A 113,210-nucleotide genomic window follows, 5' to 3' on the forward strand; every position below is an offset into this window, starting at 1 on the left:
CATGAGTGCCTCGGCGCCCGACGACGCATGGATGAGGCTGTAGCCGGAGTCCTGGAACACGGCCTCCAGCACCGTGAGGTTCGACGGTTCGTCGTCGACCACGAGGATCTTGACCTTCGGCTCCGGAGATGGAGCCTGAGTCTGGGCAACGCCGACGGCAGACCCCCCTGACGCCACCGGGCCGGCAAACAAACTGTCGGGCTTCAAAGCGTGTGATGAAGAAACCATGTTGCGACGTGTTCAGCGGGAGAGCCACACTCGCATCAGCGAGAGCAACTGATCGGTGTTCACCGGCTTGGCGATGTAGTCGCTGGCACCTGCGTCCAGGCACTTTTCACGGTCACCCTTCATCGCCTTGGCGGTCAGTGCGAGGATCGGCAAGGTTCGGAAGCGAACGTCCTTGCGGATCTCCCGCATCGTTTCGTACCCGTCCATCTCCGGCATCATGATGTCCATCAGAACCATCGACAGGTCGGGGGTCCGATCGATGATCTCGATCGCCTGCCGTCCGTTGGTCGCACTGATCACATCCACGGCATGGTTTTCCAACACCGACGTGAGCGCGAAGATGTTGCGCGCATCGTCGTCGACCACCAGCACCTTGCGGGCTCGAAGTGCCTCCGACGAGTTGTGCAGGCGCTCCAGCATCGCCTGCTTTTCGGGTGGCAGTGCGCCGATCACGCGGTGCAGGAAGAGCGCGGTCTCGTCGAGCAGGCGCTCGGGCGATTGCACGTCTTTCAGCACGATGCTGCGCGACATCGAATGCAGACGGGCCTGCTCCTCGGCGCTCAGGTCCTTGCCGGTGAAGACCACCACCGGCAGTTGCGACAGGGTGGGCTCGGTACGAAGGCGATCGAGCAGCTCGAAGCCGCTCATGTCCGGCAAGCGAAGGTCCAGCACCACACAGTCGAACGGTTCGGCGCACAGCGCTGCCAGCGCCGCATCGCCGCTGTCTACCGCGACGATCTCGATGTCGTCGTAGCCGAGCAGTTCGACCACGGCTTCACGTTCGATCCGGTTGTCCTCCACCACCAGGAGGCGGCGCGTTCGCGGAACGATGAACTCCTTGATGCGCCCGAACGCGGCCTCCAGGGCGGTGGTCGTCGGCCCCTTGACTATGTATGCGAAAGCGCCGTGGGAGAGACCGTGCTGACGCTCTTCCTCCTGCGTGATGATCTGCACCGGGATATGCCGCAATGCTGGATCCAGCTTGAGCTGGTTGAGCACCGTCCACCCCAGCATGTCTGGCAGGAAGATGTCCAGACACACCGCGGCGGGTTTGTACCGGCGGGCGAGCGCCAGCCCCACGGCGCCCTTGTTCGCCACGATCCCCTGGAAGCCGTTCTCGCGCGCGAGGCCGAGCAGGATTCGCGCGTAATGGGGGTCGTCCTCGATGATCAGCAAGACCTGGTCGTTCGGGCCGATCGCTTCCCGGTCGTCCGCCACCTGTTCCTCGCGAAGGCTGGGCAAGGTCATGAGCGCCCGGCTCGGAATCTCCGACAGATCGCTCGGCATTCGAACGGCGGGCGTACCGTCGGCGCCTGCATAGCTCAGCGGCAGATACAGCGTGAAGACGCTCCCTTGTCCGAACACGCTCGTGAGACGGATTTCGCCGCCCAGCAGCATGGCGAGTTCGCGGCTGATCGCCAGTCCAAGGCCTGTACCTCCGTACTTGCGCGACGTGCCGGCATCAGCCTGCTGGAACGCTTCGAAGATCAGCCGCTGCTTCTCCGGCGCCACACCGATGCCGGTGTCTTCGACCGCAAACGAGACCACCTGCTGCGCGTGTCGCAGCATCGCATGCTCGGGTGTCCAGCCGACCTTGGCGATGCCCACCCGCACCTCCACCTGTCCCTGGGTGGTGAACTTGACGGCGTTGGACAAGAGGTTCTTCAGGATCTGCTGGAGCCGCTTCGGGTCGCTGGCCATCGTGCGCGGCAGGTCACACTCGAAGCGGATATGCAGAGGCAGATTCTTGGCCTCGGCCACATGCCGAAAATTGCGGTCGATGTTGTCGCGAAGCGCGGAAAAGCTGATCTCCTCCACGTCCACGGTGACTGTGCCCGACTCGATCTTCGACAGGTCGAGGATGTCGTTGATCAGGTGCAGCAGGTCGGTGCCCGAAGAGTTGATGTTGCGGGAAAACTCGATCTGCTTGGAGGACAGGTTGCGCGATGCGTTTTCCGCCAGCTGCTGACTCAGGATCAGGATCGAGTTGAGCGGCGTGCGCAGCTCGTGCGACATGTTCGCGAGGAACTCGGACTTGTACTTCGACGTCAACGCCAATTCGGAAGCCTTTTCCTCGAGCGCGCCGCGCGCCTGCTCGACCTCGGCGTTCTTGCGTTCGACCTCGGCGTTCTGCTCGGCCAGCAGCCGCGCCTTGGTCCCCAGCTCTTCATTGGTCTGCTGGAGCTCGCTCTGGCGCGACTGCAGTTCAGCGGTGAGCTGCTGCGACTGCGTCAGCAGGCCTTCGGTGCGCATCGTCGCCTCGATGGTGTTGAACACCGCACCGATGCTCAACGCCAGTTGGTCCAGAAAGTTCAGGTTGACCACCGTGAACGGTTGCAGCGAAGCCAACTCGATCACCGCCTTCGTCTGCTTCTCGAACAGCACAGGCAGCACGACCACGTTGACCTGCCGAGCTTCGCCCAGGCTCGAGCCGACGCGGATGAATGCTGCATCCACGTTGGTCAGCAGAATGCGCCTTTGCTCCAACGCGCACTGGCCCACCAGGCCGTCTCCCATTTCGATGCGGTCGGGCAGCCGGGCTTTGCCCACTTGCGCATAGCTCGACAGCAGGGCCAGTTCCCCGTCGCTGCGGTCGTCGCCATCGAGGTGGTAGACCGTCCCCTGGTGGGCATACACCAAGGGCGCGAGTTCCGACAACAGCATCTTGCCGACGGTGTTGAGCTCGCGCTGCCCCTGGAGCATGCCGGTGAAGCGCGCGAGGTTCGTCTTGAGCCAATCCTGCTCGCGGTTGCGCTCGGTGGTCTCGCGCAGGTTGGAGATCATCGTGTTGATGTTGTCCTTGAGCTCGGACACTTCGCCCTTGGCATCGACCTGGATGGAACGCGTCAGGTCGCCCTTGGTGACCGCGGTGGCCACCTCCGCGATGGCGCGAACCTGGGTGGTGAGGTTGGCTGCCAGCAGGTTGACATTGCCCGTCAGGTCCTTCCAGGTGCCCGCCGCGCCTGGCACGTTGGCTTGCCCCCCCAGACGGCCATCGACGCCGACCTCGCGCGCTACGTTCGTCACCTGGTCGGCGAAGGTCGCGAGGGTGTCCGTCATGCCGTTGATGGTGTCGGCCAGTGCGGCCACCTCGCCCTTGGCCTGCACGGTCAGCCGTTGCGTCAGATTGCCGTTGGCGACCGCGGTCACCACCTTGACGATGCCACGCACCTGCTCGGTCAGGTTGGAGGCCATGAAGTTGACGTTGTCCGTCAGGTCCTTCCACGTGCCGCCCACGCCGCTCACCTGCGCCTGGCCGCCGAGCTTGCCCTCGGTGCCGACCTCGCGCGCCACGCGCGTTACCTCGCCGGCGAAGGAGTTCAACTGGTCGACCATGGTGTTGATCGTGTTCTTCAGTTCGAGGATCTCGCCCTTCACGTCGACCGTGATCTTGCGGTTCAGGTCGCCGCGGGCGACCGCGGTCGTGACCTCGGCAATGTTCCGAACCTGGGAGGTGAGGTTCGCACCCATGGTATTGACCGAGTCGGTCAGGTCTTTCCAGGTACCGGCGACGCCAGGCACGACCGCCTGCACGCCCAGGCGCCCTTCGGTGCCCACCTCGCGCGCGACCCGCGTGACCTCCGAGGCGAAGGAGCGAAGCTGCTCGACCATGGTGTTGATCGTTTCCTTCAACTGGAGGATTTCGCCGCGCACGTCCACCGTGATCTTCTTGGACAGGTCGCCGTTGGCCACGGCGATCGTGACCTCTGCGATGTTGCGCACCTGACCGGTCAGGTTCGAGGCCATCGAATTCACGTTGTCGGTGAGGTCTTTCCATGTGCCCGCCACGCCGGACACGGTCGCCTGGCCGCCGAGCTTGCCCTCGGTGCCGACCTCGCGGGCGACGCGGGTCACTTCGGAGGCAAAGGCCGAGAGCTGATCAACCATCGTGTTGATGGTCTCCTTGAGCTGCAGGATTTCGCCCTTGACGTCCACCGTGATCTTCCGACCCAGGTCGCCCCGGGCAATGGCGGTGGCCACGTCGGCGATGTTGCGGACCTGACCCGTGAGGTTGTTCGCCATGAAGTTGACGTTGTCGGTGAGGTCCTTCCAGGTCCCAGCGACGCCGGGCACCTGGGCCTGGCCGCCCAGCTTGCCGTCGGTGCCGACTTCGCGCGCCACGCGGCTGACCTCAGCCGCAAACGAGCGCAACTGGTCCACCATGGTGTTGATCGTTTCCTTCAACTCCAGGATCTCGCCACGCACGTCGACGGTGATCTTCTTGGACAAGTCGCCATTGGCCACGGCGATCGTGACCTCGGCGATGTTGCGCACCTGGCCCGTCAGGTTCGAGGCCATCGAGTTCACGTTGTCGGTCAGGTCTTTCCAGGTCCCCGCAACCCCTTCGACCGCGGCCTGGCCGCCAAGCTTGCCGTCGGTACCGACCTCGCGTGCGACGCGGCTCACCTCGCCAGCGAAAGCGTTCAGCTGGTCCACCATCGTGTTCATCGTCTGCTTGAGCTGCAGGATCTCGCCCTTGACCTCGACAGTGATCTTGCGCGAGAGGTCGCCGCGGGCGATGGCGGTGGCGACGTCGGCGATGTTGCGCACCTGGCCGGTCAGGTTCGACGCCATGAAGTTGACGTTGTCGGTGAGGTCCTTCCAGGTACCGGCGACGCCCGGCACCTGCGCTTGGCCGCCGAGCTTGCCCTCGGTGCCGACCTCGCGCGCCACCCGGGTGACCTCGGAGGCGAAACCGTTGAGCTGGTCGACCATCGTGTTGATGGTGTTCTTGAGCTCGAGGATTTCGCCGTTGACCTCCACCGTGATCTTGCGCGAGAGGTCGCCGCGCGCCACGGCGGTCGTGACGTCGGCAATGTTGCGGACCTGGCCGGTCAGGTTGTTTGCCATCGAGTTGACGTTGTCGGTCAAGTCCTTCCAGGTGCCAGCCACGCCCCGAACCTGGGCCTGGCCGCCGAGCTTGCCCTCTGTGCCAACCTCCCGTGCCACGCGGGTTACCTCGGAAGCGAAGCCGTTGAGTTGGTCCACCATGGTGTTCAAGGTGTTCTTCAGCTCCAGGATCTCGCCCTTCACGTCCACGGTGATCTTCTTGGACAGATCCCCGTTGGCCACTGCGGTGGCCACGTCGGCGATGTTCCGCACCTGCGCGGTCAGGTTGGAGGCCATCGAGTTCACGTTGTCGGTCAGGTCCTTCCAGGTCCCTGCAACGCCGGGCACCTGGGCCTGTCCGCCGAGCGCGCCCTCCGTACCGACCTCGCGGGCCACCCGGCTGACCTCACCGGCGAAGCCGTTGAGCTGGTCGACCATGGTGTTGATCGTGTTCTTCAGCTCCAGGATTTCGCCGCGGACGTCGGCCGTGATCTTCTTCGACAGGTCCCCCCGCGCCACGGCCGTGGTCACCTCGGCGATGTTGCGCACCTGACCGGTGAGGTTGGAGGCCATGAAGTTGACGCTGTCCGTCAGGTCCTTCCAGGTGCCGGCGACACCGGGTACCTGCGCCTGACCGCCCAACTTGCCCTCGGTGCCTACTTCACGGGCCACGCGCGTCACTTCGGATGCGAAGCCGTTGAGCTGGTCGACCATCGTGTTGATGGTGTTCTTGAGCTCCAGGATCTCACCCTTGACGTCCACGGTGATGGTCTTCGACAAATCGCCATTGGCCACTGCCGTCGTCACCTCGGCGATGTTGCGCACCTGGCCGGTCAGGTTCGACGCCATGAAGTTCACGTTGTCGGTGAGGTCTTTCCAGGTTCCCGCCACCCCCGGCACCTGCGCCTGGCCGCCGAGCTTGCCTTCGGTGCCGACTTCACGGGCCACGCGGGTCACTTCCGAGGCGAAGCCATTGAGCTGATCGACCATCGTGTTGATGGTCTCCTTCAGCGCCAGGATCTCGCCCTTGACCTCCACCGTGATCTTCGAGGAGAGGTCGCCCTTGGCGATGGCGGTGGCAACGCCGGCAATGTTGCGCACCTGGCCGGTCAGGTTCGACGCCATCGAGTTCACCGAATCGGTCAAGTCCTTCCAGGTCCCTGCAATTCCCGGAACCTGGGCCTGCCCGCCCAGCTTGCCCTCCGTACCCACCTCGCGCGCAACGCGTGTCACCTCCGAGGAGAAGCCGTTGAGCTGGTCGACCATCGTGTTGATGGTCTCTTTCAGTTCGAGGATCTCGCCCTTGACGTCCACCGTGATCTTGCGGCTGAGGTCGCCGCGTGCCACGGCGGTTGTGACCGTGGCGATGTTGCGGACCTGCGAGGTGAGGTTGTTGGCCATCGAATTGACCGAGTCGGTTAGGTCCTTCCAGGTGCCTGCCACCCCGGGCACCACGGCCTGGCCGCCCAGTCGACCGTCCGTACCGACCTCGCGCGCCACGCGCGTGACCTCCGAAGCGAAGGAGCGCAGTTGGTCGACCATGGTGTTGGTGGCCTCCTTCAGCTGAAGGATCTCGCCACGCACGTCCACCGTGATCTTCTTCGAGAGGTCGCCGTTGGCCACCGCAATCGTGACGTCCGCAATGTTGCGCACCTGCGCGGTGAGGTTGCCCGCCATCTGGTTGACCGATTCGGTCAGGTCTTTCCAGACGCCCGACACGCCTCGCACCTGGGCCTGGCCGCCGAGCTTGCCTTCGATGCCGACCTCGCGCGCAACCCGGGTCACCTCCGAGGTGAACACGGACAACTGCTCGATCATGGTGTTGACGAGTTTGGCCGAGCGGTGGAACTCGCCTTTGAGCGGCCGACCGTCGACCTGCAGATCCATCGACTGCCCCAGGTCGCCCTTGGCAACCGCACCGATCGTGCGAGCGATCTCCGTCGTTGGCCGCACGAGGTCGTCGACCAGGGTGTTGAGCGCGCTGACCTGCGCCGCCCAGTTGCCCTGCGCGGCAGGCGCAGAGATACGCTGCGCAAGACGGCCCTCTTTGCCCACCGTGACGTTCAGGCGCGCCACTTCGTCGGTGAATCGCGCGGCCTGGCCGATCGTCTGGTTGAAAGCCTCTGCGATTCGTCCATCGGTGCCTGGCCAGTCGACGGGCAAGCGGGCATGGAAATCACCGTCGGCAAAGGACAGCAGCGCCGACAGCACCTGCCGGGAGCGCGCTTCGGCCAGCGCTTCGGCGCTCGGCCCTGCAGGAGAGGTATTCGGAGCTTGAGTCGGTTCCGAAAGCACGGCCGAGATGGAGGGCGTCATGGGACTTGCTGGAGTTATCGATGAGGCGTAGAAATCTGCGCCTGTTGGCACGGCCGTTTATCGAGTGTCGGCGGATCAGAGGTGCAGGCGCGTAGGAATGCGCCGACATCGAGAGAGCCCCTTGATAGCGAAAGGCGATCTCTTTGTGGAGCGCTTGATGTGGTTGTTTCGGCTCTTGAAAATCGCTCCTGCAAAAAGGAAAGGCGGTGGACATCTCCACCGCCTACCAGCAGGGCGAACAGGCGCCGGGCTTCCGGCACGAACATTCCCCAGCGAACGTGCAGTGCTTCTCCGATTCAGGTGAGTCTGAAAGCGGGCAGAAGCTGGACATCCCACACCCGCTCGACCAGCCAAAGTGCCGCCAACATCACGGCCAGCCCCGAGCCGGCCTTCAGCACCACGGATGGGTAGCCTCGCCAGCCGCGCAAGATCAGAAGCAATGCAAGCGCGACGCTCACGATCACCAGCTGGCCCGCTTCCACCCCCAGGTTGAACTGGAACAACGCGGTAGCGAAGCCGAGCGCTGGAAGCTCTAGCTCTCCGAGTACGCTGGCAAAACCGAAGCCGTGGATCAGCCCGAACAGGAAAGTGAACAGCTTGCGCCGGCCCCGCAGCACCGGATGGAGGTTGTCGAGCGCCGCAACGATGATCGTGATCGCAATGGCTGGCTCGATCACCCGCGGCGAGACCGTGATGAGCTTGAAGCTTGCCAGCGCCAAGGTGATTGAATGCGCAATCGTGAACATGGTGACCAGGCCGAGCATCGGCCATACGGCTTCGCGCCAGGTCGCTACGGGCTGCCACCTGTCATCGCGCCGGCGCAGCACGGCAGGCAGCAGAAGGCAGATCAGAAATAGCACATGGTCGTAGCCGATCAGGATGTGATGCACGCCATCACGGAAGAAGCCGTGGCCGGCTGCAGTTGCAGTAGATGCGGCAGGTGCGGCAGGTGCGGCAGATGCAGTGGGGACGTTGACGGACGCCGTTGCTGCAGCCTCGCCTGGCCACGCGATGCTGACCGGTCCACCCGCTGGGTCGAGCGAAAGCACCGCGACCGTCCCGCTGGCGGATGCCACGCGCAACAGTCCGCGGTGCGTGGGGTCGATCTCGCGAAAAAGGCGGTAGTCGACTTCCAGCGTCGCAGCGGGCTCGCAGCGCCCCTGGAGCCAAAGCACGAGATAGGCACCATCGATGCGGTCTTCCACCGCCGCGGGCTCGGCCGGCGCCAGCGCGCAGCGCCCCTGCTGGAAACGCAGGTGCCCCAGGGCGTAGGCCTGAATGTCGTCGATGCGCGTGCGAACTTCGCCCCAGCTCAGCTTCCGGTCGGCGTTGACGTCGAGGTCGAGCGTCGCATCGAGGTCGCGCAAGGCAATGTCCCAGCGTGCGGCCAGCATGTTGTCTGCCTTGGTTTGGAGCTGCAGGTATGCATCGCTCGCCTTGTGCGCCGACGCGGGGAGCGCAGCGGCCGACAGCCCGATGCATAGCAGCACGGATGCGCAGGCGCGCAGTTGGCGCCAAAGCCAGGACGGCGAGCCGCACACGTCAGAGGATCGCATCGATGCGGGCGTCTTTCAGGCCGGTTTTCAGAAGCAGCGCCTTGACCTCGCGACGCGCCGCTTCGTCTCGCGCGGCGACGGCCGCACGGGCGAACAGCAGCATGTCGATAGGCTCCCGCTGCAGTTGGACGTTCAACCGCGCCAGCGCGAGTGCCTGCTGCGGATCGCGCTGCACGTCGAGGGCGAACAGCGCTTCTTCGCGCGCATGCGCGGAGGTCGTTCCGGGCCGCAATGCGGCCGCTTCGAAACGCGCCTGCAGCTCGCGGGCTTCTTGCGATCCGGGCTGTCCAGAACTGCTTCGGTGGGCCGCGGCCAGGCGCAGCAGCACCGCGTCGCTGCGGGGCTCCTTGGCAAGCAGGGCCGGGACCTCGGATGCACGGTCGCGACGTTGGAGAAAGTCGCTGTAGGCGAGCAGTAGATAGCCGGAGCGCTCTGCTTCCAGCGCCTGCCGATAGGCGGCATCTGCGTCCGTCGGCCGGCCGGCGAGTTCTTCGATCTCGGCCACGCTGGTCAACAGCCACTGGCGCGTGCCCGCATTTCTCGGCCCCTGCAGGGATGCTGAGGCCAGCAGCTCTTTCAATGCACCACGGGCCGCGGCATGGTCGCCACGCAGGCCAGCGTTTTCGGCAAGGCATGCGACCCCATAAAGAGCGGGGCCGACGTTCCGAAGAGACCGGCAAGCAGCATCCGATTCGGTGTACCGGCCGCGCACGCGCAGGATCGTGGCCAGCGTGATCCATGCCTGGGCGTTGGCGGGCTCGCGTGAGAGGGCCATCTTCAAGATCGCTTCAGCGCCGTCGAAATCGTGCAGAAACTGTGCAACCGTTGCGCGCATGACCAGCACTGCCGTCGGGGTTGTCTCCGCCGACAGGGATTCCCACGCCTGTAGCACGCCCATGGCGCGGCCAGCGTAGCGAGCATCGCCCTGCGAACGTGCCAGCTCCAGATACGCCTTGGCAGCCGCGATGGCCGCATGTTCGTCGCGCGGCCGCTGGGCAAGCTCGCGCCGGAGGCGCCGCTCTTGGAGGCCCCAGCCAGCTATGAAAGGAAGGGTTTCGACGACGATATCGTCATTGGCTGGCACGCGCGGGGCCGCGAGTGCAGCTCCGGCCAGCATGGTCGCAGCGCAAAAAGTGGCGACCCAATGCACCAAGGGCCACGCTGGCGCAGCCCTTTGCCTGAACCGCAACGGTGGCATTAAAAGTTCGCCGCTTCCGCCGTGTTGCTGACCGGCGCTCGCGCGCTACCGAGATTGATCGGTTCGCTGTTGTCCACCGCCATCGCCACGAGTTTCTGGAGGTAGGCGATGAAAGCATCGGAGCTTTGCAGGGCGGAATCGGGAATGGTTTCGCCGGTGTTGCCTCCGGAACCGTCTCCTGTCGAAACACCGCCATTTCTGTCACCTCCGCCGCCACCGCAGCCACCAAGTGCCAGGCCAATCACGATGGCAAGTACCAGCTGCAAGTTTCGTGTCGTTTTCATGGCAGCGTCCTTATGGGTAGACCGCGGCGGTGGGCGGTGCTGGATTGAAGTTGCCCGGCAGCGGCGTTGTGAGATACGGGAACGTGGTCGCGTAGTTCGCAGCAGTCTTCCTGACACCGTCCGTGAGCGCGAGGGCACCGGCAGGCGCGTCGGCGGGCTTGCACCCGACCTGCAGCGCGTCGTTCGCCCCGGTCAAGACGCACAGCGCACCCATGCTGACCCGCAGCGAGAGATCGACCACGTCATCCCCGGGACGCCGTCCGTTCGGAAAGCCCGCGTTGTCGTTGCCAGCCACGCCCAGCGGGTTCTGTCCAGCGGCGGCTGTCACGGCGATCGAGGTGTTGAGCCGGAGCATTTCGGCGGGCACGACATTGGCCGGGCGGTTCACGCCGGCAATGCCCTGAAGGAAAACTGCCAGCAGGTCGGTGCGCGGAAAGTTCGTTGGTGCCTTGGCGCTGGGAAAGAGCGTCTCGATCAGCGCAGGCAGAACCGGATTGGTCACGTAGTCCGCGAACTTTGCGACATCGTCCTTTGGCTTCGAAGCGTTGAAGCGGTCCTTGTCGTCGATGCCGATGATTACTTCATTCACCAGCGGCATGCCCAGACGTGAAACCTGAACCCACGGTCCGCCCTCCAGCGACGCCTTGTTCAGCCCCGTGCCGGGCGAGCCGTTGATCAGGCGCCCTTGCCGCACGCTGGCGGTGGTGAACGCGCCGATCACCGGTTCGTTGGCTGCCGTCAGGCAGGCGACCGGCAATTCCATCGCCAGGGTGCTCACATTCTTGGCTTCGAGGTCGTTGTTGTTGCCGCCGGTCTCCGACCCGAGCGGGTTTAGGTTGAACAGGTCGAAGGTCTTTCCGACAGCAATGTAAAACGGCTCCTTGCGCTGACCCACGAACACGCGTGCCGCGGTCGAGCAGCCCGGAACGGCGACGCTGTAGACATGCTGCGCGGCATAGGCCGCATAGCCTGTCGGGCCGCCGAACACCTTGTCGCCAATGTTGTCCACCGGCTTGTCGAATACCGCCTGGCCATTGGCGGCGTTGGTGACCGCAGCGCGGTTTCCTCCCCGTCGCGTACCGCGGACGACGTCAACAGTGAAGGTCTCGCGCACATTGAGGCTGGCAGGGTTCACGCTGCTGATCAGACCGCTGTTGATGAGGGGAATCTTCACGGCCTTGCCGCCGACGTTCAGCGCGGTGGCCTTGGATGTGTTCTGGAAGCGGAACTGGAACGAGATGTCTTCCACTCCGTCGCCGTTGTTGTCGAAATGAACCTCGTACTGGGCATTCGGATCGAACATGAAGAAGTTCGGCCCGCCCTGCGGGTCCTGAAACGGCTGATAGTTGGCCAGCACGGTCACGAAGTCCTGCCGCCCAGTTTCGTAGCTTCGAAACATGTACAGGTCGGTGGCATCGACCTTCGGCTGCCCGCTGATGAAAGGGGCTTCACGGTGGCTGGAGGCCACGGCGCCTCCCCCCACGACAGCAAGCAAGCACGCAGCAGCTCCGACGGAGAGACGTTTTGGCATTTGATTTCCTTAAGTGGTGGGGGAGTTCGCATCGCTTCTACGAGGTGAACGGCCATTTGGATCGCACCAAGAGAAGGCAATCAACGGGTAGGCACAGGCATAGAACTCACCGGTGCCGCGACTGCTTGAGTTCCTTTCGTTCGCATCGGGTAAGCCAATTTCGTCAGCTGCTGACGGCCGACGGCGCGGCTTTGAGGCCATCAAGTGGTTCGGAGGGATCAAGCGTTGTTCGACGAATTCGAGCGACCAGCATCAAGGCCATTGCCAGCGAATTTGGCGATGGAAAGCTTTTTCTCGACGTTGAAGACTGAGCGCTGTGCTCGCACAGGCTACCGAACGAGGGGCCCCGGCCGCCGCGCTTCGCCGGCTCGCAATGGGCTGGGTATGTCTGACAGCGAAGGCGGCAACGGAAAAGAAAAAAGCACTTAGGCTTTCGACCTAAGTGCCTGATTCATCTGGAACTTTTTGGCTCTTCGACCTGGCGCGAACCAGGGACCTATGGATTAACAGGCGGTCAAGTTGAGATTTTTTGGGATTTCTGAAGATTCTGTGAGACGCGGGAATTTCCTTGTAAATCAATAAGTTATCGAGATTTTTTGCGTTTTTTAGTCTCGTTCGATAGCATTCGAGCTCAGGATTTTTCGGACACGAGTCGGACACGGAGAACGCTCAAATGCCTCTTTTGACCGTCCGGGCCATCGAGGCCCACAAGCCCAAAACGCAGCCCTATAAGCTCACGCTCGACCGAGGTCTGCAGCTTCGCATCGCGCCGGACGGCGCCCGCACGCTGCTCGTCCGCTACACGGTCAAGGGTGTAGACGGCGAGCGTCAGTACCGGCTGTCGCAGGAGTACGGCGATGGCCCTGGGCAACTCAAACTGGCGGCGGCCTGTGCGGAGTCACAGCGCATCCGATCCCTGGCTCGTGATGGGGTTGACTGGCCGGCACAGGAAGAAGCTCGGCTGCGTGCGGAAGCTGCAGCCCGTGAACAGGCCGAACGCGAAGAGGGTGTGACTTTCGCCAAGGCGCTGCGCGAGTACGTCGACAAGAAGCGCCGGGCCAAGGATGGTCTTCCCCTGAAGGCGCGCACGAAGGCTGACTACCTGGCGATGATCGAGCCGGGCCGAGTGTCCTCGAAGGGAAAACGGTTCGCCGATGGCGAGTTGTACCCGCTGGCCAGCGTGTTGCTCGCGAAGATCATGGCCGAGGACATCCGGCGCATCTACGAAAAACAGTTGAAGCGCTCGGAGCGCCAGGCGGTCTATGCGATGCAAGTGGTTCGGGCGGTGCTGCGCTGGCATGGCATCGTGGTGCCGAACAATCCGCTCGGTCGGGAGACGGCTGGCCGTGATCGCATCGTTTTGGCGCCACCAAAGGGCGACCCGGCGCCGATCCCGCCAGAGCGGTTGGGCGCTTGGTGGCGTGCCGCTTGTTCTTCTGGGCGCGTGGCGGCTGACTTCTACCGCTTCCAATTGCTGACCGGTTGCCGCGGCGTGGAGATCCACGGCAGCAAACGCTACGGATACGAACCACTCAAGGTCGGCGATGTGGACCTGGAGGCCGGCCGCATCGTGCTGCGCGACACCAAGAACCGCAGCGACCACAAGCTGCTGTTGTCTCGGCAAGCGCTCGAGATCGCGAAGGCTTACTGCAAGGACCGAAAGCTGGATGTGCCGCTGTTTCCAATCGTTGACGCGCGCAAGACGCTGGCGCGCATCAATTCGGAGGCCGACACCACCGTCCAGGGACACGGACTTAGGGCGACGTTTGCCAGCATCGCCGAAGAATTGGTGTCCGGAGGAGTTCTCAAGCGGATGATGAATCATGCGGCTGGCGGCGACGTGACACTAGGGCACTACGTGGGCAAGAGCGAGGCTCAGTTGCGGGCCGGATGGCAGACCGTGGCGGATTTTGTCGAGGCGGCTGCGACCACTTGGGATAAGCGATCCGCAGTTTCAACATCGTCAGAGGCGCCGCATGAAGACGTCACGGAACATGAGACTGAAGTTTGCGATGCTTGAAAAGGGCCACGCTTTTCAGGAGCGGATCACTTGTGGATGTCAATCAACAATTTTTGGGCGGCTTCCTAAACTGCACCAGTTGGCTAAGACGGCCGTGCTCCGCCGGCGGGCAGCCGTGGGGGGAGGGGCTCGTAAAGATGAGTTCGTCGTGACTGCAAGAACAACACCTTGCGCAACAACTGTGAGACGCCTCACACGGTACGACGTCATAGTTCAGAGATTTCTCCCCTAAAGAACGAGATTACTGGAACCTCATCCAGTGGCAGCGCGACAGTCGACCTGGGAGTCGTTGCGCGCCGACGAGAGGCGCTGCTCATCAGGCAGAATTCGGCCAACAGCAGTCATTCGGGAATGTCCGCTTTCTGGCACTCCATCATTTCAATGTTCCGTCGGCATGTTTCCAACCCGAATTTGCGGTCCACGCATAAGCCTTGGTTGCAAGCTCCTCAGGTCCGACAGCAGACGATAACGTTCGACTCGACGCACCTGGCGCGCAGCGTCTTCAGCTGCTTTTCCAGCGATTTCCGCTTCCGGTCTTGCTCGGCGACGTGCCCTTGTATGGGCTTCGAAACGCATTGACGCCCACGCAGTTTCTTGAGGCATTTCCTTGAAACGCTGGAGGGAGCGGATCTCCTCCCAGCGCCATGTCAAGGGAGCGGCATTGCCGAACGAAGGTAAGCCGCTCGATGTATTCCTCTCCGTAGCTCAGTCATTTTTTCCCGTGCGGTGCGGCACTGGCAACAGCGCCTCTCGCTCCTAGAAGGGATGTTCTCAGCGCTCGTGCCCGTGCCTGGGCCCGCCAGAAGTTTGCGGATCTCGCCGCAGGAGAGACAGCTACGGAGCTGGCGGCGGCCGACCGGCTCGGAGCGCGCTCTGACTGCCTACGGATCGAAAGCGCTGACTTGGCCCTTCAAAGATGCCAGAGATACACTGCTGCCAAATGTTCAGCCGCCGCCATCTTCACTGCTGCCTGACCTCGATCTTCGTGGTCGTGTCGCTGCTGTTTTCGCAATTGGCGTTGGCAGGCTATGTGTGTCCAGGCGTTCCTGACACGGATGCGATGGCTGAAATGATGGCGACCGGCGCGCCTTGTGAAGGCATGGACACAGCGCAGCCGGTGTTGTGCTTCCAGCACGCCGCCGACATGTCGCTGTCTTTTGAGCCGGTGAAATTGACCACCCCTTCGCTGCCGGCCATCGTGCAGCTTGTGGTCATGCCCGTCGCGTTGGTGTCGGAAAGCCATGCACTCCCGCAGCAGGCCGTTCCTGAGTGGCAGCACCCCCCGCCCGATCCCGTTTTCTTCGCCACGCGCAGACTTCGCGTCTGAAATCTCCATCGACTGACCGGTGCTGGTGCGGTTCGTCCGCCTCCAGCGATTGTCTCGTTCGTCTGCGGAGGTTCCATGTCCATTCTTTTCCTGCGCGCGGCTGTCACGGCAGCCGCGCTGCTTCCGTACCTCGCGACGGCGGCCCCTCTGTCCTTAGAGGTCGCGCTTCAGTTCGCAGCCCAACGCTCCGAAACGACGCGTGCCGCCCGTGCCAGCGCACTGGGCGCCACGGAGGCGGCGCAAGCTTCTGCCCAGCTTCCCGATCCCACGCTGCGCATCGGCGTCGACAACCTGCCTGCGACGGGGACCGATCGCTTCCACACGGCCCGGGACTCCATGACGATGAAACGCATTGGCATCAGCCAGGAGTGGCTGTCGACCGACAAGCGCGCCGCGCGGCGGGCCGCCGCAGATGCTTCGATCGGCCGTGAAGCAGTGCTGGCACAAGCCGCCGCCGCCGACACCCGTCGCCAAACAGCGCTCGCCTACGTTGACGCCTTCTACGCTGGTGAGAGCGTGAAGCTCGCAAGGCTCATGGCGCACCATGCGCATGAAGAACTTGAGGCATCGCGGGCACGCCTGTCCTCGGCCGTAGGGAGCAGCCAGGATGTGCTGGCACTGACCGGTGCGAAAGGCGTTTCGGACGACGAGACGGCAGACATCCTGCAACAGCAGGCGGCCGCCGAAATTGCTTTCCAGCGATGGGTTGGTATGCCCCCCGATGATCTCCTGCCTCCGGGTGCCTTTGCGCTGCCGGCCGAAGACGCCTACGTGGCAGCAAACCCCACGGTCGTTGCGATGCAGCGCGATGTCGAAGTGGCCACGCGTATGGCTGCCGTCACCGCTTCCAACCGCAAGCCCAACTGGACCTGGGAGGTCGCGTATGGTCAGCGCACCGGCTATTCCGACATGGTGTCTGTGGGCGTGAGCATTCCGCTGCCCCTTGCCCCTGGGGAACGTCAGGACCGAGACACCGCGGCCAAGCTGGCGCTTGTCGAGAAGGCTGAGGCCGACTTGGCCGAAGCGACCCGTGCCGCCATCGCGGAATTTCGGTCGCTGCGCAACGACGCGCAGCGCCTCGAGCAACGCATAGAACGCTACCGCGCCGGCGTCGTCCTTCCAGCCAGCCAAAGAACGGCCGCCGCGGCGGCGGGTTACCGATCCAACCAGGGCAGCTTGGTCGCCTTGTTTGAGGCACGCCATGCCGAAGTCGAAGCGCAGCGCAAGCTGCTGACGCTGCAACGCGACCTGGCCAGAACCCAGGTTCAATTGGCCTTTCGGCCGCTCCCTGCTGAGGTGGCGCAATGAACAGAACACGTGTGATCGGTCTCTCGCTGTTGGCGGCCGGGCTGCTGGCAACCAGCTCCTTCTACCTGGGCCGCAAGATGGGCCAGCCCGCGGACCCATCCATGGCCACGGCGACCACCGCATCCACCCCCGACGGCCGCAAGGTGCTCTACTGGCACGACCCCATGGTGCCGGGCCAGCGCTTCGACAAGCCGGGCAAGTCGCCGTTCATGGACATGCAGCTCGTCCCCATGTACGCCGACAGCGCGACGGGCGCGCCCAACGAGGCGGGCGTGACGGTCAGCCCTGCGGTCCAGCAAAACCTTGGCATCCGGTACGCCAGCGTGCGGCGTGCGGAAACCTCTGGGTCCTTCGAAGCGGTGGGCGCCGTGCAATTCGACGAGCGGCTCAACGTTGCCGTGCAGACGCGCGTTGCCGGGTATGTCGAACATCTTTCGGTCCGCGCGCCGATGGAGCGCGTGCGCAAGGGCCAGGCGCTGGCGGCGGTTTTCGCGCCCGATTGGCTCGGACCTCAGAACGAACTGCTCGCCCTCAAGCGTTCGGGTGCCCCTCCTGACCTCGTCGCAGCCGCGCGCGATCGCATGCGGGCCATGTCCATCCCAGCCGAACTCATCCGGCGCAGCGAAGAGTCCGGCACCGCGCATGCGCGCTACGTGCTCTCCGCACCGTCCGATGGCGTGGTGGCCGAGCTGGGTGTGCGCGAAGGTGTGGCCATCACTCCCGGCGTGACGCTATTCCGCATCGTGGGGTTGGAGAGGGTCTGGACGGTCGCCGAGATTCCGGAAGCGCAGGCGGTACGACTCACGCGTGGCCAGAAGGTCAAGGCGATCCTTCAAGCCGATGCTGCCCAGACTTTCGTTGGGACGCTCGACGAGATAATTCCCGAGATCAACAGCTCGACCCGCACGCTGAAGGCCCGCTTCGAGGTCGACAACAGGAACGGAAAGCTGACGCCCGGCATGCTGCTGCGTCTGCAGGTGGCCAGCCCCGCCAGCAGCCAGTTGGTCGTGCCGTCCGAAGCGGTGATCCGCACTGGCAAGCGCGCTGTCGTCATTGTGCGCAGGGCTGACGGCGCCTTTGAGCCGCGCGATGTGTCGCTGGGCGCGGACCAGGGCGACGATACCGAAGTCGTTTCGGGCCTGAGCGAAGGCGATCAGGTGGTCGCCAGCGGCCAGTTTTTGATTGACTCGGAGGCCCGGCTGCGCTCCGTGCTGGGCAACATGGCGGCGCCCGCAGCCCCGCCGAACGCTGGAGCTTCGACGCCGGCCGGGGTGATTCACAAAGCCGAGGGCAAGGTCGAAAGCGTGGCGTCCGACGGCATCACCATCTCGCATGGTCCGGTCGCGACGCTCAAATGGCCGTCGATGACGATGGGGTTCGCCAAGACATCGCCGAACGCCTTCCCGGAAATCAAGCCTGGCGACCAGGTCCGCTTCGAGTTCAAGGAGGGTGGCCCCACAGACTACGAACTGGTTTCCGTGCAGCGCCTGCAACCAGGCGGCAAGCAATGATCGCCGCCCTGATCCGCTGGTCGATCGGCAACCGGTTCCTCGTGCTGATCGCAACCGCATTTCTGGTGGCGGCCGGCTGGTGGTCCGTCGTCCAGACACCGCTTGACGCATTGCCCGATCTCTCTGACACGCAGGTCATCATCCGCACGCCTTTTCCCGGCAAGGCGCCCCAAGTGGTCGAAGACCTGGTCACCTACCCACTGACCACCACCATGCTCAGCGTGCCCGGCGCCAAGACCGTGCGCGGCTATTCCTTCTTCGGTGACTCGTTCGTCTACGTGCTCTTCGACGACAAGACCGATCCGTACTGGGCGCGCTCGCGCGTGGTCGAGTACCTGAACCAGGTGCAGAGCAAGCTCCCCGCGGGCGCCAACGCCTCGCTGGGCCCTGATGCCACGGGCGTGGGCTGGGTCTACGAATACGCGCTGGTCGACCGCACGGGCACGCGCGACATTGGGCAACTGCGCGCGCTGAACGACTGGTTCCTCAAGTTCGAGCTGAAGACCGTGCCCGACGTGGCTGAGGTCGCCAGCATCGGCGGCATGGTGCGTCAGTACCAGGTGGTGCTCGATCCCGACCGCATGCGCGCGCTCGGCATCACGCAATCGACGGTGATCAATGCCTTGCAGAAGGCCAACCAAGCGTCGGGCGGTTCGGTGGTCGAGTTCGCCGAGGCTGAGTACATGGTGCGTTCGCGCGGATACTTGCGGTCGCTGGACGATTTCCGCACGATCCCGCTTGCCGTTACAGGTGCTACTCCAGTGCTGCTGCGCGACGTGGCCACGGTGCAGATTGGGCCGGAGATGCGCCGTGGCATTGCCGAACTGGATGGTGAAGGTGAAGTAGCGGGCGGCGTGATTGTCATGCGCTCGGGCAAGAACGCCCGTTCGACCATCGAGGCCGTCAAGGCGAAGCTCGAAGCGCTCAAACCCAGCCTGCCGCCGGGTGTGGAAATCGTGCCCACCTACGACCGGTCGCTGCTGATCGACCGCGCCGTCGAGAACCTTCGCGGCAAGCTCATCGAGGAATTCATCGTGGTGGCGCTGGTCTGCGCGGTCTTCCTGTTCCATCTGCGCTCGGCACTCGTGGCAGTGGTGGCGTTGCCGATCGGTGTGCTGGCAGCGTTCATCGTCATGCACTGGCAGGGCGTCAACGCCAACATCATGTCGCTTGGCGGCATCGCGATCGCCATCGGCGCGATGGTGGACGGCGCGATCGTGATGGTCGAGAACGTGCACAAGCACATCGAGGCTTTCGAGGCGGCGCACCACCGGCAGCCGACAGTGACCGAACGTTGGCAGCTCGTCGCCGATGCCTCCGTGGAAGTAGGGCCAGCGCTGTTCTTCTCGCTGCTGGTGATCACGCTGTCCTTCGTGCCGGTCTTCTCGTTGGAGGCGCAGGAGGGCCGGCTGTTTTCGCCGTTGGCTTTTACCAAGACCTATGCCATGGCGGCGGCGGCGGGGTTGTCGGTGACGCTGATTCCGGTGCTCATGGGCTACCTGATTCGGGGACGCATCCCGCACGAAGCCGCCAACCCCGTCAACCGCTTTCTGATGGCGATGTATCGGCCCGCGCTGGAACTGGTGCTGCGATTTCCGAGGGGAACGCTGGTCGTGGCTGCCGTACTGCTGGCGCTCACAGCTCTACCGTTGATGCGGTTGGGCGGCGAGTTCATGCCGCCACTCGACGAGGGCGACCTGCTGTACATGCCTTCCGCGCTGCCCGGGTTGTCGGTGTCAAAGGCTTCCGAGCTGCTGCAGCAGACCGACCGCCTGATCAAAACCGTGCCGGAGGTTGCGCGTGTGTTCGGCAAGGCCGGCCGCGCGGACACGGCGACCGACCCCGCGCCGCTCGAAATGTTCGAGACCACCATCCAGTTCAAGCCGAAGACGCAGTGGCGCGCGGGGATGACACCAGATAGGCTGGTCGAAGAACTGGACCGCGTCGTCAAGGTGCCGGGCCTGACCAATGTGTGGGTGCCACCCATCCGCAACCGGATCGACATGCTGGCGACAGGCATCAAGAGCCCGGTCGGCATCAAGGTGGCGGGGGCGGATCTGGCCACGATCGATTCGCTGACGACGCAGATCGAGGCGACCGTCAAGAACGTTCCCGGCGTGTCGTCTGCACTGGCAGAGCGGCTCACCGGTGGGCGCTACATCGACGTCGACGTCGACCGGCTCGCGGCGGCACGCTACGGCCTCTCGGTGGCGGACGTACAGGCCGTGGTGTCCACGGCCATCGGTGGCGAAAACGTCGGTGAGGTCATCCAGGGCCGCGAGCGTTATCCGATCAACGTCCGCTACCCGCGCGAGATCCGCGATTCGCTGAAGCGGCTGCGGCAATTGCCCTTCGTGACCGAGAAGGGGGCGCAGTTGCTGCTCGGTGATGTGGCGAAGATCACCATCGAAGACGGCCCGCCGATGCTGCGCAGCGAAAACGCGCGGCTGTCGGGATGGGTCTACGTCGACGTCCGGGGCCGCGACCTGCGCTCCGCCGTAAGCGACATGCAGGCTGCGGTTGGCAAGACCGTGAAGATGCCTGCGGGCTATGCCGTATCGTGGTCCGGCCAGTTCGAGTACCTGGAACGCGCGACCGAGCGGTTGAAGCTGGTCGTGCCCGTCACGCTCGCGGTTATTGTCGTGCTGCTCTACCTGCTGTTCAGGTCGTTCGTCGATGCCGCCCTGGTGATGGCGGCCGTTCCGTTCTCGCTCATCGGCGGCTTCTGGCTGATCTGGGCGTTGGGCCATTCGATCTCTGTGGCCACCGCGGTAGGCTTCATCGCGCTGGCTGGCGTGGCTGCCGAGTTCGGCGTCGTCATGCTGGTCTACCTCAAAAATGCACTGGCGGGCCGCCTCGAAGCAGGGGAGCCCATGAACGACGAGACCCTGCTGGCCGCAATCCGGGAAGGTGCCGTGCTGCGCGTGCGGCCCAAGGCCATGACCGTTGCGGTAGTAATGGCGGGGCTGCTACCCATCCTGTGGGGCAGCGGCACTGGCTCGGAGGTGATGACGCGCATTGCCGCGCCCATGGTGGGCGGCATGGTCACGGCGCCACTCCTGAGCATGCTCGTCGTGCCAGCCGCATGGTTCCTGCTGCATCGCAAGCTGCCGGCACATCGCACCCGTTCATCTACGATTGGCTTACCAAACCCAGGAAGAGTGCCTTGAAAGACGCCCCCCACCCGCTCGCAATCACGCACGCGCACAATCCGGCCCTGCGGTTGGGAGCACTTATTTTGCTTGGATTGTTGCCCGCTCTGAACTCTGCATGGGCCCAGAGTTCGGCACGCCCTCAGCCGCAAGTTTCCTCGGCAGTGCCGTCGACTCTCGCGCTCACGCACGCCGTGATCGAGCGCGTGCTGCACGACACCGGCGAAATTGTCCTCGATCACGAGGACCTACCGAATCTGGGCATGCCACCCATGACCATGGCATTTGATGTGTCGAGCAAAGAGATGCTCAAGGCCTTCAAAGCGGGGGACAAGGTCAGGTTCCAGGCTGGAATAGTTGCGGGAAAACCCACGATCACACGTTTGGAGCATGCGCCTTAGCACACGGGCGTGCGGTTTGTAGCGAGTTCAGTTCCAGTATTCATCCCGCCCCCATACAATCGAGCTAATGGTCAGCTTTCGCGCGATCTTTCTGTGGCTCATGATGTTTGCGGTGCCTTTTCAGGGCTACGCGGCAGCAGCCATGGCCGTTTGCGCCCCGGGAACGGCCATGTCAACGGGCGCTGTCTCGGCCTCCGCAGGCAGTCACCATGATCATGGTGACTCTGGATCGGCCGCGGGCCATCACGCAGATGCCCATGTCGACGCGCATGACCATGGCGCTGATGCTGGCCAAGATGACACAGGCCACAAATGTGGCAACTGCGCTCCTTGCCATGCTGTGGGGCTAACCCCGGACGTCGCTGCCATCGAGAACTTTGGCCTTCCGCAGGCCGACTTGATAGAGCCTCTTTACGCGCTGGCGATTGTCTCGCCCGGCGTCCCTCACAAACCTCCTCGCGTTTAAGGCGTTCATCGTCCGGCAGCTTTGCTGTCGGCGTCTGAACGCGCATGCATCGCTTGCTGTTGCTCCCGCCTTGTGGCGGTCGACGGCACTTCGTTCATGAACATCGCGAGGAACCCATGTTCACAAAATCGCCGGCCGCTTGGCTGGCCAGCTTGACCACATTCGTGGCCTTCACAGCGGTCGCTCAGACCGCGCCCGCTGTGGACGCTCCCCCCGCTACGCCGAGTCCTCTTCCCTACAGCTCGGCTATGGATGGCTACAAAGCCTTCGCCGACGAAAAGTCCATCCCATGGAAGGCCGCCAACGACACTGTCAAAGGCCGTGGTGGATGGCGCGCCTATGCCAAAGAGGCTAGCGGCGAGCCGTCTGACCCACAGGCGCCTGCAGCGGCAGATCCACACGCAGGCCATGTCATGCCCGCGCCCAAGGAGAAGCCATGACGCGCCCGCTGCGTTTAGCGCTCGGCGCTGTCGGCCTTGCGGTCCTGACAGGCTGTGCCTCCCTCGGCATCGACGATGCCGTCAAGCAGACCAACAGCTCCGCGGCACAGTTCACCGGCGGCAACTTGGAGCTGAGCCGCACCAAGGAACAGCGCGACGCACGTCTTGCAGTCGCCGATGAGCTTTTGGGCAAGCCCCTGACGCAGGACGCCGCAGTGCGCCTCGCCCTGGCGAACAGCCCTGCGTTGCAGGCAATGGTGGCTCAGAGCTGGGCCGAGATCTCCAACGCGAACCAGGCGGGCAACATTCCCAACCCGGTTTTCAGCTTCGAGCGCCTGCGCATTGGCGATGAACTCGAAATCGGGCGGCTTTTGTCATTTGGTGTGGTCGATCTGATCCTGCTGCCGCGGCGAATGTCAATTGCGCGCAGCCAAGGCGTGCAGGCGCAGATCCAGCTCACGACCACCGTCGTGGACCAGGTGACCCAGGTTCGCCAGGCTTGGGTGCGCGCGGTCACCGCGCAGCAGTTGTTGCAGTACGCCGAGCAAGTCAAACAGTCAGCCGAAGCCAGCGCGGAGCTGGCTCGGCGGATGCAGCTGATCGGCAACTTCAGCAAGCTGCAGCGAGCGCGCCAGCAGGTGTTCTATGCCGATGCGACGACCCAACTGGCCTCGGCCCGTCATGCCGCCACTTCGGCCCGGGAAGAACTGACACGCGCGCTGGGACTGGATGACAGCCAGGCCGCGAAGCTGCAGTTGCCAGAACGCTTGCCTGATTTGCCAAAGGCACCCCGTCCTGCCCAAGATGTCGCCAGCACTGCCGGGGCACAACGCTTGGATGTGCAGCAGGCACGCGCGCAGTTGGAGGTGGCAGGTAGGTCGCAAGGCATCAACCAACTGTCCACGTTCATCGACGTGGAAGCAGGCATTCGGCGCGACACGGTGTTCGACAACCACGATGGGACGCGCAGCACTGGGCGAGGCTTTGAGCTGGACATCCGGCTTCCCCTGTTCGACTGGGGCTCCGCCCAGCGCGACACCCTGAACGCTCAGTCCTTGGCCGCCGCCAACCGCTATGACGCTGCCGTCCGCGGCGCGACATCTCAGCTGCGCCAGGACTACTCGGCGTATCGCACGACTTATGACATCGCACGTCACTACCGCGACGAGATCGTTCCGCTGCGCCAAGCAATGGCCGACGAGAACGTGCTTCGCTACAACGGGATGCTGATCGGCGTCTTCGAGCTCTTGGCCGAGGCTCGAGATCAGATATCGAGCGTGACCAACGCGATCAATGCCCAACAGCAGTTCTGGCTGGCGGATGCGGCGCTCGCCGCCTCCGTGATCGGGAAACCCTCTGCCATGGCCTCCCCAGCTGCCGGCGGCGCCAGCTCCCAAGCTGCCGCCGCCCCGGCTCATTGAGCACATCTTCAAGACCTACACATGAACAACAGACGCAACTTTCTAAGCGGTGCGGGGGCCATCACGGGTGCCATTGCCGCGGCCACGGTCAGTAAGGTGGCGATGGCCGCCTTGCCAGAACCGGTCTTCCAGGGAAAGCCGGACACCATGCCTCCGCTGGCGCCCTCCACCGGCCGCCCCTACAACCCAGTCGTCACGCTCAACGGCTGGACCTTGCCCTGGCGCATGAACAACGGGGTGAAGGAATTCCACCTGGTCGCCGAGCCGGTGGTGCGCGAGATGGCCCCAGGCTTCAAGGCCAACCTGTGGGGCTACAACGGCCAGTCGCCGGGCCCCACGATCGAGGTGGTCGAAGGCGACCGGGTGCGCATCTTCGTCACCAACAAGCTGCCTGAGCACACCAGTATCCATTGGCACGGCCAGCGCCTACCCAACGGCATGGACGGCGTCACAGGTTTGAACCAGCCGGGCATCCAGCCCGGCAAGACCTTCGTCTATGAGTTCGTCGCCCGCCGCCCCGGCACCTTCATGTACCACCCGCATGCCGATGAGATGGTGCAGATGGCGATGGGCATGATGGGCTTTTGGGTCACTCATCCCAAGGCCGAGCATCCGCTGATCGAGAAGGTCGACCGCGATTTTGTGTTCCTGCTGAATGCCTACGACGTGGAGCCGGGCAGCGCGACGCCGAAGATCATGACGATGTTGGACTTCAACCTCTGGTCCTGGAACAGCCGCATCTTTCCCGGCATCGACTCGCTCAACGTTCGGCAGAACGACAAGGTCAGGATTCGCATCGGCAACCTGACGATGACGAACCACCCGATGCACCTGCACGGGCATGAATTCCTTGTCACCGGCACCGACGGCGGCCCGACGCCGAAGTCCTCCAGGCAGTACGAGGTGACCACCGACGTGGCCGTCGGGCAGATGCGTCAGATTGAATTCCTTGCGGACGAGGAAGGCGACTGGGCATTCCACTGCCATAAGAGCCATCACACGATGAACGCCATGGGCCACGACGTGCCAACCATGATCGGCGTCGACCACAAGGATGTCGTCAAACAGGTCACCAAGCTTGTTCCCGACTACATGGTGATGGGCGAGCGCGGCATGGCGGACATGGGCGAGATGGAGATGCCGCTGCCCGACAACACGGCGCGAATGATGTCGGGCGAGGGACCCTTCGGCTCGGTTGAGATGGGCGGCATGTTCAGCGTGCTGAAGGTCCGCAAGGACCAGAAGCGCGGCGACTACTCGAACCCCGGGTGGTTCAAGCACCCACAAGGGACCGTTGCCTATGAATTCAACGGCAATTCCGCTGAGCCGCCCCGCGCACGCGACGCTGGCGCAGCCGCGATGCCGGCGCAGAACATGCCGGCCAAAAACATCGAAGTGCAAGTCCGTAAGCCAACCAAAGGCCATGCAGGCCATTGATCCCGCGTCTTTTTTAACAGAGGAAATCACATGAAGATCCAGACCATTCGCTCTGCAGCTGCCGCTGCGATCACCGCCCTTGCCGCTGCCAGCGCCTTTGCTGCCGGCACCCATGCTGGCGGTCACGGCCACAGCGACGACGCCATCGGCAAGCCCGGCGTGGCTGCCAAGGCAACCCGCACCGTCAAGGTGGACATGAACGACGCGATGCGCTTCAACCCCTCGAGCATCGACGTGAAGCAAAACGAGACCGTGCGCTTTCTCATCACCAACTCGGGAAAGATCAAGCATGAGCTCGTCCTCGGTACCGAGAAGGAGCTCAAGGAGCATTACGAGGTCATGAAGAAGAACTCCGAAATGGAGCACGACGACCCGAACATGGTCACGTTGGCGCCGGGTAAGAGCGGGGAAGTTGTCTGGCAGTTCACCAAGGCCGGGAAGATCGACTTCGCATGCCTGCAGCCCGGCCACTACGACGCTGGCATGAAGGGCGCGGTCAACGTCGCCAAGGCCCCTGGAAAAAACTCGAAGTGACCCTCTTTGGCTCAGCGCGAAGCGCTGGGCCTGCATCTTTTACAAGGAAAACGCTATGAACAAGATCCGATTTGCGATCGCCGCATCGACCGCAGCCCTCCTGGTTTCTTTGACGGGCATGACCGGCGCTCAGACCGCGAGCGCCTCTGCCGCTGCTTCCACCTCCGCCGAGATGGCCGAGGGCGAAGTGCGCAAGGTCGACAAAGAGAACCAGAAGCTCACGATCAAGCACGGCCCCCTCAAGAACCTCGACATGCCGGGCATGACGATGGTGTTCCAGGTTCAGGACGCAGCCATGCTCGACAAGGTTCAAGCCGGCGACAAGGTCCGCTTCATTGCTGAAAAGCTGGACGGGAAATTTACTGTCACCAAGATGGACGCAAGTCGCTAACGGCAGTTGCTGGCGCGGCGCCACATCACGGCGCCTCGTCACTCTGAACCCATTTTTCCTCTCAAAGGAGCTTCCATGAAGATCGCTTTTCTGAAACTTCCCCTGGCAGTGATTGCCCTCGGTAGCGCGCTGCTTCAACCCGTGGCCTTTGCACAGCCAGCAGCGCCGCACGGCCACCAAGCGGCAGGTGCTCCTGGAGCCGCTGGAATGCAGGGTGGCATGAAGGGCAACATGGACATGAAATCCATGGTGAAGGACATGAACGACAAGATGTCCTCGATGTCCATGAGCGGCAATCCGGACGTCGACTTCGCCATGATGATGCGAATTCACCACCAAGGCGCCATCGACATGGCCCAAGCTGAACTGCAGGCGGGCAAGGACCCTCAGATGCGCAAGATGGCCACGACCGTCATCAAGGCGCAGAAAAGGGAGATCGCCGAACTCGACAAGTTCCTGGCCAAGCACGGCCACTCCGGCGACGCCATGAAAAAGTAACCTGGCCGCCTCTCAGGGCGGTTCTCCTCGGCGCCTCTTGGCGCTTCCCTCTCCTGCCGCGGAGCCCGCGTGCGTCTTGACCTTCTCACGATGAGAAGGCCAAGACTTACCACCGAAAGGGAAATCTTATGCAGCCCAGCGACAAACAGAGCTACGACCACGCACATTGCGGGCACGGTGCTACGGCACAGCACAGCGTCTCAGATGGCGTTTCCGCGAGGGCCTTGGCAGTGCCCACTCACGATGCGGCTTCTCACGACCACGCAGCACATGCAGGCGCGGCGGGGCATGTTGTCGATCACGCAGGCCACCATGGTCACGTGACGCGCAATGCGGCTGATGCAAAGCCCTCTGTAGCTGGTCTGGGGCAGGTTGAATACACCTGCCCGATGCATCCCCAGGTTCGGCAGATGGGACCGGGAAGCTGCCCGATCTGCGGGATGGCACTGGAGCCGCTGGTGGCAAGCGCCGAGACCGGAGAGAGTCCCGAGCTGCGCGATATGACCCGACGCTTCTGGGTGGGACTGGCCCTCAGGGCGCCTGTTTTCATACTGGAGATGGGCGCGCACCTGGTGAACCTGCATGCGTTCATCGCGCCGCAGCTGTCCAACTGGATTCAGCTGGTCCTGGCAACACCTGTGGTGTTGTGGAGCGGCTGGCCATTCTTCACACGTGCTGCGGCCTCGGTGAAAAACCGCAGCCTCAACATGTTCTCGCTGATCGCCCTGGGGACGGGTATCGCTTGGATATACAGCATCGTCGGCACCGTTGCCCCGGGTATCTTCCCAGCGGAGTTTCGCGGGCCAGAAGGTGCGGTGGCGGTCTACTTCGAAGCGGCAGCAGTGATCACGGTGCTCGTCTTGCTCGGCCAGGTCCTTGAACTGCGGGCCAGGGAAAAAACCTCGGGCGCCATCAAAGCACTCCTCGGACTGGCTCCGAAGACGGCCGTGAAAGTAGGTCCTGACGGAACCGATGAGACAGTGGAGGTCGAGGCCATCCAGGTCGGCGATCTGCTGCGCGTGCGACCAGGCGAAAAGGTCCCTGTCGACGGCAAGCTCGTCGAGGGCAAGGGCAACGTTGACGAATCTATGGTGACAGGCGAGCCGGTGCCTGTGGCCAAAGCCGTCGACTCCCAGGTCACTGCCGGCACGCTGAACCAGACCGGCGGTTTCGTGATGCGTGCGGAAAAGGTTGGAGCAGACACACTGCTCTCGCAGATCGTCCACATGGTGGCGGCCGCGCAGCGCAGCCGCGCCCCCATCCAGCGCATGGCCGACCAGGTCGCGGGGTGGTTCGTTCCCGTGGTGATCGCGGTCGCGCTTCTCACCCTCGGGGCCTGGTTCATCTGGGGGCCGAGCCCGGCGTTTTCGTATGCGTTGATCGCCGCCGTGGGTGTCCTGATCATCGCGTGCCCTTGCGCCTTGGGCCTCGCTACACCGATGTCCATCATGGTCGGGGTGGGACGCGGCGCGCAAAGCGGCGTTCTGATCCGCGATGCAGAGGCGCTGGAGCGCATGGAGAAGGTGGATGTCTTGGTGGTCGACAAGACCGGAACCTTGACCGAAGGCCGCCCCAAGGTCGTGAAAGTCCAGCCTTTGAACGGGTTTGAGGCAGACGACGTGCTCCAGAAGCTCGCGAGCGTGGAACGCGCCAGCGAGCACCCTCTTGCGGCGGCAATCGTGGCTGACGCGTTGGAGCTCAAGCTGGCGATGTCACCCGTCACCGATTTCGACTCCCCGGTCGGCAAGGGGGTCATCGGCGTGGTGGATGGTGTGCAGGTTGTTTGCGGCAGTGCCAAGTTTCTGACTGAGCATGCCATTGATGTGGGGGCCGCCGACCAGGAAGCAGAACCTATCCGCGCGAAGGCTGCCACGGTTATCTTCGTCGGCATCGGCGGTCGGATGGCCGGATTTGTCGGGATTGCTGATCCGATCAAGGCGAGCACCGCTGCCGCAATAGCAGCCTTGCGAAAGAGAAATGTACGGGTGGTCATGCTGACCGGCGATGGCAAGACGACAGCCCAAGCAGTAGGTCGCGAGCTCGGCATCGACGAGGTCGTCGCGGAGGTTCTGCCCGAGGACAAAGCCTCTGTCGTTCAACGCCTCAAGCGCGAGGGACGCATCGTCGCCATGGCGGGGGACGGCGTGAACGATGCCCCTGCCTTGGCGGCGGCAGATGTAGGCATCGCCATGGGCACAGGCACCGATGTCGCCATGGAGAGCTCGGGTATCACGCTGCTGCAAGGTGATCTGATGGGCATCGTGAGGGCGCGGCAGCTGTCACAGGCCACTATGGGCAACATCCGCCTGAACCTCTGGTTCGCCTTTGGCTACAACGTGCTCGGGATTCCGATCGCGGCCGGCGTGCTGTACCCATTCTTTGGCATCCTGCTTTCTCCGGTCGTTGCCGCTGCGGCAATGGCGTTGTCGTCGGTCAGCGTGATAGCGAATTCGCTGCGTTTGCGCACGACCAAGCTGGCAGATTAAATGGATATCAGGCTCGGCTCATGAGCCAGTGCTTGTCTAGGCTCGGGTAGCAGAAATGAACGAAGGTCCGGTATCGGGGAGTGCGTGCTCCTAGCCGGATGACCGCTTCGGGCGGCGGATTCAACTGGTCAGCGCAACACATTCGCTGAACATCTCAGCGGGTGTGTGGAAGCCTAGCGTCTTACGCGGCCTCTCGTTCAATTGTCGCGCGATCGTGTTGAGTTGGAGCTGTGAGTAGCCCGAGATGTCGATGCCCTTCGGCATATATTGCCTGAGCAGCCCATAGGTGTTCTCGTTGCTGCCGCGTTGCCAGGGGCTCTGGGGATCACAGAAGTAGACCTGGATGTCGGTGGCCATCGTGAATCGCTTGTGACCGTGCATCTCCGTGCCTCGATCCCAGGTCAATGACTTGTAGAGCTCCTGCGGCAACTTGCGCGCGTTCTTGATCAGCGCGTTGACGACCGACTGCGAGTCTTTGCCCTCGAGCTTGACCAACATCACGTATCGCGTCTGTCGCTCGACGAAGGTGGCGATCTGGCTGTTGCCGCTGCCGAACACCAAGTCTCCTTCCCAATGTCCAGGCACCGCCCGATCCTCGACAGATGCGGGGCGCTCGCTGATCGACACGGCATCAGCAATCTGCCCATGGATCGCCGTCTTCTGCGTGTAGGAACGAGAGCGTCGCATGCCGCGCGTGCGCCTGAGATGCTCCAGCAGCTCCTTCTTCAACGCGCCACGCGCTTGAATGAACAGGCTGCGGTAGATGCGTGTGACACATGAAGGCTCGGGTCGTTCGGATAAGTATGCGTGAGCCAGCCGGCGATCTGCTCCGGCGACCACAGCATTCGAAGCAGGTTTGCCACGACGCCAGCCAGCGCCCGGTTCTTGACCAGTTTGCATCGCTTCGGCCGCAGGGCACGGCTCCAGGCAGCTTCGTCGGCGACGCTCGCCCGATAGCCGTCTTGTCCTGCGTTGCGACCGATCTCGCGGCTGATGGTCGATGGTGCCCTGCCAAGTCGGGCGGCCACCGAGCGCATCGATTCACCGACCATCAGAGCACGAGAGATCTCTTCTCGCTCTGCCAGGGTCAGCGCATTCGCGCTGCGCCGCCGGTCCGGTGGTCGAATGCCACCGGTCTTTGACAAGATGGTTTGGACAGAAGTGTGAGGCCGATCAAACAGATGGCCAATCTGATGAAGAGTCCAGCCTTCCTTCCAGCGCTCCCACATCAATGCCTTCTGGGCGTCCGTGTAGTAGGTTCGCGTCCGATACTTCATCTGCAACACTCCTTCTGCCTCAGCAGTGGTTAGTGTGTTGCATCGACCAGTTGAATCCGCCGCCCAAAGCGGCTGTAGACATCGCCGAAAAGCGGACGGTCGGTGGGCGGAAAGGCTCATCAACTTTGCCACTTGATCGGGCTGGCTCAACTACTGCGGCGGCGACCACGCCGGTCGTAGATCAGAGTTAGTGCACAAGCGGTTGACCTGTCGCGCGGCACCGGATCAGCAAGTGTGCGTTCCCACAGCAGGGCTGGCGCCTTCCAGCACGATGTCCATCGCTTGCGTTTCAGTGGCAGAGACGACAGCCGAGAAGGTGTTGTCGCTGCTACGGCGCTGCGCCTATCAGTGGGATGGGCATCAGACCAAGGGAGAGATGAGTCGCGCCTTGGTGCGGATGTTTATGACGTGGCCTGCATCGCGGCGAAGGCGCCAGGATCGCTGGCTGCGGGGCAAGGATATCTTCGAGCGACTGGTGATGGGCGACCGGGCGGAGTTCAGGAATCAGAATCCCGAATTTCTGTGCCATCTCACAGCGGCGTTTCGAGCGCAGCGCTGCCTGGTACCTGTCGAACGCAGGAATCCTGCGTTCGAGCCGCTTTAGCGGCGCTACGTTGCATGAATGCGGCGGCAGCGCATCTCTAACATCCACCACCATGAGACGCCTAGATGCCGAAGCAGTCGTCCGCTTGCGCGGGCAATCGCCCAGTTGGGAATTCAGTTTGGATCGAGGAGGGTTGATGACGCGGGAGTTCGTGTTCGGAGGCTTTGCAGAGGCCTTCGCCTTCATGACCCAAATCGCGTTGGCGACCGAACGGCTGGACCATCACCCCGAATGGTCCAACGTCTACAACCGGGTGAGGATCGTCTTGACCACGCATGATGTGCACGGCCTGTCGATGCACGATGCCACGCTGTCTGCGCTCATCGACCGCTTGTACGCGGCCCTGTCGCCTCAGCGCGAATCTGCCTGATGTGCGCGGCATCCATCCGAAAGCAAGTGAGCTGATGAACTTCGACCACCAGATCGTGATGCTCACAGGTGCATCCGGCAACCTCGGGCGCGCTGTAGCCCGCTCGTTCTCCGATCGAGGCGCTCAACTGGTCCTCCTCGATCGTCACCCGGACAGACTCGACGCCGCCTTCACCGCCGTGAAGCATCGGCCGCTCGCGATTCAGGCGGATCTCACACGCCCTGGCGACGCGTCCGATGCGGTGGCCGCCGCGCTTGCACGCTTCGGCCGAATCGACGTCCTGTGCAATCTCGCTGGCGGCTTTCGCATGGGCGCCCCTGTGCACGAAACGACACCCGAGACCTGGGATTTTCTCTTTGACGTCAATGTCCGGTCCGTCCTGCACATGTCGGCCGCGGTGGTCCCAGCCATGCTCGATGGCGGGGGTGGTCGCATCGTCAATGTCGGCGCCTACGCGGCGCTACGCGGAGGGGCGGGCATGGGGCCCTATGCCGCCTCCAAGGCGGCCATCATCCGACTGACCGAATCGATGTCCGCGGAGCTGCGCGAGCACCGGATCAATGTCAACTGCGTGCTTCCCACCATTCTGGATACGCCACAGAATCGTGCCGACATGCCGCAGGCCGATCCGACGCGGTGGGTCGCGCCGAGTGAACTTGCCAATGCCGTGATGTTCCTGGCGTGGGAAGGCGCTAGCGCCATTCACGGCGTGGCGCTACCGGTCACCGGCCTGGTCTGATCGGACCATCGGGGGCCAATGCCGCCAAATGAATTCCCACCACCACACCCAAGCGCTTCTTTGGTGAACCAGCGAGCAGGGGAGCGCCTTAGATTCCGCTGACCACCGCGTCGAGCGCAGCCACGAATTCACTGGCCTGAGGTCGCAGGTTGCCGTGCACGGGGCCCAGATCCTTGACCCGGAATGGCGCAGCCAGATGCGGCAACGCCACCAGCGTCGTTCCGTTCCAGCCGATGCTGGGGCAAAGAGACCGCGGCATCGCCGCTGGCATGTGGGCACGCAGCGCCAGCGGTATCACCAGGCGGGTCGGGAGCTTGTCGAGGATGTCGCTCTGGATGTCCACCATCCACGGGATCTCGCCGCGCTGGGTCTTGGACGGGTTGGCATAGACATCGAACTGGGCCATCGCACGATCACCAGGGACGATAGTCTTCGCCGAAAACCCCGACGCGCTCGACGAGCCCGTTCTGTGCGGCAATCCATTCCGCGTAGGTTTCGTTGAATTCGCGCTTGCGTTGGCCGAGCGTCTTCTTCTGCTCGAGTGCTTCGAGTTCGGCGTAACGGGCAGCCGAGACCATCACGACCGCGACGCGGTCGTTCTTCATGACCTGCACAGGCTCGCGTTCGGCTTGGCCCAGGTAGTAGCCGAAACGGTTCTTGGCATCCGTGGCGCTGACTTGCATGATTGGACTCGGGTGGGTGAAGAATGGCTATTTTAGCCATTCCCGCTTGCAATCCAGGCAACTTCGTAAGGCAGAACCCCTCCTGAGTTCTGTGATTTCACTGGTCAAACGCTCAGGCCGCCTGCTCGGAATCATGCCTCTCACCCCCGCCGGGGCGCGGCGGACCTGACCGACTTGCGCTACCGAAGCCAGGGCTTCTGCCTGAATGTTCCGGGGGAAGTTCCGAGAAGGCGGGTCGATCCAAGTCATTTTGAAGGCCTGGCACTTCGTTGAAGAGGAGGGATGCTGGTGTTCGGAATGGAGCGTCCGGCTCCGTCGCGTGTGGATGTGGCAGGAGCAGTGGTTTGGCGCCGCCCGCCTGCGGCGGTTGTTCCCTTGCAGGTGTCGCTGGCCGCTCATCCCCTGCGGGGACTGCTGCGCAGCCTTCCAGGCAACTCGGCGGGAGATGGGCACGGGTCCGGGGAGGAGAGGGTGGGGTGGGCTTGCCTGTGTGCGCTCACGCTACCTCACCGTTCTCGCGTTCAAGGCCCTGCGCGCGCAGACGTGCTCGGCGCGGTCCCCGCGCGCCTGCGGCGACCTTGAGCGCTGCGCTGCGGCGAGGTCTTTCGGTGGCGCAGGCAATCCGCCCTGCGTCTTCATCCGGAGGTCGCCATGTCGTCCCAATCTGCTCCTACAGGTACTGCCGCTCCCGCTGCCGCAGTCGCTTCTACCTTGCCTTCCTACACGCCGATCCAGCAGCGCATCGTCAGCTGTCTGCGGGTCTTCCTCGGCGAACAGGCCGCGCCGCTCTACGACACGCACGGGCGTTCGCTGCAGCGGCTAGCCGCCTTCGCCAGGGATTCCGGGCTGCCGGGCTGTCAGGAACTCTCGACCGGGCTGGCCCTGGCGCAGGCGCTGCTGGCCGAGGCGATGTCCAGCGCCCCGGTGTTCGACTCGCCGGCGGCGGTGACCGATTTCCTCAAGCTGCATTTCGCGGGGCAGGCGTACGAGAGCTTCGTGGTGGTCTTCCTCGACGCACGGCACCAGCTCATCGTGGTGGAGGACGTGTTCCGGGGCACGCTGACGCAGACCAGCGTCTACCCGCGGGAGATCCTCAAGCGGGCCCTGCACCACAACGCGGCGGCCGTGATCCTCGCGCACAACCATCCATCGGGCAGCACCGATCCGTCGCGAGCCGATGAGATGCTGACCGAGACCCTGCGCAACACGCTGTCGCTCATCGACGTGCGCGTGCTGGATCACCTGATCATCGCGGGCAACGCTTCGCTGTCGTTCGCTCAGCGTGGGCTGCTCTGAGGCAGTGACGGGGGCGCGAGCCCCTGGGAGGGCCGCGCGAGTCGGCCGGCCCGCCTCGCCTCAGGCTCAAAGGTTCTCATGCGCAGTGGGCTGGCTCTGTTGCAGCAGATAGTGCGCCATCGCGTCGCGCAGGCGCAGTTCCTCCTGCTGCAGGCTGCGCATGGCGCGCGCGATCGAATGCGCCACGAAGAGGGCATCGATCGCTTGGCGCCACCGGTCGCAGGCGCCGCCGCCCGTCGCCGGTCGTGCTGAACCCGTGTCATCGCCCGCCCCGGAGGACCACGCCGTGCAGTTCACCGGTGCGGCAGGCACGGGGAAGCCCGCCCGGCGTAGCAGCGCGGCCTTGTGGTCGAGACTGAGCATGCTCTGTCCTTGCAAGGACCGTACCTGCGCCAATGACGCAGGCCCTCGGCGGACGCGCGGGCGCGTCCTGTCCGACCTGATCTTCTGGCAGGACGCGCGATCGATCTCGGGTTGCCCATCGCAGTGGCACCGCTGGCTGTACGGGTCCTCGTCTACGCTAGACCATGCTGCGCTGGGTGGGGGGAATCGGCGCCGACCCCCATGCTAGCGGTCATGCCACTTGAACAATGGGGATGTTCGCCGACAGGCCATCTGACCATGCGATTCGATCTTGCGCAGCCGATGTCGATCCTGTGCGCCGCTTCTGCGGCAGGGCGTTCTCGTACCCCCGTTGTTCAGGCAGCTTGGCCTTCGGCCGCGGTCGAATCCGTGCAGGAAGGCTCCTGCCGCGGGAAGAAGCCTGACTCATGCGTCCTGGCGAGGACAGGTCCGCGCCCCTGGCCTTGTTTTTGCCGTGAATCCTGGCACGGGCACGGCGCACGCTCTCTGCGTTCGGTGCGCCTCGGGCTTTTTCGCCGCAACCGGCCTGACCGACAAATTTCCCCGACCTGCGGTCTTCCTCGCGAGGCAAATTTCTCGGTCCCGCCGGTCCTCCACTGCGTTGCGGCCCTTCATTGCATGGCGGGTGCGTCGCGCCCGGCACCGCGCCGTCCGGTTCACGCCAAGGCCGCGATGGGCGCGGACCTGGTCAACCTCGAAAGGACTTCATCATGAGCACCATTGGCAACTTCACCGCTTCGGGCAACGGCTACGCCGGCACGGTCCGAACCCTGACCTTGAACGTCAAGGTCAAGATCGTCTCCAGCGACAAGGCAAGCGAGAACGCCCCGGACTTCCGCATCGTCGCGGGCAACGGCCTCGAGATCGGCGCGGCGTGGAAGAAGATCAGCAAGGCGGACCGGCCCTACCTGTCGGTGACGCTCGACGATCCATCGTTCCCGGCGACCCTCTATGCCCGCCTGGTCGAGGGCGAGCCCGGCGAACACAGCCTGATCTGGTCGCGCAGCAAGGGCGACTGAGCGTCGCCCGACACCCCGCCTTCGGGCGGGGTGCCTTTTGTGCTGTTTGGACGACGGGCTGCGAGAGGCACGGGCCTCATCGTCTCAGCTTCCCTGTCGAGTCGCGAACATCTTCCGATGTGCACGAAGACGCAATTCCGTTTGTGCGCTTCGTCGCAAAGCCGATTCTGAAGGTGTCCTGTTCTGCGGATCGACGGCAACACGTGAAATCGGATCTGCGGCAGCGTGCTTCTCCGTGGATGCGTTTCCCTGTTCTCCGGGTTGTGCATCGCCGGCGATGCCGGATCGCGCTCTCGTGCTGCGCATCGAGCCGCCCAGGGCATCTCGACCCCGTCGGGCGCCGATCGCTGACGCCTTCGCGTCTTCGCCGCTGAGCGCTCCGCTTGCCGACGACGGTGTGGTGTGGTGGGGTGGCTTGCTGATCCCTTTATCGTTGCACGTCGTTCTCGCCGTCAAGGTCTGCGCGCACGGTGTGCGCTGGCGTCCTGCCGGCCGTCTTCGAACCCTGACGGCTGCGCTGCGCCGTGCTGCCTCTGGTCTCGGGCAATCCCGCCCTGAATCCTTCCAAGGAGAAGACCATGACGAAGCTCATCACCGACGAACAGCGCGCGCAACTGCTGGCCAACGGCCGGCAGTCCATCGGGAACCCCGACTTCGACCCGATGCCTGTGGTCAAGCTATTCACGCCGGATGCCGGCGCGACCTGGCTACTGGCCGAAATCGATCCTGACGACGAGACCCGTGCGTTCGGTCTGTGTGATCTGGGGCAAGGATTCCCCGAACTGGGCTATGCGAGCCTGGAAGAGTTGGAGACGCTGCGCGGCCCTCTGGGGTTGCCGGTAGAGCGCGATCTGTACTTCCGCGCCGACAAGCCGATCAGCGCCTACGCGCGTGAGACCCGCACGGCGGGCCGGATCGTGGCCTAGCGTCTAAGAGCTGTGGGGAGTCACAGTTGCTGAGCCTGGTTGAAGAATACGCTGAGTCTTCCCACCGCGACACTCTGTGGCATTCGCCGGCCGGCCGGCCGGTCGCTCGGCGCGTAAGCGGCCAGTCGGAGAATGCCATAGCAATTGGGGGAGGTTTCGTCGCGTCAGACGTCTTGGCAGGAAAATCCATTAGCAGTAGGTGCGAATGCGTTGAAGTCCGCGAGGGCCACTCCAGTTGAACAGTAGTCACCTGAGCGGTGGGACATACTTGGCGACCCCTCATTTGCATGCGCATTAAAGTAGCACCCCCCTCTCGACTTTTGAAAATGCGAACTTATGCCCCAGACCTACAAGCAAATCCAGAAGCAGATCGAAGCGCTGCAGCTTCAAGCTGAGAAGCTCCGAAACCAAGAGGTGGAAGGTGTCGTTGCGCGCATCAAGGTTGCGATCGCACACTACGGACTGACGGCTGAGCAGCTCGGATTCGGCACCGGTGCGGTCAAAGGCAAGGTGCGGATGGCTAGCACGAAGGCCGCGTCGAAGGCTACGAAGTCGGCGAAGTCGGCGAAGTATTCCGATGGGCAAGGTAACGAGTGGGTCGGTCGCGGCCCGCGACCCCACTGGCTTCGCGATGCGCTCGCTGCAGGCAGGAGTCTCGAAGAATTTGCCACCGAGTCCCTGCCATCGAAGACCTCCCAACGGGCCACCAAGCCCGCAGCGAAACGGAAGGCGAAGGTTTCTTACAAAGACCAAAATGGGAACACCTGGAGCGGCATGGGCCCCAAGCCACGTTGGCTCAAAAATGCCCTGTCGGCCGGCGCAACGCTGGATCAGTTCGTCTCCTAGTGCTCGGCGACTCGCTGAGGGCCCGCTAACCGCCAAGGCGCTCGGGCCTATGCGCTGGAGTCAATGGATCCTTCCTCGATCAGCAGGAAGCACTCGAACTCTGCCTTGATGCGGCCCTGTTCGTCAGCATCGAATGCCGTCGGACACTGGAAGATCTTCATGAGCAGGTTCTCGTTCATCGAGGTGGCGAAGACCTCCTAATTGTCGAACTCGGCAGACCGAGGACCCACGTATTTGAAGGTCAGGTTTGCCGGAGTCTCGAGCAGCGCTTCGAAGATCTCGACGTGGTCGTTGGTTATCACGATCGGATCGCTGACCTGCCCCAACATGCCGACAAGCGCATGAAATTGCACTGTCCATGTCTTCGGGGTCGAGGTCGACCAGGCCGATGGTCGTCTTTCCAGTGTTGGTTTCGAGGTGTGCGACAAACATTCCGCCACCTTAGCCGAGCCGGACTTCGAAGTAGGCCTCATCAGCCGCGCCCAGGTCTCGGAAGCCGGCGCTCTTCGCTTTGTCGTAGGCCTTGGGCCAGGTGCTCGCCAGCGCGCGCTCGTCCTCGTTCATCTCTTCATTGCCGGATTCGGCCGCGTTCGAGTACGCCTTCAGCACCCGCTCGACGCTGTCTCCCAGTTCCTTTTCAAGAGTGGTGCGAAAGCGCTTTTCGGCCGTCGCGATGTAGTCGGGCGGCAGGCCCGGAAAATCTCTCAGTTTGGCGGTGAACGTCATGTGGATCTTCTCTTCAAGACGACACAGGTGATTCGATGATCTCGACCGGCCCGATGCCTGCGTACACGAGCTGGCCGCTCCCACGCTCGCTGACGCGCACGCGGTCGCCGATGGTCGTGATCGCATAGGCGTCCTGCGGCAGGCTCAACGGCATCTCCTCGAACGCCGTCTTGCTGTACCAAGCGGGCATGCGCAACAGGGTCGGATGAGTCATGACAGAGCGCAATAGCACGACACACTGCCGTCCTTTTCCCATTCCCGCTGCGCAACCGCTCGCGGGTCCAAATCCATGTTGCGCGAGTAGAGCCTGCAGGCCAGAGCGGCGACGGCGTGCGTGTCGACGTCCTTGGAAACGGGGTCGATCTGGCCCCATACCTTCATGAACGACTTGACCCATTGAAGGGCGACAGCATGCTCAGGGTCTGCTTGCACGTTATGTTCCATCGCTGCTCCTTGTCGGTGACTGCTCATTGGCGCTCGTCGCAACGTGCGCGTTCCCGTTCCGCCTCTGTGCCCCTCGCCACCGAGCACAGCCAGACTTGGCGGTGCTCCCAGATCGTGTGGCCCCAGATGCCGTCGCCCTTTTAGGGCAGCAGTAGGGGGGCGAGAGCGGGGCCAAGGCATGCATTCGGTTTCTCATACGCCGTCCACAGTCGGCTCTCAAGATGTTTCGCTTGAAGTGGTTGGTGACGTGATCATCCCGGTGATGCGCAGCGTTCCGCGCAGCAAGGGACCCCACTGGTCGCGGGGCACACGCAGTCCTTCTTGGCGTAAAAATAGGACATCGAAAAGAACTGTATGAATATACAGCTTTTCGCTAGACTTGTGCAATGAACGAGATGCCCGAACGCGAATGGATCGCAGCTTGCGCGCACAGGCTGCAGCGGCACTGGCGAACCGTAGACCCGCTGGAGCTTGAGGCAGTGGCGGCCGAGCTAAGCCGCGATGGGCACTTGTAGGCCATGCCGCCCACCGACGCCGCCGCAGAGTGGCTCAGACCTGTGACGCAGTCATATGTGGCGAGGTGACGCGCTGAGAAGGCGGCTGCCGTTCGGGAGGCCGAGACGGTTGCCGTTGCCTGGCGGCGGCAATCGAAACCGGCGCACTGCTGTACTCGCAAAAGGTCACAAGGGCGGCGGAGTCGCTACTCCGAGTACGCCAAGCGCAGTAATATATTCATCGCATTCGCGCAGTGGGGCGCTCCATATGACATTCCTCCGTCAGATGCTCGCCAACGGCGAGGCGCGCGCCCGCGGCGAAAGCGTCGACCCCTACCCCGTCGTGAAGCTTCACACGCTGGATGCGGGCCTGGTGTGGTTGCTCGTGGACCTCGACGCCGATGGCGACCAAGCCTACGGCCTGTGCGACGCGGGGACCGGGTTTCCGGAGTTGGGGACCGTGAGCCTGTCCGCGCTGGGCGACGTGCGCGGCCCGCAGGGCTTGCGCATCGTGGTCGATCGGCAATTCAAGGCGCGCCAGCCGCTGTCGGCCTACGTGGCCGATGCGCGGCGCGACGGATCGATCAACGACTGACCCACGGATGCCGCGTCGCCGTTCGCGCGAGGTGGCCTCGCCGAAAAGGCACCCGATCGACTTCGCGTTGTGGTGGCCTCCTTCAATCCGAAGCGTTTGTTCATGACCGCCCACGACGTCGACGATCTACCGCGCGAGCCTTGGGGCGTGCGTGCCCGCGATCGCGCACTTCCTGGAACCGCAGCCGGAGGTGCGGATCCGTCATGGTCGCATCAACCGAAAAGCGATGAAGCGCGAAATGATTGCAGTGGAAGAACTCGAGGCCAAGCTGCGGGAACAGGGCATCGATTCGATCACGGATGTGTGCGTTGCTCGGCTCGAAAGCGACGGCAAGCTCAGTGTGAAGCAACGTGCCGAGCGACCCGAGTCAGAGAATTCCAAGGAGCCCAAGGCACCTGACGACACCGGGCCTCCCGGGGGGTGAGGCGGCGTGGTGCAGAGACAGGCCACAGTGCTCCTCATCGTCGACATGATCAGCTGTTGGGACTTTCTGGATGCCGAGAAGCTCCTGCCTGGTGCATTGGCCATCATGCCCGCACTGGTTCGTTTGAAAGCGCGATGCGCACGCGCGGGCGTGCCTTTGATCTATGCCAGCGACAACCTAGGGCGTTGGCGCTCCGTCTTTCGCGCGCGCACCGCCCGGCTACGCTGCGTCGTCTGCAGGCGGCATATTGACAGGCAGCGTGACATGGAACGTCGCCCCGGCATGAGGCCCCGCACTTTCCACCCGGATCGTCCCGCCGTGGTGCTCGACGATATGAAGGGCGATGGACAGGCCCAGGCCCAGTCCTTGGGCATTTGCCTTGAGCTGCTTCGTGAACGGTGTGAAAACATGGGGAAGCAGCGCCTCTTCAATGCCGCAGCCCGAGTCCGCCACCGAAACGGTGTACGTATGCGCGTCACGCTGCAACCGCATCTCGATCCGCCCGGACGCCGGAGTGAACTTGACCGCGTTGGACAGAAGGTTCCAGAACACCTGCTGCAGACGATGCGCGTCGGCAATGAGTGGCAGCTGGCCGAGTTTGTCCAGTTCCGGAATCACGACGGAGATCTGCTTGGCCTCGGCATGCGGCACCACGGCAGACACCGCTGCCTTGAGGATGTCGCGAAGCGACGTAGGGTGCATGTCGATGCGCAACTGGCCGGTGCGAGTTCGCGCCGCCTCGATGAGATCCTCGACCAGCCGCGCTTCGGTATCCACGTGGTACTTCATGTTGACCAGAGAGACCCTGATGGCCTCAGGATCCGCAAGAGCACCGCGCAGCAAGATCTCTATCCGCGTTGCGAGCACGGACAGCGGCGTTCGAAGCTCGTGCGACACGCTGGCCAGAAATACCTCGCGCAGCCGACTAAGCTCCTGAAGGCGCTCGACCGCCTCGGCATGGCGGACCGTGGACTCGATCATCGTCTCGAGCAGTTCGGTGTATACCGTCATGCGTGACGCGGGAACGGGTGACTCCAGCCTCACCTCTGCCCAAAGTCGTGCACCGTCGACACCGAGCTGACGCGCGATGCGCTCGCATCCCAGGGGCGTCCCGAAGGTGTGGAACGCCCATCCGTAGACGATCACGCCACGCACCTGGCCCCCGATCAACAGCGGGACTGCCTGCAAGCGCAGCTCATCGCCTACGCTGGCGTTCCCGGGTGCCCCCGTTTCGAGGACCTGCGCGGCGAGGTCTCGCTCGATTGTGTCGCCCAGGCGGCCCTCGTTCCATACGCCTGCCGTTGTCAGCAGGCGCGCGACTTTCGAATAGGCAAATGGCCCAGCCTGCCTTTTGCAGTCCAGGTCGTAGGCGCAGACACAAAGTTCGGTCGCCGCGGCGAAACGCGCCAAGGCACGACGCCAGCCTTCCCAGTCCAACCCCGTCGGACGGTTCTCAGGGCTCTCGGCGTCGGCGCTGGCGTTCACTTGGTCGTCTCGGGCGGCAGCTCCGGCGAATCCGGCAGCGCCTTGCCATGCGCGACAGCGTCCTCAATCACCGGGCTCTTGCGCGACGGCGAGCGCGCCAGCAGACCGTAGTAGGAAGAGAAAGGCAACTGCGGCACGGGTGCAGTCTCCTCCCCCCCAACCACCGATTCGTCGAGCAAGGAGATGCCGCCTGCGTCGATCACGTACTCGCGCGTCGTCTGGATGTTCTTGCTCCCGCGCACCTTCGGCACTGCAATCGCACGGCGCAGGCGCGTGGAAATCTCGACATAGCTCAACAGAATGATGTTGTCGACCAGGTGCGAGCCCTTGAGTTCCTGGCTGATCTGAGAGACGCCCAGGAGCTCGGGACTCTCGTAGTTGAAAAACGCCGTCGCGAGCCGACCCTTGACGAAATCAGCCAGCGCATAAAGAAAGTCGGAGGCCTGGTCGGGGCTCGCCATCTCGTAGACGGCCACCGAGTCGAAGACGATGCAGTCGATGCCTTCCTTCTCCACCAGCTTCGTCACTCGGTCGAAGTGCACATCCAGCTCGAGTTCCAGGGGCGATTCGTAGTGGATGAAGAGCGAGCCCTGCCGCACGAGGCCCTCCAGGTCGAAGCCCAGGCTTGCCGCGTTTCGGATCAGTTGACGCGGATGTTCATCCAGGGTCACCAGCAGCGCACGCCGCCCGGCCAAAACGGCCGAGGTTAGAAACTGCACGCCCAGAACCGTTTTGCCGCTCCCGGAGATGCCGGTGACCATGGTGATCGAGCCTTCGTAAAGCCCGCCAGCCATCATCACGTCCAGTGCGGCGCATCCCACGGACACGCGTTCAGTCGACGTTGGTTGGTCCTCGTCGACCTTAGGGCCCGACTGGGCACGCCGATAAACGTGAATGCCAGCGCCAGCCTCGATGCGCATCGAATGGCTTCCGCTGATGAAATCCTGGCCGCGCGACTTGACGACCGCCAGGGTCCTGTGGACCCGGCGACGCACTTCGCTGCGGGTGAGCGAGATGATGGTGTCGAAGACGAACCGCTCGTGTGCATGTGCCTCGAACTTCGTTTCCGCCCGTTCCGCAGTGACAAGGGTCGTGACGCCGAGTCGGGCGAGCCCTTCGACAAGCAAGTGAACATCCTCGCGAAAGGGCTTGTCGTTGGCCTCGGCATAGAGCCGAAGTGGCGTCAGGCCATCGATCATCAACCTGCGCGCACCGATGGCGGCCAGCTCCGCTGTAAACGCACCATCGGAGGAGCGAAATTCATTGAGCAGAACGGCCGGCGAGGTCTGGATGATCTTGACCTTGCGCTCGTCAATGAGCCGTTGCAGATCCCAGCTGAACCCGTTCGCGTCCCGCAACAATTTCTCGGAATCGAGTTCGAAGGAAACGATCACGCCGGGTTCATCGTAGAAGGCGGCCCCGGCGTGAATGAAAGCCAGTCCCAGGGTGGTCTTCCCCGCGCCGGGCGCGCCCTCGACCAGGATGTTGTTGTTCCGCTGAACGCCTCCGACAAACACCTCGTCCAACCCTGGAATCCCGGTGCGCACGGGGTCTTGCATCATTCGTCCTTTAAATCGTTGTCATGGCAAGTCGGACTTTACCCCGCAGGCACATCCACTCGGGAGCAGGAGGTGCTGGATTTCCAAGGCCTGGGGGTCGATCGAACGAACTGTGAGCTTCGACTGGCCATATCCCGGCTAGACCTCTGTTTGGCAGCGGGCAAGCAGTGGCAGGCAGTACGCTTAGTGGATTCGCCCTGCTATCCAGCGAAGATGCGCGCCATGGTCGCCCTCGGTTCATACCGCGTGCGCGGCAAGGGCAGCGCCGGCAACAGTCTGGTGGTCCGGCACCCTTCACGGGTCCGTTTCGGACCACGCGTTTTAAAGCCCCGCGACCCACGGCATTTCCCGCACGGGCGCGATGCCGGTGACGCCCTGCTGCGACGCAGTGCCACATCACGGCGGTGTTGTCGAGCGTGGCGCGGGCCTGCGGTGCGACCAGCCCCCGCGTGGCTGCGTGCCAGCAGGTAGATGCTCATGATCACCAGCACTGTCAGGTGGAAGCCCTGGTAGCCCAGCAGTACGCCGACCGTGGCGCGCCAGGCCTGCGCGTCCGGCTCGAGGCCGACATTGCGATGGCCATAAACGTCCAGCGCGAAGGCCGCGAATGCGGAACCCGGCGCCAGCACGATGCACCAGCGCATGCGGCGCTGTCGTGCGGCCGATGCGTCGCCGAGCGCGCGCGTCGCGCCCACCATCGCGAGCGAGCCGGCCACCCAGAACGCGGCTGCAGCGGCGGGCAGACATCGCCCAGCATCGCGACATGAATGTGCGAATAGACGAAGCAGCCGGAGATCGGCTTGTCGCTCATCATCTTCTTGTGCATCTCCCAGTGGGACTGCATGTCGTTCGCGCCCATCGTTGCATGTGCATGGTCGTCGCTCTTTGCAGAAGCGGCGCAACCGGCCAGTCCCACGGCCAAAAGCGCAGAGGCAATCACGGGTACTACACGTGAGATCAGGTTCATGAAACTTCCTTTTGTTGATCGTAGGAAAAGGGGACGACCCGCAGCTACACATTTCGGATGTTCCAGCCCAGCGCGTTGACTTGCATCACGAGCGCTGAGCCGGCTGCTTTATTTCACCGCTCAATGGCGGTGACGACGCCGATGGCGACCAAGCCTACGGCCTGTGCGACGCGGGGACCGGGTTTCTGGGCTCCGGCGACCGTGAGCCTGTCCGCGTTGGAGGGCGTACGCGGTCTGCAGGGCCTGCGCATCGTGGCTGATCCGCAGTTCAAGGCGCGCCAGTCGCTGTCGGCCTATGCGACCGATGCGCCGCGCGACGGACCGATCAACGACTGACGCACGCTTGCCGGGTTGTCGTTCGCGCGAGGTGGCCTCGCCGCAAAGGCGACCCGATCGACTTCGCGTTGTGGCATTTTCCTTCGATCCGAGGAGTTTGCTGATGACCGCACTCAACGTCGACGATCTACCGCGCGAGCCTTGGGGCGTATCGGCGGCCTATCTCTACATCCTGGACCTCGACGGTCCTGCGCTCGGATGGGAGTACCTGCGACGCCATCCGCAATACCGGGCGGCGTGGGCGTTGCAACGACCCACAGCATGGTTCGAGCGTTGGGGGTTACGACAGCGTCGAACAACCACATCGGGATGCGCGCGAGGCGCAGCCGCTCTGGGACATCTCCGCTGGCGAACTGCTGCACGTGCGCGCTTCGCAGGCGCGGGGCGCGGCAGTGGATCGCTCGGAAAGAGGAGGGTTCGACCTCTGGCGCATGCCAGGTCGCAAGCGACTTGCGCTCGGTGCTGCCGGTCTGACCTTGGCGGCTGAGGTCGCCGCGCGGCGGTTGCAATTGGCGCTGGCCGATGACGTCGCCGATGGGACTGCCTACGCGTGTACCGTTCCACTCGGTCCAGAGTTGCGCGGCCAGCTCGATGCCTTCCATGTGCAGGCGCAGGCCCTGGCGGGCCATGCGCCGCCCGCTGCGCCCGTGCGCGCAGTCACCCGTTCGGCGCTGTTGCACCTGCGCGCCCTGCAGGCGCTCGATGCCGCGCAGGCCAGCGCGTCGCACCGCGAGATTGCTCAGGTCCTGTTCGGCCTTGAAGCAGTGGTGCTGCGATGGCATGAGGACGGCGAGTTGCGCGCGCAGGTTCGGCACCTGCTGCGGCGCGCCCGGGCGTACAGGGACGGTGGCTATCTGGCGCTCGCTGGCGTCCGACGCGCTTTGGCGAACCTACCCGGAGACGAACCGCCACGCTGAAGATCTCCCTCCCTGGATCGGCCTTCGATCCCGAGACTGCCTCCATCGGGCTGCAAATGGTTTGCGGCCCACCCACAGCGATGGAGGCCTTCATGGCAACTGGCAGTTCGTTCCCTTCCCGCACGGCAGCAGCACCTGCGCCACAGCTTGCCGCAGTGCCTGCAACGCCTGCGCATCCCGAGTTCCTGACGACCGACGAAGCCGGCGCGTTCCTGCGGCTGTCGCCGCGCACGCTGGAGAAGCAGCGCGTGCTGGGCGGTGGACCGCGCTTTCGCAAGTTCGGCGCGCGCGTGGTCTACGCGGCCGCGGACCTGCGCGCCTGGGCCGATCGCCACACCTACGGCATGACCTCCGATCCCGGCTACGTGCAGCGGGACTCGGTGCGCTGAGTACGTCCGTTCGTCCCGCACGCCGGAAGACAGCCATGTCCAAGCCCTCCAGCGAACGCGCGCAGCTGTCGCTGTTCCGCGCGCTGCCGGCGGGCGACATGGCCCCGCGCGACGCGCAGGATCTCATGGCCTATCCGTTCTTCTCGCTGGGAAAGTCGCGACGGACCGTGCCCATCCGCTTCGATGCCGGCGGCATCTCGCTGACCGTCGAGGGCGTGCCCGAACATGGCATCGCCACGATCTGGGATGCCGACGTGCTGATCTGGGCGGCCAGCCAGATCGTGCAGGCGCGTGACAAGGGTATCGCACCGTCGCGACTGATGGTTGCCACGCCCCACGAGATCCTGCGCTTCGCGCGGCGCGGCACCGGGCAGACCGATTACCGAATGCTCAAGGCCGCGCTGGACCGGCTGCAGTCCACCACGGTGGCCACGTCCATCCGACAGCCGGAGCGCGCCCACGGCGGCAAGCGCTTGCATCGCTTCTCGTGGATCAACGAATGGAAGGAGCACGTCCGATCCGATGGTCGCTCCGATGGTATCGAGCTCATCCTGGCCGACTGGTTCTTCTCGGGCGTGATGGACAACGCGCTCGTGCTCACGCTCGACCCGGCGTACTTCCGGCTTTCAGGCGGCATCGAGCGGTGGCTTTACCGGCTGGTGCGCAAGCATGGCGGCAAGCAGCACGACGGCTGGAAATTCGACCTGCGGCACCTGCACCTCAAATCCGCCAGCCTGCAGCGTTACAGCGATTTCACGCTGCATCTGCGGCGCCTGGTGCGACGTCAGTCCCTGCCGGGCTACTGGCTCGTGATCGACCGGGTCGGCAGTACCGACTGGCTGCGCTTCTGGCCTTGGCCCCGTGGCATGCCCGACGCCGACTTATCCACAGCAGATGTTGATCAGTCTGTGGAGAAGCTGTGAGCGGGCTCGGGGAATCACCCGCACGGCCTTCGGGTAATCGCCCGCAAGAAGCCCGGGTAATCACACGCACGAACCGGTTGCCAGGCCACGCCCAGCAACGGTTTGGACCTCCCTTAACGACTAACTGGATTCATAACTTTATGGATAACAGGGAATACGGATCTGCCCAAGAAAAAGGCAGTGCTTCCATCCATGCACCTGAAATCCGCCTCTCGGAAAGGCAAGCCAGCCTGGTCGGCAAGGTCATCGCCGTGCTGAACCAGAAAGACGGCGCAGGCAAGACCGCGCTCGCCACGCACCTGGCGGGCGAGCTGGCGATGCACGGAAGCCGCGTGACGCTGCTCGATGCCGATCCGCAGGGGTCTGCCCTGGACTGGGCTCAAAGGCGCGCTCAAAGTGGCCATGAACGGCTCTACGGCGTTTTCGGGCTGGCAAGGGATACGCTGCATCGGGAAGTGCCCCGGATCGCTCTGGAAGCTGACTACGTCGTCATCGACGGTCCACCCCGGGTGGCGGCGCTCGCACGCTCCGCGCTGCTGTCCGCCGACCTGGTGCTGATTCCAGTGCAGCCGAGCGCCTACGAGGTGTGGGCGAGGCAGGAGATGGTGAGCCTGATCGCCGAGGCGAGAGTCTTCCGGCCGCAGCTTCGCGCGGCCTTCGTGATCAATCGGCGCGTGGTCGGGACCGTGATCGGGCGCGAGGCCAGGCAGGCCCTGGCCGATCAGCCATTCCCCGCGCTGCATGCGGAAATCTCGCAACGCATCGTGTTCGCCGACAGCGTGGCCGCTGGCCAGCTGGTGAGCGAAGTGGCGCCGGCGTGCGCAGCCACACGCGAGGTCGCGGCGCTCGCCCAAGCCGTGCGGGAGGTGTTGGGATGACTGTTCCGACCTCCATCAAGACGTCGCGCCGAACTTCCATCGGGCGCAGGCCTGCGGCGGATCCGGCCACGGCCTGGGTGCATCGCGAGAACGCGGGCGCCGCTGCCGTCGAACCCGCGAAGAGCGCGGTTTTCACCGCACGCCTCACCATCGACGTGACGCCTGCGCTGCGCGGGCGCATCAAGGTGATCGCGTTCGAACGCGGCATCACGGCGGCCGACATGCTGCGCGAGCTGCTGGAGCGAGAGTACGCGGAGGGCAAGGCGTGAGCACGCCGAATGCAAGTCCTGCGTCCGCTTCGGCGCAACCGTGGCCGCAGACGGCTCTGCAGCCTCGGCCGAGTTGCATGCGTCTATCGCTCGCCCTCTTCGAGGATCGCATGAACGTCTCCCTGCGCTTCCGCCAGCCCGTGAGAGGGATCACCCTGGATGGCTGGCGGCGCGTCGCGGTGCTCGCGTCGGGCTCACGCTGCTGCCGCATCAGATGGACGGGCAGCGACTACAGCACCGCGCTCTGGCGGTTCATGGCGCTGCAGGTGCCGATGCCGTTCGACCACAGGCAGAGGATTGCTGGCGTGACACCCGGCGCGCATCATGTTGCGCGCTGAGGGCGAGCAGCAGGGCAGGGCAGCGCTCGAAACGATCGGTGCCATCGGGGCTGCCGGCATCGAACCTGGTGACGCCGCGGCGGCCCACTGGCGCACGGTCGGCAACCGTCTGGCAGCACGCCAGACGCTGCTGGCGTACACGGTCGAGCGGCACGTGGCGCATCTTGCTCGTGAGGCAATGTGTTGACGCCGCACATGTGCCGCAACGCGCTGCTGGTCTGCATGGGCGTCGCCGTCGTGGCGCTCTTCCTGCCGGCCATCGAACAGGTTCGAAAGCGCATCGTCTACAACCCTAGCGACAGCGTTGCGCGCGGCTGGTACCGCATCACTCCCGATGTCGGACCTGACTCGCTGCGCGTTGGCAGCATCGTGCTGGTCCAGCTTCCCACAGACGTCGCCGCATTCGCGGCCCAGCGTGACTACTTGCCCGACGGCGTGCCTATCCTCAAGCGGATCGGCGCTGTGGCGCCGCAGTCGGTGTGCGTTCGGGAACAGGTCGTACGAATCGATGGCGCAGATGTGGCAACTGCTCGGTCGCACGACGGCGCGCGTCGCCCGCTCCCGGCGTGGGCGCAATGCCGGCACCTTGCCGAGAACGAGCTGTTCCTGCTCAGTGACACGAATCCGGCATCGTTCGATAGCCGCTACTTCGGTCCCATCAATGCATCCGTCGTGCTCGGCGTCGCCGCGCCGCTGTGGACGTGGAGCAAGCCATGAGGTCTTGTCCAATGGCTGATCCGGTGGCATGCGGTCGCTGTGTTGCACCCCGGTCCGAGTGGTCGCCGGCCATGCCTTCACGCATGCGCCGAGCCTGCACCGATCGCGCGTTGGTGCTGTGTCCAACCCTGGACCCGCCATGCCGCCGAACTGCGGACGGAACGGTGGTTCGCCCGCACTCCGACGTGCATGGAGCCTGGCGCCCGCGTGCAGCACCTGCTGCACCTGCGCGGTCTTCCAGGCTGAGCTCCGCACCTCGTGCGCGGCTGGTGGTGGGGTGGAGCCGGGAGTGGATGCGAGGGGCGGAGACGGAGGGCCAGATAAAAGGGGTGGCACGTCGTGCCCCCGGAAGCCAGTCTGCACGTGGGTTGGACGCGGCACCGCGAGTGGCCTCGCGCGTGCCTCGCAGACGCCGGAACCCGCATGGCTGCGGTCTTGGCCGCGTGCTGTTTGCGATGGCATACGCCTCATCGCGCTCAGGGCTTCTCCATGGCCGACCGTGACAATGACCGTTTTCGCGTCAAGCCCGGAGCACCGAAGTCTCGCGGCGGGCCGCGTTCGCAGAGGTTCATTTCGAAGGTGCTCAAGGAAGTGTCCAAGGCCGGTGCCGCGCGCTCCGCCAGGAATGCCGGTCGACCCGCCAACACCTTTGGCCGAGGCCGTGTCGCGGCCACCATGGCCGGCCAGCGGCTGGCGGCCAACGCCCGGCGCGTCATGGTCAAGAGCCGTTTCGTGGTGCTCCAGCGTGCCAGTCCGAGCTCCGTCGCTGTCCACTTGCGCTACATCGAACGCGATGGCGTCACGCGCGATGGGCAGAAGGGGCAGGCCTACGGGCAGGACACGGATGTAGCCGACCTCAAAGCCTTCCAGGAACGTGGCCAGGGGGACCGCCACCAGTTCCGTTTCATCGTCTCGGCGGAAGACGGGATGGAACTGGAGGACCTTAAGGGGTTCACCCGCGAGCTGATGCACCGCATGGAGGTCGATCTGCAGACGCCGCTGGACTGGGTCGCCGTCGATCATTGGGACACCGACAACCCGCACACCCACATCGTGCTGAACGGGCGGACCGCCAGCAAGGAAGATCTGGTGATCGCCCCTGCCTACATGGCGCATGGCATGCGCATGCGGGCCAGTGAGATCGCCACCGAGTGGTTGGGGCCGCGCACCGAAGTGGAGATTCAGCAGGGCCTGCTGCGCGAGGTGGACCAGCAGCGGCTGACCGGCCTCGATCGAACGCTGATTCGGCAGGCCGGTGTGAACGGTGTTGACCTCGCAGGAGGTCGATCGGATCGGCTCCAGCAGAACGTGCTGCGCGCAAGGCTGCAGCGGCTCGAAGCGATGGGCCTCGCCGATCGGGTGGATGCGAATCGATGGGAGCTCCAGCCGGGGATCGCGGCGACGCTCGCCGCCATGGGCGATCGGGAAGATGCCGTGGCGACCATGCGGCGCGTACTCAAGGATCAGCAGCGCGAATTGGTGCTGGACGACGTCACCACCGCACCGGTCATCGGCCGTATCGCCGGCAAAGGGTTGGCCGATGAACTGAATGACCGGGGCTACTTGGTGGTCGATGGCGTCGATGGCAGGGCGCACTACCTGAAGCTGCCGGCCGGCACCGACCTCTCCGAGCTCCCGATGCATGCCATCGTGGAGGCCAGACCGCTGGGACAGGAGAAGGCTGTCGACCGCAACATCTTGGCGGCTTCTAAAGACGGCGTCTACCGCACGGACAGGCATCTGGCCCAGCTCCAGCACGCTAGAGATCGAGATCCGCAGGCCTCAGTCGACATCCACGTCCGCCGGCTAGAAGCGCTGCGACGCGCCGGCGTCGTCGACCGCCTGACCGATGGTGTGTGGAAGGTCCCGGCTGACCTGATGCAAAAGGCTCGGCAGCACGATGCGAAGCGAACCGCAGGCCGGGTGATCGAGCTGCGCTCGCACCTGCCCATCGAACAGCAGGTTCGCGCCATCGGACAGACCTGGTTGGACGGGAACCTGGTGACCGATGCGGCTGTGGCAGATCGTGGCTTTGGTGTCGAGGTGCGCGGTGCAATGCGAGCTCGCGTGGACTTCCTCGCCGAGCAAGGTCTGGCCGAACGCCGGGGGCAGCGCGTGGTCCTCGCGCGCAATCTGCTGGCAACGCTGCGTGATCGCGAGCTGGCAGCCGCCGGACAGTCATTGCAGGACAAGACCGGCAAGACCTACAGGCCGCTGCGGGACGGTGAGCAGGTCAGGGGAACCTACCGCCAGTCGATTCAGCTTGCCAGCGGGCGCTTTGCGGTGATCGACGACGGCACGGGCTTCAGCCTGGTCCCGTGGCGGCCGGTGATCGAGCGGCGCCTGGGGCAGGAGGTGTCTGGCATGGTGCTCGGTTCGTCGGTCACGTGGAACCTTGGGAGGGCACGCGGTCCTTCCGTATGACCCTGTGTGCCTCGATGCTGCCGCCATGGTGGAGCAGTTTGTGCAACGCACAGGCCGATCACGGTCGCGGGCGGGGCAAGTGACCGGCGAGCAACCTGTGGAAACCTCGAATACACCCAGGTCACCAGATCTGTAACGTAGCGTCATGAGTTCCGAAAAGCCTCCTGCTCGTCTCGCCCATGTACCCGATGAGGAGCTTGTCCGCCTCGCGGGTCTGTGGCGTTCACGCGCCAGCCATGGCGACCGCGAGGCATTCGGTATCGCGCATGCGATGGAAGTTGAACTGAGGCGCAGGCAGCGGCCCAGTCAGTTGGCGATGCTGCAGCTCCGCCGAGCGCCACGGCCGTGGTGGAAGCTCTGGGGCGCCCAACAGGAAGCCAGCGTACGGCGCTGACGATTGCCGTTCGCCAACGCCGATGGAGCTGGCATCCGTTCGTGCTGGTTATCCCGCTGACCGGTCTTTCTCGGCGCGTCGAAGTGGAAGCGGACGCGGGCGCATGCCGGCGAAGAAGGGCTCTACCTGAAGGCTGGCAGTGCTGACTGCCTGAGGGCACGTATCCATTCGCTGGACCCTCTCACGCAGGCCCTCAGCGGAAGCGCTTCCCGGTTCCGCAGTCGACGCGCAGTTGTCGAGAGTCTCGGATTCGCGGCAGGACCTTCCGTTTTGAGCGTGTCCGGAACCCTGTCGGCCGCGGCACGGTACTTGCAAGCGACCGAGGCACCCAGCGCATCCGATCCGGGGCGCCAAGGCAATTGAGTAGAGGCCGGTCTGTGGGCTAAGCGCACGGCGCCGGTCCTTGTGCGAGCCGTTCCCTGTCGGGTCCCCGGAGTCGAAGCGTGAGTTTGTTGCAGCACACCCCTCTTGCGATAGACCGTTGCGCGTTGTTCAGGAGTAGTCGTGAGGCCATTCTTTGAAATGCTGGCCACCCGCTTGGCCGCCGCCCGCACTGTGGAAGATGTGGGCAATGTGATCGGCTACGGAGCACGTGAACTCGGTTTCGAGCATTGGGCCTATGGTCTGCGTCTGCCGCTTCCTTTCACCCGCCCGCGTTTCATGATGGTCAGCAACTACCAGGATCAGTGGGTCGAGCGATATCAGGAGCAGGGATACATCTCGATTGATCCGACCGTGCTCCATGGGAGTCGGACGCCGGTCCCGCAGGTATGGTCTGCCCGCACCTTCGCGCCGGCGCCACAGCTCTGGGACGAAGCGCAGTCATTTGGGTTGCGTATCGGATGGGCGCAGTCCTGCTTCGATGGAAATGGCCGTATCGGCATGCTGTCGCTCGTCCGATCGCACGAGAAGCTCTCCGAGCGCGAGAGGCGAGCGAAGGACCCCTTCTGGCGGTGGCTCGCCAACGTGGCGCACCTCGAACTGTCGAATCGACTGCTACTTTCTCGGCCAGACAGCGAAGTTTCACTCACAGCCAGGCAGATTGAAGTCCTGCGATGGACGGCTGATGGAAAAACCTCCGCGCAAGTTGCACAGATTCTCAACGTCTCGGAGCATACGGTTCACTTCCATGTCAAGAATGCGATCGCGCGGCTCGGGGCGGGCAACAAGCTGGCTGCCGCAGCGCGTGCCACCCGCCTGGGATTGCTCGATCGATGACCTTCGGTAAGTTAAGGGCCGCCGTGTGCATCGGATGCTTGTTGGTGCCATTACGTTGCCGCGTGCTCTCTTACCGACGCCGGCTGCTCGAGTTCTGCGAGCGATCGCCACTGCCGATCGACGGCAACCCAACACGCAAAAAGCCAACGCCCGTCGATCTGTCTAGGCGCGCTGGCTCTTTCTGCGTTGACGCCTGCGTGTCGGAGAATGCGCTCGATGCCCCGCGGAGACACGCTGATCAGTCGTTGTACGCCGGCGCTCGACGCCATCCGCATGGCAGCCGCCAGGATGTCCAGTGCGAGTGGTGACGCAAAGTTGGTCAGCGAGCCTGCCATGGGCGAGCGAGGGTCGATGGCTGCAAAACGGGAGATCTCCCAGACAGTGGCAGAGCGCGGCAAAGGCGCATCGCCCATCAACTGGGGAAAGACGTCTGCAAGCAGGTAAGGGGAGTCGGTCGGCAAAAGACGCGCCGTTCCGATGACCGCACCGGTGGCATCGATGGCGGCAATGTAGCGGGTGTCGCGGCGATCGAACTCGTCGAGTTCGAAAAGACCGGTCGTGTGCAGGCTCCAGCCCAAATGTTCAACGAAGACGCGATAGCGATATCTTGCGATGTCGAAGAGCAGTCCTGCGGACAAGCTGTCAGCTGTTCCGGCAATGATCCTCATGATGAACTCCTATTGTTGAATTCATTAGAGGCATCTGAGGGCGAGCTGGGTACTACCGGAATTTGGAGGGCTGCACGTTGACGGTGGATCCGCAACAAGGCGTGCGGCGATCTAGGGCATGCAAATCACGACGTGAGGGTCCGGTTTGCATCCGTTGTGCCAGTTGCTTTCAGACAAGCGGCGATGCGCTATGAACGGGCGGGCATGCGAATGACGGACTGCACGTCGCAGCCATGCGAACTTGGGCGGTTATCGACTTCGCAAACCTGCGGCACGCCGTCTCTGCCGTTTCATCCCCGAAGCTTTGGATCCACTGTCGCGACGCGGCAACGTCACAAAATCCGGCCCACCTCGGTTGAGCACAGACTTCTTGCACCCTCAGAATCGATAGACCTGTCCTGCGCAAATTCGGACGTAACGAACATCTGGGGCCACCATGCTTACTTTCGCAACGCTCGGTCCTGAGGGAAGCGACCACCATTTCGTGTTGCAGCGGTACCTCGCATCGCACGGGATCACCGAGGGGGTGCGCCAGACCTTCTTCGACAATTTCCACATCGGGGCGCGTGACGTGGTGGAAGGACGGGCGGACTATCTTCTCCAGTGCGCGCTTGATCCTGCCGCGGCCGAGATTGCGTGCACCTTCCGCCCTCGCTTGGTTGTGGTGGATGCCTTCATTTCCCCAAGCCAGCCGCTGGCGCTGGTCCGAGCGCGAAACGCTGGAGCTGGGCGTGGCCGGGTTGCCATGCAGCCCGCGACGCAGAACGGCACCGATCTGTCTTGCTGGACCGAGATCATCCCGGAACCTAGCGTTGCCGCGGTACAGCAAGGTCTTCGGGCTCGGCGGTACGACGCGGGGATTGTGTTCATGTCGTTCGCCCTCGCAAACTGCGGCGAATGGCAGGTGCTCGCCCCGATCGGAACGTTCTGCAATGCTTGGATCGTCTGTGGGCGAGAAGCGGTCGATCGGGGGGAAGCCGTGGTCTGGCGCGATAGTCCGGTCGCGCACCAGTACTGGCTCGGGATGGATCGAACGCCCCGATGCGGCGGTTCTTGATCCGCTTCGTGCATCAACGGTCTTCCCTGCGACGGCTCGCCATGACGCCAGCAACACACGCGAGGGAAATGCCGATCACGGCTGAACGGTCGGGCCATTCATGCCAGAACAGCGCGCCAAGCAGCACCGACCACACCACCATGCTGTAGCGAAAGGGCGTAACCACCGACAGGTCGGAATTGCGGCAAGCGGAGATCAGTGCAAGGTTTCCGCATGCCGTGGCGATGGCGGCCAGCAGCAGGAGCCCTGCGCTCGACGCCTCCAGCGGCGCCCACCGCTCGAAGATCCCCAGCAGCAACCCGGCACCGCAGACGGCGACAGTTACGAGCATCGTCACACTGCTTGAGGGAACTTCGCTTGGAAGGCGTCGCGTGACCAGGTCACGGGCAGCAAGCGAGAGCGCACAGATCACGGCGAAGCCGGTACCAGTGTCCAGACTCGCCGCCACGGAACTGTTCCACGGCTGCACGATGCCGAGCACGCCCGCCAAGCCCGTCAGCGAGAGCACCAGACTCCGTGTCTGCCACGCTTCCCATCCAAGTGCGAATGAGGCGATGCCGACGATCAACGGTGCCGACATCATGATCGCAGTAACCGTCGCAAGCGGGGCGTGAGTGAGCGCGAGGACGGAGGAAAGTGCCGCCGCTATCTCGAGAACACAGCGCAGTGCCAAGAGGGGGTGAAACCTGACGCCCCGCCATGCCGGTTGTCGCCCAGCCAACGCCAACAGCAGTACGCATACCGTCGCGAAGGCGCCGCGAACAGCGAGCAGTTGACCCGCTGGAAGCGCGTGGGCGGTGGCCTTCACGAAAGCATCGTTCAGGGCATAGGCGCCCATCGCCAGCAACATCAGGCCGATGCCTCGACGGTTTGCATCTGGGTCAACCACCTGAGGCCTCCGCGTCTTTGGGCGTGCCTGCCGCGGAGTCCGAGCTCGGGATCTGAGCCGAGGGAAGCGGCTCAGTTGCGGTAGCGCCGCACGCCTCCAAGACGTCCGCTAACGCGCGTGTCTTGAGAACGATCTCCGACACCTCGGCATCAGGGTCCGACATCGAGACGATGGCACCGCCGGCACCGATCGATATCCCCGAGGGTGTGCTGATGATCGTCCGGATCACGATGTTGAGTTGTGCAGCGCCGTCCAGAGACAGGTAGCCCAGGCTGCCGGCGTAGACACCGCGCCGACCGTCTTCCAAGCTTTCGAGGATGTGCATCGTGCGCTCCTTGGGCGCGCCGGTCATCGAACCCCCCGGGAAGGCGGCGCGGACACAGTCGATGACCGTACGGTCCGCGCGCAGGCGGCCTCGAATCGTGCTGACCAGTTGATGGACGGTGGCGTAGGTCTCCACGCTGAACAGGCTCGGGACATGCACGCTGTTCACCTCGCACACGCGGTTCAGGTCGTTGCGCAGAAGGTCGACGATCATGAGGTTCTCGGCACGCGTCTTCTCGTCACGGGCAAGTTCGGTCGCAACCGCTTCGTCTTCCGCTGGCGTTGCGCCGCGCGCGGCTGTCCCCTTGATCGGTTTGGATTCCACGCTGCGGTCCTGGCCGATACGAAGGAACAGTTCGGGCGAGGCGCACAGGACTGCCCGATCGCCCAACTTCAAGAAAGCCGCGTAGGGCGCCGGATTGCGCTGGCGAAGCATCCGATAGACACCCAGAGGCTCGATCAGCCCTGCAGCCTGCAGCTGATTCGTCAAACAGACCTCGTAGGTCTCGCCCTGCAGAATCTGCGCCTGCGCCTCGACGATCAGATCTCGGTAGGACGAGAGCGAGGTTCGCCATGCAAGCGCTCCCAACCCAGAGGCGGGCGGCCGCGGTGCAGCTGACGAAGGCGGTGGCGTGGATCGAATGGCAAGGCGCTCGCGCATGCGCCGCATCCATTCTCGATTCGTTTCGGAGACATGTTGCGTGTCGAGGCAAACGACCCACGTAACCTGTTCCGCGTGGTCGAAGGCAATGAACCGGTCGACTTTGATCCAGGCCGCGTCCGGCATGCAGTCCGAAAGAGGCTGCTGAGCCAGAGGGATCGACATCGATTCGTATCCAAAATACCCTACGAAGCCGCCATGGAAGTCGAAGGGGAGGAGAGGGGCCACGGGCCGCGGGAGCGCCAGCTGCGCCTGCAGGTAGTCGAACACGCTTTCTGCGCGCACCTCGGAAGTGTCGCCTCGGAGTATCTCGAGATGGCGGTCATGCGCGTCATAGGATGCGATCTCGGCACGAGGCCCTGAGGCGTCCCCGATGAAGGAGAACCGTGCCCGCCTGCTGTCCGTCAGGCTGCTGTCGAGCCAGAAGGACGTGGGCGACGCGCTGAATGCGGCGACGTACATGTCTTCAGCCGAGGCCACCGTGTCGAGCCATTCGACGTGCACATGTAAGCGGCCATCCCCCGTCGGAATGGCATGGGCGGCATTGCTGCTCGGTGCGCTGCGTCGAACGGGTGCACTGCGCCATTCCTGCGTCAGATCGCGGAAATTGCGCAGCAACCTGGCGCCGAACTCGGTGCAGACCGACTCGGGGTGGAACTGAACGCCCCACCAGGGACGTGCGACATGTCGCAGCGCCATCAGGGTGCCATCCGAAGTCCATGCCAGCGCCTCCAATGAGGTCGGAAGTTGGGTGACGGCGAGCGAGTGATAGCGCACGGCTTCGAAAAGGTCCGGAATGCCGCGGAAGATGTCCTTCTGCGCGTGGGATATTTTGTCGAGGCGGCCATGCATCGGTCGGACGGCGAGATCGACCGTTGCGCCGCAGGCATGTGCCATGGCCTGGTGTCCCAGGCACACACCCAGCACGGGCACGCTTGCGTGTCGCAGCGCGTCGGCAGAAATGCCGAGGTCCGCAGGGCGTTGCGGGCGACCGGGACCGGGTGAGATCACGATGTTGTCGAAGCCGAGCTTTTCCACGGCTCCCCAGGGCATCTCGTCGTTGCGGACGACCAGGGGCTCTTCGTCGTTGACCGCGGCGAGGTACTGGTAGAGGTTGTAGGTGAACGAATCGTGGTTGTCGATGAGGAGGGTGCGCATGGCCGTCTCTCGTGAAGTTGGGGCACTTCCATCGTTTGCCCGTCGGCCCTGACGCACAACTGCTCGATCAGGTAGGGGCCCGCGGTGCCATGCGCGCGAAGTGCACTCCTTGAGTGCACAACGCTCTATCCGTTTGGGACAGCCCTCGAGAACGCCCCTCTGACTAGGAAGTCACGCTGCGCAGGCTCAATCACCGCAGACACGTGCCAGTCCCCGGTCCAGTGCCGTGACAAAGAGAGGCGCCATCTGGCGGGCCCTTGCAAGATCGGCAGTGGCGTTTGCCAATCGGGTCCTGCAATCGGGCGCCTCGCGAAGGCGCTGCGCCGCCTTCAGCTCGTCGATGAACATCGGCCGCAGCCGGTCAAGGGCCGGGCGCAGCTGCCCGCTCAGGTCGGCGCGTGGCTCTGCCGGTGCCTCACCGGCGCGCCGCCACCTGGTCATGAGTGCGATCTGCACCAGCTTGCTCGCCTCTATCTGGTCCGCGAAGAAGGCGCTGGCCAGTTCGGGCGACACACCACGATTCGCTGCTTCAGCGGCTGCCGCGGCAATGACCTGCTGCTCGCGTGGATCACCGGGTGGATCGGCAACCGGGAAGCCGCTGTCCCATTTGGTGAGCGCGACCTGTCGTGATATCTCGAGGCGAGCGGCGCTCAGGTCGACGAGCCTCGCGAAATCGCTGGGTGGATCCGACCGCGCGGTGGCACAGGACGCGAGGAACACGCAGGCGGGTATCACGCTAGCAGAAAGGCATCGGGCAGCGAAAACGAACTTCGGCATAGAGGCTCCTTGAGTAATCTGGAAAACGTTCACAGGTCAATGCCATGCTCCACATGGATTCAGAAGACCTGACTGAGGAACCTATGGATCCTCGGATCCGCGTTCGCGCCGAAGAACACGTCTGGCGAGGCCTCCTGGACGATGCGTCCGCCGTCCATGAAGACGACCTTGTCGGAGACCGCTCGGGCAAAGCCCATCTCGTGCGTGATGCAGATCATCGTCATGCCGTCGCGCGCCAAGAGAATCATGGTTTCCAGCACCTCCTTGACCATCTCGGGGTCCAGTGCGGAAGTGGCTTCGTCGAAGAGCATCACCGACGGGTTCAGGCAGAGCGCGCGGGCGATGGCGACGCGTTGTTGCTGGCCGCCCGAGAGCTGAGCCGGGTATGCCGAGGCCTTGTCGTCCAGCCGCACCTTGGCCAGATGCGTCAGCGCGATCTCCCGCGCTTCGCTCTTCGAGCGACGCAGCACCCATGTCTGCGCCAGGGTGCAGTTCTCCAGCACCGTCAGATGCGGAAACAGATTGAACTGCTGGAAGACCATGCCGATGCTTGCCGCAACCAGATCCCTGTGGCGCATCTGCGGTGAGATCGTCATGCCGTTGACGGTCACGGTGCCGCTGCCATAGCCTTCCAGGCCGCTGATGCACCGCGCAAGCGTCGACTTGCCCGAGCCGGAGGGCCCACACACGACCACGCGCTCGCCGGCCTTCACAGTCAGGTCGACCTCGCGAAGCACCTGATGGGCCCCGAAATGCTTCGAGACTTTGGCAACGCTGACCACCAGCGGCGGGGCGGGGACATCCATCTTCATGCCGCCTGCCCGAAGAGCCGGCTGGCGGGGCTGTCGCGCCATGCCAGAAGCTTCCCTCCGCTGACGCGGGTCCGGCCGTAAACGATCCATGCATCGTCCACGGTTCCGATGAATTGCGTGACGTGCAGGATGTCGGGGTGCGACTGAGCCGCCGCTGCATAGCCCAGGCCAGCGGCGTATTTGCCGGCCAACAAGCCGCTGGTCACTTCGGCAACGGTTCCCACCAGCTTGATGCGTTCCCACTGTCGGGCATCGATGTAGTCGAGCGTCGGGCGCATGATCGCCAGCGAGCGCGGTTCCACGGCGTCGTTGCGCTGGAGGATCGCAAGATCCTGGCTGGGCGAGATGAACGTGTCGACCGCAAAGAGTCCTTCGAAGAATCTGCCCATCGTCGCTGTGCACGACGGATGCACGGCGCACTGGATCATGAAATCGGCGGTGCCCGTCAACACGGCATCGGCACACTGCGCGAAGTCGGCTGCCAGCTCCACGGTGGCACGCTCCCGCAGCCCATGAAAGTCGAGATAGCGCAGCGTCACGAACTCGTGGTTGCTGCCGGCGGGTCCTAGGGTGATGAACTTCATGATGGCTGTGGGGATGCCTGGAGGTTGAGATTGCGTTCCAGCCTGCGCAGGCCGGACATCAGGAGATAGTTGATCGCGAGGTAGACCAGACCGGCGCCGAGGAACACCTCGTACGGCGCATAGGTTTCGGATGTGAGCAGGCGGGCGGTGCCGGTGAGTTCGAGCAGCGTCACCGTGCTGGCCAGCGAGGTCGCCTTGCAGGTCAGGATGACGTCGTTGCCGAGGGCCGGCAACGCCGTCCGGAGGGCGAGGGGTAGATCGATTCGCCAGAACGTGTGGGCGCGGCTGAGGCCAAGTACGAACGCGGCTTCCCGAATGCCCTTCGGAACGGCATCGAGCGCGGCGGCCAGCGTCTTGCCGGCGTAGGAGGCCGAGTTCAGGCCGAGCGCGATCACAACGCACCAGAACGGATCGCGCAGCACGAGCCAGAGAAACGAACCACGGACGAACTCGAACTGCCCGGCGCCGTAGTACAGCAGGAACAGCTGGACCAGCGCCGGGGTGCCTCGAAAGAACAACATGTAGCCGTTGGCCGCGGCGCGTATTCCCGCGAACCGCGAGTTCTTGCACATGGCGACCGGCAATGCGAGTGCGATCCCCACGAGGATGACTTGGGCGGTAAGCACCAGCGTGAGCTTGGCGCCCGTCAACAGCGCAGGCAGGATGGACCAAAGAAGGGTAAAGTCGAACATACCGGATCACCTGGCCGCCAAGGGCATGGTCCTGCGCTCTGCCCATTCGAGACACAACGTCAGCAGGGCGGTCAGTGCCAAGTAGATGCACGCTGTCGCCAAGTACATTGTGAACGGCTGACGTGTGGCACCCGACGCCTCCGCGGCTTTTCTCATGAGCTCGTCGCAGCCCACGATCGAAACGATGGACGTCTGCTTGAGCAGCACGATCGACTGGTTGCCGAAAGGGGCCAGTGCTGCGCGAGCCGCCTGTGGCAACACGACTGTCCAAAGCGTCTGAGTTCTGGACAAGCCCAGCGTCCGTGCGGCCTCCCGTTGCGCGCCGGGCACCGACGACAGGGCGCCGCGCGCGATCTCGGCCACGTAGGCACCGAAGGACAGGGCCAGCGCGACGACGCCTGCCACGAAGGTGTCGATCTCCACGTGTCTTCCTGTGAAGGTGGCCAGTGTCAGTGATCCGCCGAAGAAAACTGCGAAGACGATCAGCAGATCTGGCACGCCCCGGGCGATGGCGGCGTAGGCATAGCCCAACGCCTGCAACGGTCGGTAGCCGGAGAGCTGCAGCCAGCAGCCGCCGATGCCCAGGACGGTGCCTAGCACGAGCGCGGACGCCGCGAGTTGCAAAGTGGTCAGGGCGCCCAGCAGCAGCTGACCTTCGTAGCCATGAAGAATCTCCATACGTCAGGCCACCCGGCTACATCAGCTTGAAGGGGAAGTACTTCGCCGTGATGCGGTCGTAGGTCCCGTCCGCGCGGATGGCATCGAGCGCGGCGTTGACCTTGGACAGCGTCTGCGCGTCGTCCTTGCGCACGGCAATGCCGTTACCTTCCCCAAGGAGCCCACCCTTAAGTTCTGGGCCAATGAAGGCGAAGTTTTGGGCGTCCGTCGTCTTCATGAAGCCCACGAAGTACGTCACCATGTTGCCAAAGATGTACTCGACGCGTCCTGCGACAAGGTCGAGTTCGGCCGCCTGCGGGGTGTCGTAGAACCGGAGTTCGGAGTTCTTGTAGTTGTGACCCAGATAGCCAGCCTGGATCGAGCCGCGTTGCACGCCGATCGACTTGCCCTTGAGCGCCTCCGGGCTAACGTCTGGTGGGGCGTCCTTGCGGGCGATGAAGCGGGAGACGGTCTCCTTGTACTTGGTGGAGAAGGCCACGCGTTGACGACGCTGTTCGGTGATCGCCATGCTGGCGACGATCAGGTCGTACTTTCGAGACATGAGACCCGGGAGCATCCCGTCCCAGTCTTGGGCGACGATCTCGCAACGGGCTTTCATCTTCTCGCACAGCGCGTTCGCGATGTCGACGTCCCACCCCTGCAGCGTGCCTTGCGCGTCCTTGAAGCTCCAAGGCGGATAGGTGCCTTCCGTTGCAATGCGATAGCTGTCTTGCGCTTGTACCGTGCTGGCCCAGAGGAACGACGCCATGGCCAGTAAGAGCCATCGGTGGCGGACCTGCGCGCGCTGTGCGGAGAAGTTCATGAGATGACCTTGAAGTGACCGTTGCAGGGGAACGATCCTCAGGTGAAATTAACGGTCGCACAACGCTTGCTCACCAAGCAAAAAATCGCCGTGCATCCGAATTTTTCGAGCCGACCCCGAAGCGCTTCTCGGGCATCAGAATGCTTTTGCGTGACAGTAAAAATTGGATGAGCAGGCGTTGAGCTGAAACGCTGCGAAATTCGAGGTTCGCGTCGATCGAGCGCGTCAAGCCCCGAGTGCGCCCAACTCGAAGCTGTGATCGCCTCGCTGGATGCGGCGGCCCGCCAGCCTCTCCCTGGTGCGGAGCAGGGCCGGATCCGGGACCAGCGCAAGCGTGCGCGCGATGGCCAGTTCGCCTTACGTTGCAGCTGATGCGGTGCATCACAGGCTCCAGGCGGCCCTATGCAAGCTTAGCGGAGCCTTCATGTCCCGGGCATATAGGTTGCGCCGAAGGTCTGCAAGGCAGCGGGAGCCGTCCTTCGCAACGCGACGGGCTACGCCCTCAGATCGGCCACAACCGGCCTCTCGGCGCCGTGCTCCAAGCCCCCAACATTGGATGCCGTGGACCTCGTGCACGTCTCGACCGAAGTACGTTGCCGGTCGCGGGCCGCTTGCGCGCCATCTCGCAGGACAGTCTTTTTTGCCGCTGCGCCGCGGCGGTAGACAACACAAGGCACTGTGCAAACATACAGACGTTTGTGTAGACTGGAACGCACAAATGTGCGACCGATCAGGCATAAGAGGACGCTCGTGGAAGAAGAACAAGACTACACAACCTGCACCACCTGCGGCGCGCCAATCGACGCCGCTGCGGCAGCGCTCCCCGCCACGCCCTGTATGCAATGCGGCGGAACATCGCGGACGCACAACGTGTTCATTTACGAAAAGATTCGCGTGCTAGATGGGTGGGGCTGGAAGGGCAAGAACCCTGGCGACAAGCGCCCCTCCTTCGAAGGAATTTCCAAGCCGAGCCTGTCGCACCGCCTCGGGAAGCTGGTGCATCGCGAAGTCGACATCGACCGTAAGGCCGATACATATTTCGAGAAGGTCACCGACTACGAAACGGGCGAGGTCATCCACGAGTGCCGTGAGCCGCTTTCGCAGCATGTGGGCCACGGTTCGGCAAAGCGCAATGCCGCCTCTGATAGGCTTGGCGAGCCGCCCACTCCAACGGAAGATCCCAGTGCCTGAGAGCATCTTGCTGGAGGTACTTGCGAAGCTCGGCGGGTACGCGGCACTCATCATTCTCGTTCTCACTGCCGCATGGCAGGCGTTCAAGCACCTGACGAGCAAGTGGCTCGAGAACCGGTTCGCCGAGAAACTCAAGAAGATCGAACAGCAGCACGACATGGCGCTGCGCCACTTGCAAAGCTCGATAGATCGCGAGTTGGACCGAGCGCGCAAGCTGAACGCTCAGGAGTTCGACACGCTGGACGAAGGCTGGGCCATCCTTCACGACGCGTACTGGCGCACCCGCGACGCAACAGGCAGAGGGCGCCGCGATTATCAGTTCGAAGCGATGAGCGAAGGCCAGGCCGCGCAGTTCATCGAGTCCTCGGAACTTGAAGAATGGCAAAAGCAGGAGATTCATGTCATTAATGAAGCGGCCGAGAGGACCGCCTATTACCGCAAAGCGATGGGCTGGTTGACGCTCAGCAAGTGCAAAGATTCACGGCAGAAGTTGGTGATGTTCGTCGACCGCAAGGCCATATTCATGCTGCCCGAGATTCGGGCTCTGTTCGACAGGCTGGAGATCATGGTTCGCGACGCCCTCACCGAACTCAGCACGCGGCTGGAGATGCCGGATGACGCGCGCCGAGAATTCTCGCGGCACGAGGTTCTCGCCCACGATGGGGAATCGCTCTACCGCGATTTAGAAGCCCGCATTCGCGACCGGCTGTGGTCTGCGGCGGCTGTTGATACCCTGCCAGTGCGCGACGTCGCGTCGGCCGAAAGATGAAACCCATCTTTCTTTTCAGCTCGCAAACGCTCGCTGCGATTGAGCAAGCAGAGGAGCAATTTGAGCGCGATGTGAAGGCGATGGAACGACGGCGTTCCGCTTCTGGCGACTACCTGTCGGGCGGCATGCTGCGAGAAGTCGGCGACATCACTAACGCAGTGATCGCGTCCCTGTGCGTCAGAACCGAGGCTGCGTTCGTCGATGTCTGGACCAACAGCCTTTGGGTGAGTTCGGGGGAGGCGCAAAGCATGCTCGAAGCGTCCGGTACCGCGCTCGCGCGAGTTCGCGACCTCGGGCTCGAAAAACTCGAAAGTCTCAAGCGGCTGAAACTCTCAGCCGGCGGCTTCACGATTGTGGAGAACGACATCACGAGGGGCTACGATGCGGGCCGCGACCGTCTGCTGCTGTTTGTGGCACTGCGTCAGCGTGCGCAGAGAACCCTCAACGCGAAGCGGGTGCTCGGGCTCCTCGTTAGCGCGGTGCGCAATGTGCTGCGCTGGCTAGCAGGATTTGTCACGCGATGACCACTCGGCCGGTTCCTTCCAAGATCGCTACCCCGAGCCTTGGCTTCACAACTCGAGGAACACTGGTGTCGCGACATGAGCACTTGTCCACTCATGAAGAGCAGTTTTGGAGGTCGACATTGCGCCGTCATCCGCAGTTTGTCCATACCGCATTCTTCGACCTGCTGCGGGGGCTGGTGTGGGAGGTCCGCGCGTGAGGATCGCCGTTTGGAAGTTCCGCTGCGCTAGTGGTTAAGTTGCAGCGATTCTGCTCAACATCGAACGATGCCCCAATCACAAAGTTCCCAAGCCACACACGGTGCAGAGAAGCCATCCGGAACCAAGCCACGCCCTGAGACCCCGCTCAGGCGGCGCGTTCGGCAGCTCTGGTGGCGACTCCACTGGCTGGCACCCAACGTCATTCCCGGCCCACACCCGCGCGACGATGCATACCGGCGTGCCCATGACGAAGAATCAAATCGAGATACGCGGCTTCCTGCCGAGGAGGAGTTGCGAATCCGTGCTGTCTGGGGCACGGAGGTATTCGGTCCAAACGAGAGCGACCGCTTGTATGGAGCGCTTGAGAAGCTCGGCTGGACTTCAGGCAGTTTCAATGGCGAGGGCGCGCTCGCCTGGGTTCAGCAGCAACGAACCTATGGTTTGCACGGGGGCGCCTGGTACAACGTTGGACCTGTTGTGAGGCGGGCGGATCTGGCTAAATATGTTGGGCATGCAAACCACGCGCCACTGCCGGACGAGGTCGACTACCTGCTGGTGCGACTTCACCAGATAGTGCCAGCAGTCACGTGCATTGTCGTCTGCTTCGTGCTGAAGCCGGAAGCGACCACTTTGTACGAACACGAGCTCAATCTCAATCGATCGTCGGTCTGGCGCCGTGCACGCCGGTGGGCTATCACTGAGCTGGATCCGGTCCACTTGAAGCAACATGCAATCGCGCGCATCCGCTCCCATTTGAATCGGATGGTGGAGGGATGGTTTGGACAAAGCATGCCGGGCTTTTTCTGCTCGCTGAACCAACCAGAACGCTTCCCCATAGCCGAGTTTGTGACCACCAATCTGCAAGACCTCTTCGCCGAACGGAAGGAGCATCCCTACTTTAACTGGCAGAAGATTATGGTCAATGCAGGGCCCTTTGACGTGTGGACGTCGGGGGAAATTCAGGGGCTGCGCTTCTCTATTCAACGGGCCACGTGGCCCCGTGAGGACCGGCCTCACTTAATCGTGAATCTGCTCACGAGCAGCGTTCCGGCAGAACTCCTGCGGACCTATGGAGAGCCGCCCTCAGCATACATTGCAGTAACCCACTCACGCATCGAAGGATTGCTAGGTTATTTCGCAGCGGCGGCGTACCTCACCGAAGTTGCCAAAGAGATCAAGGTCATGCGTGAGTCGATGCGCGCGTCAAAGACCAAGAGGCACGTGCTGAGGACGATCGACCGCATCCAGCAGTTTTTCGACCAAAACATGGGATTGCCCGCGATAGCGCGTGAACTGGTGGAGAGCGCGAAATCGCGAGGGACTTACCGCCACGACTGCGAGACCTTTACCACACCGGGCTGGAAGGATGAACAGCCCGAGGAAATTGCCGAATCGCTGCGGCGGCGGGTGCAATCACTTGCAACGCGGCTCCTGGAAGACGAATCCTCGACGCGGGAGCAGTTCGAACAGCTCTCCACCATCTTGAGCGTGCGCGAAAGCATCCGGGCGCAGCGGAGGATGGAGTGGCTTACCGCGGCTGCGTTTGTTGTTGGTATCGGCTCGATGCTTGCGGCGTTTGCTGCAGTCCCTGACAGATGGGCCGCGGAGATCGCGTCAGCATGGAGTGCTTTGCTGCGCGCCCTAAGGTAGTTCCCGATCTCGAAGCCTCGCGAGAGGAATGGACAGGTCAGGACGCGATATTCGCGTCAGGTAGCCGTTCCACGACGTGCAGGTTGGTGCGACGTCCGCTCTAAGTCGACAACGCCTGTTGGCGGCGCAATGACGAAGGTCCGTTTTCAGTCTGAAGCAGACGTCCGAAGGTTCCACGGAAAGGCTGCTTCAGCCATTCCAACGTTGGCCTGGCGACGCTACTGCTCCTGTCGATTAAGACTTCGTGCGCACCTCGACCTCATAACGCTGCTGCACTGCGAGTATCAGCTCCCACGGCTCGGCGTTTAGCCCATTCGATAGCCTAAAGAGGCTCGAGAGGGATGGACTTGTCGTCGCGAGTTCAAGCTTCGCAACAAATGTGCGGTTGATCCCTGCAGAAAAAGCCAACTCATCCTGGCTCATGCCAAGCGCTGCGCGCCGAGCTTTTAGCTCGGAAGCGAGTGCTTTTAGCAACGCCGGATCTTGGCTGGAACGCATCCAACGAGAGTCGCCGGTCAGGTGTTTCTATGCACCCGCTTGTATGGTACAAATTGAGATTGCTGCTGAGGTGATGATGTTCAGCTAGCCAGGTCCCTTGAAATTTCTGATTGTCGAGGTCGTGGATACGAAATCTCTTGCGTCCCCATTTCCGACCGCGCGCCCGTTCCGGCTGCCGGCGCCTGTCCTGCGCCCTCGGATTCCCGCGTCGGCAGCGCCGCTCCGTAGCGATCCAGCCCACCGCATCGGGCATCAGGTGCGTGCCTTGCGGATTGCTGCTGGCTCTTCCGGCGGAGAGCTGGCCGCCAGCTCTGGCGTCTCCCGTTCCATGCTCTCCCGCATCGAGCGTGGGCTCGTCTCTCCCTCTGTCGAAACTCTCGACCGCATCGCCAACGGGCTGGGCGTGCCCGTCTCCCGCTTTTTCAGCGATCAGACCAGCCGCACTGATTTCTCATTCGTTCCGGCGGGCAAGGGCATCCGGGTCGACCGTGTTGGTGCGGTAGCGGGCTACCGCTACGAACTGCTGGGACACCAGCTGTCGGGCAACCTGTTCGTCGAGCCGTACATGGTCACCTTGCTGCCGGAAGCGGAGCCTTACGTCACCTTCCAGCACCCGGGCATCAAGTTCCTGCACCTGTTGACAGGGCGGGTCTCTTACCGCTACGGGGGGAGGATGGTGAAGCTGGCCCCAGGGGATTCCTTGCAGTTCGACGCAACGGCGCTGCATGGGATCGAAGTCATTGAGGAGGGGCCCGTGAGCTACCTGTCGGTGGTGTTCACGATGCGGGACTAGGGCGCGCTGCGTTCTTTTCGCCCCGGCGATGCTCGGCTCCCTGGGACGAAGGGCGAGCGATGAGCAGAGCACCTTTCCTGCTTGCAGGGATCGGACTCCGTCGGGCGAGGTGCTGCCACCTTGACGCCTGCGTCAACTACCAGAACTGACAGATTCCATCTAGGGCGTGCGCCGCTAGGCTTAAACGCATGCAGAGGGTCGTCTGACCACGTTGCTGCGAACCGCAGGAGCGTGAGGTTCTCTGTTGTCGCAGCGCTGCCCGGTTGTCGGGGGCGCAACGCATCGAACGGAAGGACAGGTCAGGAGCTGCCCATGATTGAACTTCGGCATCTGCGCTACTTCACTGCTGTCGCAGAAGAGATGAGTTTCAGACGCGCCGCGGAACGAGTCCACATCGACCCGACGCCGCTCTCGCGCACCGTGCGCGACTTGGAGGAGCGCCTGGGCGTTTCTCTCTTCGTCAGAACGCCGCGCCGATTGCTCCTGACGCCTGCCGGAACCCGTCTGCTGAAAGAAGCTCGCGCCGTCCTGGTCCGGATGCATCGGTTGGAGCTTGTGCTTCGGTCGACCGATGCTTGTTTTCATTCGCCGCTGCGCATCGGTGTGGCGGACGGCATCGCTCAGCCTCGGTTGTCGGAATGCTTTGCAGCTTGGTCACAGCGTACGCCAGCGATCCCGCTGGAACTGGTCGATTTGCGCGCCACGGAACTCGCCGCGGCGCTTCGGCGCGAGGAGCTCGATGCCGGCTTCACCTTCGGGTTGCCCGACGACGAGGCCATCGCGCAGGAACCGGCCTGGGACTATCGCGTTCAAGCGCTCCTCCCGGCCGCACACCCGCTTGCGAGGTTGCCAGCCGTGCCCATGACCGATCTGCTGACGTTCGCGTTGGTGTCCTGCGATGCAGACCGGCAGCCGGGCCTTTGGCAGCAGATGAGAAGCATCGTGCAGCGCTACACCCTGCGGCCCACGCTCGCGGGGGAGGCGCACACGCTCACCGGGTACGTCACCCGCATTGCGGCGGGCCTAGGGGTCGGGTTGGCCGACAGCGGCCACATCGAGACGCTCGGCCGCGCAGACATCGCGGTGGTGCCGCTGGTTCAGTCGGAGCACATCGTCACCTACGTGACCTACAAGCAGCGCCGGCGCGGACTGCCCGACACGCTGCAGCGCTTCATCGCTCACGCGAAGACCTGGCACGCCGAGGGAGATCGCGTTCGAGACTGACCCCGGCGCACAGGCACCGGCCTCGATAAGAAAAGCACTGAAGCAGGCAGCGAGTTCGCTTGCATACGCCACGACCCGCTCGGGCGGGTGTGCGTTTCGGCGACTCGATTCCAGACTCGGTCAAGCGCTGCCACTGTGGCCAGCGCAGTGGATTCAGACGCGAAGGAGCTGACCGATGCCGACGAAGGGAGCAACCGGCATTCTGTTCGGACAGGTTGTCACTGTGCCGAGCGTGGCCACCTGCGGCCTGTGGTCGGGCACGCAGTGGACGGCACATGCACTGGGCTACCAGGCACGGCTCGGGCCGGCATGGTTCGATGTCTTGGGCACACCTGTCTACGAGCCCTGGAAGCTGTTCGAGTGGTGGTATTTCTTCGATGCCTACGCGCCGGATGTCTTCGAGCGTGGCGGCGCCATTGCGGCGTCGGGTGGGATGCTGGCCGCGGGTGTTGCCATCGGCATGGCACTCTGGCGGTCGCGGCTCACCCATCGCGTGACAACCTACGGGTCCGCGCGCTGGGCAGACGTCAAGGAGGTTCAGCAGGCGGGCCTGGTTCAGGCCAAGGGTGTGTTACTGGGCAAGCTCAGTGGAAAGGCGCTTGCCTACCTGCGCCACGACGGGCCGGAACACGTGATGGTCTTCGCGCCGACGCGCTCGGGCAAAGGCGTCGGCCTGGTCATCCCGACGCTGTTGTCCTGGACGGGTTCCGCCGTCATCCACGACATCAAGGGCGAGAACTGGACTCTCACGGCAGGCTGGCGCAGCCGCTTCAGCCACTGCCTGCTGTTCAACCCGACCATCGCGACGTCGGCGGCCTACAACCCGCTGCTCGAAGTGAGGCGCGGCATGCATGAGGTGCGCGACGTGCAGAACATCGCGGACATCCTGGTCGACCCCGAGGGTGCGCTCGAACGCCGCAATCACTGGGAGAAGACCAGCCATGCGCTGCTGGTTGGGGCCATCCTGCATGTGCTCTACGCGATCGAGGACAAGACGCTGCGCGGCGTTGCCAACTTCCTGTCCGACCCGGCCTGCCCCTTCGAGACGACGCTGCGCCGGATGATGACGACCAAGCATCTCGGTGACGGCGTTCATCCTGTGGTCGCCTCTTCGGCTCGCGAGGTGCTGAACAAGAGCGACAACGAGCGGTCGGGGGTGCTGTCCACTGCGATGAGTTTCCTCGGCCTGTACCGGGATCCGACGGTGGCCGCCGTGACGTCACGCTGCGACTGGCGCATCGCCGACCTGATCTCGGCCGAGCACCCTGTGTCGCTGTACCTGGTCGTTCCGCCCTCGGACATCAGTCGAACCAAGCCGCTGATCCGCTTGATCCTGAACCAGATCGGCCGGCGCCTGACGGAGTCGCTCGACGGTTCGGACGGCATTGCGCGGAAGCACAAGCTGCTCCTGATGCTCGACGAGTTTCCGGCGCTTGGGCGGCTCGACTTCTTCGAGAGCGCGTTGGCCTTCATGGCTGGTTATGGCCTGCGGGCCTACCTGATCGCGCAATCCTTGAACCAGATCGACAAGGCGTACGGCCAGAACCATTCGATCCTGGACAACTGCCATGTGCGCATCGCGTTCGCCACGAACGATGAGCGCACAGCCAAGCGCATCTCGGATTCGCTGGGCACCGGGACCGAACTGCGCGCGCAGCGCAATTACGCCGGCCACCGGCTAGCGCCCTGGCTCGGCCATCTGATGGTGTCACGGCAGGAAACGGCACGGCCGCTGCTCACGCCCGGCGAAGTGATGCAGCTTCCGCCCGACGACTCGGTGGTGATGGTCTCGGGGCATCCGCCGATCAAAGCGAAGAAGCTTCGGTACTACCAGGACCGAAACTTCACAACGCGGGTGCTTCCTCCGCCGGCGCTGGCTCTGGGTGTCTATGCGGATCGGCCTGCAGCGCGCCCGGATGACTGGATCGGGCTGACGCCGCTTGCGGCGCCCGCATCTTCATCCCTTGGCGAGGACGGTGGTTTCGCCGACGAGGGGGGTCACCAACTCAAGCCCGAACTCGAAGTGACGCTCGACCTGCCGATCCTGCCGGACGGCGATGGGCTGCTGGTGCTCGACGATGAGGACGACATTCCACTGCCGCAGCGGGAGCTGGATCGGCAACTCGTACGCAGCGCGCGGCTTGCCGCCATGGACCCCGACGACGGGATCACCCTATGACCCGAACACGGCTGAACATCTTCATCGAGCCGGCGCACGCCAAACGGCTGGATCAGGTCGCCGCGCACAAGGGCGTCTCAAAGTCCGCGGTGATCGCTGCGGCGCTGGCGTCCTTCCTCTCACCGGACGGTGAGGACCAACGCCAGGCTGCGGTGACCAAGCGCCTGGACCGTCTTTCGCGGCAATTCGACCGCCTGGAACGCGATCAGGGCGTGCTCATCGAAACCGTCGCGCTGTACCTGCGGCACTACCTGACCGTGGCGCTGCCGGTGCCCGAGCAGCAGCAAGAGGCGATGCGCGCACAGGGTCGCGCGCGCTATGCCCAGTTCATCGAACAGCTGGCTCGGCACATCCAGCGCGGTCGCAGCCTTGTCCGGGATCTTCATCAGGACATCGAACCGGTTGCACCGGCACAGCAGAGGGGGGCTGATGGGCAGCCGCCCTCCGACACAAGCGCCGCTTCCGACGGCGTGCCATCCACATCGGGTGAAGGAGGGGAACTATGAGGCGCATCAACGACGCGCACGGCGGTGGCACGGAGGAGGGCGGTAACCGCCACGACGGCGGGGAATCAGCCGGCCGCCGCATCCGCATGCTGCGCACGGCCATGGGCCCGGAGATCGCTGCGGCGCTCGACGATCCGGAGATCGTCGAAGTGTTGCTGAACCCGGACGGCTCCCTGTGGGTCGACCGCCTGGGCACCGGCCGCGCGCCGACGGGCACTATGCTGCCCGCGCCCGTGGCGGAAAGAATCATCCGGCTGGTGGCCGCGCACGTTCGAGCCGAAGTGTATCCCGGTGCACCGATTCTGTCGGCCGAGCTGCCGGAGACGGGCGAACGCTTCCTCGGCGTGCTGCCGCCTGTGGTTCGCGCGCCTTCGTTCGCGATCCGCAAACGCGCGCTGCGGATCATGGATCTTGCGCGCTACGTGGATGACGGCGTGATGACGGCGGAGCAGGCGGCCTTTCTCCGTTCTGCGGTGCATGCCCGTCTGAACATCGTCGTCGCGGGCGGCACGAGCACGGGCAAGACCACCCTTGCCAACGCGCTGCTCGACGAGATCGCCGAAACCCGCGATCGCGTGCTGATCCTCGAGGACACCGTGGAGCTGCAGTGCCGCAGCGACGACCACGTCGGCATGCGCACCGAACCCGGCGTGAGCACCATGGCTGACCTGGTGCGCGCGACCCTGCGACTGCGGCCGGACCGCATCGTCGTCGGCGAGGTGCGCGGCTCGGAAGCTCTGGACCTGCTCAAGGCCTGGGGAACCGGGCATCCGGGGGGCATCGCCACCGTGCACGCCGGCTCCGCCGCCGGCGCTCTCACGCGGCTCGAGCAGCTCGTGCAGGAGGTCTCGGTGACCATCCCGCGCGCCCTGATTGCCGAGACCGTCAACGTCATCGTCTTCATCGCCGGCCGCGGCCGCGCACGCCGCGTGCGCGAGATCGCGCGCGTCATCGGCTATGACAGCCATGGCTATCAGCTCGACACCTCGCTGGCGCCGGTGTTCCCTTCGATTTCCTCAACCACGTCAAAGCCCGGAGAACCGTCATGACGCCATCCAATCTTGCGATTCCACGCATTTCCGTAAAGCCGCTTCTGTTCGCCGCAACCGCTGCGGCACTGCTGCTCGCCGTCGCTCTTCCCGCGCACGCGGCCGGCTCCAGCATGCCCTGGGAGGCACCGCTGCAGTCGATCCTCGACTCGGTCCAAGGGCCGGTTGCCCGCATCATTGCGGTGATCGTCATCATCGCCACCGGGCTCGCGCTGGCGTTTGGCGACACGTCGGGAGGCTTTCGCAAGCTGATCCAGATCGTCTTCGGGCTGTCGATCGCGTTTGCGGCCTCCAGCTTCTTCCTGACCTTTTTCAGCTTCGCCGGTGGGGCCGTGCTGGCATGAGCACACTGGCCGCCAGTACGTCGGCGCTGCCGGGGTTCGAGGTGCCCCTGCACCGCTCGCTGACCGAACCGATCCTGATGGGCGGCGCGCCGCGCACCGTCGCCATCGCCAACGGCACGCTCGCTGCTGCGGTGGGGCTGGGGCTGCAGCTGTGGCTGCCCGGGATCGCGCTCTGGATCGTTGGCCACTCGCTGGCCGTCTGGGGTGCGCGCATGGACCCGCAGTTCATGCAGGTCTTCGCACGGCATATCAAGCACCGGCAGCTGCTGGACGTGTGAGCGCGCCGCCATGATGAACCTCACCGAATACCGCCGACGCCCGGCGCTGCTGGCCGACTGGCTCCCTTGGGCCGGCCTTGTCGCAGTTGGCGTCGTGCTCAACAAGGACGGCTCGTTCCAGCGCACGGCGCGCTTTCGCGGGCCGGATCTGGACAGCGCCACGCAGGGCGAACTGGTGACCACGTCGGCGCGGCTCAACAACGCACTGCGCCGACTGGGCTCTGGTTGGGCGTTGTTCATCGAAGCTGCGCGGCGCGAAGCGGCCGACTACCCCGACTCGTCGTTTCCGGAGCCGCTGTCCTGGCTGGTCGACGAAGAACGACGCGCCGCCTTCGAGGAGGAGGCCAGCCACTTCGAGAGCGCCTACCACCTGACGCTGATGTACCTCCCGCCGGAGGAATCGCGTGCGCGCGCGGGCCGGCTGCTCTACGAGAACCAGAAGGCGGAAGGCGTGGACTGGCGCGAACGTCTGGGCACCTTCGTGTCCGAGACGGAGCGCTTCTTCGGGCTGCTCGAAGGCGTCATGCCGGAGATCCTTTGGCTCGACGACGGCCAGACCTTGACCTACCTGCATGCGTGCACCTCGACGCGTCGGCATGCCGTCGCGGTACCAGAGGTGCCGATGCACCTCGATGCTTTGCTGGCGGATGAGCCACTCGTGGGTGGACTGGCACCGATGCTGGGCAGTTCGCATCTTAGGGTGTTGACCGTGCGCGGCTTTCCGACGTCAACTTGGCCGGGCCTGCTCGACGACCTGAACCGCCTGGGCTTTGCGTACCGCTGGAGCACTCGCTTCATCTGCCTGGACAAGGCCGAGGCCGAAAAGGAGCTGGGCCGCTTGCGTCGCCAGTGGTTCGTCAAGCGCAAGAACATCGTGGCGCTGCTGCGCGAGACGATCTTCCAGCAGGAGAGTCCGCTGGTGGATACCGATGCATCGAACAAGGCATCGGACGCCGATGCCGCCTTGCAGGAGCTGGGCAGCGATCAGGTCGCGTTCGGCTACGTCACGGCCACAGTGACTGTCCTCGATGCCGATGCGACCGCCGCCGAGGAGAAGCTGCGGCAGGTGGAGCGTGCCATCCAGGGCCGCGGGTTCGTGACGATCCCGGAGACCTTGAACGCGGTCGATGCCTGGCTGTCGTCGATCCCCGGCCATGTCTATGCGAACGTACGCCAGCCGATCGTCTCCACGCTGAACCTGGCGCACATGATGCCGGTCTCGGCCGTCTGGGCCGGGCCGGAGCGCAATGCGCATCTGGACGGGCCGCCACTGATCGTGACCCGCACCGACGGCGCGACGCCGTTCCGGCTGGTGACGCACATCGGCGACGTGGGTCACACGCTGGTGGTCGGGCCGACCGGCATGGGCAAGTCGGTGCTGCTCGCAACGCTGGCGATGCAATTCAGGCGCTACGCTGGCTCCCAGTTGCTCGTCTTCGACATGGGGCGCTCGATGCGCGCAACCGTGCTCGGTCTGGGCGGCGAACACTACGACCTTGGATCGGACGGGGCGATTGCGTTTCAGCCGTTGGCGCGCATCGACCAGAACGGCTACCGCAGCTGGGCCGCCGAGTGGATCGAAGGGCGGCTGCTGCAGGAGGGTGTTGCCGTCGGCCCGCCTGAGAAGGACGCCGTGTGGTCCGCGCTCAACAGCCTGGCCAGCGCGCCCGTCGAGCAGCGCACGATGACCGGGCTGTCGGTGCTGTTGCAGTCGAATGCCCTGCGCCAGGCCCTTCAGCCCTACGTGCTGGGTGGCGCACACGGCGCGCTGCTCGACGCGGATTCGGACCGGCTCGGTACGGGTTCGATCCAGTGCTTCGAGATGGAGGAGCTGATGCAGAGCAAGCCCGCGGTGTTGGCCGTGCTGGGCTATCTCTTCGCACGCTTCGATGAACGCTTCGATGGGGCGCCCACCTTGTTGATCCTGGACGAGGCGTGGCTGTTCCTCGACGACCCGGTGTTCGCGGCGCGCATCCGCCAATGGCTCAAGACGCTGCGCAAGAAGAACGTGTCGGTCGTGTTCGCCACCCAGTCTCTGGCGGACATCCAGAACTCGTCGATCGCACCGGCGATCGTGGAGAGTTGCGCGAGCCGCATCTTCCTGCCGAACTCGCAGGCCACCGAGCCGCAGATCAAGGTGATCTACGAAGGTTTCGGTTTGAACTCTCGGCAGATCGACATCGTCGCGACCTCGCAGCCCAAGCGTGACTACTACTTCCAGTCGCGACTCGGCAACCGGGTGTTCGACCTCGGCCTCGGACCGGTGGCGCTGGCCTTTGCCGGCGCGTCGTCGCCCGAAGACCAGCGTGCCATCGATGCCGTGCTTGCCGATCGAGACTCCTCATCGTTCGCCTCCGACTGGTTGCGCCATTGCGGCCTCGACTGGGCGGCCGACCTCATCCCTTCGTTTCCTGCCAGTCATCACGGCCCGTCCCCCAATCAGGAGAACACGCCATGAAGAAGACCTTGCTTGCCGTCGCTGCGGCGGCCTTGATGGGCGCGCTGCCCATCGCGCATGCGCAATGGGTCGTGATCGACCCCACCAATCTTGCGCAGAACATCATGACGGCCGCCAACACGCTGGAGCAGATCAACAACCAGATCAGGCAGCTTCAGAATCAGGCGCAGTCGCTCATGAACCAGGCGAGGAACCTGACCGGCCTGGACTTCAGCGCCCTGAATGAACTGCGAGCTGCGTTGTCGGCGACGAATCAGTTGATTCAGCAGGCACAAGGCTTGGCCTTCAATGTCCAGCAGATGGAAGCGCAGTTCCAGCAGCTGTATCCGGAATCGTTCAGTCCGACGCTCTCCAGCGCCCAGATGGTGCTCGATGCGCGCAAGCGTTGGACGAACTCGCTAGACGCGCTTCGCACCGCGACCAAGGTGCAGTCGCAGGCCGTGCAGAACTTCGCGTCGGACGAAGCGACGCTGACGGATTTGGTGAACCGCAGTCAGTCGGCCGTTGGTGCGCTGCAGGCGGCGCAGGCGACCAATCAACTGCTGGCGCTACAGGCCCGGCAGTCGATCCAGGCGCAGCAGCTCCAGGTCACCCAGGACCGCGCCGCGGCGCTGGAACAGGCGCGGCAGATTGCCGTTCAGGAACGGGCGCGCGAGGTGCGGCGCCGCTTCATGGGCTCGGGTACGCCTTACACGCCCTACACCGTGAACTTCTACAGCGAGTGAAGGGACGGTCATGAAGAAATTCCGGATCCTTTCGGCCGTGGCTGCCGCACTGCTTTTGGTTGCCTGCGACAAGCCGGCATCTATCGAATCGGTCGAATCACTGGTGGCGAATCCCGAGCGGCTGAGGGAACTGCGCGCGCAGTGCAAGGCCGACCACGTCAAGGTGTGCGATGCACAGTGCAATGCGGTGGCGGAGGCCACTCGGCTGCGCTTCATGCGGGCGACACCGTCCCCCTATGCGAACGATCCTGTACGCCCGTCTTCGCCCCCACCGTCGCCGCCCAACGCCACGCCGTCAGCCCCAAAAGACTGACCCCATGAACGACGTTTCGGTCATTGACCGCTTCCTCGACGTCTTTTCGCGCTATATCGATTCAGGCTTTGGTCTGCTCGGCGGTGAAGTGGCCTTTCTGACGGCCACGCTGGTGGCGATCGACGTGACGCTTGCCGGGCTCTTCTGGGCCATGAGCCATGCCTCGGGGCAGGGCGATGATGTGATGGCCAAGCTTGTCAAGAAGGTGCTGTACGTGGGCACGTTCGCCTACATCTTGAGCAACTTCAATCGACTGGCTGCGATTATTTTCAACTCCTTTGCTGGTCTGGGGCTGACGGCTTCTGGTTCGACGCTGACACAAGGCCAGTTGCTGCAACCAGGGCGCCTCGCGCAGGTCGGTATCGACGCCGGCCGGCCGATCATGGAGCAGATCAGCAACATGACCGGTTTCCCGGAAGTCTTTGCGCACCTCGACACGATCGCGGTGCTGTTCCTCGCATGGCTCGTCCTCATCGTGGCGTTTTTCGTGCTGGCAGTGCAGCTCTTCGTGACGCTGATCGAGTTCAAACTGACGACGTTGGCTGGTTTCGTGCTGGTGCCGTTCGCGTTGTGGAACAAGACATCGTTCCTGGCGGAGAAGGTGCTTGGCAACGTGGTGTCGTCGGGCATCAAGGTGCTGGTGCTGGCGGTGATCGTCGGCATCGGATCTGGACTCTTCGCCGAGTTCACCGTGCCGCCCGGTGCCGACCCGAGCATCGACCATGCGCTGATCATCATGTTGGCTTCGCTCGCGATGCTTGGTCTGGGGATCTTCGGGCCGGGGATCGCGACGGGGCTGGTGTCTGGCGCACCCCAGCTCGGCGCGGGCGCTGCCGCTGGTACTGCGATGGGCGCGGCGGGTCTGGCCGTGGCCGGCGGTGCAGCCGTGGCAGGCGCAGGTTCTGCGGTCGCCGCCGGCGCGCGCATGGCGCCTGGCATGGTGCGCGCAGGCATCGGCGGCAGCGCTTCCGTCGCACGCTCGGCCAGCAGTCTGGCCAGCGGTGCGAGGTCGGCCTACAAGGCGGGCGCTGCCGGGTCAGACAGTAGCGGCGTAGGTTCTGCCAGTGCCGGGCTCGCCAGCGTCGCCAAGGCTGGAGCAAGTGCCGCTAGTCAGCGGTTCGCTTCTGGCGCCATGGCGGTCAAGGACCGGGCGGCGGCCTTCGTAGCTGCTGCTGCCGCACCGACTTCGTCTTCAGCTTCCACCGGCGGATCCAGTGCGGAAGTCGGCGCATCCGTTTCGCCGGCATCCGAACCGGCGTGGGCGCGGCGCATGCGCCGCAAGCAGCAGGCGACCCAGGCTGCGACGACCGCGGCCCACGTGCTGCGCTCGGGCGACCACGCCGGAGGCGGGACCGGTCCGAGCCTCCAAGACAGCTCCGACCCCTGAATCGGCTTTCGAAAGGAACACCATGCGCTTCAAGCGACCCCAGGTGCGGTACTCGGACACTCCCGAGCCCGTCACCCCGTATCAAGCCGCGGCGCAGGTCTGGGACCAGCGCATCGGCGACAGCCGCGTGCAGGCGAAGAACTGGCGGTGGATGGCCTTCGGTGCTTTGTTGCTGGCACTTCTGATGGCCGGCGGCTTGGTCTGGCGCTCGGCGCAATCCATCGTGACCCCCTACGTCATCGAAGTGGACAACGCCGGGCAGGTGCGGGCCATCGGCGAAGCCGCGGCACCGTACAAGCCGGCCGACGCGCAGATCGCGTTTCACTTGGCGCGCTTCATCGGCGACGTCCGATCGCTGTCGATCGACCCGATCGTGGTCAGACGGAACTGGCTCGAAGCCTACGACTACACGACCGATCGCGGCGCTGCGACGCTCAACGACTATGCGCGATCCGACGACCCGTTCTCGCGCATCGGGCAGCGCTCGGTGGCGGTGGAGGTGACCAGCGTGATCCGGGCCAGTGACAGCTCGTTCCAGGTGCGCTGGATCGAGCGCAGCTACACGAATGGGTCGCCTTCGGGAACCGAGCGCTGGACGGCGGTGCTGTCCGTCGTGCTGCAGCCGCCACGCACCGAAGAGCGGCTGCGCAAGAACCCATTGGGGATCTACATCAACGGTCTGTCCTGGAGCCGTGAACTCGAATCATCGCAAGGAGCAAAACCGTGAAGACACATTTCCGTAGAACGGTATCGCCGTGGATCCTGGTTGCCACACTGGCGTCTGTCGCGAGCTGCGCCACGCAGGGCCAGCCGCCACCGGTGATCTCGCTCGACGAGCCTGTAACCGTGGCCGCGAAGGTCTTGCCCGAGCCTGCGAAGCCGATCGAGGTGGTGGCGGTTCCGACGCCCTTGGCGTTGCCCGAGCAGATGAAGGCGCTGCCGACCGAGGCTGGATCGAAGCTGGTGCCCGAACCGGCCAACGACAAGGTGCGTGTCTCCCGCGCCAACGAGGAAGCGCGCATCGCCCCGACGCGGGAGGGCTACGTCAACGCGATCCAGGTGTGGCCCTATGCGGATGGCGCGCTGTATCAGGTCTACACGAGCCCGGGGCGGGTGACGGTCATCGCATTGCAGGAAGGCGAGGAACTGGTGACGGTCTCCGCCGGTGACACGGTGCGGTGGATCGTGGGCGACACCGCCAGCGGCGCCGGCGCTACATTGCGCGTCAACATCCTGGTGAAGCCCACACGCGTTGGGTTGAAGACCAATCTGGTCGTCACGACCAATCGACGCACCTATCTGCTCGAGCTCTCGTCGACGCCGCAGGCCTGGATGGCCTCAGTGTCGTGGGACTACCCGAAGGATCGGATGCTCGCGCTGCAGAAGCAGGCGCGCGAAGCGCAGGCAGCCACGCCGGTGGACTCTGGCCTGTCCCTGGAACAGATCAAGTTCCGCTACGCGATCACGGGCGACGGTCCGTCCTGGAAACCGCTGCGCGCGTTCGACGACGGGCAGCGGGTCTACATCCAGTTTCCCGGGGGCATCGCGCAGGGGGAGCTGCCGCCGCTGTTCGTGATCGGGGCGCAAGGGGATGGGCAGCTCGTGAACTACCGGTTCCGGTCACCGTACTACGTCGTCGACCGGCTCTTCGGCGCGGCCGAATTGCGGTTGGGCGGCTTCAAGGGCGGCAAGGCGGAGGTCGTGCGCATCGAGCGCACGGACGGCGTCCAACGGGGGAGCGGATCGTGAGCGAGGCCGATGCGGCATCCCTCAAGGTCGACCCGGAAACGCTGGCGCTGCGCGCGCAGCCGCGCCCTGTCGTTCGCTTGAATCGGCGAGTGCTGGCCGTCGGAGCGGGAACGCTGGCCGCGGCAGTGCTGGGTGGCACGATGTGGTCGCTGCAGTCGCAGCAGCGTTCCCGTGCTCCTGCTAACGAGCTGTTCAACGTGGATCGCATCTCGAAGTCGGAGAGCCTGGACCGGCTACCCAAGGACTATGCAGGCCTTCCGCCGACGGTGAAAGCAACGCCACCCGTGCTCGGTGAGCCGCTACCCGGCGATCTCGGGCCGGCCATCGTGAAAGCGCAGCAGCCGATGGAGCAGCGCATGGCGCCGCACGGCACAGATCCGGCGCAGTTGGCTGCTGAAGAGGCAGCACGTTCGCCGGTTTTCTTCCGGGGGACCGGTGGAAGCGCCGGCGGATCGAGGCCGGCTGCTGCGACGTCGACGGCGACCTCGCCGGGCAGCATGAGCGCGAACACTGCAGCTTCAAGCCAGAACCTTTTCCAGGCGACGGACGCAAGCACGATGCCCGCGGTGTCCTCCGATGCGACCGCGGCGCAGAACCGGCAGGATTTGAAGGAGGCCTTCCTGGCGAAGGCCGGGGAGGGCGCCACGCGCAACCCTGGGAGCCTGCAGTTGCCGGCATCTCCGTACCAAGTGATGGCGGGCACGGTGATCGCGGCGGCGCTGGTCACAGGTATCAACTCGGATCTGCCGGGACAGGTGATAGCGAATGTGACGGAAGGGGTCTACGACACGGCCACGGGTCGGTATCTGTTGATTCCGCAGGGCTCCCGGTTGATGGGGCGCTACGACAGTCAGGTCTCTTTCGGCCAGCGGCGCGTGCTGCTGGTGTGGACTCGGCTGATCCTGCCGGACACGTCGTCGGTGGCCCTGGACCGCTTGCCCGGGATCGATCCGGCCGGCTATGCCGGGCTCGAGGACGGCGTCGACTGGCACTGGGACCGCATCCTGGCCGGGGCGGCCCTCTCCTCGCTGCTGGCTGTGGGCGCAGAACTGGCAGCGCCGGAGAGCCGTATCGATCAGAACGGGAACCGGATGGTGATCGCCATACCGGACGGTGCGCAGGACTCGATTAACCAGGTCGGGCAGGAGATCACAAAGCGAAACGCCAGCATCCAGCCGACGTTGACCATCCGCCCGGGGTTTCCGATGCGGGCAATGGTGAGCAAGGATTTGATCCTGCGGCCATACCAGCCGCTTTTCTTTGCTCGAGGGAACTCGCAGTGAAAAAAAGTACGAACAGGCTGAGTCTGGGGCCGCTGCGAAACATGGCAACGGTCAAGATAACCATTGCGCTGCCGGCGACGCTCAAAGACAGTCTAGAGCGCTACGCCGCGCTTCATGCACAAACCTACGGTGAGCCTGTCAGCGTGGAGGCATTGATCCCGCACATGTTGGAAACGTTCGTCCAACGGGATCGGGCCTTCAAAAAGCCCTCTGATCAGAAGTCTTCGTCTATGGCCTGAAGGCGCTCTCACACGAGTTGCCAGATTACCGCCGTGTCCGTGGTAACTCAGTGACCAGCACGACGTCTTGCGCCGTCCTTGCCGCGGGGTGCCGACAGTTCCTCGGACTGGCCGAACTGGTATTGAAGGACGCCGTAGACGCGGGGCGTGTCGCTCAGAGGGGCTTCGTTGACCTCGACCATCTTCTCGGCGGTTCTGCTCGGCTCTTGCTCGAGTGCGTCAGTGCGCTCTACCGCGCTGCGGCACCGCCCTCACAGGCGATCTCTTTGACCCCTTGGGTCAGGACGCGGACGACCGCAAGCTCGTTGACGCCCCTCCGCACGGCTTCGGCAGCTTCACCGTCCGCCGGTCACAAGCATCCTGCGGATGTTCGGCTTGAGCTTAAAGAATGTCGAGCGAAGACTGGACCCGTGCAACGTGCTTCGCGATGGACAAGGCAGCGACTTGTTGGTCGTCCTTGGACATTCGGCTGTCGATGGACGACGTGGTGATCGCGCCCAGGGTGTCGCCGCTGGCGTTGCGCATGGCCACCCCGATCCCGATGACGCCCGGTACGTTGTAGTGCCCGATAACGGCATGTCCGCGGCGTTGCGTGGCACGAATCAGAGCGCGCAATGTCGACTCGGTGAGTGATCCGTAGCCGCCCAAACGCTTCGCGTTCGCACGGATGCATTCGCTGTGCTCGTCGATGGACAGGGTCGCCAGGATGGCGAGACCCCCAGCACCTACTCCCAAAGGGTTCCTGGTGCCGACGTTAACCGTCAACACCTGCACTGGGTAAGAGCCAACCGCACGGGCCAGGCAGATCGATTCGTAGCCGACGCGGGCGATCAGGAACGCGCTGTTTCCAGTCTCCTCTGCGATGGACCGCAGGACGGGCTCGCACACCGTCCTCAGGTCGGACCGGTCAGCGAAGGCAACTGCCATCTGGCGACAGTAATCGCCCAGCACATAGCGTTTCGACCCAGTGGGCCGTTTCAACAGGCCCTGTCGTTCCAGGGCCTGAACGATGCGGTGCACGGTCGGACGCTCCAACTCGCAGCTTGTCACGAGTGCGGCCACCGTCAACCCATGCGATCCATGGGCAACGACCTGCTTCAAAACACCGATGGTGCGATCGATGCTCTGGGTTCCGCGTGCTTCCGTAGTGCTCATAAATCAGATCATAGCGTGGACAGCATGGCGCACAAGAACGGGATCGACAGGAGGACGTCCCCTCCTGATCCGGTAAAAACATCCATATGGTGGACAGATGGATTTCATGGCGGGATCCGCATGCCTACGATTCGCCCCCCAGCAGGTTCGAGATCCAGTTCGATCGCCTGCACTACCTCACCAACAAGAGCACTGCATGACCAACATGACCAAGACCGCCGACCGCAAATACTGGCGCACTGCTATCGCTGACCCTTCTCCACACGAAGGTACTTTGGTCAGGGGCTACGACGTCCTCACAGATCTCGTCGGCAAGATCGACTTTGGCGCCATGGTCTACCTGCTCTACAAGGGCGAGCTTCCCAAGGGCAACGAGGCGAAGATCATCAATGCGATGTTCATCGCGGTCGCCGACCACGGCATCTCGCCGTCGTCGACAGTTACCCGTTTTGTGCAGGCAGCTGGTGTACCGATCCAATGTTCGGTAGCCGCCGGCGCCATGATGTTCGGCGACGTGCATGGCGGTGCGGGCGAAGAGTTCTCGCGCTACATCCAGGAGCTGGTGGCCGAGGCAGCCTCCAGCGGACGCAGCTACGAGGACGTCGCAACCGAGTACGTTGCCAACCACAAGCGGCTCGATGGCTTCGGGCATCCGCAGCATCCCGAAGGCGATCCCCGCGCGAAAGTGCTGTTCGCGCTTGCCGAGGAGTACGGGCTTGCAGGCGATCACATCCGGATGACGCGCGAGCTGGAAAAAGCGTTGATCAAGAAGAAGGACCGGCCACTGCTGGCAAACATCGACGCCGGCGTCGGGGCCATTATTTCGGACCTCGGCATCGACTGGCGGCTGGCCCGCGCCTTCATCGTCGTGCCACGCACGGCCGGCCTATTCGCCCACGCTTTCGAAGAGTCGGTGCGCGAGCCCGGCTGGCGCCAGATCACGCTGGACCAGGTCGAGTACGACGGCCCCGCCCGCCGGACCAACGACGGCCCTGCGATTTGACGGATCAATCGATCCACAGACAGACGCCGCGATGGTCGCGGCTCCACTTTTTTCAATTTTTAATCTACTGGAGAGACATATGACCGCTCGCGTCGCAATCGCTGGAATTGGCATGACTTCTTTTGGAAAGTTTCTCGACCGTTCGGTCAGGAGTCTCTCCGAAGAGGCAGTAAAGATCGCACTAGAAGACGCCGGCATCACTGCCGATCGCGTTGACCGCGTCTATTTCGGTAACGCGGCGGCTGGTCTCGTCACCGGTCAGGAAATGGTTCGCGCCCAAGCTGCGTTGAGGTTCACCGGGTTGATGGGCAAGCCAATGATCAATACCGAGAACGCATGCGCCACGGGCAGTACCGCGTTCCATCTGGCATGGCAGTGCGTGTCGGCTGGCCAAGCGGATATCGTCCTGGTGGTCGGCGCTGAAAAGCTGACCCACGCTGACAAGGCGGTGTCTTTCGGTGCATTTGGGGCCGCGGTTGACATGGAAGAAAAACTCCCCGATCACGTTGGATCGGGCAGCGGCTCCATCTTCATGGACATCTACGCCGAAAGAACGCGCCGCTACATGGAAGCGACGGGTGTGACGTCCGCTGACATTGCCCAGATCGTGGTCAAGAGCCGGCATGCAGCGTCCCTAAACCCCTTGGCCCAATTCCGCAAGCCAACGACCGTTGAAGAGGTGCTGGCGGCCCGCATGATCAGCAACCCGCTGACGCTTCCGATGTGCTCTTCCATCGGGGACGGCGCCGCCGCGATCGTCCTCGTCTCGAGCCGCGTCGCTGCGCAACTGACGGGCGCCAAGCCGGTATGGGTGGCCACGTCTGCATTGGTCTCCGGCTCGGGAGATACGACAGGCCCCAACGCCTCGGCACGGGCCTCCAAGGCTGCCTATGAAGAGGCGTCCATCGATCCGCGCGACGTCCACGTCGTCGAGGTGCACGATGGGGCCGCGCCCAGCGAGCTGATCAATGCCGAGATCCTGCAGCTTTGCGCGCCGGGAGAAGCCGTCCACATGCTGCGAAGCGGTGCGACAGGCCTTGGCGGAAAGGTCTCCATCAATCCAAGCGGTGGATTGATCAGCCGGGGCCACCCCATCGGGGCCACCGGAACCGCTCAGATCTTCGAGTTGGCGCAACAACTGCGCGGTGAGGCCGGTGAACGGCAGCGCCCGGCTGCCAAGGTTGCATTGGCACAGAACTCCGGCGGCCAGGTCGGCGGTGACTCGGCCGCAGCTGTGGTGACCATCCTCACCGCATAACGCGACGCGCGGACCGGTCTGGCCGGCGCCACGACACGACTGAACAATTCATCTGGAGACTGATATGACACAGCGACTGCTGGGCAAAGTGATTGTGGTGACCGGCGCAGGCGCCGGTGTGGGCAAGGAGATTGCACTGGAGGCGGCACGCCAGGGTGCCAAGGTGGTAGTCAACGACCTGGGCGTGAGCATGGACGGGGCAGGGGGCAGCACAGGGCCTGCCCAGCAGACGGTCGAACAGATCCGCGCCGCAGGCGGCGAGGCCAGCGCCAACACCGACAGCGTGGCCGAGTGGGCCTCGGCCCAGAAGATCGTGCAGCACGCGATCGATCTGTACGGACACGTCGACGGGCTGGTGAACAACGCCGGCAACTTGCGCGACGGGATCTTCCACAAGATGTCGGAGGAGGACTTCGACGCAGTGGTGAAGGTGCACTTGAAGGGCTGCTTCAACATGGCCCGTGCCGTTGCGCCGCATTTCAAAAGCCAGGAGTCCGGCGCCATCGTGCACATGACCTCGACCTCGGGCCTGATCGGCAACGTCGCGCAGGCCAACTACGCCGCTGCCAAGATGGGTGTCGTCGGCCTGTCGAAATCGATTGCGCTGGACATGGAGCGCTTCCACGTGCGCTCCAACTGCATTGCGCCCTTTGCGTTCACCCGCATGGTGAGCTCGATCCCGACCGACACGCCCGAGGGGCTGGCCCGCACGCTGGTCAACCAGCGCATGGAAGTAGCCAAGATCGCGCCCTTCACCTGCGCGCTGCTGACCGACGAAGCCAGTGGCGTGACGGGCCAGATTTTCGGCGTTCGCAGCAACGAGATCTACCTGTTCTCGCAGCCGCGGCCGATCCGCACGGCACACCGCAGCGAGGGCTGGACCGTCGATACCTGCCTTGAAGTGGCGCTGCCCATGATGAAGCCTTCATTCTTCCCGCTGGACAAGTCGCGCGACGTCTTCAGTTGGGATCCTGTCTAAGGCGAAACAGCCAACCACCAGGAGACAAGCGATGAGTGAAGAGACACGTGACATGCTGCATGAAGCGGCCCTGCGGATATTTGCGGACAAGCCCCGGGATCTGTGGGCCGTTCTGCAAGAGTCCGGATTCGACAAAGCCTTGCTGCCCGAGAACAAGGGCGGCGCCGGCGTGAGTTGGGCAGATGCCTGTGGGCTGCTGTCGCTTGCGGGTGAGCATGCCGCGGCTGTTCCGCTGGCCGAAGCGATGGTCGGACACTGGCTGATGGACCGCGCCGGCGTCGAGGACGCGGGCTCGCCGACCATCGCGTCATCGGCCCAGTCCGAGCAAATCCGGGTGGGTGTTGGGCGCAACGGTAAGCGCGTCGATGGCACGCTCCGCCGTGTGCCATGGGGCGAGACGTGCACGCATGTCGCGTTCATCGTGGGTTCCGGCACGGCCGCGCAACTGATCGCCATTGCCCTTGATGCGGCGGGCGTTTCCATCACACCCGGCCGCAATCTCGCCGGTGAGCCGCGCGACACGCTGGTGCTCGAAGGGGTGGTGCCGCTGGCGGTCGTCCCCGCGCCGTTCGACGCGCGTGAGTTGCTCTGCCTTGCGGCCATCCTGCGCAGTGCCCTCATGGCCGGCGCGATTGAGCGCACCCTGGCTCTGGCCGTCGAGTACGCCAACCTGCGCGTGCAGTTCGGCCGGCCGATCGGCAAGTTTCAGGCGGTGCAGCAGAACATCGCATTGCTCGCAACGCAGGCGGCAGCCGCGCGTGCGGCAGCCGAAGCCGGCAGCGAAGCGATCGATGAATGGCTCGGTGGAGTGGGCGCGCCCCTGACGCACAGCATTGCCGCCGCCAGCGCGAAGATCCGCACTGGAGAAGCAGCGGGACAAGCCTGCGCGATCGCGCACCAGACCTTCGGCGCCATCGGCTTCACCGAAGAGCACGAACTGCACCATTTCACCAAGCGGCTCTGGGCCTGGAGAGACGAGTTCGGCAACGAGGCTTACTGGTCTCGCGAACTGGGCGAGCGCATTCTGGCCGGTGACGCGGGGCAGTCTCTGTGGCGCGCCATGGTGCCCATGGCGACGGCCGCGCGTGGCGCAGCAGCACCCGCAGGAGCTACATGATGAACAAGCTTTCCTTTCCGCGTCCGCAGCAGTCGGAGATTGGCGAGCGGCTGAGAGCCGAAGTGCGCGAGTTCATCGACGGCTGGCACGGCAATCGGCATGGTGCCGCCGCTTTCAGCGGATTCGATCCCGAGTTCAGCGAGGCCCTTGGCAAGCGCGGCTGGATCGGTATGGGCTTTCCCAAGCGCTATGGCGGCGGCGGGTACGGACTGGCGGAACGTCTCGTCGTTCTGGAGGAACTGCTCGCCGTTCGCGCACCGGTCTTTGCGCATGCGGTGGCCGAGCGCCAGAGTGGGCCGCTGCTGCTGCGGTTCGGCAATGAGCAGCAGCGCGAGAAGGTTCTTCCCGGAATTGCCGCCGGCACGTGCTACTTTTGCATCGGCCTGAGCGAGCCGGACTCGGGCTCGGACCTTGCATCGGTGCGCACGCGTGCCACCAAGGTGGATGGAGGGTGGCGTGTGAACGGTGCCAAGATCTGGACGTCGAGCGCGCACCGCACGCACTACATGATTCTTCTGTGCCGCACGGCGCCCGCCAGTGAAGTGCGGCAGGCCGGCTTGAGCCAGTTTCTGGTCGACATGAAGACACCCGGCATCACATGCCGGCCCATCGTCAATATCGCGGGCGACCACGATTTCAACGAAGTCCATTTCCAGGACGTGTTCCTGTCCGACGATGCCCTCATCGGCGTCGAAGGCCAGGGCTGGCAGCAGGTCACAAGCGAGCTGACATTCGAGCGAAGCGGGCCTGACCGGTTCATGTCCCACATGGGCGCGGTCGAGGAGTTCGTCACCGTGCTCAAGCAGCAGCCCTCGGCGGAGGGTGCCCGCACGGTGGGGCGCCTGGTCGCCCACCTCTCGACGCTCCGGCGGATGTCTCGCTCAATCGCCATCATGATCACCGAAGAGCAGGATGCCGCTTTGCATGCGGCCCTGCTGAAGGACCTCGGCACCTGCTTCGAACAGGAGATTCCCGAGACCCTTCGGCTCGTCCTGCAGACCGAGCCCGAGCCAGGCGCCTCCGACGGGTATAGCGCGGCGCTGGCCAACGTCATCCTGCACGCACCGTCCTGCACGATCCGCGGTGGCACGAAGGAAGTGCTGCGCGGCATGGTTGCCAAGTCCCTCGGACTGCGCTAAGCAGATCCGATTTAACTCTCAACACCCAACGCTCGAAGGCATCCCATGGAAACCGCACTGAACACAGAGGAATTTGATCAACAACAGCGCGACGCGGTGCTGTGGTTGAAGCTCAATCGTCCGCAGGCATTGAACTCGCTGACCCTGTCGCTGGTCCACGCATTGACGCATGCAATCGAAGATGCCCAGGACGACCCGGAGGTACGCGTCATCGTTCTGACGGGCGCAGGCCGGGCGTTCTGCGCAGGGGCAGACCTGAAGGACCCGGCCCGGAGCCGCCCAGAAAGTGGCGCCGAGTTCGTGAAGGCGATCGGCGGCCTGACCGAGCTGATCGAAGCGTCCACCAAGCCTGTCATCGCGGCCATCAACGGCATCGCGGTGGCGGGTGGACTGGAGCTGGTGCTCGCCTGTGACCTCGTCATCGCCGCCGAGTCCGCCCGGATCGGCGACGCACATTCGAACTACGCCCTGTTTCCGGGCGCAGGCGCCACCGTGCGCTTGCCGAGGAAGGTGGGACTGAACAACGCGAAGCTCCTGATGTTCACGGGCGACATGCATCCGGCCAGTGAGTGGAAGGCGCTCGGCCTCGTCAACCTGGTAGTCGCCGATGACGGCTTCATCGACGCCGTAACCGTTTTGGCCAAGAAGCTCGCGATGAAGAGCCCACTGGTGCTGGGCCGCATGAAGCAGGCGCTCAATGATGCGCTGGATCAGCCGCTGTCCATCGGGCTGCGCTATGAGCGCGCCCTAAGCAACCTGCATCATTTCTCTGCAGACCGGGTCGAAGGGCTCGCTGCCTTCAAGGAAAAGCGCGCTCCGCAATTCACGGGCAAGTGAGTCGTCCGATGTGCGGTGATTTGAAGTCAATGACTTGAAGGAACAGAGTATGGAATCGAAAGACAAAGGGCCACTGGCCGGCATCCGAGTGATCGACATCGGCACGATGGTCGCGGGCCCTGTCGCCGCGACGCTGCTTGCGGACCTCGGTGCGGACGTGATCAAGATCGAGCAGCCGGGCCGCGGAGACTCGCTTCGCCACATCGGGCCGTCGGTGGAAGGCGAGAGCCTTTGGTGGAACGTCGAAGGGCGGAACAAGAAATCCGTGACGCTCGATCTGCACCATCCCGAAGGCCAGCGGATCCTGAAGGAAATGTTGAAGCACGCCGATGTGCTGGTGGAGAACTTCCGCCCCGGCATCCTGGGCAAGTGGACCCTCTCGTGGGAGCACCTGAAGCAAGTGAACCCAAAGCTCGTGATGCTGAGTGTTTCAGGCTATGGCCAGACCGGCCCGTACGCGAACCGCGCGGGTTACGACCGCATTGCCCTGGCGATGGGCGGCACGCTGAACGCCACGGGTTATCCAGACCGCGCTCCGGTCAAGCTGGGCACCGCGATGGCCGACTACTCGACAGCGTTGTTTGGCGCCTTCGGAATCATGGTGGCGCTCCACCACCGTGATACGCGCGGTGGCGAAGGTCAGCAGATCGATCTCTCGTTGTACGAAACGGTCTTCCGCTTCACCGACGTGATGGTCACGGCGTACGAGAAGATGGGACTGCCACGCGAGCGTACCGGCAACCTGCACTTCGCGGCAGCCCCGGGCGACCATTTCGAAACCTGCGATGGGCGCTACATCGTCCTGACCGTGTCCAACGACCGCATGTTCAGCCGGCTGTGCGAAGCCATTCCGGCCCTGGGCGGTGAAGAGCGCTATTCGACTCACGCGAAACGCACGGGGTGCGTCGAGGAACTCAACGTCATCGTTGCCGCCTGGATCAAGTCGCTGCCGGTGCTGGAGGTGTGCCGCATCCTCGAAGAGAAGGGCCTCGCCTACTCGTTGATCTACTCGATCAAGGACATCGTGGCAGATCCGCACTACGAGGCCCGAGGCACCATCGCCAGCGTCGAACACCCGCAGATCGGCGAACTGAAGATGCCGGCGGTGCAACCGCGGTTCAGCGGGACACCGTCCCCGCAGATCAGGCCAGCGCCCGCACTGGGCGCAGACACCGACGAGATCCTGCGCGAACTGGTCGGGCTCTCGGCCCGGCAGATTGCCGAGCTGCGCCAAGCGGGCACGGTCTGAGGTGCGGAACGCCATGGAGAAACCCATGACCATGTCCCAGGTCGACGCAGTCGTTCAGGATCCGGCCAGCGTCGTAGCGGCCATCCAGAGCCGCTTCTCATGCCGCGCGTTCTTGCCCGACAGGCCTGTCCCGCGCCAGCAGGTCGAGGAAATTCTGCGGCTCGCGAGTTGCGCGGCGTCCAGCACGAACACCCAGCCGTGGAAGGTGTATGTGCTGCAGGGCGATCGTCGGAATGCACTCGTGGCGCAAGTGTGTGCTGCGCACGATGCGACCCGTGCCGATTCCTCCTTGACCGCCGAGTACGGGGAGGTGGATGGCTACTACCCATCAGAGTGGGTCTCGCCTTACATCGACCGGCGGCGTCACAACGGCTGGACCTTGTACGGTCACCTCGGCATCGGGAAAGGCGACAAGGACAAGATGCATACGCAGGGACAACGGAATTACCGCTTTTTTGACGCGCCGGTAGGACTCATGTTCACTATCGACCGCGTCATGGGCCGCGGCTCGCTGATTGACTACGGCATGTTCCTGCAAACGCTGATGTTGGCGGCACGTGCCGTTGGCCTGCACACGTGCCCCCAGGCCGCGTGGAACAACTGCGCAAAGATTGTCCTGCCATTCATCGGTGCGGGCGCCAGCGAAATGCTGGTATGCGGCATGGCGCTGGGCTACGCAGACGAGTCGGCGTCAGTGAACACCTACAGAACCCCGCGAGAGGCGTTGGAGAGTTTCACTCGATGGATATGAGCCGTCCGGCTGTCTAAGTCCTCGCCCCGTGCGACAAATCAAGGGATTTCATGGACTTCAAGCTCTCCGATGAGTCGCTCGCCATGCAGGCATCGACGCACAAGGTGGTCAACGATTTGCTCAGGCAAGAGCCGCACTTCCACGAGACAAATGAAGTTCATGCGGGATGTGGATAAGACCTTGCGGGAAATGGGCTACTACGGGCTGTCCATTCCGGAGGAGTTCGGCGGAACCCCGATCGAAAAAGTCACGTTGGGACTGGTCCAGATGGAACTCGCGCGCATGCCTCCTCAGTTCTGGCCTTCTATTCAAAACGCCTTGGGTCCCACACCGCAATTGCTGCTCCTGCATGGCACAGAGGCGCAGCAAGATTGATGGGTGCCGCGGATCGCGGCCGGCGCTACGGCCTGTTTTGCACTGACCGAGCCGGACGCGGGATCGGACGTCGCAGCGATGCGGACAACCGCCGTGAAGGGGGGACCGATGGGTCCTCGACGGCGCCAAGACTTACATTTCAAACGCCGAACACGGCGACCTGTTGCTGGTGTTTGCCAAGACGGACAAGAGCAAAGGGCGCGATGGCGTGTTAGCTTTCTTCGTCGAGCCGAAAACTGCCGGCTTCAGCATGAGCAAGCCCATTCGCACCATGGGCTTCATGACGTACGGCGTCTACGGGCTGACGTTCGACAACTGCGAGATCCCCGCCGAGAACGTGCTAGGTGAGGAGAATCGTGGTTTTCACTATGCCGTCTTGGGATTGAATGAAGCCCGGGTCAATGTCGGCTGTCAGGCCTTGGGAGGGAGCCAGATTGCCTTCGAACACGCTCTGCAGTATTCCAAGGATCGCGTGACTTTCGGCCAGCCACTGCCCAGCCATCAAGTTCTGCAACACATGCTTGCGGACATGGCCATGGACCAGCATGCCGCGCGGATGCTGCTGCTTGAAGCGGCATGGGGATGGGAAAGCGGCGTTGACGTGCGACCGAAGTCCTCTTACGCCAAAGTGTTCTGCACTGAGGTTGCAAACCGTATTGCGGACAAAGACTTGCAGTTTTTCGGAGGTGCGGGCTATTTCAAAGGCATGGTAGTTGAGCGGGTCTACCGCGAGTTGCGAGTCATGCGGATTTTCGAGGGCGCGAACGAGATCCAGCGCAACATGCTCACAAAACAGCTGCTCAAGGCATAAATCAGGTCGCCATATTGTGGACATATGACTGCCGCGGGCTTCGACACGACGGGCCGCAGCTTCGAGGCAGGTTGGTGCAGTGGCCCCGGACGGCAAGGCTTGGGCAAAGGTGGAGATGTTGGGCGCTTCAACCGCGGGCCTGTTGCCGGGCCGAAATGCCATTTCTGTGTAAAACATCCACATCATGGACATGACACTTTCGGTTCGCAGGCTCAACATTACGATTCATCGACTTTTTCTCTGGGCTTGGCTGCCGTTGGCCTGAGAGAAGTCCACGTCAGTTGACGAGAGACCGAACTAACCTAAGGTGAGACAAACCAATGAATATCCACAGTACTTCTTCGAGCCGCCGCAATTTCCTATTGGCCGCCGCCGCCACGGCCGCCTCTCTGGCGCCGCATGCGTCTTTTGCCCAGGCACCGGCCTGGCCCACCCGACCGGTGAAGATCGTGGTGGGCACCGGCCCGGGCACGGCGACCGACAACATCGCGCGTATTCTTGCGCCGCGGCTAGAGGCCATCTGGAAGCAGCCAGTCGTGGTAGAGAACAAGGCGGGTGCCGGGGGCATCATTGGCACCGAGTACACGCTGGCCGCGAATGACGGTCACACGCTTCTGATGGCCAGTCCGAGCATGCTTCTGGCGAAATACACGACCCGCAATCTCCGCTTCGATCCGCTGACGGACCTGATCCCGGTCTACCGCGTTGCCAACATTCCGGTCGTATTCGTCACCAATGCGAAAACAGCGGCGCGCGCGAAGACCATGGCCGAACTCGCGACTTTGAGCAAGTCCACGCCGCAAGGAGTCTTTTTTGGCGGAGCCGGCCGCACGTCCTTCTTCAACCTCGTGATGGCGGTTCTGGCAAAACCGACGGGAGTGCACTATTCGGCGGTTGATTTCACCGGTGTGGGGCCGATGACCATGGCACTGCTGCGCGACGACACCCAACTCTCACTCAGTGCGATCCCCTCGGTAAAAGGCCAAATTGACTCCAAGGAGTTGCATCCGCTCGCAGTGGTCGACAGCAAGCGGCTTGCCGCGCTGCCGGACGTGCCCACGCTCGAAGAAGCAATCGGCTACAAAGGCTTCCTGCCCCAATCGTGGGGCGGTATCTTCGTTCCCAAGGGCACGCCGCCGGCGGTGGTCAACGTCATCGCGCAAGCCTTCAGTACCTTGTATGCGGACGAACCGGCCCGCAAGTCATTGGAGGCTCGTGTTTCAGGCACGCTCGTCCAGTCGTCGCCTGCACAATTTGCCAAGGAGTACGCGGAGGAGGCAAACGTGTGGAAGAACACGTTCGCAACGCTGGGGATCACGCCGGAGTGATGGTGAATTTGCACGACCGGCCGGCGCGTCATAGCCCACGACGTTCGATCCATTTCACCGACGCGCCCACCTTGGTCGAAGCCGTTGCGCCAGGGTTCGACGCCACTTCGGAGGTGATCGTGCTGGTTCCGGCTAGCGCGCCTGCGCCCGCGGCCCAGAGACTGGCGTGACGATCGCCGTCTGACAAGCGATGTGCTGCGGTCACTTCCACGCGGTCGGCACCTCCTGCCGCCATTCGATCTGAAGCACGTCGATGGCGTCGGTCCAGGCCAGGCTCAGTGGCCGTGTCGGGCCTCACGGGTCGACCGAGGTCGCCCAGGTTGCCGAGGTCGGCGCGTGGACGCTGGAGGTTTTACGCAAATCCATCTCCGTGGACGTACACGCGCACGGCGGACCGCAGCGCATCTACACTCCGGCCCCTCCCAACGGCATGCTCGCTGCCGGGATGCGTGCCGGCTCCCTTGCCGTCGTGTGCTTGTCGGAAATCCCGGATGAACCCCTTCACGCTCGCCACTGACATTCAGGTCTACTTCTGTGATCCACGAAGCCCTTGGCAACGCGGGAGCAACGAGAACACGAACGGCTTGCTCAGGCAGTACCTGCCAAAGGGCATCGACATATCGAGCTACTCACAAGCCAAGCTCAATGCATTGGCGAGACATTGAATGAGAGGCCGAGAAAGACCCTCGGCTTCCACACGCCGGCTGAGATGTTCAGCCAGACCGTTGCATCGACCGGTTGAATCCGCCCTGCAAAGCGGACATGCGAAGTCGGCTGCCGAATGACGGCATAGGGCCGAGGCTGTGTGAAAACACCCGTCCCTGAGAGCAGACCTTAAAGTTGACCTCTCAGATCGCGCCAGGATCGACGGTCGCGACCGCGGGAATGGTTTTGGTACTCCTGAAAACGCTGTGTTCGCGCGTTTTCACACAGCCTCGACCCATTGCGCACATTGAGTCCGCCCGAAGCGGCCGCTGAAGATTGCGAGCTTGCGTGACAGGCACCACCGAAGAACTGAAGAGGTGCTTCACGGCTCCGCACGTTCGGCGGACCGCTTAGGTCGTCGATCCAGCGGGAGCCACCAAGGCGCCGTGGATTGCGTGCCGCACGAGTGCATCCGCGACGAAGTCTGTGGCCTTCATGTCCTCCACGAAGGCCCGAAGCACGGCGGCGGCTTCGGTGCCGCGTGACTTCGGCAGCCCCATGGCCTGCTGGATCACCATGAAGCGACCCGGCAGGAGCCGCAGGCCCGCATGCTTCTGCGCATCGGCTTCGAGTTGCTGCCTGACGCCGGCGGCCACGTCGAAGGCTTGTTCGAGAAATGTCTGCACCACGGTGGGCGAACTCGGCGCCCGGACGATCTCGGCATGCCTCAGTTCACGCGTGAGGTATAGGTCGTAGGCGCTGCCCTTGCCGACCGCGATGCGGTGGCCCGCACGGTCGACCTCGTCGTTGTCTTGCAGCGGCGATCCGTCGCGCACCAGATAGCTGCCTTCGATGAGCACGTAGGCATGGGTGAATGCGATCTGCGCGCCGCGGACCGGGTCGATGGCGAAAAAACCTATGTCCGCCTTCTCCTCGGCGACCGCCTCGACCGACTTGCCTGCGGTGTCGAACACGACCAGATCGAGGCCGACGCCCAGGCGCTGCGCGAAGGCACGCGCCAGATCGATCGACACGCCCACCGGCTCGCCCGTGGTCTTGTCCCGGTTCGCCAGGATCGGGTTGCCCAGGTTGATGGATGCGCGCAGTGTGCCGTGCGGCACGAACGCCTGGAGGATGGTGGGGTCGAGGGGCATGCGGTTCCTGGTCAGGTCTTGAGAAGGCTGCTGATCTTCTTCAGATTGCGCAGCGTGCTGGAAAGATGTTCGTGCATCGTCTTCGATGCCTCTTCGTTGCGACCGCGTTCGAGCAGGCCGAGCAGATGGAGATGCTGCTTGCAGTGCTCCTTGTAGCGGCTGCGGTCCTGCATCGATCGGTAGGAAAGCAGACGGCGTACGCGATTGACGCGACGAATCGTGTCGATGAAGAAAGCGTTGCCCGATCCCTCGACCAGCGACTCATGAAAGCGCACGCCGCGGTCGTGAAGTTGATCGGCCGTGTCGGTCTCGATGCCTCCTTCGAGCAGGTGCTTCTCGGCGGCGCGGCATCGCGCGATCACGTCCGGGGCCAATCGATAGTTCGGCTCCAGCAGCGCGGCCGGCTCGAGTGCCAGGCGAAGCCGGTAGGACTGGAGCAGGCTGTCCGCCGTCGTCAGCATCGACGAGAAAGCCCAACCATAGCCTGGCTTCTTCTCGGCCCAACCTTCGTTGGCGATGCGCCCTAACACAGCATTGAGCTGCGCCGGCGTCAGCTGGTAGCGCTGCTTCAGGAGCGCCTCGGAGAACGCCTCGGGCAGCACGCCACGCAGGCGATCGTCCGCGATGCGGAAGTAGACGTCGGTGACGACATTCGATTCGTCCAGGCCCAGTTCGTCGACCAGGGCGCGAGCCCCGTCGCCGATCGGCTTGACGAGGAAATAGCCGCGGTTCGGCTGGCGGGTCAGCACCCCCTTTTCGGCGAGCAGCGACAGCGCCTCGTTCACCGGCGAACGGGACACCCGAAGACGGTCCGCGAGAAGCTGCGCCGGCAGGTGCGCCCCCGCCGGCAAGGCGTCTGCCTGAATGAGATGGAGGATCTGCGATGAAATGGATTGTTCGGTCCGCATGGAGACGAATTCTCCGGCCTTTTCAGCGGCTCAAACGCCCGTGGCCGCGGACCCATGTCGCTGCACCATGCGCCGCAACGTGGAGGGGATCACGCCCCCGGCCTTGAGCAACTCGACCTCGAGTTTTGTCTCGACGGCCGCCGTCAGGTCGTGGCGCTCGGTGCGGCCATCGGCGCGATGCACGATGACCGGCACGCGCCCGCGCGGCACGATGTCGGCGGGCTGCGCGTCGATCTCGAGGCGGTCGCCCGCCACGAGGCTCAACGTGAAGGGCGTCATTTCGGGCGGCATGCGCAGCGGCAGCACGCCCATGCCGATGAGGTTCGAGCGGTGAATGCGCTCAAAGCTGTTGGCCAGCACGGCGCGGACTCCCAGGAGCCGCTGGCCCTTGGCGGCCCAGTCGCGCGACGATCCGGTGCCGTAGCGCTCCCCGGCGACCAGCACCACCGAATCGCCCGACGCGCGATAGCGTTGGGCGGCATCCCAGAGCGACACGATCTCACCCGTGGGCACGTGCAGCGTGTGCGCCACCGGAGCGCCCGGCGCCAACAGGTTCTTCAGAGTCTTGCTGTGGAATGCGGCCCGCACCATGACCTCCCAGTTGCCGCGCCGCGAGGCAAATACGTTCAGGTCGTTGCGGTCGTCGCCGCGCGCGACCAGAAAGTCCGCCACCAGGCTGTCCTTGGGGATCGCGCTGGCCGGTGAAATGTGGTCCGTCGTGATGTCGTCGCCCACCACGAGCAACGGGTAGGCGCTGTAGTGGCCCAGCAGGCTGCCTTCCGAGAGTTCGGCGAAGGGCGGCCGGCGCAGGGCGGTGGAGGTCGGATCCCAGGGGTACAGCTCGGTGTCGGGTGCCGCCAGTTCGTGCCACAGCGGATTGCGCGTGGCGATCGCGAAGGCCTGCCGGTAGTCGGCCGGCGCCTGCGACTGCCGCATCACGGCGTCGACCTCGTCTTGCGAGGGCCACACGTCCCTCAGGTAGACCGGCTCGCCATCGGCGGCGACCTGGATCGGGTCCACGCGCAGGTCGCGCTCCGCATCGCCAGCCAGCGCGAAGGCGATCACCAGCGGTGGCGACATCAGAAAGCCGAGGTCCAGATCCGGATGTACCCGCCCGGGAAAATTACGGTTGCCCGAGAGCGCCGCCACCGGATGGATGGCGCCGCGGCCCATCGCGTCCTGAATGGGCGCGGGCAGCGGGCCGGAGTTGCCGATGCAGGTGGTGCAGCCGTAGCCGACGATGTCGAAGCCCACCGCCGACAGGTCTTCCGTGAGGCCCGCGCGCGCCAGGTACGCGGCGGCCGCCGGCGAGCCTGGACCGAGCGAGGTCTTGACCCACGGCGGCGCCTTCAGCCCGAGCGCGCGCGCCTTGCGGGCCACCAGGCCCGCGGCGATCAGAAGGCGCGGGTCCGAGGTGTTGGTGCAGCTTGTGATGGCGGCGATGGCCACCGGGTAGCGCGGCATGTGCGCATCGGCGAGCCGCGGCTGGAAATCCAGCGCGCGCAACGCCGCGGCCGCTTCGCCGAAACCGAGCAGGTCCTGCGGCCGTCGCGGGCCGGCGATCTGCATGTCGATCGCGTCGAGGTCGATGTGGATGCTTCGCGTGTAGACCGGTTGGGCCTGCGGGTCGAACCACAGGCCCGCCGCCCGGTGGTAGGCCTCGACCCGCGCGATCTGGGCCTCGGCGCGGCCGGTCTGGCGGAGGTAGTCGAGGGTGCGGGCGTCGACCGGAAAGAAGCCGGTCGTCGCGCCGTATTCCGGCGCCATGTTGGCCACGACGCTGCGGTCGCCGGCGGTGAGCGTCGAGACGCCGGGGCCGTGGAACTCCACGAACTCGCCCGAGACGCCGATGGCGCGCAGGCGCTGCGTGACGGTCAGCGCCAGGTCGGTGGCCAGCACGCCGGGCCGCAGAGCGCCCGTGAGCTTCACGCCGATCACGTCGGGAATGCGCAGCATCGTGGGCATGCCGAACATCACCGTCTGGGCTTCGAGTCCGCCGACGCCCCAGCCGAGAACGCCGATGCCGTTGACCATCGGCGTGTGGCTGTCGGTGCCGATCATCATGTCGGGCACCAGCCAGCGTGCGCCGTCGCGCGCCTCGACGGCTACCACGGTGGCAAGCTGCTCGAGATTGATGGTGTGCATGATCCCCGTGCCCGGCGGGTTGATGCGCACGCCGCGTAGCATCTTCGACGCCCAGCGCAGGAACGAGTAGCGCTCGGCATTGCGCCGGATTTCAAACGCCATGTTGACTTCCGGCGCGTCGCTCCGGGCAAACGCCTCGACCGCCAGCGAGTGATCCACCGACACGTCCACCGGCAGGCTGGAGTTGAGCACCGACGGGTCGACCCCGGCTTCGGCCAATGTGCTGCGCATTGCAGCCAGGTCGACCAGCGCCGGCGTGCTGGTCGTGTCGTGCATGAGGACGCGGCCGGGCTGGAACGCAATCTCAGATTCGCTCGTTCCAGTCTCCGGCCAAGCCAGCAGGGCTGAAATGGCTTGCACTCGCTCCGCGCCTTCCATGTTGCGTGCCACGTTTTCCGTCAGCAGGCGTAGCACCACCGGCATGCGGGCCAACACAGGCCCGCACAGCGTAGGCAAATCAACTGCAAGAAAGGTGCACTCACTGATGTGGATCGAACGAATCGGCGTGGTCTCAGTGTTTTCCATGAGAGCATTTTGCATTTGTCATTCGTAAAATGCAATTAAGTGCTAACCCGCGGACTCGCTTGGACTGCCACATCGCGGCTTTTGAAAGTTACCCGTGACCCTGTTTCGACCCTCTTCCGCTTCTCTGAAGCCCGCCAGTCCAGCGAGGCGCCAGACGCTGCTCCATGGCTTCGCACTGGGCGGCGCCGCGCTGCTAGTCCAAGCCGGATGCGCCGCTCCCGGCGCGTCGCTCCTTCCCCGTTCGCCCCAAGGAAATCCCATGTACGCCTACGTCGGCAGCCGAACCACCCGCGAGCGCAACGCGCGCGGCGACGGCATCAGCATCTTCAGAGTCGACACCGCCAACGGAACGCTAGAGCCCGTCGACCTCGTTCGCGGCCTGGTCAATCCTTCGTTTCTCGCGCTGAGTGCCAATGGCGAGTTCCTCTACACCGTGCACGGGGACGAGAGCGAGGTCAGTGCGTTCAAGGTCGATCGGCGCACCGGCCTGCTGCACTTCGTCAACCGCCAGGACACCCAGGGCAAGAACCCGGTGCACCTGGCGCTCGACCCCACGGGGCGGTTCATGGTCGTGTCGAACCATATCGGCGCAAGCCTGGCCGTGTTGCCGGTGAATGCGGACGGATCGATCGGCGCGCTCACGCAGCTCGTGAAGCTCGAAGGCGCGATCGGGCCGCACCGCGTCGAGCAGAAACAGGCCAAGCCGCACTTCAACCCCTTCGACCCCACCGGCCGCTATGTGATCGTGCCCGACAAGGGGCTGGACCGCGTGTTCGCCTTCCGCTTCGACCAGGGGCGGTTGTTGCCGGCCGCAGCGCCCTTTGCGCAGACGCGCGAAACCGCCGGGCCACGCCATCTGGCCTTTCACCCGACGCGGCCCGTCGCATATGTGGTCAACGAACTCGACTCGACCGTTACTGCCTACCGGTTCTCGCCCGGCACCGGCGCACTGGAGCCGTTCCAGCTGCTTTCCGCACTGCCCGAGACCTTCACCGGCAACAGCCGCGCCTCCGAGATCCAGATCGACGCGCGGGGCCGCTTCCTGTACGCCTCCAACCGAGGCCACGAGAGCATCGCGGTGTTCGGCATCGATGCCTCGACCGGTGCGTTGAAGTTCATCGGGGCCGACGCCACCGGCGGCAAGACGCCGCGCTTTTTCACGCTCAGTCCGGACGGCCGCTTCATGTTTGCGCTGAACGAAGACAGTGATTCGATCGTCACGTTGGCGGTCGACCCGAGCACCGGGGCGCTGAAACCGACCGGCGCCAAAGTGTCGTCGGGCAGCCCCGTCTGCATGGTGTTCTCCGTTTGAGGCGCGCCTTGCACCCATCCCTCGACAGTCCGTCGCCCGCGCCCCGTCAACCCGCTCACATCCACCAAGGAACCCGCATGCCATCGTTTCAACGCCGCGCGCTCTTGTGCGCCTTCGCAGGCATCGCCTCGCTGCCCCTGCCTGCACTGTCGCAGGACTATCCCTCCCGCCCCGTCACCATCGTCGTTCCCTTCTCCGCCGGTGGCGGCGTCGACGCCATGGCGCGGCTGCTCGCGGAGAAGCTGCGGGTGTCGCTCAAGCAGTCGGTGGTGGTCGACAACCGGCCGGGTGCGAGCGGCATGCTCGGCGCGAGCTTTGTGGTCAAGGCCAACCCCGACGGCTACACGCTGCTGCTCGGATCGGCGGGCGAAACCGCCATCAATCCGCTGGTCTACAAGGGCAAGATGCAGTACGCGCCCGAGAAGGACCTGGCGCCCATCACGGCCGTGACGCGCGTGCCGAACGTGCTCGTCGCGAACCCGACGTTCCCCGCGAAGACCGTGGTCGAGCTGGTGGCCTATGCCAAGAAGAATCCGGGCAAGGTGACCTACGCCACCAGTGGGGTCGGCAACCCGCAGCACCTCAACGGGGAGCTGCTGCAGTCGCTCGCGGGCATCCAGATGCAGCACATTCCCTACAAGGGCGCGTCAAACCAGCTGGTCGATGTCGCCTCAGGCAATGTCGACGTGACCTTCGTCAGCCTCGCGGGTGCAACGCCCTTCATCAAGGGCAACCGCGTGAAGGCTCTGGCAGTGACGTCGGCCAAGCGCGCCAGTTTCGCTCCGGACATTCCGACCATCGCGGAATTCGCACCCGCCGCGTCCTACGACCTGGACAACTGGTTCGGCCTGTTCGCACCGGCGAAGACGCCACCGGCCGTGCAGGCCAAGCTCAACGAAGCCGTCACCGCGGCGCTGCGCGACCCCGACCTCGTCAAGCGACTGCTCGAGCAGGGCGGCGAAGCCATGCCGCTCTCGCAAACCCAGTTCCGCGACTTCATCAAGACCGAGACCGTGAAGTACGCACGCATCGTCGACAGCGCAAAGATCGTTGCCGAATAACGCTCACCCATCGCACCACCGGAGACACCCATGAACCTCTCGATCGCCACGACCCGCCGCGCCCTTCTCGGCGCATCCATCGCCACGGCACTGCTCGGCTTCACCGCGGCCCCTGCCTTGGCCCAAGCGCCCATCGACCTGAAGATCATGGCACCCGCCGGCCCGGGCGGTGGCTGGGACAGCGCGTCGCGTTCGCTGCAGCAGGTGCTCACCGCGACCGGCGCCGCGAAGAACGTGCAGGTCGTCAACGTGCCGGGCGCCGGCGGCACCGTCGGCCTGGCGCAGTTCGTCAACAACGCCAAGGGCGACGGCAGCCAGCTCATGGTGATGGGCATCACGATGGTCGGCGCGGTGCTGACGAACAAGTCACCGGTGGGGCTGGACGCGGTCACGCCGATCGCCCGCATGACCGGCGACCCGCTGGTCGTGGTCGTTCCTGCCAACTCGCCGCACAAGACGCTCAAGGACCTGGCCGCGGCGGTGAAGGCCGACACGTCCAAGGTGGTCTGGGCCGGCGGCTCGGCCGGCGGTGCCGACCACATCCTGGCCGGCCTGGTGGCGAAGGAGGCCGGTGGCGACGCCGCCAAGCTGAACTACGTGCCCTTCTCCGGCGGCGGCGAAGCGCTGGCCGAGATGCTGGGCGGCCGCGTCACGGCTGGCGTGTCCGGCTACAACGAGTTCGAAAGCCAGATCAAGGCCGGCAAGCTGCGCGCGCTCGGCGTCTCGACGGCCACACGCATCGCAGGTGTCGACGTGCCGACGCTGAAGGAACAGGGAATGAACGTCGAGGTCGTGAACTGGCGCGGCGTGGTGGCGGGCCCGGCCATCAGCGCGGCGCAGAAGGCCGTCCTCGTGGCCGCGGTCGACAAGGCGCTGAAGTCGCCCGAGTGGGCCAAGATCTCGAAAGCCCGCGGCTGGGACGATGCCTACCTCGACGCCGACGCCTTCGGCGCGTTCCTGAAGTCCGACCAGCAGCGCGTGAAGGAAGTTCTCACCACCATCGGTCTGGTCAAGTGAGCGAGCCCCAGACTCACGGACCTGGATGGCACGCCCTGGCCACGGTGGCGGGCGCGCTCTTCGTGCTCGCTGCCGTCATCGCCTATGACGCCTCGCTCATGGCACCCGCGCAGGCCGTGGGCATCGGCCCGACGCCGGCCATGCGCATGGTGGCGCTGCTGCTGGTGGTCCTGGGCATCGCGCACGTGGTCGCGGCGCTGCGCCTGCGTGCGACGCGGCGCGGCGCTCAGACCGGAGAACTCGATGCTGTGCTCAGCAACCGCGCGGCGCTCGGATGGGTGCTCGGCGGCCTGGTCGGGATGATCGCCATCCTGCAATTCGGCGGCGGCTTCGTCATCGGGTCGACATGGCTGTTCGTCGCGACGGCGCGCGCCTTCGGCCAGCCGATCCGCATCAAGTCGCCGGCCATCGGCTTCGCCCTCGCGGCGGTTGTCTTCGCCTTCTTCACGCAGGCATTGTCTCTGTCGCTTCCGACAGGGCCGCTCGAGCGCCTGTTCCTCGGTTAAAGAAACGACATGGAAGTCTTCACACTCCTCGGGCAGGGCCTGCTGGTCGCCATCCAGCCGGGCAACCTGCTGTTCGCCGGCATCGGCGTGCTGCTCGGCACGCTGGTGGGCATCCTGCCCGGCATCAGCCCTTCGCTGACCGTGGCGCTGCTGCTGCCCATCACTTTCAAGCTGGACCCGACGGGTTCCATCATCATGTTCGCGGGCATTTATTTCGGCGGCATGTACGGCAGCTCGACGACCGCGATCCTTCTGAACACACCCGGCGAGGCGGCATCGATCGCCACCGCGATCGAAGGCCACAAGATGGCCAAGGCCGGCCGCGGCGGACCCGCACTGGCGACTGCCGCCATCGGCTCGTTCGTCGCGGGCCTGATCGCCACCATCGGCATCTCGGTGCTGGCGCCGTGGCTCGTCGATTTCGCGGTGCAGTTCGGGCCGTGGGACTACTTCGCGCTGATGGTGTTGGCCTTCATCACCGTGTCGGCTACCTTCGGCGATTCGGTGCTTCGCGGCATCACGAGCCTGGCGTTGGGCCTGGTGCTGGGCCTGGCCGGCATCGACAAGCTCACCGGCCAGGCGCGATTGGCATTCGGCGTGCCGTCCCTGCTTGATGGCGTGTCGATCACGACGCTGGCGGTGGGCCTGTTCGCGATGGGTGAAACGCTCTTCATCGCCTCCCGCTTCACCGGGGTGCAGGAGAAGATCGAAGCCGTGCGCGGATCGCTGTGGATGACCAAGGAGGATTGGAAGCGCTCCTGGAAGCCCTGGCTGCGCGGCATCGGGCTGGGCTTTCCGATCGGCGCGCTGCCCGCGGGCGGCGCCGAAGTGCCGACGCTGTTGTCTTACACCCTCGAACGCCGGCTCGCCGTGAAGCCGGAGGAGTTCGGGAAGGGCGCCATCGAAGGCGTGGCCGGTCCCGAGGCCGCCAACAACGCGGCAGCGACCGGCACCCTGGTGCCGCTGCTCGCACTGGGCCTGCCGACATCCGCCACCGCCGCCATGATGCTGGCGGGCTTCCAGCAGTACGGCCTCGTGCCCGGTCCGCTGCTGTTCGTGACCAATGCCGACCTCGTCTGGGGCCTGATCGCCAGCTTCTTCATCGGCAACCTGATGCTGCTGGTGCTTAACCTTCCGCTCGTTGGCTTGTGGGTGCGCTTGTTGAAGGTGCCGCAGCCATGGCTCTATGCCGGCATTCTGGTGTTCGCCGTCATGGGCACGCTCGCCGCGAACCCGTCGACGGTCGAACTGGTGATGCTCGTGACCTTCGGCATCTGCGGCTACCTAATGCGATGCTGGGATTACCCGGTCGCGCCGATGATCGTCGGGCTGATCCTCGGCCCCATGGCGGAGAGCCAGTTCCGGCGCGCCCTGCAGATCAGTCTGGGCGATGGGCTGGTGTTCTTCAAGCATGCCGGATCTGCCACGCTTCTCGCACTCGCCTTGTTCGCGTTGGTGGCGCCGCTGATCTTCAAGGGTTTAAGGCGTTTCAAAGGTGGCGATGAGTAATGTGCCGACTGCGCATCTTCAGCGCCACGGCGCGGCTTGGGTGTCACGTTCAGAACGGCAGCGGTCGACCGAGTGCCTGGGTGTAGAACGCGTCGAAGAAATCCAGCGCCGGGCGCGACGGCACGGGGCCCGGGGCGATGCTGTCGCCGATGAACAGCGCCGGGCTGCTCGGACCGATGAATTCCGGCCAGGCCACGAGACCGTCTCCGTTCGGATTGCCACTGCGTGCGAAGTTGACAAGGTAGCTCGATGCGGCATCGGCGATGCGACGATCGGTCACGTCATAGGGCCGCGCGGGCAGCCCGCGGTCGAGGTTGTTGTAGAAGTAGACCTGTTCCAGGGAGTGGTAGGCGCCGAATTTGGCGGGTGGATCCTGTTCGTTGAATTTCTGGGTCGGGTAATAAGCCGGGCGCCGGTTGAAGTGGTAGAGAAAGGTCTTGGCCTTGCGCTGAGCCGCATGCGCACGGGCCAGCGTCCACGGCTGCCAAGCGAAGAGGTTGTCGCGCAATGGCGCGTACGCCATGGCCAGCACGTCGGCATCGCTGCTCACCGGATAGACCGCCTTGAACTGATCGGCAAACGAGCCGTAACGTGCGGATGCCGCGTTGTTGTAACCCGCGAGCGTGGTGGCGAAGGGGGCATAGGGCGTGCCCTCGTCGGCGTTCCAGCCCACCAGCAGCGGTACGTCATGCGTCTTTCCCTGAACCAACAGTCGGTCGAGCTGGTCCGGCGCGACCACGCCATCGACGATCGTGCCGACGAAAGATCCCGTGCCGGCCATAATCTGCTGCGGAGTTTTCGCGCGTAGCGCTGCCAGGTCGGCAGCGCCCAGATTGGCGGCAAAGATGCTGCCCGCAGCCTCAGCCTGCACCAGCGTCGTGTTCGACGCGCCAGCCGGCAGGTTGGCGAAGCTTTCGATCACGAGCTTGTGGAACAGCTTGTCCGCGTGCGGCGAGCCGAGCAGCACGCTGGCCATGCCGGATCCGGCCGATTCGCTGTACAGCGTGACGTTCGAAGGGTCACCGCCGAAGCCCGCGACGTTGGCCTGGACCCATTTCAGCGCCGCGATCGCGTCGAGCAAGGCGTAGTTGCCCGACACCTTCTCCGTCGATTCGGCGCTGAGCGCTGGATGTGCGAGAAAGCCAAGGGGGCCGACGCGGTAATTCAGCGTGACTACCACCGCGCCTTTATCCGCCAGACCGGTGCCGTTGTAGTTGGCCTGCGAGCCGGCGCCGAGCTGATAGCCGCCGCCATACAGCAACACCATCACAGGTCGCTTCTCGGTCGCACGGCCGGCGCCGGTCCAGACGTTCAGATAAAGGCAGTCTTCGCTCTGCGCATCGATGGGTTGGTAGAGCAGTGAGCCGGGTTGGCCCGCGGGCCGGTTGCCCTGGTGGCAGGCTGGCGAGAACGCGTCGCTGCGCCGCACGCCGGTCCAGGCGACGACCGGTGCGGGCGCGGCCCAGCGCAGTGCACCGACCGGTGGAGCTGCGAAGGGGATGGCCTTGAAGACGCGCGTGGAGGCGCTTGATTCGGGCGCCGCAGCCACGCTGCCTCCGGTGACCGCGACGATGTCGTTCCCGGCGTCGTAGTGCGCGTCCGATCCGCCTCCGCAGGCAACGGCAAGGCCGGCGGTGAACAGTGCGGGAGCCCAGTGGCGGAATCCGGGAAGGATGGGGTGCTTGGCTTTCACGGTTACTGTCCTTTGTCTCTTGGTTTTGGTGTCCGCTTTGGACTTCTTGGTCCGGGCACGCACGCGGCATCGCTGCCATGCCGATCTGAACATCATGCGTAAGCGGATGATCAGTGTGCGTTGTTGTTTGAATGTCAGTCTCTAGGGCAACTACTTACAACCATCTATCTTCCGATCCGCCATCGGCGAGCGCTTCAAGTTCCAGTGCCATCAACCACTCGGGCGAGGCCCAGGATGGGCGTCTTGGGCCGCAGGATGGTGTTCAGGGTTAACGATGAAGCACCCGCACACACCCTGCGCTACGATTTATCTCCAAGCAGTACGCATACATATCATGTGTGTGCAAATGGAGTGGACTTTGGAGCGCTTGGCGACTTCGACCGCTGTCTCCCCTCGCGCGATGGTCTCGATGAATAGCCGACCTGCCTGTTGCATGTCGGCCGACGGAGTGAACACGATGTCAATGACACGACGCCAGATTGCCTTTGGAGCTCTCGGTGGAGGGGTTCTCACCGGCTGCGGCACGCTGCCGAGTGCTCTCGGTGAAACCTCGGCAGATCGACTGGCCCGGATTGGTTCGGCGCTCGGAGCCGAAGTCGACAAGCACACCTTTGCCGGGGCGGTTTCCATCGTTGCCCGAGGTGGCAGGCTGGTGCACCACGAGGCGGTTGGTTTCCTGGACGCCGCCAAGACCCGACCCATGACCCGTGACGCGCTCTTTCGCTGGGCCTCGATGACAAAGCCGGTGACGTCGGTCGCGGCATTGATGCTGGTGGAACAGGGCCGGATGAAACTGAGCGATCCCATCACGGACTGGATGCCGGAACTGAGGGATTTGCGAGTCGAAACGCCGTCGGGCGATGTGCCGCTCGCGCGCCCCGTCACTGTGCAGGACCTCTTGATGCACACCTCGGGCTTTGTCTATGGCCGTGCCAGTCCATCGCCTCGAATCGGCAAGATGCACATCGATCTGGACATCGAGGCGCTCGCGACCGACCTGTCCAGCGACGAGATGCTTCGACGGCTCGGGACCATTCCCCTGGCTTTCCAGCCCGGGACGACCTGGAATTATTCGATCTCGACCGATGTGCTGGGGCTGCTGATCGAGCGCGTGGTCCGTCAAAGATTGGATGCCCATCTGCAGCAGACACTGTTAGGCCCGTTGGGCATGGAAGAGACGGCATGGTGGGTGTCATCATCTCGGCGTGGTCGACTGGCCGAGGCGCTCGACAGCGACCCTTTGAAGACGCCGATGCTCAGCGGCTACAGGACGGAAACAGACCCCGCCGAGCGCACGTACTTGAAGGGCGGCGATGGCCTGATCGGTCCGGGGACCGACTATCTGCGCTTTGCTCAAATGGTGCTCCGTGGCGGCACCGACGGCCGCACGCGCTACCTGTCTCGCAAGACGGTGGAGTTCATGCTTGCCGATCATCTCGCGGGTATAGCCGGAGCCCCGACGGCGACCACGGGTCCAGGGTATGGCTTCGGACTGGGGTGGGGGGTGCGCTTGCGCCAAGGTGGGGGGTGGGCGCCAGGCAGCGTCGGTGACGCCATGTGGGCGGGCATCTGGGGCACGAGCTTTTGGATCGATCCGCGTGAGCAGTTGGTCGGCATCCTGATGGTCCAAGCGCCGGCGACACGAATCCACACACGCATTCTCATGAAGAACCTGGTGTACGGCGCAGTGTCATGACAAGCCGCGCCAGGCGTCGAGATGGCTTGGTCAGCGGTGTCACGAACACCAGTGCCATCACGCCCGAGACCAGTTCCAGCGCCCGCGGGTAAACGATGAGCGCACGATCCCCGAGAACTCCTAAGATTTAGCCATCTAGTACGCATTCAAATGATTTGTATGGAAACTAATATCAAACGCAATCAACGTCAGGCTCTTTCCGAAGCACCGTCGGATGAGTATTCGCCTGCTCACGGGCTGCGGGCCATGTTTGACCAGGTGAGCCCCATCACGGCTTCCGACGAGGAGATCCAAAATGCTGTCGCTGAAGCGGATCTACCTGCACTGATGGCGACCCTGGCCATGATCACGGGTGACACCTCCCTGATCGCGCCGGATCTCAAGCCCTCGTTGCCTCCCATGACGACGGTGATCGCGCCGCAAGGCGGAATGGATGCCCAGGCGCAAGAAAAGGCAAGGCGCCTCGCGGTGACGGCGCTCATACGCCACCGCGATGCGGGGTCCCAGCGGGGCGCGGCACCTTCGCCGGCGCTCGTCGACGAATGCGTGAAGTTCCTCATTCGCGGAGACATCGAGGAATTCCGGTCGCTGCTCGAGCATGAGCTGGGCATTGCGCAAGACCTCGGTGCGCCCGGCTGGACGCAGCCCGAGATTGCGCCGACGACCGCCTTCCGCGTGGCTGTGATCGGGGCTGGTGTTTCCGGCATCGCGTCGGCGTATCGCCTGCAGCAGGCGCAGATGGATTTCACCGTGTTCGAGAAGAACGACGAAGTCGGCGGCGTATGGTGGGAGAACCGTTACCCTGGCTGCCGGCTCGACACGCCCAACTTTGCTTACAGCCTGTCCTTTGCGCAGAAGCCGGACTGGCCGCAGGAGTTCTCCTTGCAACCGGAAATCCACGCCTATCTGGCCCAGGTGGCAAGCACTGCGGGCATGCGTGCTCGGATTCGCTTCGGTACATCGGTCGAATCGATGCGCTTCGAGGAAAGTCGGGCGACGTGGACCCTGGAGATCAGGCAGCCGACCGGCACCGTCGTGGAAGAAGAGTTTCATGCGGTCATCACCGCAGTGGGCATCCTCAACCGCCCCAGTCTTCCGGATATCCCCGGCCTGGAAAGTTTCCAGGGGCAGGTCGTGCATTCCGCCGCCTGGCCGGAGGACCTGGACCTGAAGGGCAAGCGGGTCGCCCTGGTGGGCACCGGTGCCAGCGCTTTCCAGATCGGTCCCTCCATCGTCGATACGGTCGACGAACTGAAGGTCTTCCAGCGAAATCCCCCGTGGTTGCTGCCCACGCCGATCTACCACAGTGACATCAAGCCGGGCATGCTCTGGCTGTTGAATCACGTGCCCTATTACGGCCGGTGGTTCCGCTTCTGGCAGTTCTGGATCGCCATTGAAGGCCGTTTGCCGCTGACCGAGGTCGAAGACGATTGGGACCATCCCATCTCGGTGGGCCGCGCCAATGAGGCGTTGCGCCAGGGCTGTCTGGAATCGCTGGCGCGCCAGTTCGTGGACCGGCCAGACCTCTTGGCCAAGATGACGCCCAACTACCCGCCTGCCGCCAAGCGCATGCTTCGCGACAACGGGGCCTGGGCCGCTATGCTCAAGAACCCTCATGTGGACCTCAACACCACATCGATTTCGTGCATCAGCGCCAGCGGCATCGAGACCAGCGACGGTCTGCTTCACGAGGTCGACGTGATCGTCTGCGCCACCGGCTTCAAGGCGGCCGACTTCCTTTGGCCCATGAAAATCACAGGTCTCGATGGCCGCGACCTGCACGAAGACGTCTGGCAGGGCGATTGCAGAGCCTACCTGGGCATCACCGTCCCGGGCTTTCCAAACCTGTTCATGACCGGTGGTCCCAATACCGCCGTGGTGATCAACGGCAGCGCCATCTTCTCTTCGGAGTGCCAGGTCGAGTACAGCATGCGCGCGATCGGTCACCTGCTTCGCACCGGCCACAAGGCGATGGATTGCAAGGAGAGCCCATTCACTGAGTACAACGACTGGGTCGATCAAGGCAACCTGAAACGCGCCTGGGGCGCGGCCCGGACCAGCAGTTGGTACAAGAACAGCAAGGGGCGCGCGTCGCAGACCTGGCCGTTCGGGCTGCTCGATTATTGGAAGGTCACCGGCAAATTCTGCGCCGATGATTACGCCTTCCTCGATTGACACCACATCTCCCATGGCATCCAAACGCATTATCCAACTCGACGGCCTTCCCGGCTTCCTTTTCCGGCGCCTGCATCAGCTGGCGGTCGCCCGCTTCACAGCGGACATGAGCGACGTCGGCTTGACGCCAGTCCAATGGGCAGCGCTGGTGGCCGCTTCGCAAAGCCCGGGCCTCGACCAGGTCACCTTGTCCAAAGCGATTTACATCGACACCTCCACGATTGCAGGGGTGCTGGACCGGCTGGAGGCACGCGGCTTGATTCAACGTACGCCGTCGCCGGACGACCGACGGGCGCGACAGCTGTACGTGACGGACGAAGGTGCTGAGCTGTTGGCGGCTGCTGCGGCCGCCATGGGCGGCACGCAGGAATGGCTGCTCGGGCCACTCTCCGCCACCGAGCGAAAGACATTCATGAAGCTCATGCTGAAGGTCCTCGAGCGGCGCGACTAGCGCTCACCCTCGGACGAGACATTAAAAAAAAGGAGACCCACATCATGTTGGCTGGACAAATATTGAACGGGCTTGTCACGGGTGCGATGTATGCGTTGGTGGCGATAGGCTTCTCGCTGGTCATCGGCACGCTCGACAAGTTGAACTTCGCGCACTCCGAGGTCTTCATGTTGGGTGGTTTCATTGCGCTCGTCACCGTGAGCTACATGCCGTGGGAGCTCGCCATCCTGGTGATCTTCCTCGTGGGCGGGCTGCTCGGCCTTGCGACCGAGTTCATCGCTTTTCGCCGCTTCCGCTCGGCTGAGGGAAAGATCACGGCAGCGCTGGCTTCGATGGCTATGGGCCTGATCATCACGGACCTTGCGCACAAGTGGTGGGGTACCGAGCCGGTACCACTCAAGATCGAGAGCGAGTGGCTGCAGAAGGGGTACACGCTGTTTGGCGCCACCGTTCTCAACCTGCAGATCTTGATCCTGGCGGTCGCCTTCGTGCTCATGGCGATGCTGCATGTGCTGCTGCAGAAAAGCCGCATGGGGCGCCAGATCCGCGCGCTCGCCGAGTCGCCCGTCTCCGCATCCTTACTCGGCATCAACGTGCGGCGCGTGACCCAGACGGTATTCTTCGTGTCGTCGGCGCTGGCGGCCGTAGGCGGGTTCCTGGTGGCGCTGCGCAGCGGCGCTGCGAGCAGCGACATCGGAATGACGTTCGGGCTGAAGTCTCTCGCGATCATGGCGATCGGTGGCATGGGCGATTTGCGGGGTGCGCTCATTGGTGGGTTGCTGATCGGCGTGCTCGAGGCATTGATGTTCCAGGCCGGGCTCGGAAGGCTGGTCGAGCTGACGGCCTGGGTGGCCCTGATCCTCGTGCTCATGTTTCGGCCGAACGGCCTGTTCGGCGGCGGTGTGCATGGTCAGGAGCAGCGCGCATGATCGCCGACTACCTTTTCTTCACCGGCATCAACGTCCTTCTCGCGTGGAGCGTCTATGTCGTACTGATGACCGGCAGCCTCTCCTTTGCGCAGGGCATGTTCATGGCCGTCGGCTGCTATGCCGCCGGGGTGCTGACCGTCAAGTTCGGCTGGCCGCTGCTGCCTGCCACGCTCGCCGGCGCCGTCGCTGCATCCACAGTCGCGGCGATCATCGGCTGGCCCGCACTGCGCCTGCGGGGGGTCTACCTCATCCTCGTGACCATCGGGATCACGTTCTGCGGACGCGTTCTGCTGGAGAACATCGACTATGTAGGCGGTGTGGCCGGCTTTGGCGGCATGACGGGTGCCAGCTATGGCTCGGTGATGGTCGCCGTTGTGGCGGTCGGCATGGCCCTGTTCTGGATCTCTCGCAGCCCGATCCAGAGGACTTTCGACGCGGTGCGTGAGGACGACCGTGTGGCCGCGTCCATGGGCATCAATGTGCCGGTGGTGCGTCTGATCGGGTTTGCGAGTGGCGCCTTCATCGCCGCCGTTGCGGGCTCGCTGTATGGCCACTACATGAGCTTCGTCCGTCCGGAGAGCTTCGACGTGCTGCTGTCGGTCTATGTGGTGCTTTATGTGGTGCTCGGCGGCGTGAACAACATGTGGGGGGCACTCCTCGGCGCCACGGTCATGACCTTGCTGCCAGAGTACTTCCGTGTGTTGGCGCAGTGGCGCCCGACGGTCTTCGGCCTGGCCATCCTCTTGCTGTTGCTCTTCAAGCCTCAGGGGCTACTTTCTTTCAGGGCTTTGAGCTGCCGCTGGAAGAAGTCGGACGCCGTTCCTTCCGCGAGGCAGGCATGACCATGCACAACGTCTTGAGCGTCACCGCGCTTTGCAAGTACTTTGGGGGCGTCCGTGCGCTGGACGGACTGGACATGCAAATCCGTCGCGGGGAGATTCTAGGATTGGTCGGCCCGAACGGCGCCGGCAAGACGGCGCTGATCAACACCATCACGGGCTTCTATCGCGCCACCTCCGGCAGGGTCGAGCTCAACGGCGACGAGATCACTGGGCTGCCACTGCATCTCATCGGTCGCCTGGGTGTCGGTCGCACGTTCCAGAACATCCGTCTGTTCAAACGCATGTCGGTGCTGGAGAACGTCATGGTGGCGCGCAAGAGCCATGCGACGAATCTGTTCAGGTCGATCTTGCGGTCTGGATCGAGCCGCGTCGAACAGGATGAAGCGATGCGTTGGCTTGACTTGCTCAAGCTCGGCGACAAGGCCAATCAGTCGGCAGCATCGCTTTCCTACGGCGACGCCCGGCGGCTGGAGATCGCGCGCGCGCTGGCCGGGCGCCCGAAGTTGCTGCTACTCGACGAACCCGCAGCGGGGATGAACGAATCAGAGACTGGTCAGCTGATCGACGACATCCAGGTGCTCAGGCAGGAGGTCGACGCGATCCTCCTGGTCGAGCATGACATGCACCTGATCCGAAAACTCTCGGATCGGCTGGTGGCCATGGACTACGGCAAGAAGATCGCAGAGGGCAGGCCGGCAGAGGTTCTTGCGCACCCCGAAGTGCTCAAGGCTTATCTGGGTACCGAGGAATAAGGAGACATCATGAAGCAAGAGATTCTCTCGGTGCGCGGCCTGACCGCCAACTATGGCCCGATCCGAGCCCTGCGCGGTGTGACGCTGTCGGTGCGAGAGGGCGAGACGGTGGCGGTGGTGGGCGCCAACGGCGCGGGCAAGACCAGTCTCATGCGGGCAGTGTCCGGCATCCTCCCGATCACCGGCGGCGAAGCGATCTTCGATGGCCATCCGGTAGGACGGACCAAGGCACACCAGCTTGCACACCGCGGCATGTTGCACGTCCCCGAAGGTCGCGGCACGCTGCAGACGATGCGGGTGCATGAGAACCTGCGACTGGCCTGGGAAATCCGCCCTTGCAAGGTTGCGTTCGAGGAGGCGCTGGAGCGTGTGTACGCCCGGTTCCCTCGCTTGGCCGAGCGCAGCGACCAACTTGCCGGCAACCTGTCTGGAGGGGAACAGCAGATGCTTTCTGTGGCCCGGGCTATCGTCAAT

105 protein-coding genes and 4 pseudogenes (2 of these 109 running past the window's edge) are annotated in these 113,210 nt (G+C 64.0%); 78 read left to right on the forward strand and 31 right to left on the reverse strand.

Going from position 1 to position 113,210, the window contains the following annotated elements; genetic code table 11:
- The 6 genes from ACSFBE_RS13420 to ACSFBE_RS13445 all read right to left on the reverse strand — a co-directional run.
- Window positions 1-228, reverse strand: partial view of an ATP-binding response regulator gene (locus tag ACSFBE_RS13420; RefSeq protein WP_435490888.1) — the 5' end (the start) only. 1,545 nt of this gene lie to the left of the window's left edge; 228 of the gene's 1,773 nt are visible here — the first part of the coding sequence; it begins with the start codon at window positions 226-228; its stop codon lies off the left edge, out of view.
- 12 nt (window positions 229-240) lie between these two features.
- Window positions 241-7,374 carry a HAMP domain-containing protein gene (locus tag ACSFBE_RS13425; protein WP_435490889.1) on the reverse strand — a complete coding sequence of 2,378 codons (7,134 nt, stop codon included), beginning with the start codon at window positions 7,372-7,374 and terminating at the stop codon, window positions 241-243.
- A gap of 296 nt (window positions 7,375-7,670) precedes the next feature.
- On the reverse strand, window positions 7,671-8,930 hold the full coding sequence (locus ACSFBE_RS13430; RefSeq protein ID WP_435490890.1) for a HupE/UreJ family protein: 1,260 nt from the start codon (window positions 8,928-8,930) through the stop codon (window positions 7,671-7,673).
- Window positions 8,917-10,047: a tetratricopeptide repeat protein gene (locus tag ACSFBE_RS13435; protein ID WP_435490891.1), complete on the reverse strand. Its 1,131-nt coding sequence runs from the start codon at window positions 10,045-10,047 to the stop codon at window positions 8,917-8,919. The genes ACSFBE_RS13430 and ACSFBE_RS13435 overlap by 14 nt, the downstream gene beginning before the upstream one ends.
- 80 nt (window positions 10,048-10,127) lie before the next feature.
- Entirely contained in the window at window positions 10,128-10,412 is a 285-nt protein-coding gene (locus ACSFBE_RS13440) for a hypothetical protein (RefSeq protein ID WP_435490892.1), read from the reverse strand.
- A 10-nt stretch (window positions 10,413-10,422) separates the two neighbouring features.
- Window positions 10,423-11,943, reverse strand: coding sequence for a DUF4331 domain-containing protein (locus tag ACSFBE_RS13445; RefSeq protein WP_435490893.1), 1,521 nt, complete (start codon window positions 11,941-11,943; stop codon window positions 10,423-10,425).
- A 673-nt stretch (window positions 11,944-12,616) separates the two neighbouring features.
- Between ACSFBE_RS13445 and ACSFBE_RS13450 the strand changes: the two genes are divergently transcribed.
- The 13 genes from ACSFBE_RS13450 (at window position 12,617) to ACSFBE_RS13510 (ending at window position 29,335) form a co-directional block, all read left to right on the forward strand.
- Window positions 12,617-13,963 (forward strand): tyrosine-type recombinase/integrase, encoded by a 1,347-nt coding sequence (locus ACSFBE_RS13450; protein WP_435490894.1) that lies wholly within the window; start codon window positions 12,617-12,619, stop codon window positions 13,961-13,963.
- A gap of 940 nt (window positions 13,964-14,903) precedes the next feature.
- Window positions 14,904-15,290 (forward strand): hypothetical protein, encoded by a 387-nt coding sequence (locus ACSFBE_RS13455; RefSeq protein ID WP_435490895.1) that lies wholly within the window; start codon window positions 14,904-14,906, stop codon window positions 15,288-15,290.
- A gap of 75 nt (window positions 15,291-15,365) precedes the next feature.
- Entirely contained in the window at window positions 15,366-16,598 is a 1,233-nt protein-coding gene (locus ACSFBE_RS13460) for a TolC family protein (RefSeq protein ID WP_435490896.1), read from the forward strand.
- Complete coding sequence (locus tag ACSFBE_RS13465) at window positions 16,595-18,109, forward strand: efflux RND transporter periplasmic adaptor subunit (RefSeq protein WP_435490897.1); 1,515 nt, start codon at window positions 16,595-16,597, stop codon at window positions 18,107-18,109. Before ACSFBE_RS13460 ends, ACSFBE_RS13465 begins: the two co-directional genes overlap by 4 nt.
- Window positions 18,106-21,279 (forward strand): efflux RND transporter permease subunit, encoded by a 3,174-nt coding sequence (locus ACSFBE_RS13470; RefSeq protein WP_435490898.1) that lies wholly within the window; start codon window positions 18,106-18,108, stop codon window positions 21,277-21,279. Before ACSFBE_RS13465 ends, ACSFBE_RS13470 begins: the two co-directional genes overlap by 4 nt.
- A complete protein-coding gene (locus tag ACSFBE_RS13475) occupies window positions 21,276-21,662 on the forward strand; it encodes a copper-binding protein (protein ID WP_435490899.1) in 387 nt (128 codons plus the stop codon). Before ACSFBE_RS13470 ends, ACSFBE_RS13475 begins: the two co-directional genes overlap by 4 nt.
- Window positions 21,663-21,871: 209 nt before the next feature.
- On the forward strand, window positions 21,872-22,012 hold the full coding sequence (locus ACSFBE_RS13480) for a hypothetical protein (RefSeq protein WP_435490900.1): 141 nt from the start codon (window positions 21,872-21,874) through the stop codon (window positions 22,010-22,012).
- Window positions 22,013-22,564: 552 nt separating this feature from the next.
- Window positions 22,565-23,989, forward strand: a complete 1,425-nt coding sequence (locus tag ACSFBE_RS13485; RefSeq protein WP_435490901.1) for a TolC family protein — start codon at window positions 22,565-22,567, stop codon at window positions 23,987-23,989.
- 21 nt (window positions 23,990-24,010) lie between these two features.
- Window positions 24,011-25,426 (forward strand): multicopper oxidase family protein, encoded by a 1,416-nt coding sequence (locus tag ACSFBE_RS13490; RefSeq protein WP_435490902.1) that lies wholly within the window; start codon window positions 24,011-24,013, stop codon window positions 25,424-25,426.
- A gap of 30 nt (window positions 25,427-25,456) precedes the next feature.
- A complete protein-coding gene (locus ACSFBE_RS13495; protein WP_435490903.1) occupies window positions 25,457-25,960 on the forward strand; it encodes a cupredoxin domain-containing protein in 504 nt (167 codons plus the stop codon).
- Between the two features lie 55 nt (window positions 25,961-26,015).
- Entirely contained in the window at window positions 26,016-26,351 is a 336-nt protein-coding gene (locus ACSFBE_RS13500; RefSeq protein WP_435490904.1) for a copper-binding protein, read from the forward strand.
- Window positions 26,352-26,426: 75 nt separating this feature from the next.
- Window positions 26,427-26,849: a DUF305 domain-containing protein gene (locus ACSFBE_RS13505; RefSeq protein ID WP_435490905.1), complete on the forward strand. Its 423-nt coding sequence runs from the start codon at window positions 26,427-26,429 to the stop codon at window positions 26,847-26,849.
- A 128-nt stretch (window positions 26,850-26,977) separates the two neighbouring features.
- Window positions 26,978-29,335 carry a copper-transporting P-type ATPase gene (locus ACSFBE_RS13510; protein WP_435490906.1) on the forward strand — a complete coding sequence of 786 codons (2,358 nt, stop codon included), beginning with the start codon at window positions 26,978-26,980 and terminating at the stop codon, window positions 29,333-29,335.
- 120 nt (window positions 29,336-29,455) lie between these two features.
- Here the strand turns inward: ACSFBE_RS13510 and ACSFBE_RS13515 are convergent.
- Window positions 29,456-30,612 (reverse strand): annotated as a pseudogene (locus tag ACSFBE_RS13515) (IS30 family transposase).
- Between the two features lie 271 nt (window positions 30,613-30,883).
- Between ACSFBE_RS13515 and ACSFBE_RS13520 the strand changes: the two are divergent.
- Genes ACSFBE_RS13520 through ACSFBE_RS13530 form a run of 3 tightly spaced genes read left to right on the forward strand, consistent with a single transcriptional unit; the run spans window position 30,884 to window position 32,325 of the window.
- Entirely contained in the window at window positions 30,884-31,216 is a 333-nt protein-coding gene (locus ACSFBE_RS13520) for a hypothetical protein (RefSeq protein ID WP_435490907.1), read from the forward strand.
- Window positions 31,217-31,268: 52 nt separating this feature from the next.
- Window positions 31,269-31,586: a 4a-hydroxytetrahydrobiopterin dehydratase gene (locus tag ACSFBE_RS13525; RefSeq protein WP_435490908.1), complete on the forward strand. Its 318-nt coding sequence runs from the start codon at window positions 31,269-31,271 to the stop codon at window positions 31,584-31,586.
- Between the two features lie 34 nt (window positions 31,587-31,620).
- Window positions 31,621-32,325 carry an SDR family NAD(P)-dependent oxidoreductase gene (locus ACSFBE_RS13530; protein ID WP_435490909.1) on the forward strand — a complete coding sequence of 235 codons (705 nt, stop codon included), beginning with the start codon at window positions 31,621-31,623 and terminating at the stop codon, window positions 32,323-32,325.
- 88 nt (window positions 32,326-32,413) lie between these two features.
- Here ACSFBE_RS13530 and ACSFBE_RS13535 read toward each other — a convergent pair whose 3' ends face one another.
- Window positions 32,414-32,731, reverse strand: a complete 318-nt coding sequence (locus ACSFBE_RS13535) for a CcdB family protein (protein ID WP_435490910.1) — start codon at window positions 32,729-32,731, stop codon at window positions 32,414-32,416.
- A gap of 7 nt (window positions 32,732-32,738) precedes the next feature.
- The gene (locus ACSFBE_RS13540; protein ID WP_435490911.1) at window positions 32,739-33,008 is read right to left on the reverse strand and encodes a type II toxin-antitoxin system prevent-host-death family antitoxin; all 270 of its coding nucleotides are present in this window, start codon (window positions 33,006-33,008) and stop codon (window positions 32,739-32,741) included.
- 711 nt (window positions 33,009-33,719) lie between these two features.
- Here ACSFBE_RS13540 and radC point away from each other — a divergent pair.
- A complete protein-coding gene (gene radC / locus ACSFBE_RS13545) occupies window positions 33,720-34,304 on the forward strand; it encodes a RadC family protein (protein ID WP_435490912.1) in 585 nt (194 codons plus the stop codon).
- Between the two features lie 66 nt (window positions 34,305-34,370).
- On the opposite strand, the gene ACSFBE_RS13550 is transcribed toward radC, so the two are convergent.
- The gene (locus ACSFBE_RS13550; RefSeq protein ID WP_435490913.1) at window positions 34,371-34,667 is read right to left on the reverse strand and encodes a hypothetical protein; all 297 of its coding nucleotides are present in this window, start codon (window positions 34,665-34,667) and stop codon (window positions 34,371-34,373) included.
- A gap of 710 nt (window positions 34,668-35,377) precedes the next feature.
- Here ACSFBE_RS13550 and ACSFBE_RS13555 point away from each other — a divergent pair.
- From ACSFBE_RS13555 to ACSFBE_RS13565, 3 genes are all read left to right on the forward strand, one after another.
- The gene (locus ACSFBE_RS13555) at window positions 35,378-35,686 is read left to right on the forward strand and encodes a DUF736 domain-containing protein (RefSeq protein ID WP_435490914.1); all 309 of its coding nucleotides are present in this window, start codon (window positions 35,378-35,380) and stop codon (window positions 35,684-35,686) included.
- A gap of 578 nt (window positions 35,687-36,264) precedes the next feature.
- Window positions 36,265-36,612: a DUF2958 domain-containing protein gene (locus ACSFBE_RS13560; RefSeq protein ID WP_435490915.1), complete on the forward strand. Its 348-nt coding sequence runs from the start codon at window positions 36,265-36,267 to the stop codon at window positions 36,610-36,612.
- 336 nt (window positions 36,613-36,948) lie between these two features.
- Window positions 36,949-37,458 carry an H-NS family nucleoid-associated regulatory protein gene (locus ACSFBE_RS13565; protein ID WP_435490916.1) on the forward strand — a complete coding sequence of 170 codons (510 nt, stop codon included), beginning with the start codon at window positions 36,949-36,951 and terminating at the stop codon, window positions 37,456-37,458.
- Window positions 37,459-37,899: 441 nt separating this feature from the next.
- On the opposite strand, the gene ACSFBE_RS13570 is transcribed toward ACSFBE_RS13565, so the two are convergent.
- From ACSFBE_RS13570 to ACSFBE_RS13580, 3 genes are read right to left on the reverse strand one after another with little or no spacing between them, the layout of a single operon-like run.
- Window positions 37,900-38,184, reverse strand: coding sequence for a hypothetical protein (locus ACSFBE_RS13570; RefSeq protein ID WP_435490917.1), 285 nt, complete (start codon window positions 38,182-38,184; stop codon window positions 37,900-37,902).
- Window positions 38,185-38,197: 13 nt separating this feature from the next.
- Window positions 38,198-38,398 carry a hypothetical protein gene (locus ACSFBE_RS13575; protein WP_435490918.1) on the reverse strand — a complete coding sequence of 67 codons (201 nt, stop codon included), beginning with the start codon at window positions 38,396-38,398 and terminating at the stop codon, window positions 38,198-38,200.
- The gene (locus ACSFBE_RS13580; protein ID WP_435490919.1) at window positions 38,395-38,628 is read right to left on the reverse strand and encodes a hypothetical protein; all 234 of its coding nucleotides are present in this window, start codon (window positions 38,626-38,628) and stop codon (window positions 38,395-38,397) included. The genes ACSFBE_RS13575 and ACSFBE_RS13580 overlap by 4 nt, the downstream gene beginning before the upstream one ends.
- A 762-nt stretch (window positions 38,629-39,390) precedes the next feature.
- Here ACSFBE_RS13580 and ACSFBE_RS13585 point away from each other — a divergent pair.
- Complete coding sequence (locus ACSFBE_RS13585) at window positions 39,391-39,717, forward strand: DUF2958 domain-containing protein (protein ID WP_435490920.1); 327 nt, start codon at window positions 39,391-39,393, stop codon at window positions 39,715-39,717.
- Between the two features lie 151 nt (window positions 39,718-39,868).
- A complete protein-coding gene (locus ACSFBE_RS13590) occupies window positions 39,869-40,141 on the forward strand; it encodes a YetF domain-containing protein (RefSeq protein ID WP_435490921.1) in 273 nt (90 codons plus the stop codon).
- A gap of 219 nt (window positions 40,142-40,360) precedes the next feature.
- Here the strand turns inward: ACSFBE_RS13590 and ACSFBE_RS13595 are convergent, their stop codons facing one another.
- The 3 genes from ACSFBE_RS13595 to ACSFBE_RS13605 form a co-directional block, all read right to left on the reverse strand.
- Window positions 40,361-41,626, reverse strand: coding sequence for a sensor histidine kinase (locus ACSFBE_RS13595; RefSeq protein ID WP_435490922.1), 1,266 nt, complete (start codon window positions 41,624-41,626; stop codon window positions 40,361-40,363).
- Window positions 41,623-43,185: an ATPase domain-containing protein gene (locus ACSFBE_RS13600; RefSeq protein ID WP_435490923.1), complete on the reverse strand. Its 1,563-nt coding sequence runs from the start codon at window positions 43,183-43,185 to the stop codon at window positions 41,623-41,625. Before ACSFBE_RS13600 ends, ACSFBE_RS13595 begins: the two co-directional genes overlap by 4 nt.
- 200 nt (window positions 43,186-43,385) lie before the next feature.
- Window positions 43,386-43,901 carry a hypothetical protein gene (locus tag ACSFBE_RS13605; RefSeq protein ID WP_435490924.1) on the reverse strand — a complete coding sequence of 172 codons (516 nt, stop codon included), beginning with the start codon at window positions 43,899-43,901 and terminating at the stop codon, window positions 43,386-43,388.
- A gap of 452 nt (window positions 43,902-44,353) precedes the next feature.
- Here ACSFBE_RS13605 and ACSFBE_RS13610 point away from each other — a divergent pair, with 452 nt between their 5' ends.
- The 11 genes and pseudogenes from ACSFBE_RS13610 to ACSFBE_RS13660 all read left to right on the forward strand — a co-directional run bounded on the left by ACSFBE_RS13610 (window position 44,354) and on the right by ACSFBE_RS13660 (window position 52,955).
- Window positions 44,354-44,488 carry a DUF2958 domain-containing protein gene (locus ACSFBE_RS13610; RefSeq protein ID WP_435490925.1) on the forward strand — a complete coding sequence of 45 codons (135 nt, stop codon included), beginning with the start codon at window positions 44,354-44,356 and terminating at the stop codon, window positions 44,486-44,488.
- Between the two features lie 103 nt (window positions 44,489-44,591).
- Entirely contained in the window at window positions 44,592-44,975 is a 384-nt protein-coding gene (locus tag ACSFBE_RS13615; RefSeq protein WP_435490926.1) for a transcriptional regulator domain-containing protein, read from the forward strand.
- Entirely contained in the window at window positions 44,920-45,405 is a 486-nt protein-coding gene (locus tag ACSFBE_RS13620; RefSeq protein WP_435490927.1) for a DNA -binding domain-containing protein, read from the forward strand. Before ACSFBE_RS13615 ends, ACSFBE_RS13620 begins: the two co-directional genes overlap by 56 nt.
- Window positions 45,406-45,497: 92 nt before the next feature.
- Window positions 45,498-45,794 (forward strand): helix-turn-helix transcriptional regulator, encoded by a 297-nt coding sequence (locus tag ACSFBE_RS13625; protein ID WP_435491068.1) that lies wholly within the window; start codon window positions 45,498-45,500, stop codon window positions 45,792-45,794.
- Window positions 45,791-46,717 (forward strand): replication initiator protein A, encoded by a 927-nt coding sequence (locus ACSFBE_RS13630; protein ID WP_435491069.1) that lies wholly within the window; start codon window positions 45,791-45,793, stop codon window positions 46,715-46,717. The genes ACSFBE_RS13625 and ACSFBE_RS13630 overlap by 4 nt, the downstream gene beginning before the upstream one ends.
- Window positions 46,718-46,857: 140 nt before the next feature.
- Window positions 46,858-47,595 carry a ParA family partition ATPase gene (gene parA / locus ACSFBE_RS13635; RefSeq protein ID WP_435490928.1) on the forward strand — a complete coding sequence of 246 codons (738 nt, stop codon included), beginning with the start codon at window positions 46,858-46,860 and terminating at the stop codon, window positions 47,593-47,595.
- Window positions 47,592-47,864, forward strand: a complete 273-nt coding sequence (locus tag ACSFBE_RS13640; protein ID WP_435490929.1) for a ribbon-helix-helix protein — start codon at window positions 47,592-47,594, stop codon at window positions 47,862-47,864. The genes parA and ACSFBE_RS13640 overlap by 4 nt, the downstream gene beginning before the upstream one ends.
- A 110-nt stretch (window positions 47,865-47,974) precedes the next feature.
- Window positions 47,975-48,389: pseudogene (locus ACSFBE_RS13645) on the forward strand (DUF2840 domain-containing protein).
- A gap of 35 nt (window positions 48,390-48,424) precedes the next feature.
- Window positions 48,425-48,919: a S26 family signal peptidase gene (locus tag ACSFBE_RS13650; protein ID WP_435491070.1), complete on the forward strand. Its 495-nt coding sequence runs from the start codon at window positions 48,425-48,427 to the stop codon at window positions 48,917-48,919.
- Between the two features lie 489 nt (window positions 48,920-49,408).
- Complete coding sequence (locus ACSFBE_RS13655) at window positions 49,409-51,343, forward strand: DUF3363 domain-containing protein (protein ID WP_435490930.1); 1,935 nt, start codon at window positions 49,409-49,411, stop codon at window positions 51,341-51,343.
- A gap of 898 nt (window positions 51,344-52,241) precedes the next feature.
- The gene (locus ACSFBE_RS13660; RefSeq protein WP_435490931.1) at window positions 52,242-52,955 is read left to right on the forward strand and encodes an autoinducer binding domain-containing protein; all 714 of its coding nucleotides are present in this window, start codon (window positions 52,242-52,244) and stop codon (window positions 52,953-52,955) included.
- Between the two features lie 50 nt (window positions 52,956-53,005).
- On the opposite strand, the gene ACSFBE_RS13665 is transcribed toward ACSFBE_RS13660, so the two are convergent.
- Window positions 53,006-53,623: an acyl-homoserine-lactone synthase gene (locus tag ACSFBE_RS13665; RefSeq protein ID WP_435490932.1), complete on the reverse strand. Its 618-nt coding sequence runs from the start codon at window positions 53,621-53,623 to the stop codon at window positions 53,006-53,008.
- Between the two features lie 436 nt (window positions 53,624-54,059).
- On the opposite strand from ACSFBE_RS13665, the gene ACSFBE_RS13670 reads away from it, so the two are divergent.
- Window positions 54,060-54,680 (forward strand): hypothetical protein, encoded by a 621-nt coding sequence (locus ACSFBE_RS13670; protein WP_435490933.1) that lies wholly within the window; start codon window positions 54,060-54,062, stop codon window positions 54,678-54,680.
- Between the two features lie 13 nt (window positions 54,681-54,693).
- Here ACSFBE_RS13670 and ACSFBE_RS13675 read toward each other — a convergent pair whose 3' ends face one another.
- The 8 genes from ACSFBE_RS13675 to ACSFBE_RS13710 all read right to left on the reverse strand — a co-directional run bounded on the left by ACSFBE_RS13675 (window position 54,694) and on the right by ACSFBE_RS13710 (window position 62,057).
- Complete coding sequence (locus ACSFBE_RS13675) at window positions 54,694-55,569, reverse strand: DMT family transporter (protein ID WP_435490934.1); 876 nt, start codon at window positions 55,567-55,569, stop codon at window positions 54,694-54,696.
- The gene (gene pabB / locus ACSFBE_RS13680) at window positions 55,562-57,712 is read right to left on the reverse strand and encodes an aminodeoxychorismate synthase component I (protein WP_435490935.1); all 2,151 of its coding nucleotides are present in this window, start codon (window positions 57,710-57,712) and stop codon (window positions 55,562-55,564) included. Before pabB ends, ACSFBE_RS13675 begins: the two co-directional genes overlap by 8 nt.
- Before the next feature lie 186 nt (window positions 57,713-57,898).
- The gene (locus ACSFBE_RS13685; protein WP_435490936.1) at window positions 57,899-58,489 is read right to left on the reverse strand and encodes a chorismate mutase; all 591 of its coding nucleotides are present in this window, start codon (window positions 58,487-58,489) and stop codon (window positions 57,899-57,901) included.
- Between the two features lie 59 nt (window positions 58,490-58,548).
- Window positions 58,549-59,295 carry an amino acid ABC transporter ATP-binding protein gene (locus tag ACSFBE_RS13690; RefSeq protein ID WP_435491071.1) on the reverse strand — a complete coding sequence of 249 codons (747 nt, stop codon included), beginning with the start codon at window positions 59,293-59,295 and terminating at the stop codon, window positions 58,549-58,551.
- A gap of 2 nt (window positions 59,296-59,297) precedes the next feature.
- Entirely contained in the window at window positions 59,298-59,885 is a 588-nt protein-coding gene (locus tag ACSFBE_RS13695) for a type 2 periplasmic-binding domain-containing protein (protein WP_435490937.1), read from the reverse strand.
- Entirely contained in the window at window positions 59,882-60,577 is a 696-nt protein-coding gene (locus tag ACSFBE_RS13700) for an ABC transporter permease (protein ID WP_435490938.1), read from the reverse strand. The genes ACSFBE_RS13695 and ACSFBE_RS13700 overlap by 4 nt, the downstream gene beginning before the upstream one ends.
- 6 nt (window positions 60,578-60,583) lie before the next feature.
- Window positions 60,584-61,255, reverse strand: a complete 672-nt coding sequence (locus tag ACSFBE_RS13705; RefSeq protein ID WP_435490939.1) for an ABC transporter permease subunit — start codon at window positions 61,253-61,255, stop codon at window positions 60,584-60,586.
- Between the two features lie 16 nt (window positions 61,256-61,271).
- A complete protein-coding gene (locus tag ACSFBE_RS13710; RefSeq protein WP_435490940.1) occupies window positions 61,272-62,057 on the reverse strand; it encodes a transporter substrate-binding domain-containing protein in 786 nt (261 codons plus the stop codon).
- A gap of 750 nt (window positions 62,058-62,807) precedes the next feature.
- On the opposite strand from ACSFBE_RS13710, the gene ACSFBE_RS13715 reads away from it, so the two are divergent.
- The 4 genes from ACSFBE_RS13715 (at window position 62,808) to ACSFBE_RS13730 (ending at window position 66,389) form a co-directional block, all read left to right on the forward strand.
- Window positions 62,808-63,248: a hypothetical protein gene (locus ACSFBE_RS13715; protein ID WP_435490941.1), complete on the forward strand. Its 441-nt coding sequence runs from the start codon at window positions 62,808-62,810 to the stop codon at window positions 63,246-63,248.
- Window positions 63,241-64,017 carry a hypothetical protein gene (locus ACSFBE_RS13720; protein ID WP_435490942.1) on the forward strand — a complete coding sequence of 259 codons (777 nt, stop codon included), beginning with the start codon at window positions 63,241-63,243 and terminating at the stop codon, window positions 64,015-64,017. Before ACSFBE_RS13715 ends, ACSFBE_RS13720 begins: the two co-directional genes overlap by 8 nt.
- Complete coding sequence (locus ACSFBE_RS13725; protein WP_435490943.1) at window positions 64,014-64,541, forward strand: hypothetical protein; 528 nt, start codon at window positions 64,014-64,016, stop codon at window positions 64,539-64,541. Before ACSFBE_RS13720 ends, ACSFBE_RS13725 begins: the two co-directional genes overlap by 4 nt.
- Before the next feature lie 264 nt (window positions 64,542-64,805).
- Window positions 64,806-66,389 carry a hypothetical protein gene (locus ACSFBE_RS13730; protein WP_435490944.1) on the forward strand — a complete coding sequence of 528 codons (1,584 nt, stop codon included), beginning with the start codon at window positions 64,806-64,808 and terminating at the stop codon, window positions 66,387-66,389.
- 234 nt (window positions 66,390-66,623) lie between these two features.
- Here the strand turns inward: ACSFBE_RS13730 and ACSFBE_RS13735 are convergent, their stop codons facing one another.
- A complete protein-coding gene (locus tag ACSFBE_RS13735; protein WP_435490945.1) occupies window positions 66,624-66,887 on the reverse strand; it encodes a helix-turn-helix domain-containing protein in 264 nt (87 codons plus the stop codon).
- A 256-nt stretch (window positions 66,888-67,143) separates the two neighbouring features.
- On the opposite strand from ACSFBE_RS13735, the gene ACSFBE_RS13740 reads away from it, so the two are divergent.
- The 15 genes from ACSFBE_RS13740 (at window position 67,144) to ACSFBE_RS13810 (ending at window position 81,414) form a co-directional block, all read left to right on the forward strand.
- Window positions 67,144-67,680, forward strand: coding sequence for a helix-turn-helix domain-containing protein (locus ACSFBE_RS13740; protein ID WP_435491072.1), 537 nt, complete (start codon window positions 67,144-67,146; stop codon window positions 67,678-67,680).
- A 312-nt stretch (window positions 67,681-67,992) separates the two neighbouring features.
- Entirely contained in the window at window positions 67,993-68,904 is a 912-nt protein-coding gene (locus tag ACSFBE_RS13745; protein WP_435490946.1) for a LysR family transcriptional regulator, read from the forward strand.
- A gap of 175 nt (window positions 68,905-69,079) precedes the next feature.
- Complete coding sequence (locus ACSFBE_RS13750) at window positions 69,080-71,083, forward strand: conjugal transfer protein TraG (RefSeq protein WP_435490947.1); 2,004 nt, start codon at window positions 69,080-69,082, stop codon at window positions 71,081-71,083.
- Window positions 71,080-71,589 (forward strand): CopG family transcriptional regulator, encoded by a 510-nt coding sequence (locus ACSFBE_RS13755; RefSeq protein ID WP_435490948.1) that lies wholly within the window; start codon window positions 71,080-71,082, stop codon window positions 71,587-71,589. Before ACSFBE_RS13750 ends, ACSFBE_RS13755 begins: the two co-directional genes overlap by 4 nt.
- 86 nt (window positions 71,590-71,675) lie before the next feature.
- Window positions 71,676-72,638 carry a P-type conjugative transfer ATPase TrbB gene (gene trbB / locus ACSFBE_RS13760; protein ID WP_435491073.1) on the forward strand — a complete coding sequence of 321 codons (963 nt, stop codon included), beginning with the start codon at window positions 71,676-71,678 and terminating at the stop codon, window positions 72,636-72,638.
- Window positions 72,635-72,982, forward strand: a complete 348-nt coding sequence (locus tag ACSFBE_RS13765) for a TrbC/VirB2 family type IV secretion system protein (protein ID WP_435490949.1) — start codon at window positions 72,635-72,637, stop codon at window positions 72,980-72,982. Before trbB ends, ACSFBE_RS13765 begins: the two co-directional genes overlap by 4 nt.
- Window positions 72,979-73,260 (forward strand): VirB3 family type IV secretion system protein, encoded by a 282-nt coding sequence (locus tag ACSFBE_RS13770; protein WP_435490950.1) that lies wholly within the window; start codon window positions 72,979-72,981, stop codon window positions 73,258-73,260. The genes ACSFBE_RS13765 and ACSFBE_RS13770 overlap by 4 nt, the downstream gene beginning before the upstream one ends.
- 10 nt (window positions 73,261-73,270) lie before the next feature.
- Window positions 73,271-75,718 (forward strand): conjugal transfer protein TrbE, encoded by a 2,448-nt coding sequence (gene trbE / locus ACSFBE_RS13775; protein ID WP_435490951.1) that lies wholly within the window; start codon window positions 73,271-73,273, stop codon window positions 75,716-75,718.
- Entirely contained in the window at window positions 75,715-76,443 is a 729-nt protein-coding gene (gene trbJ / locus ACSFBE_RS13780; protein WP_435490952.1) for a P-type conjugative transfer protein TrbJ, read from the forward strand. The genes trbE and trbJ overlap by 4 nt, the downstream gene beginning before the upstream one ends.
- A 10-nt stretch (window positions 76,444-76,453) precedes the next feature.
- On the forward strand, window positions 76,454-76,756 hold the full coding sequence (locus ACSFBE_RS13785) for an EexN family lipoprotein (RefSeq protein ID WP_435490953.1): 303 nt from the start codon (window positions 76,454-76,456) through the stop codon (window positions 76,754-76,756).
- 4 nt (window positions 76,757-76,760) lie between these two features.
- Window positions 76,761-78,143 (forward strand): P-type conjugative transfer protein TrbL, encoded by a 1,383-nt coding sequence (trbL, locus tag ACSFBE_RS13790; protein WP_435490954.1) that lies wholly within the window; start codon window positions 76,761-76,763, stop codon window positions 78,141-78,143.
- Window positions 78,144-78,165: 22 nt separating this feature from the next.
- Window positions 78,166-78,870 carry a conjugal transfer protein TrbF gene (trbF, locus tag ACSFBE_RS13795; RefSeq protein ID WP_435490955.1) on the forward strand — a complete coding sequence of 235 codons (705 nt, stop codon included), beginning with the start codon at window positions 78,166-78,168 and terminating at the stop codon, window positions 78,868-78,870.
- Complete coding sequence (gene trbG / locus ACSFBE_RS13800; protein ID WP_435490956.1) at window positions 78,867-79,892, forward strand: P-type conjugative transfer protein TrbG; 1,026 nt, start codon at window positions 78,867-78,869, stop codon at window positions 79,890-79,892. The genes trbF and trbG overlap by 4 nt, the downstream gene beginning before the upstream one ends.
- Window positions 79,889-81,175 (forward strand): TraB/TrbI/VirB10 family type IV secretion system protein, encoded by a 1,287-nt coding sequence (locus ACSFBE_RS13805; RefSeq protein WP_435490957.1) that lies wholly within the window; start codon window positions 79,889-79,891, stop codon window positions 81,173-81,175. The genes trbG and ACSFBE_RS13805 overlap by 4 nt, the downstream gene beginning before the upstream one ends.
- Window positions 81,172-81,414, forward strand: coding sequence for a DUF2274 domain-containing protein (locus ACSFBE_RS13810; RefSeq protein WP_435490958.1), 243 nt, complete (start codon window positions 81,172-81,174; stop codon window positions 81,412-81,414). Before ACSFBE_RS13805 ends, ACSFBE_RS13810 begins: the two co-directional genes overlap by 4 nt.
- A gap of 381 nt (window positions 81,415-81,795) precedes the next feature.
- Here ACSFBE_RS13810 and ACSFBE_RS13815 read toward each other — a convergent pair whose 3' ends face one another.
- Complete coding sequence (locus ACSFBE_RS13815) at window positions 81,796-82,569, reverse strand: IclR family transcriptional regulator (RefSeq protein ID WP_435490959.1); 774 nt, start codon at window positions 82,567-82,569, stop codon at window positions 81,796-81,798.
- 196 nt (window positions 82,570-82,765) lie between these two features.
- Here ACSFBE_RS13815 and ACSFBE_RS13820 point away from each other — a divergent pair, with 196 nt between their 5' ends.
- The 13 genes and pseudogenes from ACSFBE_RS13820 to ACSFBE_RS13880 all read left to right on the forward strand — a co-directional run.
- Window positions 82,766-83,572: a citryl-CoA lyase gene (locus ACSFBE_RS13820; RefSeq protein WP_435490960.1), complete on the forward strand. Its 807-nt coding sequence runs from the start codon at window positions 82,766-82,768 to the stop codon at window positions 83,570-83,572.
- A gap of 79 nt (window positions 83,573-83,651) precedes the next feature.
- Window positions 83,652-84,830, forward strand: coding sequence for a thiolase family protein (locus tag ACSFBE_RS13825; RefSeq protein ID WP_435490961.1), 1,179 nt, complete (start codon window positions 83,652-83,654; stop codon window positions 84,828-84,830).
- Window positions 84,831-84,894: 64 nt separating this feature from the next.
- On the forward strand, window positions 84,895-85,809 hold the full coding sequence (locus ACSFBE_RS13830; RefSeq protein WP_435490962.1) for an SDR family NAD(P)-dependent oxidoreductase: 915 nt from the start codon (window positions 84,895-84,897) through the stop codon (window positions 85,807-85,809).
- A 31-nt stretch (window positions 85,810-85,840) separates the two neighbouring features.
- The gene (locus ACSFBE_RS13835) at window positions 85,841-86,926 is read left to right on the forward strand and encodes an acyl-CoA dehydrogenase family protein (RefSeq protein WP_435490963.1); all 1,086 of its coding nucleotides are present in this window, start codon (window positions 85,841-85,843) and stop codon (window positions 86,924-86,926) included.
- Window positions 86,926-88,065: an acyl-CoA dehydrogenase family protein gene (locus tag ACSFBE_RS13840; protein ID WP_435490964.1), complete on the forward strand. Its 1,140-nt coding sequence runs from the start codon at window positions 86,926-86,928 to the stop codon at window positions 88,063-88,065. The genes ACSFBE_RS13835 and ACSFBE_RS13840 overlap by 1 nt, the downstream gene beginning before the upstream one ends.
- A gap of 45 nt (window positions 88,066-88,110) precedes the next feature.
- Window positions 88,111-88,902, forward strand: a complete 792-nt coding sequence (locus tag ACSFBE_RS13845; RefSeq protein WP_435490965.1) for an enoyl-CoA hydratase/isomerase family protein — start codon at window positions 88,111-88,113, stop codon at window positions 88,900-88,902.
- A 49-nt stretch (window positions 88,903-88,951) separates the two neighbouring features.
- The gene (locus ACSFBE_RS13850; RefSeq protein WP_435490966.1) at window positions 88,952-90,151 is read left to right on the forward strand and encodes a CaiB/BaiF CoA transferase family protein; all 1,200 of its coding nucleotides are present in this window, start codon (window positions 88,952-88,954) and stop codon (window positions 90,149-90,151) included.
- Window positions 90,152-90,176: 25 nt separating this feature from the next.
- On the forward strand, window positions 90,177-90,902 hold the full coding sequence (locus ACSFBE_RS13855; protein WP_435490967.1) for a nitroreductase: 726 nt from the start codon (window positions 90,177-90,179) through the stop codon (window positions 90,900-90,902).
- A gap of 150 nt (window positions 90,903-91,052) precedes the next feature.
- Complete coding sequence (locus ACSFBE_RS13860; RefSeq protein WP_435490968.1) at window positions 91,053-91,277, forward strand: acyl-CoA dehydrogenase family protein; 225 nt, start codon at window positions 91,053-91,055, stop codon at window positions 91,275-91,277.
- A 112-nt stretch (window positions 91,278-91,389) separates the two neighbouring features.
- Window positions 91,390-91,584: pseudogene (locus ACSFBE_RS13865) on the forward strand (acyl-CoA dehydrogenase family protein); the annotation flags it as partial.
- Window positions 91,558-92,088 (forward strand): acyl-CoA dehydrogenase family protein, encoded by a 531-nt coding sequence (locus ACSFBE_RS13870; protein WP_435491074.1) that lies wholly within the window; start codon window positions 91,558-91,560, stop codon window positions 92,086-92,088. The pseudogene ACSFBE_RS13865 and the gene ACSFBE_RS13870, both read left to right, overlap by 27 nt.
- Before the next feature lie 320 nt (window positions 92,089-92,408).
- A complete protein-coding gene (locus ACSFBE_RS13875) occupies window positions 92,409-93,416 on the forward strand; it encodes a tripartite tricarboxylate transporter substrate binding protein (protein ID WP_435490969.1) in 1,008 nt (335 codons plus the stop codon).
- A gap of 500 nt (window positions 93,417-93,916) precedes the next feature.
- A pseudogene (locus ACSFBE_RS13880) lies at window positions 93,917-94,158 on the forward strand (IS30 family transposase); the annotation flags it as partial.
- Between the two features lie 313 nt (window positions 94,159-94,471).
- Here ACSFBE_RS13880 and ACSFBE_RS13885 read toward each other — a convergent pair.
- The 3 genes from ACSFBE_RS13885 to acnA are packed head-to-tail and all read right to left on the reverse strand — an operon-like array spanning window position 94,472 to window position 98,793.
- Window positions 94,472-95,215 carry an ABC transporter substrate-binding protein gene (locus tag ACSFBE_RS13885; RefSeq protein WP_435490970.1) on the reverse strand — a complete coding sequence of 248 codons (744 nt, stop codon included), beginning with the start codon at window positions 95,213-95,215 and terminating at the stop codon, window positions 94,472-94,474.
- Between the two features lie 11 nt (window positions 95,216-95,226).
- Window positions 95,227-96,123: a GntR family transcriptional regulator gene (locus ACSFBE_RS13890; protein ID WP_435490971.1), complete on the reverse strand. Its 897-nt coding sequence runs from the start codon at window positions 96,121-96,123 to the stop codon at window positions 95,227-95,229.
- A 30-nt stretch (window positions 96,124-96,153) separates the two neighbouring features.
- A complete protein-coding gene (acnA, locus tag ACSFBE_RS13895; RefSeq protein ID WP_435490972.1) occupies window positions 96,154-98,793 on the reverse strand; it encodes an aconitate hydratase AcnA in 2,640 nt (879 codons plus the stop codon).
- A gap of 259 nt (window positions 98,794-99,052) precedes the next feature.
- Here acnA and ACSFBE_RS13900 point away from each other — a divergent pair, with 259 nt between their 5' ends.
- From ACSFBE_RS13900 to ACSFBE_RS13920, 5 genes are all read left to right on the forward strand, one after another.
- Window positions 99,053-100,105 (forward strand): lactonase family protein, encoded by a 1,053-nt coding sequence (locus tag ACSFBE_RS13900; protein WP_435490973.1) that lies wholly within the window; start codon window positions 99,053-99,055, stop codon window positions 100,103-100,105.
- A gap of 77 nt (window positions 100,106-100,182) precedes the next feature.
- Window positions 100,183-101,166 carry a Bug family tripartite tricarboxylate transporter substrate binding protein gene (locus ACSFBE_RS13905; RefSeq protein WP_435490974.1) on the forward strand — a complete coding sequence of 328 codons (984 nt, stop codon included), beginning with the start codon at window positions 100,183-100,185 and terminating at the stop codon, window positions 101,164-101,166.
- A gap of 30 nt (window positions 101,167-101,196) precedes the next feature.
- Complete coding sequence (locus ACSFBE_RS13910; RefSeq protein WP_435490975.1) at window positions 101,197-102,183, forward strand: Bug family tripartite tricarboxylate transporter substrate binding protein; 987 nt, start codon at window positions 101,197-101,199, stop codon at window positions 102,181-102,183.
- Window positions 102,180-102,689 (forward strand): tripartite tricarboxylate transporter TctB family protein, encoded by a 510-nt coding sequence (locus ACSFBE_RS13915; protein WP_435490976.1) that lies wholly within the window; start codon window positions 102,180-102,182, stop codon window positions 102,687-102,689. Before ACSFBE_RS13910 ends, ACSFBE_RS13915 begins: the two co-directional genes overlap by 4 nt.
- Window positions 102,690-102,698: 9 nt before the next feature.
- The gene (locus ACSFBE_RS13920) at window positions 102,699-104,198 is read left to right on the forward strand and encodes a tripartite tricarboxylate transporter permease (RefSeq protein WP_435490977.1); all 1,500 of its coding nucleotides are present in this window, start codon (window positions 102,699-102,701) and stop codon (window positions 104,196-104,198) included.
- A 49-nt stretch (window positions 104,199-104,247) separates the two neighbouring features.
- Here the strand turns inward: ACSFBE_RS13920 and ACSFBE_RS13925 are convergent, their stop codons facing one another.
- On the reverse strand, window positions 104,248-105,891 hold the full coding sequence (locus tag ACSFBE_RS13925) for a carboxylesterase/lipase family protein (RefSeq protein WP_435490978.1): 1,644 nt from the start codon (window positions 105,889-105,891) through the stop codon (window positions 104,248-104,250).
- 457 nt (window positions 105,892-106,348) lie between these two features.
- On the opposite strand from ACSFBE_RS13925, the gene ACSFBE_RS13930 reads away from it, so the two are divergent.
- The 7 genes from ACSFBE_RS13930 to ACSFBE_RS13960 all read left to right on the forward strand — a co-directional run.
- Window positions 106,349-107,587, forward strand: coding sequence for a serine hydrolase domain-containing protein (locus ACSFBE_RS13930; protein WP_435490979.1), 1,239 nt, complete (start codon window positions 106,349-106,351; stop codon window positions 107,585-107,587).
- A gap of 159 nt (window positions 107,588-107,746) precedes the next feature.
- Window positions 107,747-109,762, forward strand: coding sequence for a flavin-containing monooxygenase (locus tag ACSFBE_RS13935; protein WP_435490980.1), 2,016 nt, complete (start codon window positions 107,747-107,749; stop codon window positions 109,760-109,762).
- A gap of 13 nt (window positions 109,763-109,775) precedes the next feature.
- Window positions 109,776-110,213, forward strand: coding sequence for a MarR family winged helix-turn-helix transcriptional regulator (locus tag ACSFBE_RS13940; protein ID WP_435490981.1), 438 nt, complete (start codon window positions 109,776-109,778; stop codon window positions 110,211-110,213).
- A 44-nt stretch (window positions 110,214-110,257) separates the two neighbouring features.
- Window positions 110,258-111,142, forward strand: a complete 885-nt coding sequence (locus tag ACSFBE_RS13945) for a branched-chain amino acid ABC transporter permease (protein WP_435490982.1) — start codon at window positions 110,258-110,260, stop codon at window positions 111,140-111,142.
- Window positions 111,139-111,984: a branched-chain amino acid ABC transporter permease gene (locus ACSFBE_RS13950; RefSeq protein WP_435490983.1), complete on the forward strand. Its 846-nt coding sequence runs from the start codon at window positions 111,139-111,141 to the stop codon at window positions 111,982-111,984. Before ACSFBE_RS13945 ends, ACSFBE_RS13950 begins: the two co-directional genes overlap by 4 nt.
- Entirely contained in the window at window positions 111,981-112,736 is a 756-nt protein-coding gene (locus ACSFBE_RS13955; RefSeq protein WP_435490984.1) for an ABC transporter ATP-binding protein, read from the forward strand. Before ACSFBE_RS13950 ends, ACSFBE_RS13955 begins: the two co-directional genes overlap by 4 nt.
- Window positions 112,737-112,745: 9 nt before the next feature.
- A protein-coding gene (locus ACSFBE_RS13960; RefSeq protein ID WP_435490985.1) for an ABC transporter ATP-binding protein crosses the window boundary here: on the forward strand, window positions 112,746-113,210 show its 5' portion. 267 nt of this gene lie beyond the right edge of the window; only the first 465 of its 732 coding nucleotides appear in the window; it begins with the start codon at window positions 112,746-112,748; its stop codon lies off the right edge, out of view.

It is taken from the genome of Variovorax sucrosi, from assembly GCF_051216635.1.
Classification (GTDB): domain Bacteria; phylum Pseudomonadota; class Gammaproteobacteria; order Burkholderiales; family Burkholderiaceae_C; genus Variovorax.

Excerpts from the sequence above, each read along its gene's own strand:
- ACSFBE_RS13695 (WP_435490937.1), bottom strand. The coding sequence starts at position 59,885 with ATGAAGTTCATCACCCTAGGACCCGCCGGCAGCAACCACGAGTTCGTG.
- ACSFBE_RS13870 (WP_435491074.1), top strand. The coding sequence starts at position 91,558 with ATGACGTACGGCGTCTACGGGCTGACGTTCGACAACTGCGAGATCCCC.
- ACSFBE_RS13710 (WP_435490940.1), bottom strand. The coding sequence starts at position 62,057 with ATGAACTTCTCCGCACAGCGCGCGCAGGTCCGCCACCGATGGCTCTTA.
- ACSFBE_RS13670 (WP_435490933.1), top strand. The coding sequence starts at position 54,060 with ATGCTTACTTTCGCAACGCTCGGTCCTGAGGGAAGCGACCACCATTTC.
- ACSFBE_RS13885 (WP_435490970.1), bottom strand. The coding sequence starts at position 95,215 with ATGCCCCTCGACCCCACCATCCTCCAGGCGTTCGTGCCGCACGGCACA.
- ACSFBE_RS13485 (WP_435490901.1), top strand. The coding sequence starts at position 22,565 with ATGACGCGCCCGCTGCGTTTAGCGCTCGGCGCTGTCGGCCTTGCGGTC.
- ACSFBE_RS13625 (WP_435491068.1), top strand. The coding sequence starts at position 45,498 with ATGGCAACTGGCAGTTCGTTCCCTTCCCGCACGGCAGCAGCACCTGCG.
- ACSFBE_RS13750 (WP_435490947.1), top strand. The coding sequence starts at position 69,080 with ATGCCGACGAAGGGAGCAACCGGCATTCTGTTCGGACAGGTTGTCACT.
- ACSFBE_RS13815 (WP_435490959.1), bottom strand. The coding sequence starts at position 82,569 with ATGAGCACTACGGAAGCACGCGGAACCCAGAGCATCGATCGCACCATC.
- ACSFBE_RS13900 (WP_435490973.1), top strand. The coding sequence starts at position 99,053 with ATGTACGCCTACGTCGGCAGCCGAACCACCCGCGAGCGCAACGCGCGC.
- ACSFBE_RS13510 (WP_435490906.1), top strand. The coding sequence starts at position 26,978 with ATGCAGCCCAGCGACAAACAGAGCTACGACCACGCACATTGCGGGCAC.
- ACSFBE_RS13905 (WP_435490974.1), top strand. The coding sequence starts at position 100,183 with ATGCCATCGTTTCAACGCCGCGCGCTCTTGTGCGCCTTCGCAGGCATC.
- ACSFBE_RS13555 (WP_435490914.1), top strand. The coding sequence starts at position 35,378 with ATGAGCACCATTGGCAACTTCACCGCTTCGGGCAACGGCTACGCCGGC.
- ACSFBE_RS13825 (WP_435490961.1), top strand. The coding sequence starts at position 83,652 with ATGACCGCTCGCGTCGCAATCGCTGGAATTGGCATGACTTCTTTTGGA.
- ACSFBE_RS13435 (WP_435490891.1), bottom strand. The coding sequence starts at position 10,047 with ATGCTGGCCGGAGCTGCACTCGCGGCCCCGCGCGTGCCAGCCAATGAC.
- ACSFBE_RS13940 (WP_435490981.1), top strand. The coding sequence starts at position 109,776 with ATGGCATCCAAACGCATTATCCAACTCGACGGCCTTCCCGGCTTCCTT.
- ACSFBE_RS13550 (WP_435490913.1), bottom strand. The coding sequence starts at position 34,667 with ATGCTCAGTCTCGACCACAAGGCCGCGCTGCTACGCCGGGCGGGCTTC.
- ACSFBE_RS13500 (WP_435490904.1), top strand. The coding sequence starts at position 26,016 with ATGAACAAGATCCGATTTGCGATCGCCGCATCGACCGCAGCCCTCCTG.
- ACSFBE_RS13585 (WP_435490920.1), top strand. The coding sequence starts at position 39,391 with ATGACATTCCTCCGTCAGATGCTCGCCAACGGCGAGGCGCGCGCCCGC.
- trbE (WP_435490951.1), top strand. The coding sequence starts at position 73,271 with ATGATGAACCTCACCGAATACCGCCGACGCCCGGCGCTGCTGGCCGAC.
- ACSFBE_RS13505 (WP_435490905.1), top strand. The coding sequence starts at position 26,427 with ATGAAGATCGCTTTTCTGAAACTTCCCCTGGCAGTGATTGCCCTCGGT.
- ACSFBE_RS13430 (WP_435490890.1), bottom strand. The coding sequence starts at position 8,930 with ATGCGATCCTCTGACGTGTGCGGCTCGCCGTCCTGGCTTTGGCGCCAA.
- ACSFBE_RS13565 (WP_435490916.1), top strand. The coding sequence starts at position 36,949 with ATGCCCCAGACCTACAAGCAAATCCAGAAGCAGATCGAAGCGCTGCAG.
- trbF (WP_435490955.1), top strand. The coding sequence starts at position 78,166 with ATGCGCTTCAAGCGACCCCAGGTGCGGTACTCGGACACTCCCGAGCCC.
- ACSFBE_RS13465 (WP_435490897.1), top strand. The coding sequence starts at position 16,595 with ATGAACAGAACACGTGTGATCGGTCTCTCGCTGTTGGCGGCCGGGCTG.
- ACSFBE_RS13460 (WP_435490896.1), top strand. The coding sequence starts at position 15,366 with ATGTCCATTCTTTTCCTGCGCGCGGCTGTCACGGCAGCCGCGCTGCTT.
- ACSFBE_RS13525 (WP_435490908.1), top strand. The coding sequence starts at position 31,269 with ATGAGACGCCTAGATGCCGAAGCAGTCGTCCGCTTGCGCGGGCAATCG.
- ACSFBE_RS13845 (WP_435490965.1), top strand. The coding sequence starts at position 88,111 with ATGGAAACCGCACTGAACACAGAGGAATTTGATCAACAACAGCGCGAC.
- ACSFBE_RS13910 (WP_435490975.1), top strand. The coding sequence starts at position 101,197 with ATGAACCTCTCGATCGCCACGACCCGCCGCGCCCTTCTCGGCGCATCC.
- ACSFBE_RS13600 (WP_435490923.1), bottom strand. The coding sequence starts at position 43,185 with ATGCAAGACCCCGTGCGCACCGGGATTCCAGGGTTGGACGAGGTGTTT.
- ACSFBE_RS13835 (WP_435490963.1), top strand. The coding sequence starts at position 85,841 with ATGAGTGAAGAGACACGTGACATGCTGCATGAAGCGGCCCTGCGGATA.
- ACSFBE_RS13920 (WP_435490977.1), top strand. The coding sequence starts at position 102,699 with ATGGAAGTCTTCACACTCCTCGGGCAGGGCCTGCTGGTCGCCATCCAG.
- ACSFBE_RS13700 (WP_435490938.1), bottom strand. The coding sequence starts at position 60,577 with ATGTTCGACTTTACCCTTCTTTGGTCCATCCTGCCTGCGCTGTTGACG.
- ACSFBE_RS13875 (WP_435490969.1), top strand. The coding sequence starts at position 92,409 with ATGAATATCCACAGTACTTCTTCGAGCCGCCGCAATTTCCTATTGGCC.
- ACSFBE_RS13470 (WP_435490898.1), top strand. The coding sequence starts at position 18,106 with ATGATCGCCGCCCTGATCCGCTGGTCGATCGGCAACCGGTTCCTCGTG.
- ACSFBE_RS13730 (WP_435490944.1), top strand. The coding sequence starts at position 64,806 with ATGCCCCAATCACAAAGTTCCCAAGCCACACACGGTGCAGAGAAGCCA.
- trbL (WP_435490954.1), top strand. The coding sequence starts at position 76,761 with ATGAACGACGTTTCGGTCATTGACCGCTTCCTCGACGTCTTTTCGCGC.
- ACSFBE_RS13615 (WP_435490926.1), top strand. The coding sequence starts at position 44,592 with ATGACCGCACTCAACGTCGACGATCTACCGCGCGAGCCTTGGGGCGTA.
- ACSFBE_RS13840 (WP_435490964.1), top strand. The coding sequence starts at position 86,926 with ATGAACAAGCTTTCCTTTCCGCGTCCGCAGCAGTCGGAGATTGGCGAG.
- ACSFBE_RS13665 (WP_435490932.1), bottom strand. The coding sequence starts at position 53,623 with ATGAGGATCATTGCCGGAACAGCTGACAGCTTGTCCGCAGGACTGCTC.
- ACSFBE_RS13855 (WP_435490967.1), top strand. The coding sequence starts at position 90,177 with ATGACCATGTCCCAGGTCGACGCAGTCGTTCAGGATCCGGCCAGCGTC.
- ACSFBE_RS13580 (WP_435490919.1), bottom strand. The coding sequence starts at position 38,628 with ATGGAACATAACGTGCAAGCAGACCCTGAGCATGCTGTCGCCCTTCAA.
- ACSFBE_RS13540 (WP_435490911.1), bottom strand. The coding sequence starts at position 33,008 with ATGCAAGTCAGCGCCACGGATGCCAAGAACCGTTTCGGCTACTACCTG.
- ACSFBE_RS13850 (WP_435490966.1), top strand. The coding sequence starts at position 88,952 with ATGGAATCGAAAGACAAAGGGCCACTGGCCGGCATCCGAGTGATCGAC.
- ACSFBE_RS13535 (WP_435490910.1), bottom strand. The coding sequence starts at position 32,731 with ATGGCCCAGTTCGATGTCTATGCCAACCCGTCCAAGACCCAGCGCGGC.
- ACSFBE_RS13570 (WP_435490917.1), bottom strand. The coding sequence starts at position 38,184 with ATGACGTTCACCGCCAAACTGAGAGATTTTCCGGGCCTGCCGCCCGAC.
- ACSFBE_RS13640 (WP_435490929.1), top strand. The coding sequence starts at position 47,592 with ATGACTGTTCCGACCTCCATCAAGACGTCGCGCCGAACTTCCATCGGG.
- ACSFBE_RS13705 (WP_435490939.1), bottom strand. The coding sequence starts at position 61,255 with ATGGAGATTCTTCATGGCTACGAAGGTCAGCTGCTGCTGGGCGCCCTG.
- ACSFBE_RS13755 (WP_435490948.1), top strand. The coding sequence starts at position 71,080 with ATGACCCGAACACGGCTGAACATCTTCATCGAGCCGGCGCACGCCAAA.
- ACSFBE_RS13425 (WP_435490889.1), bottom strand. The coding sequence starts at position 7,374 with ATGACGCCCTCCATCTCGGCCGTGCTTTCGGAACCGACTCAAGCTCCG.
- ACSFBE_RS13650 (WP_435491070.1), top strand. The coding sequence starts at position 48,425 with ATGGGCGTCGCCGTCGTGGCGCTCTTCCTGCCGGCCATCGAACAGGTT.
- ACSFBE_RS13445 (WP_435490893.1), bottom strand. The coding sequence starts at position 11,943 with ATGCCAAAACGTCTCTCCGTCGGAGCTGCTGCGTGCTTGCTTGCTGTC.
- parA (WP_435490928.1), top strand. The coding sequence starts at position 46,858 with ATGGATAACAGGGAATACGGATCTGCCCAAGAAAAAGGCAGTGCTTCC.
- ACSFBE_RS13490 (WP_435490902.1), top strand. The coding sequence starts at position 24,011 with ATGAACAACAGACGCAACTTTCTAAGCGGTGCGGGGGCCATCACGGGT.
- ACSFBE_RS13890 (WP_435490971.1), bottom strand. The coding sequence starts at position 96,123 with ATGCGGACCGAACAATCCATTTCATCGCAGATCCTCCATCTCATTCAG.
- trbB (WP_435491073.1), top strand. The coding sequence starts at position 71,676 with ATGCTGCGCACGGCCATGGGCCCGGAGATCGCTGCGGCGCTCGACGAT.
- ACSFBE_RS13620 (WP_435490927.1), top strand. The coding sequence starts at position 44,920 with ATGCCAGGTCGCAAGCGACTTGCGCTCGGTGCTGCCGGTCTGACCTTG.
- ACSFBE_RS13575 (WP_435490918.1), bottom strand. The coding sequence starts at position 38,398 with ATGACTCATCCGACCCTGTTGCGCATGCCCGCTTGGTACAGCAAGACG.
- ACSFBE_RS13830 (WP_435490962.1), top strand. The coding sequence starts at position 84,895 with ATGACACAGCGACTGCTGGGCAAAGTGATTGTGGTGACCGGCGCAGGC.
- ACSFBE_RS13520 (WP_435490907.1), top strand. The coding sequence starts at position 30,884 with ATGTCCATCGCTTGCGTTTCAGTGGCAGAGACGACAGCCGAGAAGGTG.
- ACSFBE_RS13935 (WP_435490980.1), top strand. The coding sequence starts at position 107,747 with ATGGAAACTAATATCAAACGCAATCAACGTCAGGCTCTTTCCGAAGCA.
- ACSFBE_RS13560 (WP_435490915.1), top strand. The coding sequence starts at position 36,265 with ATGACGAAGCTCATCACCGACGAACAGCGCGCGCAACTGCTGGCCAAC.
- ACSFBE_RS13945 (WP_435490982.1), top strand. The coding sequence starts at position 110,258 with ATGTTGGCTGGACAAATATTGAACGGGCTTGTCACGGGTGCGATGTAT.
- ACSFBE_RS13765 (WP_435490949.1), top strand. The coding sequence starts at position 72,635 with ATGACGCCATCCAATCTTGCGATTCCACGCATTTCCGTAAAGCCGCTT.
- ACSFBE_RS13930 (WP_435490979.1), top strand. The coding sequence starts at position 106,349 with ATGTCAATGACACGACGCCAGATTGCCTTTGGAGCTCTCGGTGGAGGG.
- ACSFBE_RS13455 (WP_435490895.1), top strand. The coding sequence starts at position 14,904 with ATGTTCAGCCGCCGCCATCTTCACTGCTGCCTGACCTCGATCTTCGTG.
- ACSFBE_RS13950 (WP_435490983.1), top strand. The coding sequence starts at position 111,139 with ATGATCGCCGACTACCTTTTCTTCACCGGCATCAACGTCCTTCTCGCG.
- trbJ (WP_435490952.1), top strand. The coding sequence starts at position 75,715 with ATGAAGAAGACCTTGCTTGCCGTCGCTGCGGCGGCCTTGATGGGCGCG.
- acnA (WP_435490972.1), bottom strand. The coding sequence starts at position 98,793 with ATGGAAAACACTGAGACCACGCCGATTCGTTCGATCCACATCAGTGAG.
- ACSFBE_RS13685 (WP_435490936.1), bottom strand. The coding sequence starts at position 58,489 with ATGCCGAAGTTCGTTTTCGCTGCCCGATGCCTTTCTGCTAGCGTGATA.
- ACSFBE_RS13495 (WP_435490903.1), top strand. The coding sequence starts at position 25,457 with ATGAAGATCCAGACCATTCGCTCTGCAGCTGCCGCTGCGATCACCGCC.
- ACSFBE_RS13745 (WP_435490946.1), top strand. The coding sequence starts at position 67,993 with ATGATTGAACTTCGGCATCTGCGCTACTTCACTGCTGTCGCAGAAGAG.
- ACSFBE_RS13725 (WP_435490943.1), top strand. The coding sequence starts at position 64,014 with ATGAAACCCATCTTTCTTTTCAGCTCGCAAACGCTCGCTGCGATTGAG.
- ACSFBE_RS13655 (WP_435490930.1), top strand. The coding sequence starts at position 49,409 with ATGGCCGACCGTGACAATGACCGTTTTCGCGTCAAGCCCGGAGCACCG.
- ACSFBE_RS13770 (WP_435490950.1), top strand. The coding sequence starts at position 72,979 with ATGAGCACACTGGCCGCCAGTACGTCGGCGCTGCCGGGGTTCGAGGTG.
- ACSFBE_RS13530 (WP_435490909.1), top strand. The coding sequence starts at position 31,621 with ATGAACTTCGACCACCAGATCGTGATGCTCACAGGTGCATCCGGCAAC.
- ACSFBE_RS13735 (WP_435490945.1), bottom strand. The coding sequence starts at position 66,887 with ATGCGTTCCAGCCAAGATCCGGCGTTGCTAAAAGCACTCGCTTCCGAG.
- ACSFBE_RS13690 (WP_435491071.1), bottom strand. The coding sequence starts at position 59,295 with ATGGATGTCCCCGCCCCGCCGCTGGTGGTCAGCGTTGCCAAAGTCTCG.
- pabB (WP_435490935.1), bottom strand. The coding sequence starts at position 57,712 with ATGCGCACCCTCCTCATCGACAACCACGATTCGTTCACCTACAACCTC.
- ACSFBE_RS13860 (WP_435490968.1), top strand. The coding sequence starts at position 91,053 with ATGAAGTTCATGCGGGATGTGGATAAGACCTTGCGGGAAATGGGCTAC.
- ACSFBE_RS13785 (WP_435490953.1), top strand. The coding sequence starts at position 76,454 with ATGAAGAAATTCCGGATCCTTTCGGCCGTGGCTGCCGCACTGCTTTTG.
- ACSFBE_RS13955 (WP_435490984.1), top strand. The coding sequence starts at position 111,981 with ATGACCATGCACAACGTCTTGAGCGTCACCGCGCTTTGCAAGTACTTT.
- ACSFBE_RS13480 (WP_435490900.1), top strand. The coding sequence starts at position 21,872 with ATGATCATGGTGACTCTGGATCGGCCGCGGGCCATCACGCAGATGCCC.
- ACSFBE_RS13440 (WP_435490892.1), bottom strand. The coding sequence starts at position 10,412 with ATGAAAACGACACGAAACTTGCAGCTGGTACTTGCCATCGTGATTGGC.
- ACSFBE_RS13450 (WP_435490894.1), top strand. The coding sequence starts at position 12,617 with ATGCCTCTTTTGACCGTCCGGGCCATCGAGGCCCACAAGCCCAAAACG.
- ACSFBE_RS13820 (WP_435490960.1), top strand. The coding sequence starts at position 82,766 with ATGACCAACATGACCAAGACCGCCGACCGCAAATACTGGCGCACTGCT.